Source organism: Natrinema salinisoli, assembly GCF_020405205.1.
Taxonomy (GTDB): domain Archaea; phylum Halobacteriota; class Halobacteria; order Halobacteriales; family Natrialbaceae; genus Natrinema; species Natrinema salinisoli.
The window spans coordinates 1-113,814 of the sequence record NZ_CP084471.1 but is presented as its reverse complement, the minus strand read 5'-3'; the positions used below and the strand labels follow the sequence as shown (position 1 = coordinate 113,814).

Annotated in this window: 100 protein-coding genes and 15 pseudogenes; 41 read left to right on the top strand and 74 right to left on the bottom strand. The window is 54.6% G+C overall.

All coding sequences use genetic code 11. From position 1 onward, the window contains the following. Positions 1-717: 717 nt before the first annotated feature. From LDB05_RS23330 to LDB05_RS23305, 6 genes and pseudogenes are all read right to left on the bottom strand, one after another. Entirely contained in the window at positions 718-933 is a 216-nt protein-coding gene (locus tag LDB05_RS23330; protein ID WP_226008361.1) for a hypothetical protein, read from the bottom strand. Further along, positions 926-1,867, bottom strand: a complete 942-nt coding sequence (locus LDB05_RS23325; protein ID WP_226008360.1) for an ArdC-like ssDNA-binding domain-containing protein — start codon at positions 1,865-1,867, stop codon at positions 926-928. The genes LDB05_RS23330 and LDB05_RS23325 overlap by 8 nt, the downstream gene beginning before the upstream one ends. 87 nt (positions 1,868-1,954) lie before the next feature. Continuing rightward, positions 1,955-2,302, bottom strand: a complete 348-nt coding sequence (locus LDB05_RS23320) for a DUF8013 domain-containing protein (protein ID WP_226008359.1) — start codon at positions 2,300-2,302, stop codon at positions 1,955-1,957. 81 nt (positions 2,303-2,383) lie between these two features. Then, positions 2,384-2,659 (bottom strand): DUF8129 domain-containing protein, encoded by a 276-nt coding sequence (locus tag LDB05_RS23315; protein WP_226008358.1) that lies wholly within the window; start codon positions 2,657-2,659, stop codon positions 2,384-2,386. Then, a pseudogene (locus tag LDB05_RS23310) lies at positions 2,635-2,802 on the bottom strand (DUF6166 domain-containing protein); the annotation flags it as partial. The pseudogene LDB05_RS23310 and the gene LDB05_RS23315, both read right to left, overlap by 25 nt. A gap of 109 nt (positions 2,803-2,911) precedes the next feature. Then, on the bottom strand, positions 2,912-3,325 hold the full coding sequence (locus LDB05_RS23305; protein ID WP_226008357.1) for a hypothetical protein: 414 nt from the start codon (positions 3,323-3,325) through the stop codon (positions 2,912-2,914). 607 nt (positions 3,326-3,932) lie between these two features. Between LDB05_RS23305 and LDB05_RS23300 the strand changes: the two genes are divergently transcribed. Continuing rightward, entirely contained in the window at positions 3,933-4,571 is a 639-nt protein-coding gene (locus tag LDB05_RS23300; RefSeq protein ID WP_226008356.1) for a hypothetical protein, read from the top strand. Between the two features lie 220 nt (positions 4,572-4,791). On the opposite strand, the gene LDB05_RS23295 is transcribed toward LDB05_RS23300, so the two are convergent. Then, a complete protein-coding gene (locus LDB05_RS23295; RefSeq protein WP_226008355.1) occupies positions 4,792-5,130 on the bottom strand; it encodes a winged helix-turn-helix transcriptional regulator in 339 nt (112 codons plus the stop codon). 134 nt (positions 5,131-5,264) lie between these two features. On the opposite strand from LDB05_RS23295, the gene LDB05_RS23290 reads away from it, so the two are divergent. From LDB05_RS23290 to LDB05_RS23710, 4 genes and pseudogenes are all read left to right on the top strand, one after another. Beyond that, positions 5,265-5,903, top strand: coding sequence for an NAD(P)-dependent oxidoreductase (locus tag LDB05_RS23290; protein WP_226008354.1), 639 nt, complete (start codon positions 5,265-5,267; stop codon positions 5,901-5,903). A gap of 513 nt (positions 5,904-6,416) precedes the next feature. After that, positions 6,417-6,851 (top strand): FAD synthase family protein, encoded by a 435-nt coding sequence (locus LDB05_RS23285; RefSeq protein WP_226008353.1) that lies wholly within the window; start codon positions 6,417-6,419, stop codon positions 6,849-6,851. 242 nt (positions 6,852-7,093) lie between these two features. Beyond that, a pseudogene (locus LDB05_RS23715) lies at positions 7,094-7,333 on the top strand (hypothetical protein); the annotation flags it as partial. 102 nt (positions 7,334-7,435) lie between these two features. Next, positions 7,436-7,720 carry a hypothetical protein gene (locus tag LDB05_RS23710; protein ID WP_425498625.1) on the top strand — a complete coding sequence of 95 codons (285 nt, stop codon included), beginning with the start codon at positions 7,436-7,438 and terminating at the stop codon, positions 7,718-7,720. 138 nt (positions 7,721-7,858) lie between these two features. On the opposite strand, the gene orc4 is transcribed toward LDB05_RS23710, so the two are convergent. Together orc4 and LDB05_RS23265 are read right to left on the bottom strand one after the other, a co-directional pair. Continuing rightward, positions 7,859-9,091: an orc1/cdc6 family replication initiation protein gene (gene orc4 / locus LDB05_RS23270; RefSeq protein WP_226008352.1), complete on the bottom strand. Its 1,233-nt coding sequence runs from the start codon at positions 9,089-9,091 to the stop codon at positions 7,859-7,861. 629 nt (positions 9,092-9,720) lie between these two features. Then, positions 9,721-10,032, bottom strand: a complete 312-nt coding sequence (locus LDB05_RS23265) for a DUF6788 family protein (RefSeq protein WP_226008351.1) — start codon at positions 10,030-10,032, stop codon at positions 9,721-9,723. Between the two features lie 138 nt (positions 10,033-10,170). Here LDB05_RS23265 and LDB05_RS23260 point away from each other — a divergent pair, with 138 nt between their 5' ends. Both LDB05_RS23260 and LDB05_RS23255 read left to right on the top strand, forming a co-directional pair. Next, positions 10,171-11,097, top strand: a complete 927-nt coding sequence (locus LDB05_RS23260; RefSeq protein ID WP_226008350.1) for an ArsR family transcriptional regulator — start codon at positions 10,171-10,173, stop codon at positions 11,095-11,097. Then, the gene (locus LDB05_RS23255) at positions 11,094-11,897 is read left to right on the top strand and encodes a DUF6036 family nucleotidyltransferase (RefSeq protein WP_226008349.1); all 804 of its coding nucleotides are present in this window, start codon (positions 11,094-11,096) and stop codon (positions 11,895-11,897) included. Before LDB05_RS23260 ends, LDB05_RS23255 begins: the two co-directional genes overlap by 4 nt. 253 nt (positions 11,898-12,150) lie before the next feature. Here LDB05_RS23255 and LDB05_RS23250 read toward each other — a convergent pair. From LDB05_RS23250 to LDB05_RS23230, 5 genes and pseudogenes are all read right to left on the bottom strand, one after another. Further along, positions 12,151-12,285, bottom strand: a pseudogene (locus tag LDB05_RS23250) (DUF955 domain-containing protein); the annotation flags it as partial. A gap of 39 nt (positions 12,286-12,324) precedes the next feature. Beyond that, positions 12,325-12,774 (bottom strand): hypothetical protein, encoded by a 450-nt coding sequence (locus LDB05_RS23245; RefSeq protein ID WP_226008348.1) that lies wholly within the window; start codon positions 12,772-12,774, stop codon positions 12,325-12,327. Positions 12,775-12,779: 5 nt separating this feature from the next. Beyond that, positions 12,780-13,784, bottom strand: coding sequence for a hypothetical protein (locus LDB05_RS23240; protein WP_226008347.1), 1,005 nt, complete (start codon positions 13,782-13,784; stop codon positions 12,780-12,782). Between the two features lie 68 nt (positions 13,785-13,852). After that, on the bottom strand, positions 13,853-14,230 hold the full coding sequence (locus tag LDB05_RS23235) for a DUF8216 family protein (RefSeq protein ID WP_484549603.1): 378 nt from the start codon (positions 14,228-14,230) through the stop codon (positions 13,853-13,855). 271 nt (positions 14,231-14,501) lie between these two features. Continuing rightward, positions 14,502-14,773, bottom strand: a pseudogene (locus tag LDB05_RS23230) (hypothetical protein); the annotation flags it as partial. A 103-nt stretch (positions 14,774-14,876) separates the two neighbouring features. On the opposite strand from LDB05_RS23230, the gene LDB05_RS23225 reads away from it, so the two are divergent. From LDB05_RS23225 to LDB05_RS23215, 3 genes are read left to right on the top strand one after another with little or no spacing between them, the layout of a single operon-like run. Continuing rightward, entirely contained in the window at positions 14,877-15,236 is a 360-nt protein-coding gene (locus tag LDB05_RS23225) for a hypothetical protein (protein ID WP_226008345.1), read from the top strand. After that, positions 15,233-15,418 carry a hypothetical protein gene (locus LDB05_RS23220; RefSeq protein WP_226008344.1) on the top strand — a complete coding sequence of 62 codons (186 nt, stop codon included), beginning with the start codon at positions 15,233-15,235 and terminating at the stop codon, positions 15,416-15,418. Before LDB05_RS23225 ends, LDB05_RS23220 begins: the two co-directional genes overlap by 4 nt. After that, positions 15,411-15,710 carry a hypothetical protein gene (locus tag LDB05_RS23215; RefSeq protein ID WP_226008343.1) on the top strand — a complete coding sequence of 100 codons (300 nt, stop codon included), beginning with the start codon at positions 15,411-15,413 and terminating at the stop codon, positions 15,708-15,710. The genes LDB05_RS23220 and LDB05_RS23215 overlap by 8 nt, the downstream gene beginning before the upstream one ends. A 917-nt stretch (positions 15,711-16,627) precedes the next feature. Here LDB05_RS23215 and LDB05_RS23210 read toward each other — a convergent pair. After that, positions 16,628-17,665: a hypothetical protein gene (locus LDB05_RS23210; RefSeq protein ID WP_226008342.1), complete on the bottom strand. Its 1,038-nt coding sequence runs from the start codon at positions 17,663-17,665 to the stop codon at positions 16,628-16,630. A gap of 348 nt (positions 17,666-18,013) precedes the next feature. Between LDB05_RS23210 and LDB05_RS23705 the strand changes: the two genes are divergently transcribed. Beyond that, positions 18,014-18,406 (top strand): DUF7692 domain-containing protein, encoded by a 393-nt coding sequence (locus LDB05_RS23705; RefSeq protein WP_425498624.1) that lies wholly within the window; start codon positions 18,014-18,016, stop codon positions 18,404-18,406. Here the strand turns inward: LDB05_RS23705 and LDB05_RS23200 are convergent. The 7 genes and pseudogenes from LDB05_RS23200 to LDB05_RS23170 form a co-directional block, all read right to left on the bottom strand. After that, the gene (locus LDB05_RS23200) at positions 18,302-18,637 is read right to left on the bottom strand and encodes a hypothetical protein (protein ID WP_226008413.1); all 336 of its coding nucleotides are present in this window, start codon (positions 18,635-18,637) and stop codon (positions 18,302-18,304) included. The two genes, LDB05_RS23705 and LDB05_RS23200, sit on opposite strands and share 105 nt — an antisense overlap. Before the next feature lie 828 nt (positions 18,638-19,465). Further along, complete coding sequence (locus LDB05_RS23545) at positions 19,466-19,840, bottom strand: DUF6735 family protein (protein ID WP_343232940.1); 375 nt, start codon at positions 19,838-19,840, stop codon at positions 19,466-19,468. Further along, positions 19,788-20,167, bottom strand: a pseudogene (locus LDB05_RS23190) (hypothetical protein). Before LDB05_RS23190 ends, LDB05_RS23545 begins: the two are co-directional and overlap by 53 nt. Before the next feature lie 211 nt (positions 20,168-20,378). Then, positions 20,379-20,612: pseudogene (locus tag LDB05_RS23185) on the bottom strand (biosurfactant protein 1); the annotation flags it as partial. After that, positions 20,554-20,757 carry a hypothetical protein gene (locus LDB05_RS23180; RefSeq protein WP_226008341.1) on the bottom strand — a complete coding sequence of 68 codons (204 nt, stop codon included), beginning with the start codon at positions 20,755-20,757 and terminating at the stop codon, positions 20,554-20,556. The gene LDB05_RS23180 and the pseudogene LDB05_RS23185, both read right to left, overlap by 59 nt. Further along, positions 20,750-21,688 carry an ArdC-like ssDNA-binding domain-containing protein gene (locus LDB05_RS23175; RefSeq protein WP_226008340.1) on the bottom strand — a complete coding sequence of 313 codons (939 nt, stop codon included), beginning with the start codon at positions 21,686-21,688 and terminating at the stop codon, positions 20,750-20,752. Before LDB05_RS23175 ends, LDB05_RS23180 begins: the two co-directional genes overlap by 8 nt. Before the next feature lie 125 nt (positions 21,689-21,813). Then, on the bottom strand, positions 21,814-22,737 hold the full coding sequence (locus LDB05_RS23170) for a transcription initiation factor IIB (protein WP_226008339.1): 924 nt from the start codon (positions 22,735-22,737) through the stop codon (positions 21,814-21,816). Between the two features lie 321 nt (positions 22,738-23,058). Between LDB05_RS23170 and LDB05_RS23165 the strand changes: the two genes are divergently transcribed. Continuing rightward, positions 23,059-25,119, top strand: a complete 2,061-nt coding sequence (locus tag LDB05_RS23165; protein ID WP_226008338.1) for a HEAT repeat domain-containing protein — start codon at positions 23,059-23,061, stop codon at positions 25,117-25,119. Between the two features lie 169 nt (positions 25,120-25,288). On the opposite strand, the gene LDB05_RS23160 is transcribed toward LDB05_RS23165, so the two are convergent. Continuing rightward, positions 25,289-25,462, bottom strand: a complete 174-nt coding sequence (locus tag LDB05_RS23160) for a hypothetical protein (RefSeq protein ID WP_226008412.1) — start codon at positions 25,460-25,462, stop codon at positions 25,289-25,291. A gap of 297 nt (positions 25,463-25,759) precedes the next feature. After that, positions 25,760-26,794, bottom strand: a complete 1,035-nt coding sequence (locus LDB05_RS23155) for a hypothetical protein (RefSeq protein WP_226008337.1) — start codon at positions 26,792-26,794, stop codon at positions 25,760-25,762. 58 nt (positions 26,795-26,852) lie between these two features. Here LDB05_RS23155 and LDB05_RS23150 point away from each other — a divergent pair, with 58 nt between their 5' ends. Beyond that, on the top strand, positions 26,853-27,752 hold the full coding sequence (locus tag LDB05_RS23150) for a hypothetical protein (RefSeq protein ID WP_226008336.1): 900 nt from the start codon (positions 26,853-26,855) through the stop codon (positions 27,750-27,752). A 171-nt stretch (positions 27,753-27,923) separates the two neighbouring features. On the opposite strand, the gene LDB05_RS23145 is transcribed toward LDB05_RS23150, so the two are convergent. Both LDB05_RS23145 and LDB05_RS23140 read right to left on the bottom strand, forming a co-directional pair. Continuing rightward, the gene (locus LDB05_RS23145; protein ID WP_226008335.1) at positions 27,924-28,802 is read right to left on the bottom strand and encodes a biosurfactant protein 1; all 879 of its coding nucleotides are present in this window, start codon (positions 28,800-28,802) and stop codon (positions 27,924-27,926) included. A 94-nt stretch (positions 28,803-28,896) separates the two neighbouring features. Continuing rightward, positions 28,897-29,823, bottom strand: coding sequence for a transcription initiation factor IIB (locus tag LDB05_RS23140; protein WP_226008334.1), 927 nt, complete (start codon positions 29,821-29,823; stop codon positions 28,897-28,899). Positions 29,824-30,267: 444 nt separating this feature from the next. On the opposite strand from LDB05_RS23140, the gene LDB05_RS23135 reads away from it, so the two are divergent. Next, on the top strand, positions 30,268-31,425 hold the full coding sequence (locus LDB05_RS23135) for a hypothetical protein (RefSeq protein ID WP_226008333.1): 1,158 nt from the start codon (positions 30,268-30,270) through the stop codon (positions 31,423-31,425). A 176-nt stretch (positions 31,426-31,601) separates the two neighbouring features. Here LDB05_RS23135 and LDB05_RS23130 read toward each other — a convergent pair whose 3' ends face one another. From LDB05_RS23130 to LDB05_RS23100, 7 genes are all read right to left on the bottom strand, one after another. Next, complete coding sequence (locus LDB05_RS23130; protein ID WP_226008332.1) at positions 31,602-33,056, bottom strand: hypothetical protein; 1,455 nt, start codon at positions 33,054-33,056, stop codon at positions 31,602-31,604. Then, positions 33,046-34,314: a hypothetical protein gene (locus LDB05_RS23125; protein ID WP_226008331.1), complete on the bottom strand. Its 1,269-nt coding sequence runs from the start codon at positions 34,312-34,314 to the stop codon at positions 33,046-33,048. The genes LDB05_RS23130 and LDB05_RS23125 overlap by 11 nt, the downstream gene beginning before the upstream one ends. Before the next feature lie 115 nt (positions 34,315-34,429). After that, positions 34,430-36,439 carry a hypothetical protein gene (locus tag LDB05_RS23120; RefSeq protein WP_226008330.1) on the bottom strand — a complete coding sequence of 670 codons (2,010 nt, stop codon included), beginning with the start codon at positions 36,437-36,439 and terminating at the stop codon, positions 34,430-34,432. Next, positions 36,432-37,661, bottom strand: a complete 1,230-nt coding sequence (locus LDB05_RS23115) for a hypothetical protein (RefSeq protein ID WP_226008329.1) — start codon at positions 37,659-37,661, stop codon at positions 36,432-36,434. The genes LDB05_RS23120 and LDB05_RS23115 overlap by 8 nt, the downstream gene beginning before the upstream one ends. Before the next feature lie 121 nt (positions 37,662-37,782). Further along, on the bottom strand, positions 37,783-38,712 hold the full coding sequence (locus LDB05_RS23110; protein WP_226008328.1) for a tyrosine-type recombinase/integrase: 930 nt from the start codon (positions 38,710-38,712) through the stop codon (positions 37,783-37,785). Positions 38,713-39,000: 288 nt separating this feature from the next. Then, on the bottom strand, positions 39,001-39,867 hold the full coding sequence (locus LDB05_RS23105; protein WP_226008327.1) for a DNA-binding protein: 867 nt from the start codon (positions 39,865-39,867) through the stop codon (positions 39,001-39,003). 722 nt (positions 39,868-40,589) lie between these two features. Further along, a complete protein-coding gene (locus LDB05_RS23100) occupies positions 40,590-42,845 on the bottom strand; it encodes an NADP-dependent malic enzyme (protein ID WP_226008326.1) in 2,256 nt (751 codons plus the stop codon). Between the two features lie 264 nt (positions 42,846-43,109). Here LDB05_RS23100 and LDB05_RS23095 point away from each other — a divergent pair. Then, positions 43,110-43,423, top strand: a pseudogene (locus LDB05_RS23095) (SLC13 family permease); the annotation flags it as partial. Between the two features lie 13 nt (positions 43,424-43,436). On the opposite strand, the pseudogene LDB05_RS23090 reads toward LDB05_RS23095, so the two are convergent. Further along, a pseudogene (locus LDB05_RS23090) lies at positions 43,437-43,529 on the bottom strand (PadR family transcriptional regulator); the annotation flags it as partial. Between the two features lie 127 nt (positions 43,530-43,656). Between LDB05_RS23090 and ddfA (LDB05_RS23085) the strand changes: the two are divergent. Beyond that, positions 43,657-43,971, top strand: coding sequence for a DdfA family disk-determining factor (gene ddfA, locus LDB05_RS23085; protein WP_226008325.1), 315 nt, complete (start codon positions 43,657-43,659; stop codon positions 43,969-43,971). Positions 43,972-44,061: 90 nt separating this feature from the next. Here ddfA (LDB05_RS23085) and LDB05_RS23700 read toward each other — a convergent pair. From LDB05_RS23700 to LDB05_RS23075, 3 genes and pseudogenes are all read right to left on the bottom strand, one after another. Beyond that, positions 44,062-44,145, bottom strand: a pseudogene (locus LDB05_RS23700) (DUF7558 family protein); the annotation flags it as partial. After that, complete coding sequence (locus LDB05_RS23080; RefSeq protein ID WP_226008324.1) at positions 44,145-44,435, bottom strand: DUF8069 family protein; 291 nt, start codon at positions 44,433-44,435, stop codon at positions 44,145-44,147. The pseudogene LDB05_RS23700 and the gene LDB05_RS23080, both read right to left, overlap by 1 nt. Positions 44,436-44,642: 207 nt before the next feature. Beyond that, a complete protein-coding gene (locus LDB05_RS23075; protein WP_226008323.1) occupies positions 44,643-44,984 on the bottom strand; it encodes a hypothetical protein in 342 nt (113 codons plus the stop codon). Positions 44,985-45,220: 236 nt separating this feature from the next. On the opposite strand from LDB05_RS23075, the gene LDB05_RS23070 reads away from it, so the two are divergent. Further along, a complete protein-coding gene (locus tag LDB05_RS23070) occupies positions 45,221-45,493 on the top strand; it encodes a PadR family transcriptional regulator (protein ID WP_226008411.1) in 273 nt (90 codons plus the stop codon). On the opposite strand, the gene LDB05_RS23065 is transcribed toward LDB05_RS23070, so the two are convergent. Beyond that, entirely contained in the window at positions 45,490-45,699 is a 210-nt protein-coding gene (locus LDB05_RS23065) for a DUF7979 domain-containing protein (protein WP_226008322.1), read from the bottom strand. The genes LDB05_RS23070 and LDB05_RS23065 overlap by 4 nt on opposite strands. 631 nt (positions 45,700-46,330) lie before the next feature. Here LDB05_RS23065 and LDB05_RS23060 point away from each other — a divergent pair. Continuing rightward, a complete protein-coding gene (locus LDB05_RS23060; protein WP_226008321.1) occupies positions 46,331-46,609 on the top strand; it encodes a PadR family transcriptional regulator in 279 nt (92 codons plus the stop codon). A 414-nt stretch (positions 46,610-47,023) separates the two neighbouring features. On the opposite strand, the pseudogene LDB05_RS23055 reads toward LDB05_RS23060, so the two are convergent. From LDB05_RS23055 to LDB05_RS23005, 11 genes and pseudogenes are all read right to left on the bottom strand, one after another. Further along, positions 47,024-47,395 (bottom strand): annotated as a pseudogene (locus LDB05_RS23055) (DUF8030 family protein); the annotation flags it as partial. A 545-nt stretch (positions 47,396-47,940) separates the two neighbouring features. Further along, positions 47,941-49,452, bottom strand: a complete 1,512-nt coding sequence (locus LDB05_RS23050; RefSeq protein WP_226008320.1) for a primase-associated protein — start codon at positions 49,450-49,452, stop codon at positions 47,941-47,943. Then, positions 49,449-50,333, bottom strand: a complete 885-nt coding sequence (locus LDB05_RS23045; protein WP_226008319.1) for a bifunctional DNA primase/polymerase — start codon at positions 50,331-50,333, stop codon at positions 49,449-49,451. The genes LDB05_RS23050 and LDB05_RS23045 overlap by 4 nt, the downstream gene beginning before the upstream one ends. After that, the gene (locus LDB05_RS23040) at positions 50,330-54,133 is read right to left on the bottom strand and encodes an ATP-binding protein (protein ID WP_226008318.1); all 3,804 of its coding nucleotides are present in this window, start codon (positions 54,131-54,133) and stop codon (positions 50,330-50,332) included. Before LDB05_RS23040 ends, LDB05_RS23045 begins: the two co-directional genes overlap by 4 nt. A gap of 2 nt (positions 54,134-54,135) precedes the next feature. After that, positions 54,136-56,343: a VirB4 family type IV secretion system protein gene (locus LDB05_RS23035; protein ID WP_226008317.1), complete on the bottom strand. Its 2,208-nt coding sequence runs from the start codon at positions 56,341-56,343 to the stop codon at positions 54,136-54,138. After that, entirely contained in the window at positions 56,327-57,448 is a 1,122-nt protein-coding gene (locus LDB05_RS23030; RefSeq protein WP_226008407.1) for a TraC-like domain-containing protein, read from the bottom strand. Before LDB05_RS23030 ends, LDB05_RS23035 begins: the two co-directional genes overlap by 17 nt. A 2-nt stretch (positions 57,449-57,450) precedes the next feature. Beyond that, positions 57,451-58,566: a TrbL/VirB6 family protein gene (locus LDB05_RS23025; RefSeq protein WP_226008406.1), complete on the bottom strand. Its 1,116-nt coding sequence runs from the start codon at positions 58,564-58,566 to the stop codon at positions 57,451-57,453. A gap of 2 nt (positions 58,567-58,568) precedes the next feature. Continuing rightward, entirely contained in the window at positions 58,569-59,429 is an 861-nt protein-coding gene (locus tag LDB05_RS23020) for a hypothetical protein (RefSeq protein WP_226008405.1), read from the bottom strand. After that, entirely contained in the window at positions 59,426-61,159 is a 1,734-nt protein-coding gene (locus tag LDB05_RS23015) for a DUF8186 domain-containing protein (RefSeq protein WP_226008404.1), read from the bottom strand. The genes LDB05_RS23020 and LDB05_RS23015 overlap by 4 nt, the downstream gene beginning before the upstream one ends. 25 nt (positions 61,160-61,184) lie before the next feature. Next, positions 61,185-61,604, bottom strand: coding sequence for a DUF7985 family protein (locus tag LDB05_RS23010; protein ID WP_226008403.1), 420 nt, complete (start codon positions 61,602-61,604; stop codon positions 61,185-61,187). A gap of 6 nt (positions 61,605-61,610) precedes the next feature. Continuing rightward, a complete protein-coding gene (locus LDB05_RS23005) occupies positions 61,611-61,889 on the bottom strand; it encodes a hypothetical protein (protein WP_226008402.1) in 279 nt (92 codons plus the stop codon). A gap of 429 nt (positions 61,890-62,318) precedes the next feature. Here LDB05_RS23005 and LDB05_RS23000 point away from each other — a divergent pair, with 429 nt between their 5' ends. Then, on the top strand, positions 62,319-62,984 hold the full coding sequence (locus LDB05_RS23000; RefSeq protein ID WP_226008401.1) for a helix-turn-helix domain-containing protein: 666 nt from the start codon (positions 62,319-62,321) through the stop codon (positions 62,982-62,984). 401 nt (positions 62,985-63,385) lie between these two features. Here LDB05_RS23000 and LDB05_RS22995 read toward each other — a convergent pair whose 3' ends face one another. Beyond that, entirely contained in the window at positions 63,386-64,510 is a 1,125-nt protein-coding gene (locus LDB05_RS22995) for a Gfo/Idh/MocA family protein (RefSeq protein ID WP_226008400.1), read from the bottom strand. Positions 64,511-64,993: 483 nt separating this feature from the next. Here LDB05_RS22995 and ddfA (LDB05_RS22990) point away from each other — a divergent pair, with 483 nt between their 5' ends. After that, positions 64,994-65,248 (top strand): DdfA family disk-determining factor, encoded by a 255-nt coding sequence (gene ddfA / locus LDB05_RS22990; protein WP_226008399.1) that lies wholly within the window; start codon positions 64,994-64,996, stop codon positions 65,246-65,248. Positions 65,249-65,406: 158 nt separating this feature from the next. On the opposite strand, the pseudogene LDB05_RS22985 reads toward ddfA (LDB05_RS22990), so the two are convergent. Next, a pseudogene (locus LDB05_RS22985) lies at positions 65,407-65,733 on the bottom strand (transposase domain-containing protein); the annotation flags it as partial. 214 nt (positions 65,734-65,947) lie between these two features. On the opposite strand from LDB05_RS22985, the gene LDB05_RS22980 reads away from it, so the two are divergent. Both LDB05_RS22980 and LDB05_RS22975 read left to right on the top strand, forming a co-directional pair. After that, complete coding sequence (locus LDB05_RS22980) at positions 65,948-67,087, top strand: tyrosine-type recombinase/integrase (RefSeq protein ID WP_226008398.1); 1,140 nt, start codon at positions 65,948-65,950, stop codon at positions 67,085-67,087. Between the two features lie 119 nt (positions 67,088-67,206). Then, positions 67,207-67,509, top strand: a pseudogene (locus tag LDB05_RS22975) (DUF7344 domain-containing protein); the annotation flags it as partial. 290 nt (positions 67,510-67,799) lie between these two features. Here the strand turns inward: LDB05_RS22975 and LDB05_RS22970 are convergent. Further along, a complete protein-coding gene (locus tag LDB05_RS22970; protein WP_226008397.1) occupies positions 67,800-68,078 on the bottom strand; it encodes a HalOD1 output domain-containing protein in 279 nt (92 codons plus the stop codon). A gap of 460 nt (positions 68,079-68,538) precedes the next feature. Then, positions 68,539-68,655: a hypothetical protein gene (locus LDB05_RS23745; RefSeq protein WP_484549604.1), complete on the bottom strand. Its 117-nt coding sequence runs from the start codon at positions 68,653-68,655 to the stop codon at positions 68,539-68,541. A gap of 1,076 nt (positions 68,656-69,731) precedes the next feature. Between LDB05_RS23745 and LDB05_RS22965 the strand changes: the two are divergent. Further along, a pseudogene (locus tag LDB05_RS22965) lies at positions 69,732-70,073 on the top strand (zinc-binding dehydrogenase); the annotation flags it as partial. A 470-nt stretch (positions 70,074-70,543) separates the two neighbouring features. Here the strand turns inward: LDB05_RS22965 and LDB05_RS22960 are convergent. Together LDB05_RS22960 and LDB05_RS22955 are read right to left on the bottom strand one after the other, a co-directional pair. Next, a complete protein-coding gene (locus tag LDB05_RS22960; RefSeq protein WP_250160950.1) occupies positions 70,544-70,648 on the bottom strand; it encodes a hypothetical protein in 105 nt (34 codons plus the stop codon). A gap of 73 nt (positions 70,649-70,721) precedes the next feature. Beyond that, on the bottom strand, positions 70,722-71,513 hold the full coding sequence (locus LDB05_RS22955) for an SDR family oxidoreductase (protein ID WP_226008408.1): 792 nt from the start codon (positions 71,511-71,513) through the stop codon (positions 70,722-70,724). Positions 71,514-72,284: 771 nt separating this feature from the next. Between LDB05_RS22955 and LDB05_RS22950 the strand changes: the two genes are divergently transcribed. Continuing rightward, positions 72,285-72,707, top strand: coding sequence for a PPOX class F420-dependent oxidoreductase (locus tag LDB05_RS22950; RefSeq protein ID WP_226008396.1), 423 nt, complete (start codon positions 72,285-72,287; stop codon positions 72,705-72,707). Between the two features lie 447 nt (positions 72,708-73,154). Then, positions 73,155-75,224 (top strand): beta-glucosidase family protein, encoded by a 2,070-nt coding sequence (locus tag LDB05_RS22945; RefSeq protein ID WP_226008395.1) that lies wholly within the window; start codon positions 73,155-73,157, stop codon positions 75,222-75,224. A 615-nt stretch (positions 75,225-75,839) separates the two neighbouring features. Here the strand turns inward: LDB05_RS22945 and LDB05_RS22940 are convergent. Beyond that, complete coding sequence (locus LDB05_RS22940) at positions 75,840-76,193, bottom strand: winged helix-turn-helix transcriptional regulator (RefSeq protein ID WP_226008394.1); 354 nt, start codon at positions 76,191-76,193, stop codon at positions 75,840-75,842. 89 nt (positions 76,194-76,282) lie between these two features. Between LDB05_RS22940 and LDB05_RS22935 the strand changes: the two genes are divergently transcribed. The 3 genes from LDB05_RS22935 to LDB05_RS22925 are packed head-to-tail and all read left to right on the top strand — an operon-like array spanning position 76,283 to position 78,318. Further along, positions 76,283-76,957 (top strand): SDR family NAD(P)-dependent oxidoreductase, encoded by a 675-nt coding sequence (locus LDB05_RS22935; RefSeq protein ID WP_250160949.1) that lies wholly within the window; start codon positions 76,283-76,285, stop codon positions 76,955-76,957. Further along, positions 76,957-77,448: a DoxX family protein gene (locus tag LDB05_RS22930; RefSeq protein WP_226008392.1), complete on the top strand. Its 492-nt coding sequence runs from the start codon at positions 76,957-76,959 to the stop codon at positions 77,446-77,448. Before LDB05_RS22935 ends, LDB05_RS22930 begins: the two co-directional genes overlap by 1 nt. 30 nt (positions 77,449-77,478) lie before the next feature. Further along, positions 77,479-78,318: a VOC family protein gene (locus LDB05_RS22925; protein ID WP_226008391.1), complete on the top strand. Its 840-nt coding sequence runs from the start codon at positions 77,479-77,481 to the stop codon at positions 78,316-78,318. A 277-nt stretch (positions 78,319-78,595) separates the two neighbouring features. Here the strand turns inward: LDB05_RS22925 and LDB05_RS22920 are convergent, their stop codons facing one another. After that, on the bottom strand, positions 78,596-79,225 hold the full coding sequence (locus tag LDB05_RS22920) for an FAD-dependent oxidoreductase (RefSeq protein ID WP_226008390.1): 630 nt from the start codon (positions 79,223-79,225) through the stop codon (positions 78,596-78,598). A gap of 177 nt (positions 79,226-79,402) precedes the next feature. On the opposite strand from LDB05_RS22920, the gene LDB05_RS22915 reads away from it, so the two are divergent. Beyond that, on the top strand, positions 79,403-80,479 hold the full coding sequence (locus LDB05_RS22915) for a 2,3-butanediol dehydrogenase (RefSeq protein ID WP_226008389.1): 1,077 nt from the start codon (positions 79,403-79,405) through the stop codon (positions 80,477-80,479). A 203-nt stretch (positions 80,480-80,682) separates the two neighbouring features. On the opposite strand, the gene ribB is transcribed toward LDB05_RS22915, so the two are convergent. The 6 genes and pseudogenes from ribB to LDB05_RS22885 all read right to left on the bottom strand — a co-directional run. Continuing rightward, positions 80,683-81,360 carry a 3,4-dihydroxy-2-butanone-4-phosphate synthase gene (gene ribB, locus LDB05_RS22910; RefSeq protein WP_226008388.1) on the bottom strand — a complete coding sequence of 226 codons (678 nt, stop codon included), beginning with the start codon at positions 81,358-81,360 and terminating at the stop codon, positions 80,683-80,685. Further along, entirely contained in the window at positions 81,350-82,066 is a 717-nt protein-coding gene (locus tag LDB05_RS22905; RefSeq protein ID WP_226008387.1) for a CTP-dependent riboflavin kinase, read from the bottom strand. Before LDB05_RS22905 ends, ribB begins: the two co-directional genes overlap by 11 nt. Before the next feature lie 311 nt (positions 82,067-82,377). Next, the gene (locus LDB05_RS22900; RefSeq protein ID WP_226008386.1) at positions 82,378-83,145 is read right to left on the bottom strand and encodes an SDR family oxidoreductase; all 768 of its coding nucleotides are present in this window, start codon (positions 83,143-83,145) and stop codon (positions 82,378-82,380) included. A 136-nt stretch (positions 83,146-83,281) separates the two neighbouring features. Next, complete coding sequence (locus LDB05_RS22895; protein ID WP_226008385.1) at positions 83,282-84,475, bottom strand: LLM class flavin-dependent oxidoreductase; 1,194 nt, start codon at positions 84,473-84,475, stop codon at positions 83,282-83,284. A gap of 313 nt (positions 84,476-84,788) precedes the next feature. Further along, entirely contained in the window at positions 84,789-85,928 is a 1,140-nt protein-coding gene (locus LDB05_RS22890; RefSeq protein WP_226008384.1) for an acyl-CoA dehydrogenase family protein, read from the bottom strand. A gap of 128 nt (positions 85,929-86,056) precedes the next feature. Then, positions 86,057-86,241, bottom strand: a pseudogene (locus LDB05_RS22885) (3-hydroxybutyryl-CoA dehydrogenase); the annotation flags it as partial. A gap of 746 nt (positions 86,242-86,987) precedes the next feature. On the opposite strand from LDB05_RS22885, the gene LDB05_RS22880 reads away from it, so the two are divergent. Beyond that, entirely contained in the window at positions 86,988-87,758 is a 771-nt protein-coding gene (locus LDB05_RS22880) for an IclR family transcriptional regulator (protein ID WP_226008383.1), read from the top strand. 68 nt (positions 87,759-87,826) lie between these two features. On the opposite strand, the gene LDB05_RS22875 is transcribed toward LDB05_RS22880, so the two are convergent. Further along, positions 87,827-90,904: an FAD-binding and (Fe-S)-binding domain-containing protein gene (locus tag LDB05_RS22875; protein ID WP_226008382.1), complete on the bottom strand. Its 3,078-nt coding sequence runs from the start codon at positions 90,902-90,904 to the stop codon at positions 87,827-87,829. A 394-nt stretch (positions 90,905-91,298) separates the two neighbouring features. On the opposite strand from LDB05_RS22875, the gene LDB05_RS22870 reads away from it, so the two are divergent. After that, positions 91,299-91,694 carry an acyl-CoA thioesterase gene (locus tag LDB05_RS22870; RefSeq protein ID WP_226008381.1) on the top strand — a complete coding sequence of 132 codons (396 nt, stop codon included), beginning with the start codon at positions 91,299-91,301 and terminating at the stop codon, positions 91,692-91,694. 128 nt (positions 91,695-91,822) lie between these two features. Here LDB05_RS22870 and LDB05_RS23470 read toward each other — a convergent pair whose 3' ends face one another. Beyond that, positions 91,823-91,954 carry a hypothetical protein gene (locus LDB05_RS23470; RefSeq protein WP_284145800.1) on the bottom strand — a complete coding sequence of 44 codons (132 nt, stop codon included), beginning with the start codon at positions 91,952-91,954 and terminating at the stop codon, positions 91,823-91,825. A gap of 131 nt (positions 91,955-92,085) precedes the next feature. Next, positions 92,086-92,223, bottom strand: a complete 138-nt coding sequence (locus LDB05_RS22865) for a hypothetical protein (RefSeq protein WP_226008380.1) — start codon at positions 92,221-92,223, stop codon at positions 92,086-92,088. Positions 92,224-92,269: 46 nt separating this feature from the next. On the opposite strand from LDB05_RS22865, the gene LDB05_RS22860 reads away from it, so the two are divergent. Then, positions 92,270-92,929: a GNAT family N-acetyltransferase gene (locus LDB05_RS22860; protein ID WP_343232941.1), complete on the top strand. Its 660-nt coding sequence runs from the start codon at positions 92,270-92,272 to the stop codon at positions 92,927-92,929. 300 nt (positions 92,930-93,229) lie between these two features. Here LDB05_RS22860 and LDB05_RS22855 read toward each other — a convergent pair whose 3' ends face one another. Next, positions 93,230-94,339 carry an NAD(P)-dependent alcohol dehydrogenase gene (locus LDB05_RS22855; RefSeq protein WP_226008378.1) on the bottom strand — a complete coding sequence of 370 codons (1,110 nt, stop codon included), beginning with the start codon at positions 94,337-94,339 and terminating at the stop codon, positions 93,230-93,232. A gap of 11 nt (positions 94,340-94,350) precedes the next feature. Continuing rightward, positions 94,351-95,832: an aldehyde dehydrogenase family protein gene (locus LDB05_RS22850; RefSeq protein WP_226008377.1), complete on the bottom strand. Its 1,482-nt coding sequence runs from the start codon at positions 95,830-95,832 to the stop codon at positions 94,351-94,353. A 414-nt stretch (positions 95,833-96,246) separates the two neighbouring features. Here LDB05_RS22850 and LDB05_RS22845 point away from each other — a divergent pair, with 414 nt between their 5' ends. Continuing rightward, on the top strand, positions 96,247-97,635 hold the full coding sequence (locus LDB05_RS22845; RefSeq protein WP_226008376.1) for an acetate--CoA ligase family protein: 1,389 nt from the start codon (positions 96,247-96,249) through the stop codon (positions 97,633-97,635). After that, entirely contained in the window at positions 97,628-98,323 is a 696-nt protein-coding gene (locus tag LDB05_RS22840; protein WP_226008375.1) for an acetate--CoA ligase family protein, read from the top strand. The genes LDB05_RS22845 and LDB05_RS22840 overlap by 8 nt, the downstream gene beginning before the upstream one ends. A gap of 82 nt (positions 98,324-98,405) precedes the next feature. On the opposite strand, the gene LDB05_RS22835 is transcribed toward LDB05_RS22840, so the two are convergent. Continuing rightward, positions 98,406-99,284, bottom strand: a complete 879-nt coding sequence (locus LDB05_RS22835) for a fumarylacetoacetate hydrolase family protein (protein ID WP_226008374.1) — start codon at positions 99,282-99,284, stop codon at positions 98,406-98,408. 209 nt (positions 99,285-99,493) lie between these two features. Here LDB05_RS22835 and LDB05_RS22830 point away from each other — a divergent pair, with 209 nt between their 5' ends. Both LDB05_RS22830 and LDB05_RS22825 read left to right on the top strand, forming a co-directional pair. Further along, the gene (locus LDB05_RS22830; protein ID WP_226008373.1) at positions 99,494-100,573 is read left to right on the top strand and encodes a cupin domain-containing protein; all 1,080 of its coding nucleotides are present in this window, start codon (positions 99,494-99,496) and stop codon (positions 100,571-100,573) included. 108 nt (positions 100,574-100,681) lie between these two features. Then, on the top strand, positions 100,682-100,867 hold the full coding sequence (locus tag LDB05_RS22825; RefSeq protein ID WP_226008372.1) for a hypothetical protein: 186 nt from the start codon (positions 100,682-100,684) through the stop codon (positions 100,865-100,867). 229 nt (positions 100,868-101,096) lie between these two features. Here LDB05_RS22825 and LDB05_RS22820 read toward each other — a convergent pair whose 3' ends face one another. The 3 genes from LDB05_RS22820 to LDB05_RS22810 form a co-directional block, all read right to left on the bottom strand. Then, complete coding sequence (locus tag LDB05_RS22820) at positions 101,097-103,196, bottom strand: FAD-dependent monooxygenase (RefSeq protein ID WP_226008371.1); 2,100 nt, start codon at positions 103,194-103,196, stop codon at positions 101,097-101,099. Between the two features lie 168 nt (positions 103,197-103,364). Continuing rightward, positions 103,365-104,846, bottom strand: coding sequence for a sodium:solute symporter family protein (locus LDB05_RS22815; RefSeq protein WP_226008370.1), 1,482 nt, complete (start codon positions 104,844-104,846; stop codon positions 103,365-103,367). Further along, complete coding sequence (locus LDB05_RS22810; protein ID WP_226008369.1) at positions 104,846-105,040, bottom strand: hypothetical protein; 195 nt, start codon at positions 105,038-105,040, stop codon at positions 104,846-104,848. The genes LDB05_RS22815 and LDB05_RS22810 overlap by 1 nt, the downstream gene beginning before the upstream one ends. A gap of 209 nt (positions 105,041-105,249) precedes the next feature. Between LDB05_RS22810 and LDB05_RS22805 the strand changes: the two genes are divergently transcribed. From LDB05_RS22805 to LDB05_RS22785, 5 genes and pseudogenes are all read left to right on the top strand, one after another. Continuing rightward, the gene (locus tag LDB05_RS22805) at positions 105,250-107,019 is read left to right on the top strand and encodes a (2,3-dihydroxybenzoyl)adenylate synthase (RefSeq protein WP_226008368.1); all 1,770 of its coding nucleotides are present in this window, start codon (positions 105,250-105,252) and stop codon (positions 107,017-107,019) included. Positions 107,020-107,372: 353 nt separating this feature from the next. Then, a complete protein-coding gene (locus tag LDB05_RS22800) occupies positions 107,373-108,137 on the top strand; it encodes an IclR family transcriptional regulator (protein ID WP_226008367.1) in 765 nt (254 codons plus the stop codon). A gap of 518 nt (positions 108,138-108,655) precedes the next feature. Next, a complete protein-coding gene (gene rdfA / locus LDB05_RS22795) occupies positions 108,656-109,300 on the top strand; it encodes a rod-determining factor RdfA (protein WP_226008366.1) in 645 nt (214 codons plus the stop codon). 85 nt (positions 109,301-109,385) lie between these two features. After that, the gene (locus LDB05_RS22790) at positions 109,386-111,344 is read left to right on the top strand and encodes an archaea-specific SMC-related protein (RefSeq protein WP_226008365.1); all 1,959 of its coding nucleotides are present in this window, start codon (positions 109,386-109,388) and stop codon (positions 111,342-111,344) included. 72 nt (positions 111,345-111,416) lie between these two features. Next, positions 111,417-112,008: pseudogene (locus LDB05_RS22785) on the top strand (transposase domain-containing protein). Between the two features lie 137 nt (positions 112,009-112,145). On the opposite strand, the gene LDB05_RS22780 reads toward LDB05_RS22785, so the two are convergent. Both LDB05_RS22780 and LDB05_RS22775 read right to left on the bottom strand, forming a co-directional pair. Further along, entirely contained in the window at positions 112,146-112,598 is a 453-nt protein-coding gene (locus LDB05_RS22780; RefSeq protein WP_226008364.1) for a DUF7970 domain-containing protein, read from the bottom strand. Next, on the bottom strand, positions 112,595-113,590 hold the full coding sequence (locus LDB05_RS22775; RefSeq protein ID WP_226008363.1) for a ParA family protein: 996 nt from the start codon (positions 113,588-113,590) through the stop codon (positions 112,595-112,597). The genes LDB05_RS22780 and LDB05_RS22775 overlap by 4 nt, the downstream gene beginning before the upstream one ends. Positions 113,591-113,814 lie beyond the last annotated feature (224 nt).

Sequence of the window (113,814 nt, the reverse complement as noted above, 5' to 3'; positions counted from 1 at the left end):
ACCATCTATAGCAGGATTCTGTTATAGAACACTGTTACAGAGATGATACCGAGTCATCAAAACAGTCTCCGCCAGACCTGTACCTCGCTGAGGGATACCCTTAACCAAGACGATAGCAAAGAGTAGCGTACAAAGTCGAGATGAAGGATCTCTCTGATTCACGGCCACCGCTTCCAGAGTGGATTTTGGACGCATACGATATCCTTTGTACTCATAGTTTCAATTCAGCTGAAGCTGGAGCTGTACAGTCGGTCTCTCGAGAGAAAGCGATCGACGTTCTTTGCAGTACTGATGACGTAGCTCTCGAATCCGAGGACGCGACCCATGCACTCTCCCGGTTGATCGAGCGAGGCTACTTGTACGAGGTTGACGGCGAACTTCGAGTGACGATGCCAGAAGACTAACTCCTGAGCGCGGTTCAAAATCGTCTTTCTCAAGCCGATCCAAAATATGTAGAATCGGTGACCACAATCGCATCGGTAGCAGAGTATCCAGAGGTCTGGCGACGCCATTCGACAGCCATACGACGATGCGATATGTTCTTATCGGACCGTGTGTACTACCTGAATCACTGTTCCCACAGTATGAATACAACGGGAGCGACCCGTTTCCACCTCTCCCAACTGTGTCTGCTCGTCCATAACCACCTTGAGTGGAGACTGTCGAGATCGGCGGCCTCTCGAGTGCAAATACGACAGGAGAACCAGCTAGGTACTCTCACTGTGGGGCTTCAACAACATGCACATCGGTCTGTGTCACGCAGAGACGAAACTCACCAACCGAGAATTTGACCTCGAGATCAGTACCTGCTGAGTCGACGAGTTGCTCGAGTGTTTCGATATCGATCACCCGCTGCAATTGGTACTCGTCACGATTGAGTCCCTGCTCTTCGAGCGTAGTGACGATCTCGAGGAGGAGATTTCGATCACTCATCCTCGGTCACCTCGTCAACGGCATCGATGATCTCCTCTGCCGTTCGGCTGATCCGTTCGAGCCGGTTTCGAACGACCTCGGGATCGTCCGACTCCCACGCAGCGAGGTAGAACGCCGACCCGCTGGTGTCGAGCCCGAAGTACCGGCCGACGACGTACGCGACGGCTTCGGCCTCGACTTCACGTTTCGACAGTTCGGTGTCGTCATTGACGTCGAAGTGAAGGAGGGCGTGCGCGTACTCGTGAATCAGCGTCCGTGCGAGATCAGCATCGTTCTCCCGATCACGAACCTCAACAAGCGGCTGCACGTCAAAAAGACTCAACTGCTCACAGACGCCCTTCGCCCCCCCGTGCGTCCACTCTTCTCTTGGAACGATTCGTACCGTAACGCCGAGTTCATCAGCGGTCTCAGTCAGTTGGGCGACGAGGTCGCCAGCGTCCCCGGTCGCTTCCGTGTCGAGGTCGGGGAGCGACTCGCCCTCGGTTTGAGATATGTCGAACACCGGGGTTGGCTTGAATCCGACCAGGCCTTTCGACCACTTTTCGGGCGGCGTCTCGTCGTAGTCACAGTCGCTGTCCTCGTGATAGCTTGGCGAATTCTCGCACTCCGGGCACTGCTTCGTAATGATCGGCGCCCAGATCCAGATAGCTGACTCGCCTTCCTGGACGTGACGATCGAACTCTTCCTGCCAGGTCCGATACCCAGCGACGCGGGTTGCCTCGGGACACTGCCGCTTGATGAGGAGCGTGTTTCGATACGAATAGTCGTGGAAGCGACTCTGAACGTCGAGCCACTCTTGAAACTCGTCGCTAGCCTGTGCGTCGTCGACGCCGGCGACGAGCTCGTCGATCCACTGTTCGATGGTGCTGTTCATCTCGTCGGATCGCGTGTCGGTCTGCTCGAAAGAGACCGACGAATCTCTGGTCGTGGACATTGTGTTCACCGAATCCAGTTCACGGCGACTGCGTCTGTTCAGACCGCGCCGCACCCCTCAGGGGCGTACAAAAAACCGAGCTGTCGGTCAGCGGAGTTCGTGGCGTTCGTCAGCGAAGCCGACCGTGACGAGGTACTCGAGGAACTCGTTGAATCGCTCAACGTCGCTTGGCGTGTCGGTTGCAAGGTGACGCACCCATTCGATGGCCCACCGGAAGGCGGGATCCGTTCCGCCCTTCCCATGGATGTACCACCAGCGAGCTGCTTTGAGAATGACCAGCGGATTTGTCGGTGGATGCTCGCCGGCAAGCCCACGGGTGATGGACCCGATTTCGTCGGGGACGTCAGCGGGATCGATGTCCTCTGATTGCGTGTTGTCGATATCGACCGGGATATCGTCGATTGAAATGTTGTCGGCATTCTGTTGTTGACTCACAGGAAGTCACCTCTGGACGAGGGCCTTCGATGGAGCCCTCGCCTTCTCCGGGGGGCGTGAAAAACCTGAGACTACATACTGTTAACCAACAATAGGTGAACCAACCCGCATATTGTTGGTTAAGTACGGACCCTGATCTTCATTTTTACGCAATTCTTTAGCCTTCCACTTGAGTCGTCGTAGAATCTGCGTCCGATTCTGGTGCGCGTTCTCATAAGCAACGCACCCCTGGAGCGTCCCCATATCTGGAGTCGTTGTGATACCAGACTTAATCAATCGACGGTTCGGTGCTTCGAGACGCTGGTTCGGTGTAAGACCACTCGATTCTACAGCCAGCAGCCGTCGGGTCTTGTACATTCTAGCTGGCTCACCACCTCGGTCTTGAACGTCATGCATTCTGCAAGTGCCACCTCCTCATCGTCGATGTGATCAAGCAGGCGGGCGAGCGCGAGTTGCGCTGGACCACTGCCACTGTATCCCCATTCGAATCCGCCCGGGGCTACATCCAAAAAAGTACGAACCCACTTCTCGCCTTTAAACAATCATCTGAACAACAAATAACTCCGAAAAGGCAGCTATGATCGCATCGACCAGTGTTCACATTGGGGGCTATTCCTCGAGTCGCTGCTGTTGGTGCTTTTCCCATTTTTCATCTATATTTCTCGGGCCATTGAGATGCATTTCCGACGTGTGACTCACTTCATACGACCCCTTGTTATCCTCAACAACCATCGTATGGTGGACAATCGCAACATCATGCTCAACGAGCGGCCCGACATTCTCCTCGGGCCTGAGTTTCAATTGAGGATCATACACAATATTCTGACCCGGTTCGATTTCCTGCTGAAGTCTGCGTCTCTCCCTAGTGATTTCAGCAGGAGGATCACTGAACTCTTCCCCGTTTTCCTTTCGGAACGAAAGCAACTGGTGATCAATCGAGTGAATGAACGCGCCTTTCTCGCCCGTATTAGAAAGCCGAAGATAATCCTTACCTTTCCAATATGCTCTATCGTCCACTGCCACTCTCCCACCTCCAAACCCACCCTTCTTCGAGGGAGCTTCCGCTGATTGCAGTTCGACACTGGATCGATGCTCCCGTAGATGCCCCCACCACAGAGTGAACGCACTCACGATAAGAATGAGCAGGCTTATGAAAAGATTGAGGTCGGACGTACCGAACCCATCGACAGGCATTATCGCCACTACTGATCCATCGAATCCTAAACTGTTCGGTTCTCAAATAGTCCTTTCATATCGCAGTATTATCGCTCGCTATAACAGTTAGAAAGAAATACTCCATATTCGTACTTGTCCGCATATCATTATGTGGCGGCCATCCATTCCCATTCCACCACGAGTTCGAGATGGTGCGTCCTTCGTTCGTTCCCACATCAAACACGCGATCCGATCCGTCATCGGATTCCTCGTCTCGAGACTATTTTCCACACTTCCAACGCGAGAGCGACTACGAGCCCACGCTATCTTAGCATGGCGTCGTTTCGCCGGGTTCTCAGCTGCGTTTTTCCTTGCGATCCTTCCCGCGTTCATCTGGATACTTCTTGACGAATTCTCTATCATCCCTTCAGCTGGCGACCTTTCGTCACGAACCAACATCATCATTGAACTCTCTGTGATCGCCACCATTGTTCTCGTGATCGCGCTCATCGCTGTGTACTTTCTTCGAATTCTGTACTGGATGCGGAAAACTCTCCCAAAGTATTGGAATCAGTACACCCCACCGCACGTGAACGAAGATCCGACACCGAAAGCAGAAGCATCAGATCGATCTGTCGAGGAGATTTACGTTGATTCTGAGCGGAACACGGTGAAATGGCTAGTGTTCGGTGCTGGGTTCTTTGCTGCGGTGATTATTTTCGTTATTGGTCTCGAGGAAGTGTTGAATCGGATGGGGTATATGTCGACGTTCGAGGAACACGTTATCGAGGGAGTGTCTGAAGGAGGGGTTTTGAGCGCTCTTACACGACTTCTTGGGATGTTGCCGCTAGTGGGTGAGGTGTATGATTTCGCTGGAGAGTTACCTGGAAACAGTTTTATTGAGAGGTTCTTGCTGAATGGCACGGCAGTGTTCTTTGCTATCGCGATGAGAAACTGGGCATATCTGTTCGAACACATTGATCACGTCTACGCAGAAGCCTCATGGGGCCGTCCCTTTCGATATCTCTTCTACATCCCGTTCTACTTGGTTTCGACTCTCTTCACCTCGCTACTGATCCTGTTATTAGTTGCTGTTGAGTTTGCGTTCGTGTAATCGGTCTCATTGGCTATCAGAAACTTATATCGTATATTTCACGCTCTACAAGCGTCCGCTCTTTCGAGGACAGTTTCGACCCCGGGATACTCATCAAATGTTGGTCAAATACTGGCTCAGCTAAGATTCCGTTCCGATCCTAATTTGGAAAATCTGATTCCAGGCGTCTCAATATGGATAATCAACTATGAGATAGATATTCCAATTCACCCTGCTGTACTTAATCATTCTGGCTGTCCAGCCATTTTTCGCCCCACTCATAAATTTTGTCGAACGCGGAGAGCAGGTCTTCACCTTTTGGCGTCAACGAGTAATGAACCGCGACTGGACTTTCTTCTTCCACCCGCCGTTCGACGTATTCTTTCTCTTCGAGATCGTCCAGCACGCGAGACAACGTTTGTGAATTTGCATCCGTCGCTCGCTTAATCTCGTTAAACCGGAGATCTCCCTCTCGGAGGACGTGAATTACGGACATTCGCCATCGAGAGCCGACTTCTTCGAGGGTCCTGAGCACGGGGCAACTACCGTATTTTTCTTCGAGGGATGAGTCCGATGACATTGATGTGACTTGGTCATATCTATGTTCGCTGAAGCTTATCAAGGTCACGTTCTAATACCAGGTGTGAAAGTGTGACCGAGGCTGCGGCACCTGTCACGAATCGCCAGACGACTACCAAAAATCCACATAACCCAATGAACGTACTACTACTCGGTGCAAGCGGACGAATCGGCCACCGAATTGCAAACGAACTCCTCGAACGCGACCACGATGTGACTGGCATCTCCCGAAGCGGCGAAATCGACAAAATCGACGACGCGGACTTCAAGGCGGTCGCTGGAGATGCGACCAACCCCGATGAGATCGCGGAACTTGCTGCGGGACACGACGCCGTCGCATCGGCGCTTGGTCCATCTGGAGATGAAGGCGCCGAAATCATCCCCAAGATGGCGGAAGCACTTATCGAGGGACTCCGACAGACGGATGTTGATCGGTTCGTCTGGACGGGCGGTGCGGGCGGTTTGAACGTCGGGCCGGACACACAGCTCGTCACAACCGACGAGTTCCCGGACGAACTTGTGCCGCTCGCGGAGGCACACATCGACGCCTGGGAAGTCATCCGCGATGTTGATGACCTCCAGTGGTCGTATATCGCACCGCCAGCACAGATCGAACCGGGGGAGCGAACGGGCGAGTACCGAACGGCGGAAGGACAGCTCGTTGCCAATGAAGACGGCGAAAGCCGCATCTCGATGGAAGACTTCGCCGTCGCCTTCGTTGACGAACTCGAAAACAACGACGCGATTCACACCCAGCTCGCCGTCGGCTACTAAGACGCGACAGACGACCAACACACTCCCTCTCGATTATTTCCCTGGGGCTGTTCTGATCTCGAACTGAATATTACTGTACGGGGATCGTCGCCCTCGACGTCACCGTAAATTATCTCTTCACTGGTGCTCGACCCAGACGACTGTTTGATGAGGAATACCTTGGGGAACAGGGTCGTAACGACGCTGTACGATGGCCGCTCAAAGAGGTCTTCGAAATCGAATGGGACTGACTCCATACTCCTATGTCGCTCGGCGGCGAGAAAACCATTGTCTCGCCACTCTACTGACTCACATTGGCCACGCCACGCAACTTCGTTTCAGGTGCTGACGTAGTGATTTTCGAACATATGTACCGTCCGTCCGTGCAGATTGTCGGAGAAACGGTGTGCTTGAATCCTGACATTGTTTGCTGTTATTGACACTGAATCGTACGGGGTATTGCCATATCTTCGCAATATCGGTGTTCGTTAATGTAGCCGAAGTAATTATGGAGTATGCTACTGTAATTACAACATGGCTCGAATAATGGCGCAGGGTACATTCGACATTCTTCATCCTGGTCATTTGCACTATCTACAAGAAAGCAGGAAACTAGGAGAGGAACTCTACGTCGTCATTAGTCGAGACTCTCGGGTGAGCGAAAAGAAAAATCTCTTTATGGACGAGGAAGCACGCCGGCAGATCGTGGACGCTCTCAAAGTCGTTGACGAGGCCGTTCTCGGTTCTGAAGGATCGATTTTCGAGACGGTAAACCAGATTGACCCAGATGTCATCACGCTTGGACACGACCAGACCTTCGACGTTGACGAACTCGAAACGACGCTCGCTGAACATGGCCACCCCGATATCCGTGTCGTTCGAATTAGTGCGTTCGAACCGGAGGAAGATAACCAGATAGTTTCGTCGAGCGAAATAAAGGAGAGACTCCGGCGGACTCAATCGGGATAATCGGAAGCTGATGCAACCGTTCGTAGATATTTGACCGAGGCTTACTGTCCTCTATCGTCTATTTGTGCTATGATCATCCCAATGACCGGTAACTCAGTATCTTACTGAACTAGTCGATGGAGTGGTTCGTACGGTACTGGTGATTCTGGACCGTTGGTTCAGTGCAGTTCATCGCCTTGTGATCAAAGAATAGCTCTTGAGATGTCTTCGGATCGAGAGCCGCCGATGATCACAATACTCTCGAGCACGGACCTCTCGGGCCGAGCGAGATTCACGACCGCTATACCGAGAAGGTCGACGACTCACGGACGAAACGGACTATCCGCACGTACCTCTCGAAGATGGAGCAGCACAACCTCCTCGAGGCGCTCGCGACGGCGATCACCGAGTGCGTCGAGATTCGGCTCGAACACGAGGCTCACTACGACTGTGTGGCGTTCGTCCCGCAGCGCAAGAGCGACGCCGGCGCGCTAACGAAGTAGTTCGGGAAGGTCGCCGGCGAAGATGACTTCAAAATCAGAGGACTCGTCGAGCGGAATTGTGTCTCCAAGTCCTTGGAAGGCTACTCACAGAATACCCAGAACGTGGCAGCCTTGAAACGGGCGCGCAAGCAGGATCTGGCAGTTCACCCGGGACAGGATATCGAGTACGCGGTCGTCGACGACAAGAAATCTTCGCGAGACCGTGTCGCCCTCGCCCACGAAGAGATCGAGGCCTACGACGCCTCGTACTACGAGACGCAGCTGGTCAGAGCTGTCGAGGGCGTGCTTTCACCGTTCGGGTGGGACCGATCCGACATTCGTCGAGAGCTCTCAGCCGAGAGACACGACGTTTTGAGCTCGTTCGGGGCCACCGACGAATTGTCGTAGTAGTCCCCACCCCTGACTTCCGTCGTTTCGATCCAACCCCACGTTTCCGACGTAATTTTCGACCCCCCTCGTTTCCGTCGTTTCCTCACGCCCCACCCCAGATTTCCGTCGTCCGTACCTACTCAGTAGTAGGGGGCTCTACTCGCGGATCCAGTCCTGCATCCGGCTGTCCTCGAGGATTGTTTCGCGGACAACCTGGGGATCTTCGATGAGTCGGTTCTGGAGATGGATGCCGCCCGCACTCCCCTTGTTAATCTTCTCGATTTCGACAACCCCGAGAAAGGCTTGCTCTTTCAGGATGTCGCGGAACCGACGGACAGAGAGGATATCCATATCGAGATGGTTGCAGATCCGTTCGTACTGGTCGTACACCTGGCTCGTGAGGAAAGCATCATCGGTGCTGTTGACGCTCAGTTCCGTTAGCGCCAGCAACGCCGCCTTTGCCTGCGTGGGTGCGCCGTTCACGAGTTCTCTGAACCGGTCCTTTTCGGCGTGTTGCTGCGCCTGGCGGACGTGTTCCTCCGTCACTTGCTCTGCCCCGGCCTCATAGGCGACCTCCCCAGCGTGGCGAAGAATATCGATCGCCTTTCGAGCATCGCCGTGCTCCTGTGCGGCGAAGGCAGCTGAGAGCGGAATCACGTCCCCGGAAAGGACGCCGTCCTGGAAGGCGTCCTCACGATTGAACATGATCTCCCGGAGTTGGTCGGCGTCGTATGGCTTGAAGAACAGCTCCTTGTGTTGGAAGCTGCTTTTTACGCGCTCGTTCACGTTGTCGACGTACTGGATCTTGTTGCTGATCGCGATGACACCGACGCTACAGTCAATTTTCCCTGCCTCCTCAGCGCGCGATAGCTTCATCAGCACGCTGTCATCGTTCATCAAGTCGATCTCGTCCAGGATGATGATCACAGAATCGAATTGAGCGTCGAGCGTCTTCCAGAGGAGTTTGTAGTATTTCGACGTACTGAGGCCGGTATGAGGGACGGTGATTCCAGTAGAAGATTCATCGTTCAACTTCGCGGCAAGTGAGGAGATTGCTTGGGTCTCGGTATTGTCTTCTGCACAGTCAATATACGCTGTTCCAATCTCGACGCCATCCTGAGCGGCATTTTGAGCTCGTTGACAGACGTGTTTTGAAACGAGAGATTTACCCGTCCCTGTTTTTCCGTAGATCATCACGTTCTCCGGGGAGTATCCGTAGACAGCGCCATTGAGTCGTTTTGCGAGTTTCGAGATTTCTTCGTCGCGACCGACGATCCGGTCAGCTTCCGGAACGTGGCCGATTTTCAGGAGATCCTTGTTCGCGAAGATACGATGCCCAGATTCAAAGAGTGGATCGTCGACAGAACTGGGTGAAGAGTCGGGCGTCATTGAATATCACACGGTGTGAGCGGGGGGAGTATAAATCTAGTGGACCACACCACCCCACGTTTCCGACGTTCCTTGTCCGATATCAGCAGTAAAATGCCGTAATTCGGTGGAATTGGATTGCTAACAATATAGCCGCGTTTCCGACGTGAGATAGGAAATCCGCAGACGAGAGCGTGGCCACGATCTCGAATCCCGAACCCACACACCCCACGTTTCCGTCGTAATCACTGAACGGGTGGGGAAGGGGACTCGAAGAAGATGTTCACGACGATAGAACCAAGACGAGAGCGGCTTAACCGTCTATGGCTGACTGTCTCTAGAAGCAGCTGGAAAGGATTGTTTCATCTGAGGGGGCAAACTACTTCGCCCCCTCTTTGACTAAAATACACTTAATGGACGTTTTACGGCTGTGATACTTTAATCTATGTATTGCAGAAATTGGCACAATTCTAGATTACTAGGCCAACATAATTAGTGGCTGCATAGTACTAATCGTAGCCTCTCCCTACGCCGTCGTGGAGAAACGACGGAAACGCGGGGGGTGTGATCCCCTCGAAATTAGCTTCATCCCCTCCACCGACATCCAGTTACGACGGAAACGTGGGGTGGGTGTCCTCCCTCTTCGAGTTTCACTCGTCCGGGTTGACCGGGCCTTTGTACTGGGAGCGAATCTTCTCCCCATCCCGCCACTGCCAGTAGTAGTAGCGATTGTCGTTTATCTCCTTGATCGTGATCGTCGCTTTGGCAGGGACGTCATCCGGTCGCTCCTCCACTTCTTCTTGGTCTGCCGACTCCTCGAGACGGGCCTCACGTTCCTTGTGCTCGGCTAGCGCTTCAGCGTACGTAGCAATATCTTGGAGTTGCTCCGGAGGCGACTCGTTGAGCGTGTTGACGATCTCCGTCGGGATGTTCGCCGGTGGGGTCGGGGGTTCGTAGGACATCGGCGACTCTCGTGTTAACCAACATAACCCGCTAATCTATAATTTTGTTGGTTAAGACGACGGGGAGCGGCTCCAACCCTGTTGGCTGTAACACTACTCGAAACTTCTTTATATAGTAGTTTCGTGCTATGTTACACAGTGCTCCGGCGCATCGAACTCGAGGTCCTCGCCACGGTCGACCGCGACGACACGATCTCCGAGCTGGCGACGAAGCTCAACCACAGCGAGAGCTACCTCTCCCGTGCCGTCAGGGACCTCGTCGAGAAGGGGCTCGTCTACACGGAACGCGACGGCCGCCGAAAACGAGTCGTCCCGTCGGATGCTCGCGCCGTCGAACGCTACCAGGATCTCGTCCGCCAGCACTCCCACATTGATTTCCCCGAGCTGCTGACCGGCAAGGCGCTCGAGGTGCTGTACTACGTCGACCAGCCGCGGACAGTTTCCGAAATTGCCGACCGGAGCGACAACTACCGCAACACGGTCAACCGCGTTCTCAAGCGGTTTCGCGACCGTGGTCTCGTCGGCACGGACGACGGCCGCTATGATTTCAACGCCGACTTCGATCGCCTCCACGAGTTCGCATGTGAACTCGCACACCATCTGCATCGCCAACGCCTCGAATCCGTCGCCCCGAAGGGCACGATTCTCTGGGAGGACTACGACGAATTCCTCGCCCAGGCCGAGACGGAGATCGACGCGGAGGGGTTCCACGAAACCGGCCTCGTTCGATTCGCAGCCTTCGACCTCCAGTTTCTGCTCACCGACCACCGCTACTACTTCTACTCCGAGGGACTCGACGAAGTCTCGCCGGCGGAGCTGTGTTGTCACACGCTGCTAATCGACGATGGCAGCCGTCACCGCTCGTATTGTCTCCTCCTGGTCAGCCACGTCGACGTCGACGAGGAGAACCTCCGAGAGCAGGCGGTGAAGTATGACCTCGAAGACGAAATCGACGCCTTGCTCCGTTACCTCAAGACGTACGGCGAGGTCGCCGACGACCGGCTCCCGGAGTGGGACGAGTTCCAGGAGCTGGCGGCTGACTACGAGGTAGACCTATCACAATGAGACCAACTTTCGGACGTGAGTACATAGAGAACGAATTCCAACGAATCGGGGATGGGCTATCTGAACCGCTCACCGTCTACCTGATCGGTGGTGGCGCGATGTCGCTGCGCGACCTCAAGGGGGCGACGAAAGATATCGACCTAGTCGTCCCAGATGGCGACGCGTACGGCCAGCTGTGGGCTATCCTGATGGACCTCGGGTATGCGGAGATCCAGTCGCTGGATCCAGATTATCGGGCGCTGGGTGCGACGAGCTGCGTCGAGAACGACGATGGGTGTCGCCTCGACATCTTCAACCAGCAGGTCGCGAACAAGCTCGTGCTCACCGACGGCATGCAAGAGCGCAGCGATCTGTTCCTCAACACGGATCGACTGACGGTCCGGCTGGTCAGCAACGAGGATATCTTCCTGTTCAAACTGATCGCAGGCCGCGACGATGATATCGAGGACATGAATATGCTCGTGCAGGCCGGCCTCGATTACGACGTCGTCCGGGATGAACTCGAAGCCCAGATTGAACGCCTGGGTGACGATCAGTTCGCCACGTTCGCGAACGAAGCCCTAGTCGAACTCGAGGAGCGGTACGGGGTGACCACGCCGATCGAGGCCCGCGTTCAGGAGCTCACGAATAGGTACTACCGGGGGCTCGAAGTCCTCCAGGCACTCGATGAGCCGATGATCGTCGACGAACTGGCCGCGGAACTAGAACTGAATACCGATGAAGTTCACGACCGGCTCGCGTATCTCTCAACGTTCGACCGGGTCCGTCGGGATGGCGGCACAGTCCGTCCCGTGGAGTAGTCCAGTCACAATCCGCCTCGACTTCGAGCACCCGGAGGACAGCGTATCGGAGGTACTCGTGGGCCTGGTTGTCTGTCGTTTGGGCGACCTGGTCGTGCTGCTCAGCAACGTGTTCAGCTTCCTCGAGGACCGTCGTGAGATAGCGGTCAGTCATGATTCGACGGAGGTCGAAATGCGCCTCCGTCCCTCCGCAGGCGCAGAAAAACTTAACCAACAGAGCGGAAGGAATCCATCACTACGTTGGTTAACTGAGTTAGGACGAGAATTCGTCCTCGAGAACGTCGATGAGTTCTTCTGCCGTTCGATTAATCCGTCCGAGGCGCTCGCGAACGATCTCGGGATCATCAGACTCCCACGCAGCGAGGTAGAACGCCGACCTACTGGTGTCGAAAAGTATCTTTGCTAATAATGCCGAAATCAGGTTAAATCACCGGCATACAGGGCAAGAGATGTTCCCTGATCTCTCCTCGACAGCAAAGGAGAATCCGCAGTCATTACACGTCACTTGGTCTGTTTCGATAGCCAGGTGTGGCGAGGGGGTGTTCCGGTGGCCGAAATCGATGTCGTCTGTATTCGTTTCGACTTCGATGAAATCGCTTGAGCCCGTACCGCTGAATGCGTCTTCAAACATATCTGCGACCTGGTCCTCCAGCATCTGCCTCGCCTCATTTTCTGCAACAGCATTCCCGTACTCCGCCTGTTCCTCTGTGAGAAACTCGTCGAACTCCGCGATCCAGTTACAGTACGGACACCGGAGATTCAGATAGTGTTCTTGTTCGTAGGTCTCTCCATGGATCGTGAACTGACCGTCACAGCTCGGGCATTGACGGGGAAGCATCCCGGCCTCGTCGGTTGGTAAATCGATGTTGACTACCATATCCGTCATACGACCACCGTCCCGTTCTGCCAAGCGGCCGTAAACTGGGACTCAATGGATTCCCGATTGATCGGTCGGAGCTCAGAGGCGGTGTGCTGCGTATCACCGGCGTCGTGGAACGAGTGACCCCATGCCCAACCATCCTCCCGGTCACGTATGATGTAGCGGTCATGGAAATCCCAGTTGCTGTCCGAGAGATACCGCACCTCGATATCTGAGTGCTGCTGTGCAAACTGGGATACGCGTTGCTGGTAGTCCCCTCCAGTCACGCGATCCGTCGTCATCACCTTGATTTCGACGCCGTTCGCCACGTGCTGGAGCAGGTCGTAGAGGCCTTCGCGGGCGAACCGATCGATGATAATCACCTCATCTCGCGCGAGTTCCACGAAATCCCGGAACAGGTGCTCAGCTTGTTGCGATTCGTTAGGGCCAATCGAGGCCTGCCGAAGTGATCGGTGCGTCCCTGTCCGCGGGATTTCGACACCATCGTTCCGATATGCTTCGAACCGATCTGCACCACGGTCTGTGATCCTGGCGCCGTGGTAGAAGAGTCCGCCGCCCCCTCCGTGCGTCTCGATGAGTCGCTTCTCCTTCAGGTACCAGATGTTCTGGTCGACGAGCGTTTCATCTCCAATTTCGTCAATGAATTCGTCTCGCTCGGCGAACACTACCCCGGTGTTCCCCCGATCAAGCTGGTACAATTCCTCTAGGATGTCGTACCGGGTGTTGCCGTCGATGATGGTTTCGCACCCGTCCTCGTGCAGTTTCTCGATCCCCGCCGCAGTAATCTGGATTGTGCTGATTCGCTGCCCCAGTGCCCCCTGTACATCGACGTATTCTCCATCGATTCGCTCCGCCACATAAGCCACGTCGTCCTGCTCGTACTCCTCCAATGCCTCGTACAATCCATCCCCTGTCAGGCCACGGTACTGCACGTCTTCGAACTGATCATAGAGCGCTTTCAGAATCTCCCGCGCGATTTTCTCATCTTGTTGCCCCAGTGATGACATCGTTTCGTGTGAAATACTTAGACCACATCTCATTTAAAATCGTGCTGCAGCGACCGGCGGCATCGCAGCTATTTCGGGAAGAACTCCTCATCGAGGCCAGCTTTTTCGATCAATAGGAGTGCCATTCCGCCAAGGAATACGACCCCGATCAGAGTGCCCAAAAACCCGAATACGGGATGGATCACTGTCGAGATAATGCTGGGTGCCATCCAAATTAGGACGATACCGGACAGGACGAACCCCGTCGTGTAGCGGATGTTCCAATTTTTTGCCGACGTGTAGATCCCCAGGAAGATAACAGTAAGCATGAGCAGGTACACCAGTCCTGCTACCACCGGCCCCACGAACTCCTCGATGACCACGACGATGATGAAGACGCCGGCCGGCGGCACGAACACCTCCTCCATAGCTCGTCCGATTCCATCAGTTCCCGTTGGCGCCGGCATACAATCTTATCTATATTTTCTAATGACAAAAACAGTCCCCCGATACGCTGGCAACACCAAGAGGCACTGAGAATAGAAACAAACGAACAGGGGAGTAGCCAATGGTGTGCTGGCTAATTCCTCAATTTTCGAGTGTCTCGACGATCTTCTCTGCTGTGGTACTAATCCGTCCGAGCCGCTCGCGAACAACCTCGGGGGAGCGTGGTCACGACACTGCTGCTCGTCGTCGGACTACTCGTCATCGGCGGCATCATTTAGACCGGTCGCGTTCTCACGCCGGCTCAGCGACCATCTCTTCGAGCGCGTGCTCAAGCGAGCCGTGGAACTGCCAGCTAGCCCGCTCGAAGGCTTCCTCGGTCGGGCCATCCCACCGAGGGAACGCGGAGTGACCACTCTCCTTGACCGTCCACTCGGACGGCTCCTCGAACGGGTTCCGTGTCGGAAGCTTGACGACGTAGAGGTACTCCTCGTCGCCGTGAATGCCGCTGGTGGGTCATCGACGCCATGACCGAGCAGGAACAGCGGCTGGTCGAGATGCTCCATACCTCAAAAACGTTCAGACCGAAGAAGTCTACCCGTCATCAACTGGGCCCCCAACCCATTAGCCATCAAAGCTACCTTCAACTTCATATCGGATCAGGGCACAGTGACCTATGAAGAGCTACGCCAGCACCTTGTTGACCTAGGCTACGCTGACACCGAGAAAGGCGAGTACAACTTCGGTATTGTGTCAGTGGAAGGATACGATCCAGTGTTTGAGACCGACGGCGGCAGAGACGCCAACACCGAGGTCTCGCTCACACCAATTGGCGAAGACATTGCTGAGGTGTTCCACAATACGCAGGAGCTGCGGCCGCATGAGCGGGCGTTACTCTGCGGTCTCCAACCAAGTGGATTTGTGTACTTGTCAATCTTGGATGAGCACCGGGATGGCGGTATTCTGCGGCAGAATTTGGAGGACACGGTACACAGCAACCAATGGCCGAAGAAGGTCGCGCGCTCATGACCGAGCGCGAACGCGAGATCATCAGTGGAGAGGCTGACGTCAAGGACAACTACCGGTACAAGGTGCAGTCACTGGTCCGGAACCGGGTTAAGAAGAAATTCAGCGATGATGTCGATGTCCTCGAGGAGCACTTCCCAGAAGTCTACGAAATGATCGAAGAGGAGGTATGCACCAATGAGTAGCACGACCATCGACGATTTCGTACTCGACAGTCGTGAAGAAACCCTCGAGCGCCTCGAGGTCGCGGCTCGCGAGCGCTGGGACGAGCAGTGGGCGATCCGTGCGACGCACTTCGCGGACGGAACGACCCAAGCACATGTGTTCAGATCACTCGCCGTCGTCGACGATGGGGACGAAAAGACACTCGAGGAGGAGCGGCTCTACACCGATGGTGACGAGACTGTCTACCAGCGTGTCCACGTCCAGCGCGAGAAGGTAGTCGACGTTCTTGAGGAGTACGATTCCGATGAGTAGCGCCCAGTCCTCTGAGGAACGAACTATCGACTGACCTCGAGGCCACGATTGTACCGATCCACAGGACCGCGAACCCTACCCGGGCATCCTCTCGCCCACGCGCAAAGAGTCGTTCTAACCAATCGTCGGCGAGCTCAAACCGTCGCACCGCGACAGCTGCGGGGTCGTTTTTCACTTCGCACGGAAGCCACCTTAGCAGGAGTCCCCAAGGGGACTGAGCCAAAAATTACAGCGCTCCACCCCCGCTCCCGCACGCAGACCTCCAGTTGATCCATATGAAACATGGGTTTCCTAGCGATAGTTAGCAACGACTTTTATGCCAAAGATAGGCGGATTCGTCACCTTCGATATATTCTAAACAGACATACTTTAACCGAATTGGCCTATATGGACATCCAATCCTCAACTAACTATGTCTTTGTCTATTAACACAGATAAGTTTCTCAAAATGACTAATAGTGTGAGAATGTAATGAGCTAACAGATAATATAGAAACGCAGACATTGATTCTATACTGAAAAAGAAGCCACTGCCGAAGTCTATTGCCAAGTATACGGTGAATGAATACAATAAAGTGATAAAGGAAATTAGAAGTGCGTAAAGTGAACTACTCTTAGTGATTTCAATTGCTCTCTTTTCCTCATGTGGTAGTTCTGAAGTGTTTGTGCCCGATAAGAGAATTGCTGCATTGAATGTAAACCCGAAAAGTATCGTTAGAGCAGTGACGACTAATATAACAAAATTCACAGTCGCAGTGTAATAAGGAACCAATAGTACCGTAGCTGCTGGAAGACCCAAAAGAATTAGAAGATCCATCCAAGCTACAGGCGAATCTTTGATAATATTCGAATAGTGATTTCTGATTATGGGTATTATGTTCACTAGGCCGAAATATTCGTTAAAGCTCATGGAGTCACTCACTGGAAGTCAGAAATAGTAGTCTTTCGCTCATCTTGTCCCCTACTATCATCTACTTCTCCATATTCATATTCATAATCATCTCCCAGAATCGTTGCTTCGCTGATGTGTAAATCATCGTATTCGTCCAAGATGTAGTTCGCAAACTCTCTAGCTTTTACAGAAATTGTTTCTGGAGTTGGATGGCCACCCATAATATCCACGTCTGTATCATTTAGAATCATTCTCATATCCACTCGAGGGTTAACAGCAGAGAAAGTCAATTCAGAGCCGCCTTGCTCTATAGTTATTTTCCTATCATCGAACTCGTCCAATTCAATGCCAGCGTATTTTATTTCTTTATTAAATAGTGGTTCAAGGATTTCCGGCAGGAAGCTAGTCGTTTCAGGGCGTAGTACATATTCTCTATTGATATTTTGTGCATTTGCACTCTCGCCCTCAACCTCATCAACAGACCTCAACTTCGATTTTCCTTTCAATCGAATTTTCTTTATGCGATCGGCTCTTTGAATTGCTGACCAGTAATCTTGAGTAACTGCTCTCGAATCCTCATAGATCCCAGCTCGAGTAACTCCTCGGAGGATTTTTTGAAATCGGTCTGTGGCTATTCGTTTCACACCCTTATTTTCAAACTCCCGTAAAATGAGCAGAGCGCGGTCAGTGTTATTGTTTGGAAGATAAAATAAAAAGTAGAAAGGGATCTCTTCGGAGATGTCTGTCGTCCGCGCTTCATACTCTCTACTCCCTTTTCTTTTATCGAAGTGGTTAGCAATGACTCCAGAATCCCCTTTTAAAAATTGGCCTTCAATTAGATTGCCAGATCTCTCATAAAACTCCACAGTGAAAGTTTCCTCATTTTTTTCATCCACGTATGTATAATCCATGTAGCACCTACAAACGTCCTCAAAAACATCCACGATTGACCCGTAATAAAGTCCTACCTTCTGGCTCCTTAACTCAGAGAGATTCCAATATTTCTTATCAGATCCTCTTTCTTTTAACTGTATCCAATATGCGACTAGTTTGTTAGACGACATTGTATCGATGAGATAGAAATCTTAGATTGGTCATCTGTTAGTAACCATGGAGATATGCAAATGGCTTAATTCTAACGGGTCTGTCGGATCACAGATCAAACGTAGTTAGTTTCAGATTTTATTACTCACTCCCGTATGTTGGCTGTGGGAGTCGCATACAGACCCCACCGGTTGCACGTCGATGAAACCGGTTTCTCAAATATGCACACGAGCCGCGAAACTTCGTGTGTATATTGAGCGACGATCGTCCCGACCGGGTCCACGATGAGCCTGATTGAGTGACAAGATATCCCCGTTTCGTGGGCTATGGGCTGCTCGAGATAAACGAATGATCAGGATTCAGGGTTCGTGTCTACGAGTATACGAATCCAAACCGACGGAGAATACGCCTATCGGGACAACGCAACAGACCGAGCAGTAGGCTTCTACGACTGTAACAAGACGAAAGTCATTGTTTCAGCGTGTGACGAGGTGCCGAAACTGGTTGCCGCCGTACACAAGGTCCTCGGGCGCGATTACCTCACTCACAAGCAAAAGAGAGAGAGAGAGAGAGAGATCGTCAACAGGCGTGGCAACTGGTCGCCGATTGCCTCGACGGTCACGGTATCGTGTCTATCCAGAGCTGATTTTCTACCCTCAGCGCCACTCGTGATGCACCCACTCCAGTTCATCACGATGTGCCTCGAGCCAACCTTCGAGATCATCGCCACGCCAGATCTCCGTCTCCTGCCGCGACACTGATCCGTCGCGAGAGATGCCGAAGACGTCTAACCGACCCTCGAGAATTGATGCTCGAACTCGATCGTAGACCAGCGCCTCGTGGCCCTGATCGCGAACAGCCACGAGATCTCCGTCAACGAACCCCCGCGCTAACCGCTCGACCATTGCTTCGACGTCACCACCGCGGAGTTCGAGCATTCGCTTCCCGAGCTCGTATCTGGTGACGCGGCAGTTACGCTCTTGGTCTCGCATATGTGGAGAACGTTCACGACCCCACTTAGCGGTAGCTGGGTCGGTTCCGATTCTTCCGATAAGGCGTCGAAACGGAAAGTGGATGTGAGGGAGGCGAATGCCTCCACATGGGCCTGGGAATTAGAGACAGCTAATTGTTTTCAGAGATTGGTACTCTCCATTCCCAATGCTATCAAACGGCCAATAGGTTGATGTCAGTTGTGTTTCAAGGATTAGATGGCGAGGGGGAAGACCAGTCAGCACCCATCGACTGTTCGACACGAGACATCCATACCTCGCCGCTCTGAGATCGTTTCAGGGGGTAGTCAATAGCCATATTGTCACCCGATCTCAGAACCACCACGGTTGACACATCGTCGTAGGGACGGTAACGCTGGCACTTCCTGCTAGCGTTTCTCGGCTCTAAATTTTATACGGGAAGCCGCGGCCAACGCCGGCGATGCTTACCGACCGACAGGAAGACCTCCTGGTTGCCGTCGCACTGACCGAGTTCTAGTCCACTACGAGAGCGCAGATTCCGAGCTTGCCGAACGGGCGTGGCAGCTGGCCGCTAACCGCCTCATCGATCACGACGTCGGGCCCGCCGGCGCCGTCGACGCACTTGGGATCGGATAGCTATCGCTTGAGAGTTGGCTGTGGTTTCAAAACCGCCCGGATGGGCCAGGAGAGGTGGCCGTCGGGCGTGGTAGGTGGATGCGATGACTCAGTGGGGAGCTGATTGGATCTGTGTCGCGCCGGGGGAGCGCGACAATGAATATGTTCGCCTCGAGAGTTATCAATGCCCCTCCGATTACCAGTCAGTCAGAATCGTCCCCTTGGCCTTTTGTATTATACCCGCTCGGCGTTCCTCGAGGTTCGGTCGCGGATCTCTTGGACTGCCTCACCGACCGACTGCCTCGAGGCCATCCGCCAGTTCTGCCAGTAGCTGTTTCGCCCACTTGGAATCGGTGCCCTCGCCACCGAACGGGTTTCGGCCGTGATGCGGTACTTCAGTTTCAGGTCTGCAGCACCCCAGTGAGAGTAATAGAGTGTGTACTGGCCATCGGTACGTTCGTATGCAACAAGTGCCGCGGTGTCCCATGATTCAATCACTTCACGAGGCGATGCTTGTGCTGTGTCGCCTCGCACTCCTCCTGGGGGGAGAACAACGCTACAGGTCGATGGGCTCGAGGGAACGGAGATCCGCGTGGAGGACTTCGCCATCGTGGATGATGTACCGCTTTGCGAGGACTGGAACCGACATTTCGTGAACCCGGCTGTCTGGATGTCGAGTTCTTCGTTAGGCTCAAGATAGCCCGTGAGTGTTCGGAGGAACTCGTGCGTCACAAGACCACCTTCGTAGTCAGGAAGGCCGTCTTCGCGGGCTTCGTAGACCTCGAAGGCGTCGTATCCCCAGATGATGAGCTCTCCTTCTTCATCCACCTCCCAATTCAGGGTCCCGAAGCAATGTGCTTCGTAGAGCTGGCGGACTGCCTGTGCATCCGTTACGACTGCGCCGGTCGATGTCGTCGCTGCTTGGAGCGTTGCCATTGTTCGTACTTGAGGGCGTTTATCTGGCCCTCGCACCCCTTTCGGGATAACAAACTGACCGCGAGAGATACTGGATCGGTGGTGTGCGACTAAGTCTTCGCACAGGAGTCGACCGTGACGTTAGCTTCCGCCGAAGCCCTGCACCTGTATTAACCAACAGCTTCGGGAAGCCCCATTCTATGTTGGTTAAGCCGTTGTTCTGCTGAGTATTCTACTCGGGGTTTGGTCCGTGACGAGGCGACTGACACACTTGGCACTCCCACATCGGCTGGCCAGACCACTCGTCATCAGGGACAGTCTCGAATTCCTGGAACTGATGCTCAGTCTTTCGACCGCACTTGCTACATTTAAGATGTGTTCTCGAGGGAACACTGGGTTGGCGATCCTCAGAGTGCTCGTCGATGACGGCGCGCTGGAGTGCAATGGCTGGCACCAACCGAGAATCTGACTTCGAGATCAGTGCCTGCTGAGTCGACGAGTTGCTCGAGTGCTTCGATGTCGATCACTCGGTGCAGTTGGTACTCGTCACGACCGAGTCCCTGCTCTTCGAGCGCAGTGACGATTCCGAGGAGGAGGTTTCGATCACTCATCCTCGGTCACCTCGTCGGCGACATCGATGATCTCCGCAGCTGTCGAACTGATCCGCTCGAGACGGTCGAAGATCACCTCCGGCTCGTCACCTTCCCATGCAGCCAGATAGAACGCCGACCCGCTCGTATCTATCCCGAAGTACCGCCCGACGATGTAGCCGACTGCCTCTGCCTCGAGTTCGCGTTTCGAGCGCTCGGTCTTGTCGTCGGTGTCACTGTGTAGGAGTGCGTGAGCGTATTCGTGGACGAGCGTCACAGCGAGATCAGCGTTGTTCTCACGGTCTCGAATCTCGAGTAGTGGTCGCTCTGCAGGAGACCGATACTGACAGACGCCCTTGGCATCACCGTGAGACCATTCGTCTTGGGAGACGACCTCCACATCCACAGTGAGTGACGAGGCTGCCTCGAGAAGCGCTGGCAGTAGTTCATCGGCATCTCCAGTCGCTTCGGTCTCGAGCTCGGGTAGTGGCTCTCCCTCTGTCTGGGAAATATCGAACACCGGAGCTGGCCGAAAGCCGACAAGCCCTTTCGACCACTCTTCGGGTGGCGTCTCATCGTATTCACAGTCGCTTCGCTCGTGGTATGATGGCGAGTTCTCACAGTCGGGACACTGCTTCGCGATGATCGGTGCCCAGATCCAGATCGCGTTTTCGCCTTCTTTCACATGGCGATCGAATTCGTTTTGCCACGTCCGATAGCCGGCAACGCGAGTCGCATGCGGACACTGCCGGTTGATCAGGAGCGTATTTCGGTACGAGTAGTCATGGAAGCGACTCTGCACATCGAGCCACTCCAGGAACTGCTCACTCGAGGCTGCGTCGTCGACTTCCTCGACGAGGTCTTCGGCCCACGCTTCCATCGTGCTGTGCATCTCATCGCGTCTAGTGTCCGAGTCTTCGAAGGACACCTGCGAACAGTCGCTCGTAGTCATTGGTTTCGATGACGGACGCTCACTTCTGAGAGCGCCCCGCACCCCTCAGGGGGTGAAAAAACCTACACGAGTCACCACTCGAGCGGACCCTCGCTACCCATATGATCCGGTTCTTCCTGATCGGATCAGGCGTCGAGTTCGAGTAGCTCGTCCCGTCGATTTCGAAGTGTATTCGGCGATGTTCCTGCAGTATCGGCGATCTGGCGCTGTGAGAGACACAATCCCGCTCGCTCAGCGGCGAGATACAGACAGCCCGCTGCGACGCCACTCGGCCGACGGCCAATCGTGAGTCCAGCGTCACTCGCCTGCTGTGCGCGCTCAACTGCCCGTCGACGGACTCGGTCCGGAACCTCGAGCTCCGTCGCTAGTTGTGGAATCCGATCGATCGCTGATACTGGCTGTGTCGGTAACTCGAGGTCGACGTTCATCGCGTCGTAGGCGTTGGTGAGTTTCCCCTGATCACAGCGAGCACTGGCAGCGATTTCTGCCCGTGATCGCCCGAGCCCGTTACATCGGGATGTTGCATAGACACTGGCTGCGGCTACCGCCTCGAGCGATCGGCCGTGACAGAGCCCCTCCGATTGGGCTCGTCGGAAGAGCGTACACGCTTGATCACGGATACTCTCCGCCAGACCGAGACGAGCGACGATCCGCCGGACTTCACTGAGGCCATACGCGAGGTTCCGTTCCGCTTTCGACTGCCACTGTGCACGGGACTGTTCGCGACGCAGTCGGTTCAGCTGCCGTCGCTTCTGACTCGAAAGCGTGTTTCCGTTCCCATCTCGGTGATAGCCGATTTCGGTGGACAGACCGCGATCGTGACGTGTCGGCGTCAGTGGTGCGCCAGTCCGTTTCTTCGATTCCTGCCCGTTACTTCGCCCCCAACTGGGCCCTCGATCGAGTTGGTTCTCCTCGAGGACGAGTCCACAGTCCTCACAGGTCGTTTCACGGCTAGTCCGTCGAATACTGCCACCACAATCAGGACACTCAGTTGTAGTCGTCTGGACGTCTTCGTCGAACGCCGTCGTATAGATCTCTCTCGTTGCCATCGTTGGCTCCGAAGGGACAACGGAACAGCCCCTTCACCCCTTCTGGGGCGATAAACATCACTGAGCGATCACGTGGGTCATTTGATGGGGTGCTAACTGTTGAGCGGGCAGTAGAATGAGCGGAGGGAATCAACGTCAGAATGAGATATGCCATGTGTATCGGGTCTGGTTCTACGGTCTCTACGAGGTTTACCAGGGGAAGATCAACGAGCTTGAGCAGTAACTTGCGCATCTCGAACGTACGCGAATCGTGTAACTCGAGACATCAGCGGCGCCGAAATATACACCACTATGATAGTTCTCGGGGTGCTTGTCCTATCTATGGGGGCAAGTGATTGGGCAGGTAGGATGGTGACGAAGATGCAGCGAGAGTACGGAGTGGGTCAAGACCGGGCCCTGCAGATAACGAACCGTGTTCGGAAACTGGCCGCCAGTCCTGATATCAAAGCGCTGGAAGAAGCGGGATTGATCGAGGGAGATTTCATCTCGGAGTTAATTCAAGATCTAATCGCGCTGCTGAACCAGCAAGACGAGGAATCGATCGAGGGGCGCTGGAATGCCCTCATGAAGGAGCGAAGGGTCTATGATGTCGTCGGGGCTGACGCGCTCCTCTACGACCCGGCAAAAGCCGGTCTTAGTCCAGACAAAGAACTAGTTTCTGACGACGGGGAATCCATCACGATACAAGAAGCGATGATTACCGCCTGGCGGGAGGAGATCCCTATCGAAGCAATCCCGCGAGGGATTCGATTAGGAAACACCGAGTTCCGGGATAGAAATAGCGGCCAGATAACTCTCTCGCAGCACGAAGATGGATTCGACCAGAACGAACTGAGTGACCAACTCGGCCGGGACTTGCGAAGTAGCCGGCTTGAAGTCAATGCCGATCTGCTTGCTCTGGAGGACGTCGATTTTCCCATGAAAGCACCGCGTCAGGACTGTGTGCTCGCTATTGCCGCAGTACGACGGTACATCCTCGAACACGGCGGTGCCTCTTGTGACGAAATCTTGGACGCAATGGAACCCGAGAAAAGTCATCCGCTCGGGATTAACGGTGTTCAGGCGAGAGCAAAGGGTTTCGAATACGAATTCCGCCATAGATGGTGGGAAGATGTCGTTTCTCCCGGTTTACGTTCACTTTCAGATATCACAGAACCACTCCACGAATCCGGGAAGTGGTTCTCCGACGAAGCGACGACGGGAGGCTTTGAATCCGAGGCCACAGTCGAAAGCATCCTGGATGAGGGGTGCCTATTCGAAATCGCGTATCAGGACGATACCAAAGAACAGCGGGTGTCCGGCTACCACGATGAGATTACACGGCCATCGGCAAAACCGCTCAACGGGCCGTCGGTGTTCCGTTTTCAACCAATTGGAGAAGAAAGCCCGATCACGATTCGTCTTCCGGACCTACGTGAACTTCACCCGATTTCCCTCGAACAGCTACCCGACTCGATCTGGGATCCTGCAATTTCGGAATTAGTGACGATCGTGGATGAGAACCCAGAGCAAATCCCGCTCGGAGATGTTGAGGCTGTTCTCGAAGCTGTTCAGAATGACGAAGTTGAGGCCGTCCCAGCACTGATGTTCATCGCTACGGTCTTCGGGGAACGGAAAGATATCCGCGAAGCGGTCGCCGACAAATTGGAGACTATGCTCCTCGCTCGATTAGATCTCCTTACCGATAAGGAGCAAGCAGAGGAGATAGCGAAGTGCTTCGGAATTATGGCTGAGGTAGCTCCTGAACGGGTGCTGGACGCGCTGCCAGCGATGGTGTCGACAGCCGACTCCGCGACCTTGGAAACTCGCCAGTGGCTGCTATATGCGTTCTCGAACGTCGCCGAAGCATATCCCGAGGAACTCCTCCCAGCAGTCGAGACCCTGATCGAGTGTATCGAGGTGTCCGACGAAAATCTACGTACGAACGCACTCTCGACACTCGGAAAAATTGCACACGCCTACCCCGATGCGGCCAGTGATATCACTGACTCACTCGGTGAACTGCTCACCAGCGACGATGCGTTGGTTCGTGCAAACGCTGCTGGTCTCCTCGGTGATATTTCCCAGTCGAATCCCGAATCCGTCATCCAACTTGCTCCGGAGCTGATAGAGTCTCTTACTGCTGAAGACGAAGAAACGAGAGTTCACGCCTCAATTGCGTTACTTCGTGCCGGCGAAGCTAATCTCGACGCAGTTCGTGATGAACATGAGCAATTGGCCGCTGCTCTCAGTGATTCAAATTCGACCGTGCGGGCGAATGTATGCACCTTGATTGGGAACGCCGATGTGCCCGTTCCAGATGACCAGTTGCGGCTACTCAAAGACGATCCTGATAAACGGGTTCGAGAGCAGGCAGCATGGGCGCTTGGTCGAATCTCCTGAGAGCACTAGGATGAAGAATGGAAGATCCCGTGACGCACTTTGTTGATGACACTACCCAAGCCTACGCGTTCCGCTCGTGTGGCGTCGTCGACGATGATCGTACTGAAAAACACTCGAGCAAGAACGACTGTACTTCGGTCAGGAGAAGACCGTGTTCTGCGATGTTCATCTATATTGGGAGGATGCCGTTGACGTCCTCAAGACAAGCCTCACGTTCCTTATGTTCGGCTAGCTCTTCGGCGTACGTAGCAACGTCCCGGAGCCGCTCCGGAGTCGACACATTGAGCGTGTTGACGATCTCTGTCGGGAGATTCGACAATGGGGTCGGGGGCCCGTAGGACATTGGCTGCTCTCGTGTTAACCAACGCGACCGCTGATCCATACTTTTGTTGGTTAAGGCGATGGGGCCGGCTCCTATGCCTGCTGGCTATAACACTACTCGAAAATTCTTCATACACAAGTTTCGTACTGTGTCATACCCGCTAGGCACCGAGTGCGCCCATCACGTTGATGATCGACCGTGGAACCGTCTGGTAGTTGTTCGGGAAGAACATCTGGAAGCGGGTACGTGCCTCCTGCGGTGGAACGGTCTCCCACTAGTCTTCGCTGGAGTCTCAAACTCGAACATTTTCACTGAATTCTATTGACGTACGACACCTCGTGCGTCGATGAGATGGGATAGTCCTTGGTTGAATCGTGTATTCTGCGTGCTAGAATCGATTTCAGATTTACAGGCAGCGATGAGCCGGTTAAGTCCCTGCCTGCGTTTGGTGAAGTGAGTTGCATAGTCGTGAAGTGTGGGCCCGTGAGTCGAGATTGAGTACGCTCGGTTTGACTCTAGTATGTTGTCAGAGAGGGCCTCTTTGGCGGCACGGAACTGACTCTCAGCTTGTTCTAGGTGCCTCTGTTCGTGCTGCCGGGCTCCGGATTCAAAGCGGTTTGCTGAGTCGAGATATGATTGAATCGCTGTGCTATGTTGGTTCTGAATCCGAACCTGCATACCGAGCTGTGTCGCCACGTCCTCGATTTCTGGGAGTAGTGTGTCTATGGATTCTTTGCTTGCTGTTCTTTCCCCGGCGCTTTTGGCTTCCTCGTTTGCGGTTTCGATCGCGTCAATATCCACGAAACTCGACAGCGCTCGTTCTGGGCGTTCTCCGTCATATAGAGCAGGCATTTCGATCATTTCGAGAACACGCTGTGTTGAAGCTACGTGTTGGAGAACATCGTTGAGAGACTGGTAGTACGCACGTACTGCTTCGAGGTGAGCTAACCGCTTTGCGGGACGTGACTGTGTTGGCGGCGGATCGATCCCTGGAATAATGCTTAGTACGCTAGCGACACGTCGTTGTTTCTCGGCGATCCAGACGCCCTGTGTGACTGTTCCATCGTGAAGCACCTCGCTGATTGTCTCGATGGTGCTCTCAACCATCGGCGTGAGTCCAGACATCATGAGCGGATCTCGCAGATCAGTTACGTTGAGTCGGTCGGCGAGCGTGGCCGCGCTTTTCTCAGCTTCTGAGAGGCGTGAATCGGTGTTATTTGATGTGGGGAATTGGTTTCTGAACAGCCAGCCTGATCCGGTAAACACCGCCACGGCTTTCAAGATATCTCGCCGGTCGAAGTTACGCTCTTCCATCCATTCTTGGAGGGCTTCCTGATCGGGAGTCCCGTCCATTGTTATATTGTCAGCAGTACTAGAAGGGTTTAAAACCGTCGCTGAATGAGGGTTGAATATGAGCAAAGCCGATTCTGCTCGGCTTGCGGATGCGAAAAGTCGCATTCGTGCCGGCCTCCGGTCTCACGCACTTGCATCGGCATCCTCGTCTCGAGCAGTCCAACTTGCTGATCAACTCGCAGACGTTCATGAGGAGCTCGGCGACACAGAATTGGCAGCCGTCACAGATGGACAGCAGATTTCCGCAGCTGTTGGAAACATCAACACGGACCAACTTCACGGCCTCCGGAAGGTTACTGAAGTTATTGAAGAGGATCTTGGAGTCGATGTCGGCCATAGTAAATTCGCGCGGATAGCGGGCATGGCCTCGACGTTTACCTCCATGGGCTCATTCGCTCTCGCTGGTCACAACGTCCTTCTCTCTGCGACCGCCCTCGATACCGCTCACGAAGAGGCTGGGTCGATTTCTGCAATCCAAATGCCACGGTTCTTCAATTTCTATCGATCATTAGCGATTTTCGTTGCGGAAGGATTGCTTTTCTGGACCCCGTTGAACTTCAAAACGGCATGGAGGGGAACGCGGTATCTAAATAATCGAGTTCTCTATCGATTCAGAAGTGTTCATAACGGCCTCTACAAACTGCTCCTGAGTGAGGTCCATTACGCTATCCGTGGCGTTATTCCAACAACTCTGCGCGATCCCGAAGCGTTCGCAACCTATCTTACCTCGATGGTCATGCAGACCGTCGAGTTTATTCGAGAGTTCGAGGAAATTGACTCGCTCACCTTTCTGGACACTGCAAAGTCAATCGCTCGTGAGTTTGAGACCTTCGTTGAGGACACATATGATGTGACTACGGGAAACATCGATATTGCCGCAATAGCAGAGGAGGCCCTCTCTGAAATCACAAGCACTTTCGATTCCAGAATTATGTATACCCCGACTCAACGATTATAGTAATCCGTAAGATGCCATGTCCAGAGGGTGATGTCTTCAGACCGTCTGAGTTACTTACTAAATCTAATCCGTTCCAATATTTAAATAAAGACTCGACGCGTTCTCTTGGATTAACTAACAAATGTCGGCGCTACTTGCAAGCTGTTGGTTAACCGATGTCCAGCCCTTGCGCTACTCGAGACTGGGTCCGTAGCGAGCCGAGCCACACACCCGACACTCCCAGATCGGTTGCCCCGTCCACGCCTCATCCGTGACCGACTCGTGGGTCTTGAACCGATGGTCGGTCGCCCGTCCACAGTTTTGACAGTCGAGTTCCTGAGTCGTCGGTACCGACGACACCTGACGATCAGCCGCAGCCTCGCCAGTGGATTCGGTCAGCGCCATCGCTGGAACCAGCCATACCGCGTCGTCGGCGTCGTCGAGGACCGCATCGAGACGCGACGCGTCGCGGATGCCGTCCCCACGCTGGTCGTAGAGCCGCGTCGGGGCCTGCTCCTGACGCTCCGACGCTCCCTGCCCGTGCCACCCAGCCCGGTCACGGGCGACACTGAGAAGCCCCTCACCCTTCCCTGACGATACCTGTACCGCCTCAGGGATTGAGGGCCATTGATCAGCCAGCTGGCGCGCAGGCGCCTCGTCGAGACTGTAGATGAGCGTGTAGTCGTCGACGGCCGGCTCCGCCTCGTTGGCAGAGAGGAGGGTCGCCGCGGCGCCGCCCTTCGCCACGGCGCCGTAGAACGTGGTCGACTCGACGACTAGGTGGACGATTCCGAGGAACGTCGTCGACGCTGTCTCGTTCGTGCTAGTGGCGTCACTCCCGAGATGGTTGGTGAGACAGAACCGGCATTTCGTCTGGCCGTCTGGGACTGACGACCCACAGGACCGGCACTCGCCGTCGTCTGCCGCCGCATCAGGGTAACCACTAGAGCTCGTCGCGACGCGTTGCCGCCGGGGGGCACCCTCACACCCGTCGTCCAGCCTTGTGTCCGGAATGTGGGACGCCTCGCCAGTCGGCCGCAGTTCCTCAAAGTCGGAGTAACGACGGTTCATAGCGGAGTCTACAGAGAACATGGCTCGTCTTCGTGTTTAAATCGTAGCGTGGATAGAACGATGTGCAGTACAGACGGAGAGACAGTGGACTGCGTCAGGCGACCTGTTCCTCCAACGTATCCCGGTGTGCCCGGACAGTCGCCTTCGAGGCGTTCGCCACGTCCGCGGCCTCGGATTGCGTCAGCCATCGGCCCTCTTCGCGACCGGCCTTGTAGAGGCAGGCTGCGGCGAACCCGGCCGGATGGACGCCCGTCGTGACGCCGCGCTCCTCGGCCTGTTCCGCGAGCGTTCGGGCCCGCTGTCGGATTTCGTCCGGACACTCGAGGTCCGAGGCGAGTCGCGGCACGAACATGCTGGGGGAGACGGGCTCAGTGGGGAGCCCCAGCTCTTCGTTCAGCGTTTTGTACGCGTTCGTGACCCGTGACTCCGCGACGCGGGCCATCTCGCTGACGTCGTCCACTAACCGCGAGAGGCCGTTGCACCGGCAGGCTCCGTAGACGCTGGCTGCGGCGATGGCCTCGATGGATCTGCCACGAAGCAGATCCTCGTTCTGGGCGCTCCGGAAGAGCTGACACGCCTGGTCGCGGACCGAATCGGAGAGCTCGAGCGCACTCGCCAACCGGCGCACTTCGCCCAGCCCGTGGGCGAGATTCCGTTCTGCTTTCGACCGCCAGCGACCCCGGGTCTGCTCACGACGCATCCGCGCGAGTCGCCGTCGCTTCTGTCCAGAGATTTCGTTCCCCTTCGCGTCGGTACCGCGACCGATCTCTGTCGACAGGCCGCGATCGTGACGGGCCGCAGTGAGTGGGGCACCCGTTCGCCTGCGCTCCTCGTCGTCGTACGCTCGCCGCTCCGGCCCATGATCGATACGCTGCTCGTCGATGACCAGGCCACAGTCTTCGCAGACCGTTTCGACCGCGTTCGTGGTGACCCGACCGTCGCACTCGGGACACTGGTTCGCACTCGATTCCGTTCGGATGTCTTCGTCGAATCCGCTCTCGTAGATGTCTCTAGTTGCCATCGTTCTCACCGTGTTTCGGGAACTCGCTATTACAGCGAGCCCCTCACCTATTGGGGGAAAATAGACGCTATCGGGTACGGAATTCGGTTCAGCTGGATTGTGACTCAGACTAAAGTGCTTGATTCGCTGTTCTATACTCCTCTACAACGGAGTGACGAGACCTATGAGTGCCGATTGGCCCGCTGCTGCCGTTAGATCGGTGGCAGCGTCATCAAATAACTTCTGAGAGGGAATCAAAACCGCTAAAGGAACTTGAGAGTTTATTGCCTTCGATTTCTACTGCATTCTGGAGGGGTTAGAAAGTATTTGGGCCAAAGGACGAGTCCTATGTTCGCCAAGGGACCACCGAACTGACTGTAGGACCTCAAGGGTAGACAATACCCTCCTCATATAAAGAGGATCTCATCGAAAAACCGTTGTTCCATCCTTGAGACAGGAACCTTCATGGACTCACGTACTCGGAATATTTTCTTCCAGCCCAGGTATGAGAGCGATGCCCAGTACGAACAAAACGTAGTCAAACATCTAGTCACCGTTCTCGAACGAACAGATGACTCTATCACTGAGTCTGTACTTACAGACCTTCTCCCCAAGTTTTGGACAGCAACAGACGAGGAAATCATGGGATACGTATACGATATCGAGGTCTACCCGAGCGACAACCCAGATTACGATGAAGCTTACATCCTCGGTCTCTCCAACTACCGTACTCAGATTGAGGAGGTCGAAAGTGAGGAAAAAGATGGCCGGGCCGATGGCCAAATAAGTGCTATCACTCCAAAAGGCGACCAAGTTTTCTCAATTATCATCGAAGCAAAGACCGGTTCGGAAACTCTTAGCTCCGAACAATTGAACAGGTATAAACAGCAGTTCGAGGCCTTAGAGATTGCTACAGCTGAATGGGCGGACGTCTACAGCAGTTTTGCGGATCTGGAGGTCGAAGAGGGTATGAACGATTTCCTTGTGGACCAGTACGCCGAGTTTCTGTTGAACGAGGAGATGGAGGGTGTAATTGCGGAGTCAACAATCACGGATAGTGACGACAACAATAAGCAGGTGAATCAGATCCTTATCCGGTATGAGCCAGATCTTGAAGGGGAACCGTACGCTTTCCGCTTCCTTTCCTGGTATCGAGATTCAGCAAATGACGACTTCGTACTGTATTACTCAGCATGGCTCTCCGCAGATGACTTCCGACATCTCTTCAGCCAAGTTGAGAGACATATCCGGCGAGAGACATTCATCGGAGTCGAGAACGATGAAGGCGATATCGAACCTTCGCTAGATCCTCTAATCGAGTGGGCAAAGAACGGAGGATACGGGCCATCAGAGGGCCAGGAAGATTTCCAGGGAAGCCATCAGGCTGTGGTTGCTGAAATTAAGGATAGGAACGGGCATTACCCGGAGCTCCGGCTGAAAGGGGGAGATGCTCTTCGGTTCAGCAGGATGACTGAGAACAATTCTGCGAATATTCAGAAGCCGACACACTACACGCGAGATGAGTTTGCTAAGTTAATGTCAGAGTTGGATCGAGATCTGCGGGAATCGATGTTTGTGGAATTTGACTTCGAACCATTATGGAACGAGTTCACTGGCCGCTGAATCCTCAAGCCGACTACTGTGGCAGTGAGCGATCGTATTTTCGTATTCAGTCTTCTTCGATACACCATCATGCTTAGAGAGTTCGCCGGCAAAAATCACCGACACCTTCTACACTACGGTCCACATCAACCTCCAAAATTTTCCTCGCTCCTAACAGAATCATAATTTAACACCTTCTAATCCAAGTAGGCTTCCAGAAGTCTCTCAATCTCTCCTGTTCCTCCGATCCTCTGTTCTAAATGGGCCATGACGACATCTCGTGTAACCACAAGCAGACCAGGCCGCTCATCGTAGGCCTGTTCATACTCAGACTGCTCCTTGTCCGAATGACCGACATTTCTTGTATGCGCCCGCAGATACTGATACTCAGCCGAATTAAATGTATCTCGGTGGAACAGCGGATATATACCTCTCGTAAACGACCCAGCATCTAATGAGAGTTCGTTCGAAAGAGTTGCCGAAAGATACGCAGCCATAATCGCCAAAAACCCATCCACCGTCAAAACTATCATATACATATCTTCGCCATAGTGGCGTTGCATCCGATCATAGAACTTGATCTCCTGCTGCCCACTGACATCTGCCACAACGAAAATATGTGCGATCGCCGCGCTTTGGAACGCGTACCTTCGCGCCCGCTTCACGTATTCCTCATGCTTTCCATCTACCTTCTCTTGCCCGAAATTCGCCACCTTTCCTGACTTTGTATCCACAACCCCTAGAATCGGCTCATACTCTGTCATGCCGTGGCTTCCCTCCTCCTGAATGTAGAAGAGATTATCCGGTTCGATCTCCCCGGTACTATCCTCACCACCGAACCCTGGTTCTACACTGAATAGGTGCGAGAACGCGGCCTCGCTGATCTTTTCTAATCGGCTTCCATCTCCTCTGCGAATCTCTCCATTTCTACGGAGTATCTTAAGTTGACTCAGTTCCGACAAGATGTAGCTAGGGTTGCGGTCAGCTTTAACGGTGAAATCGTTCGGGTCTTCGCCAAACCGGTCCGCAATCACTTGTTGGTTGAGCGCATGCAGTTCCACTATCGTTTGAAGAGTCTCTTGAATCTGTGTAGTGCTGGCCACCTGTTGGAAAGGCATAGCATAAGCGAGATAGCCTGTGCCGTAGACCGATTGTAGCTCAACGATATCGCTTATCTCGTCTCGCGGAGTCAGTAATAGACAAGGTTTGCCCTTCTCAATTGTCCGCTGCAACACATCCTTGATAGTCCTTTCGTAGTCATTCGGTCCATATAACACCGCAATATCGATGTTTTCCTCTGTCCGAATCAAAGCATATCGTGGTAAGGCATCACCAGTATAGTCCTCCGAGGTAAGACTTAGATTGGCGGCGACATCATTCAATACGGCCTCAAAGTCAGGCCGATATCGCTGTCGATCATCTTTATCAACATATTCGACATGCTCGGAGTTCGCGTAGCACCGTACCAAGAACTGTCCATCTTCTTCCAATACCCGGGCTTCGTTGTCACAGCCATCGACAACACAGGTGCTGGGTGGCTGCACTAGTTTCTCGCGATAGACACCATCTAACTCTGCCGGAACCTTATTCTCTTCAACTGGACGTTCCTCTGCGAGGAATCTCTGTAGGGCTTGGACAATATCACTCCTCATCGCTAGGTTGGAAGAACCGTTCCAGTGCTTCCTTATTCTCTTCTGATATTCGTCCGCTCAACGGCGACCAATCACCGGATTCCAGACGAATCCGTTCTCCGCCGATTTGCAGAACAAGTTCGATATTCTCCTCATCGGCTTTCTCCAAGTAGTCTTGGAAACTGGTCTCAATGCCGTCGATTGTCTCGAACAAATTGTCTAAGTTGTTCGCGATGATAACAAACTCGTCAGTGCTTGTCGACTGGTCGTCGCTAATCGCATAGCCTACAAGTTCTATCGATTCGTATTTTGTAATCAGCTCTTCTTCCTTGTCTTTCGGTAGTTCTTCGTCCTTTAGATCCTCCTTTCGGCCTTCTTTCGTCTTGGATATCACTTCTTTTAAAGCATCGGAGGTATTCTCCTCGCTCTCCGCCGCTTCCTTTGCACCTTGTTGAATCGTCTCGATTACCTCGGATCGTTCTTCAGTAAATCGTTCTAACGGTTCGTCAATACCGAACAGGAAATCAAACAGTTCATTAATCTCCCGACGCCATCCGTTGGCACCTGGCTCCTTGGTAAAGGTTATTTTTGTTTCTTCCTGCCCTGGTTCGATGCTGATGCCGATGTTTTTCAGAGGGTAGTATTGTTCCCCAGTGATAGACGGTTTTGCTGGCGGTGTGTCCTTGCCGTCATCACGGTACTCGAAGATTCGGCGATATTTCCGGCCGTACTCGCGATAGATTTGCAAGAATACGGCCTCATCGTCAGAGTCAACGAGAATCCGCAACGGGTCCAACCGCTGTTCCTCAATGTTCCTCTGTTCCATGAACTCGCTAACTCCGGTATCGATATCGTCGATTTCAAGCTTCTCATCAAGATAATATGATTCCTCGTTCTTGACGGCGAATAACTCCGAGCGGAACATAATCTTCTCAAGCTCGTCTTCTAGCCCGTGTTCGTAGATAACGAGAAGTAACTCCGAGCGATCGTCTGTATCCAAGTCTTCCCGCGGGACATCATACTCAGACTCCAGAAATTCTTCAGCATACCGTCGGTTGATGTTCCGTTCTTTCAACAAGTCATATTGCCTTACGAACTCCCGAACCTGTTCCTCAAACCGGTCCACGAGAAGAATGCGGACCATTGGTGCCCTGTGATCGAGGCGGTCGCCCGTGAACACTTCATGAAGACGATTGGAGAACTCCTTGCTTCGATTATCGATCCGGTCCAGAAGAACTTCGTCTGGATCATATCCTTTGAGCTTCTCTCTTTCACTCATTATTACACAATTCTTAACCAGTCGACAAAAGCTTTAGCCAGAAGAATGACTATTGTTCTGTTCTAATCATTATTAATTCCGTGTAATCATCCTAGTATACTCTATGGTTCAATCGTCAGTTGACATATATAGCGGCACCAGCGATTACGATAATACTGATAAAAAGTACTGCCAGAAGAGGAGGACAGTATTCAAAATAATGACGAGGGGTGGCATTTTCAAAGAAGTCAATATCGATCTCGTCCATGCTGGTTGATTCATCTTCTATCTGTGGAAAGTTGATTTCTGGATCGTTGGATGATTCACCTATGCTCATAGAACATGATAGGAATTGGGCCTCAGAAGCACGATGATAGCTTATTAGTTTGTAGAGGAGCCAGATTGCCGGTACTGTTGAGACCAGTATTGTTATTTTTATTACTCCTTGTCCCTGGTCAGTTGATGTTTGTAAGCCAAGGCCGCTGAGCCAATTTTGTAGACCAACGAATGTACTATCAGCTACTATGATAAACCCATAAAAGATGATGATAACCCAGATAAATACTAATAGTAGATAGATTCTACTGGTCGTCTGTCTCGCATTTTGAAGCGAATTGAACGCGGTACTAAGATGAACTTTATGTTGGTCCTCTATCTTCTCGAGGTCGAAAACTCGTGAACCCACATGACTACGGATCTCTGAAAGGTAAATTATGAAATCTCCAGTACGGTTCTTCATTACCGACTGGGTTTCATCGATCTCATTTTGGATGATCGGGAAGTAAAAGATGAGAACTGCTGCGATGGCTGATACGCTGAATGGGGCAAGAACATGAAGATCCGAATAGCGTAGGATCAGAACGAAATTCGTTACTATAGCGGCCAGAAGTGTGATGATGACCTTCTGAAGATCCGATGTAAGAGACTGAGAGGCTTCTGAAAGCGAGTTTGCGACAGTTCTCGTTAACTCGAATGCTTCTTCGACCGTGTTTTGTAGTTGCTCTAATTCTTGTTTAGCTGCTTCCTCTTGAAGGAATCCGCAGTAGTGAACAATCTCACGACGCTTTAACGATATCTCGGTAAAAGATGAGCAATGGGTGGCGACAGCTTGGTGCCAATGGTTCAGGGAGGACGGTCCGTCATCGTGAAGCACCTGCTCCAACAGACCATACAAGTCATTCAGCGGGTGGTCGTCAAACGAAACATCACTTGATTCATTAAAATCAAACTCACTTCTCGTATGATGCCGGTCGGTCTTTGTCTCCGCTTCAAATGAATCTCCGCTGAGGCTGTAATCACTGGCCAGACAAGCAGTAGCCGCAAAGATAAAGACACTTTGATAGACTTCACGGATTACTGCATTATCAAATACAAGTGGTGAAACAGGCGGGGAGCTGAACTTAGTACCCTCAAAAACAGAAGATAGTATCTCTTGTTCTCTTCTATAATCCTCCTGGCAACTCACGGGGAGAAAATCCGTTCTACCGTTCTCCAAGGAATGAGCCGACACAAAACCCAGAAATCGGCTCTCTTCAACTCCCTCATTTTCCAGAAAGTAGTGATAGGGTGTGGTCGAATCATTGAATTGTCTGTCAATTATATGTTCTACGCTGGATCTCCCAATCCATTTCCCCAGCGTCTCTTTACTAGTCCACATTTGTACATCTGCATCGCTAATACCCACCGAATTTTCGCCACAAAAATCTTCTACGATATGTGATTTATTAACTGTGATTGACAGCTCAAGCTCGTCTATGTCTGATATACCGAGGGCCTCAAAGATCAGCTCAACTCCTTCCCGATGCTCACCATCTGAGAAATGATTCGAAATTCTTCCCGCCCGATCTGCGCTATCCTCATCATTCTCAGATAGCATTTCAGTGACTCCACCCTGCTCAAAACTCACTCCGTTTTGTAGGGTAAGGACCTGGGTCTCGGTTTCATATGGCGAAGACGCCGGAATAGCAAGTTGAAAATTTCTGAACCATCTCGGACGAGAATCAATCTGCTCTACTAACGACTCAAATTCTGATCTAGACAGCTCACTAACTGGCTGGTTATTGACCGTCACCGTCTCCGGAGCCCATGTTGCATCCTCTAAATAGGCTTCCTGTATGCGTTCTAAAAATGATAATTCTTCAATCATTGATCAGTTGGCTCAAATCTTTGTATTCAGATAGTTCCGGGAAAATAGGGATGTCAATAGCCTCATCATTATCTTCTTCATCGCCCGTTTGGTGATAAGTTCCTTGTCCCACAGGCCGGAACGATGGTTCCTGTCCTCTTACAACCGTGAATACCTCGTCGGTCTCCTCACTCTCATAGAACTCAATTGCATCCTGTCCGAGAACATCGCCTACAGTAAGACCCTGGATCTTGACATTCCCTATCTCTACAACTACACCACTCTCCCAATACTGATCGATACCATCTGGTAGATCATCAAGATCAACATCTTCCAATGAGTCAATTTCTTTAAATGGATCGTCAAGATCCTCCACATCAGTATCGTCATCTTGCAACTGTTTTATAACCTCAATCCGTTGATTTGCCAAAATTTCGTCCTTATGTTCCTCTTCTTGTAGACCAAGGTACTTGTACCAGTATTGTGCTTGTCCATTACCCTGATACAGATAAGCAACACCCAGACGCTCTTCATCTGAATTATCGTCTTCAGAAGTTTCATCTGTCTCATCTGTACCCTCTTCCGAGCTATCGTCTTCCAGTTCTGGTATCTCCTGATAAGGATACAATACTGATTTTTTCAAATTATCGTCGAAAGCATCTTGGAGTTGAGAGAACAGTTCTTCTGCGTCTTCATCTCCTTCGCCCTCTTCTCCAGGAATAAAGACGTCCTCCCGCAGAGGAAGTTGTACAACCATCAACCTGTTTTCTGATTCGTACCGATCACTCTCCCACCTATATTCAACAAACAACAAAAAGCAATCTACACTATTAGGTGCTTCAACATACCCATCAACCAGTGGATCCGATACATCTGAAAAGGTTTCTTCATCCTCACTATCGCCTTCTGTTTCCTCGTCGCCGTTATCTTCTTCTGCTTCGTCTTCTTCTGCGCTGTCCTCGCTAGTATCGTCATCCAAATTGAAGGTTGAGAGGGTATTGAGAGTTGATTGAGTGGACTCTGTATCAAAATCATGCTTGCGAGAACTCTTAATGGACGGATCTCCATACTGCTTTGGCTCTAAAGTTCCCATAAACCCCCGAACAATATCCTTCGTGTTCTCGTAATCATCTAACTCATCAGCATCGATTTCCTCATAAAGATCGTACCAAGGGTCATCAGCTTGAGGGTGGCACTGATATATGCAGACATGCTGAACGTTACCTTTCTGTTGATCGGTCATTTCTGGGAAATACCGAGATAGTAATCATAAAAGTAGGGATATGCAGTTGTTGTTAAACCGATATTCGAACTCGGGATCGCATCCTTACCAAGGACACGGCTTGTAACAGGGGAGAAGGCTTTCAGAGCCCCAATTTCGCTATGCAGTCTAGATACTGTTCCCGAACCTCCCCCCGATCAACCCTCGTGTAGACATCCATCGTCTGATCGCTGGAATCGCCTCGGATATATTTGAGGATTCTATCATCCATACCCCGCTTCCGCATCAGTGTCGTGAAAACAGTTCGAAATGTATGTGGTGTAAACTTCCGGTGAAACTGAGTCTCACCTCTTTCCATAATGCCACTTGAGATTGCAGCCTTCCGAACAGCGACTCGGATCCGTTCACGAGACAGACGATGACCCCTCATACTGACGAAGAGATAATCTAACTCATCTGGGGTGATCTTGTGAAGCCTGCGGATACTCTTGATTACCTCATTATCGACTGGTACGACTGTCTGCTTTCCGCCCTTTCGCTTTCGCAGGGGAATGAAACCTTCCTCCAGCATTAAATCGTCTTGCTTAATTTCAAGAGCCGCAGTCAATCGACACCCAGTTTTAGCCAGAAGCACCGCGACTGACTTATCACGAGGATCGGCAATCTCGTGGACGATCTTCTTCGCATTCTCCCACGTCGCACAATCAGGTCTATCGTGAACCCGCTTCGGAATTTCCTCCAATACGACGCCAGCGGGATTGCTGTTGATCTCCTCAAACCGTGGTCGCTTCATCGCGTAGCTAAAAAACGATGAGAGTGATTCGAGATACCGACGTTTCGTGTTCTGACTTAGATCCCGTTCGTTCAGTTCATGCAGATATTCTTCGATGTGTCTAACTTCCGTTTTTGCAGGCTTCAGGTCCGGAAATTGCTCGTGATAGAACTTCTTAAGTGTGCGACTGTAGGCATTAAGTGTTCGCGGACTACGGCCCATCGCCTCCTTCTGCCGCAGGAACTCGTTGATTTCGTCGTGCTTGTTCTCGAAGACCTTCTCGTACCAGTCGTCAACCATCTATCCATCACCTCCCTCAGTGCGGCGGGCCTCGCGGAGGTGAATGCGAAGCCGCTCGCGGGCCGTGAGAGTACGTTTCTCGGACATTGGTGCTCGGGGCACGTGTCTGGTGTGCCCTCCGCCCCTCCAGGGGGCCAATAAACAGACTCCGTCACGTCAGCGGTCTTGTTTCTGGGTACACCACTCCCAAAGCGATGACTCCGATTGTGGCTGCCGGCCGACCGGAGGGTGGGGTGGTGGGGCTTGGGTCTGGTCTGGCACGGAAAAAGAAAGAGACCAGTCCGCTCGCTACTCTTCCCACCACCGACCGCGCTCCGGGAACTCGATCCTCGACCACCCGGTCAGCGCGATTGAGCACCGGCCCTCGTACCAGTTCTTGGCTGCCGCCCGGAACCGGACCGTTTCGCCTTCCTGCACCACCGTCTGATCGGATTTCTCCCAGCAGGTGAACTTGATTTTCCCGCTATCATCCGCTATCAGTCCGACTTGCTGGATGCTGGTTGAGGACGGCTTCCAGAGGGTCTGCACAGTTCCTTCGACCGTCACCTCACCGACCGGGACGTCCGGCACGTCCGCGATGGGCACGATCGCCCCCGGCGCCGCCTTCAGTTCCTCGAGCGTCTCCAGAACCGCCTTCGTGACGTCCCGCCCGCGCTGCACCTTCTCGGCCAGCTGCTTCGCGACGACCGCTCTCGACCAGCTACCCTTCACCTCATCGCTGATCCGCATCGCCTGCTCGTTGACCTCCGCGAGTTCCTCTTGCGTCAGCTTCTCTCGGGGATCCGTACACTCCTCCGGCGCCGGCTCGTCACGGCCACACAGCTTGCTGACGACCTCTCGCGTGCGCTGCTCGCGACCATCCTGGGTTCCGAGCTCGGCCTGGGCACTGATGCGCTCCAGTTCGGCTTCCCGCGCCTGAATGCGCTCCTCCTGTTTGAGGGTGACACCGTGAATCCGCTCGTCGCTCGTGTCCGCGATCCCGTCCGGGTGGTTCGCATCCACCTTCGCTTGTGTCTCCTGCTCGACCGCTGCCTCGAACTCCGGCGTCTCGTCGACGACGGGGAAGCCATCTTCATCGACCGCCTGCTCGCCCGTTTTCTCGAATGCCTGTTCATCGACCGAAACGACCTTTCCGCTAGCGTTGTTACTGGACATTGGTATCTCTCCAAGGTACCATTGAAGGCGCTCAGCGCCCGACACCGCGATGCTGCTACATCGCGGTTTTCCGACGACAACGACCGATAGAACCATCTGGGCGCTCTCGCTCGCGCCTTCGCGAGCGCCCTCTGGGGCGCGAGCGAGAGCGCGCCTCAGGGAGGCCACCCAACCAGCACCGCGCGCCGACCCGCCCGGAGCGAGCGGCCAGCGGGATATGCCCGTTCGTGTCCGGCCCGATACGCGGGTCCGTGTCCAGGGCGACTGTCGCCGAGAACGCGCGCCGCGGTGTGGCGCGCGACAGCGCAGGCGGCACAAAGCGCTGGAACGCGAAAGCCCGCAAGGGGCGCAACCGACGGGGATACCCGCTGGCGTCGAGGGCACATACACTTTAGCCCGGAACGGGCGCGGGCGGTGTGGAGAGCGCCCGCATGCCCGGAATGGTCGGTCGCGAGCGACGCGGAGGGCGGAAGCGGTGAGCGGGGCAAGCCGGTACGTGCACACCTATCCAGCCGGCCGTGTCGCTCGGCGAACCAGCTATCGTCCTGACAGACTCAGAAAGGGCGAGGCCGTCCCCCGATCTCGTAAGCACCTATGACAAACAGACGCGCATAGTGTGTAGCGAGGACCTATTGCCGGACGCTCTCCGGGTGATCGAGCATGTGTTCACTTACTGGGAGGACAATTCCAGCAGGAACGTACCGAGGAATCGATTTAACCGCTCATGAATGGCTATCTTGGGCGTCGACCGTCGCAACGGCCGCGAGGTTGACGATATCCTTGACCTCGTCGCCGCGCTGGAGCACGTGGACTGGCTTATCCATCCCGACTAGCATCGGGCCGATGGCGTCAGCCCCACCAAGGCGCTGGAGTAGCTTGTAGCCGATGTTGCCCGCCTCGAGATTCGGGAAGATCAGCACGTTCGCGGGCCGTTCTAACTCGGTGAAATCGTAGGTATCGGTCAGCATCTCCTCGAGGACGGCGGTGTCGGCTTGCATCTCACCGTCGACGGGGAAGTCGATGTCGGAGTCCTCACGTAGGCGGCGGGCCGCTTCGCTAGGTTTGCGGGTACCTTCATTGTCGACGCTACCGAAATCGGAGTACGAGAGCAAGGCGGCGCGCGGTTCAACGTCGAACCGACGAGCCAATTCGGCGGTGTGGCGGGTAACCTCCTCGAGGACGTCTTCGTCGGGAGCCTGGTTGACCGTGGCGTCAGCGACGAAGATCACGCGATTCTTGAACGTGAGCATGTAGACGCCGGCGGCGTACTCGGCGTCGTCGGCCGTTCCGACGACTTGTAGCGGTGGGCGGAGTGCCGACGGATAGTGGTTCGTCAATCCGGTGAGCATCGCGTCGACGTCGCCGCGATCAACCATGACGCTGCCGAAGTAGTTGGTGTCGTCGCGAATCAGTGATTCGGCCTCACGTTGGGTGATACCGTCGCGCTGTCGTCGCTCGTAGAGGTGGTCGGCGTACGCCTCACACTCCCCGCCAGCGGGGTCGACGATGTCCGGTTCGAACTCGAGGCCGAGGTTCACGACCGTACGATGAATCTCGTCTTCGTCGCCGATCAGGACCGGCTTCGCGATTCCGCGCTCTTCGATTTGGGCTGCCGCACGGACGATCGTCTCGTCAGTCCCCTCGGTTAGCGCAATCCGTTTGGGGTCGGACTTGGCCTTGTTGAGCACGACGCGCATCATCTCACGAGATTTACCGAGGCGGGCCTCGAGGCGTTCGACGTACTCGTCAACGTCGAGTTCGATGCGAGCCGCGCCCGACTCGATCGCCGCCCGTGCGACCGCGGGTGCGACCTCGAAGAGGACGCGAGTGTCGAGAGGTTTGGGTATGATATAGTCCGGGCCGAACTGTAGCGGCTGATCGCCGTAGGCTTTGACTACCGAATCGGGGACGTCCTGCTTGGCTAGATCTGCCAGCGCGTGGGCCGCCGCGACCTTCATCTTCTCGTTGATCTCAGTGGTACGGACATCGAGCGCACCGCGGAAGATGAAGGGAAATCCGAGGACGTTGTTGACCTGATTGGGGTAGTCCGACCGACCGGTCGCCATGATGACGGTATCGTCGCGGGCCGCCTTGGCTTCCTCGTAGCCGATCTCCGGCTCGGGATTTGCCATCGCGAAGACGATCGGATCGTCGGCCATCGATCGGACCATCTCCTGGCTGACGATACCGCCGGCAGAGAGCCCGACGAACGCGTCCGCATCCTCCATCGCGTCCGCGACATCGCCGTCGGGTACGTTCCGTGCGAACTGCCGGTTGTACTCGTTCAGCTCGCCGGATTCCGCCCGTTCCGTCGTCAAAATACCGTCGATATCACACATAGTGATATTTTTTCGGGGGACGCCCAGCGAGACGTAGAACTTCGCGGTTGCGACCGCGGCGGCACCTGCACCGGCGAACGCAACCTCGAGGTCTGCGAGATCCTTGCCGACAATCTCCGCGGCGTTGAGGAGAGCAGCGCCGGAGATGATGGCGGTGCCGTGCTGATCGTCGTGAAACACGGGAACCGATAGTCGGTCGCGGAGGCGCTCCTCGATTTCGAAACAGTCCGGTGCCGCGATGTCCTCGAGGTTGATTCCGCCGAAGGTCGACTCCATCGCCGCAACCGACTCGACGAACGCGTCCGGATCATCGAGATCGAGTTCGATGTCGAAGACGTCGATGTCGGCGAATCGTTTAAACAGGACGCCTTTTCCCTCCATGACTGGTTTCGAGGCCTGAGCGCCGATATCACCCAGCCCGAGGACGGCCGACCCGTTCGAGATTACGCCCACGAGGTTTCCCTTTGTCGTGTACTGGTAGGCATCATCCGGTTCCGCGGCGATCTCGCGACACGGGGCGGCGACGCCCGGAGAGTACGCCAGCGAGAGGTCCCGTTGCGTGTTCGTCGGTTTCGTCGTCGATATTTCGATCTTCCCCGGTGGATCTGTCTTGTGATACTCGAGCGCGTCTTCGTCCATTTGTGGTCGCTCGTCTCCTGCCCACCAACAAAAGTGTATGTTTGTACCCTTATTTCTGCGTGAGCTACATTATCATGATTATTTCTGGGTGAACAGCTACCCCCTCAATTTTGAACGCCTTCGTTCTTCAACTGGTTCTAATTGACTAGGCGCCGCCGGTTCGAATTCGGTCCTAGTGTGGTGTCATCAGATTCATGGGCGGGAGCGGCAACGGTCCGAGTGATGAGAGATCGGGTAGGAAAGCAGTCGGTGCTGGAGTCATCGATGGCGTCATGGCAAACAGCCGGACTGCTAATGGCCGCTGGTATCCTTGTCGTCGGAACGACACTCGACCCACTGCCATTGTTGTCCGTCGAGGGGCAACGGACGCTGGCGGTGTTCCTCTCGGTGCTCGTTCTGTGGCTGACCCGGCCGATGCGTACGTCGTCTTGAGTCTCCTCAGCGTTACACTACTATTCGTGCTGGGAGCCGTCGACTCGTTCGATGCGCCGACGACCGGTTTCACCTCCACGCTGGTGTTCTTCCTCCTGGCGCTGCTGTTGCTGGGTGACGCCACGACGAGCGTCGTTCTCGATCGGCACGGTCGGCTCCCTTGAGTTCTTCCTTGATCGCCAGGCCGTGCGGCACCTCCAGTTCCGCAACCACGTACAGCAGATCACGCTGGAAACCGGTCAGATCGTACATATAATTCCTCCTGATGGTCAGCGACATAAGAATGGGAATGACAGCGTCCCGTCAAACATGAAAGACCGTGACTCCTTCAACAGAGTTTGGAAATCCTTTTATATCGGAGTATTGCAGTGCAGGATCCATGGGAAAGATAGGCACACAGGTTAATACGGATGACTCTTCAGCTAAACTGACTCTGTCTACTACTGCTGAATGGGTGCAGGACACCGAGAATACACCTGTCTATGCGGTTGTTTCGGCGGTGTCAGAAGCCTCTGGTCTGGATATGGTTGAACTGCCCCCACTCTATAATGCGATCAATCCAGACGCGCTGAACGCGTTGTTCACTTCTCGAGCTGAGCCTGCTGTCAACAAAATCTCCTTCGAGTACGCAGGATACGACGTCGTGGTACGCGGAACCGGTGCGGTTGAGGTACGGACCACGGTCAACGCCTGAAATACGGTCTTCTCACTCTTCGCTCAGACCATCGGTAGCAGACTTCTTGAGCCACGGCTGTTGCCAAGAACGGATGTCCCTCTCAATGACGTCCTGCCCCCAGGTATGGGCCCCACCAGTCTCGGTGCTGGGCAGAGCGTCGCAGAACGCACAGCCGACGAGTGTCTGCTGCATCACTCGTCCTCCTCGTTGGCGTCGTGGCCGGCCGTCCAGCCCCGATGGAAGACAGCCAGCTGCGTCGTCGAGTCGAACGCGGTGTCGCTCGGCTCGTGAACCAAAACTTGGTTCTCGGGAATTGGGGTTACGACGTCCGCGTCGACGAGCTCGCTGACCAGGTTGCGAGCCGTCGCGTCGTCGACGTCAGCCGTCGCAACACTAGCGACGTCGCGGTCCTGAGCGAGAAGTTCGACCTCGAACTGTTCGTAGTCGGCACTCGTGCTGTTTCGAGGATCGAGATCAGCCATGGTGAATCGTGTTGGGCACGTGAGAGCGCGCCTCGCGCTTCACGGCGCTGACAGACTTATCGTCGATAGCAGATAGGGTTGTGAAGCATGGCTCCGCCACTGAGTGCATTAACCAACAATTTGAGACCCTTCTCGGGACGTTGGTTAAGACAAGCTCCCTACCGCAGAACTGCAGAAGAGAATACAAAACCGGGGAGAGATAAGGATCTACCACCAACGAGCGGCTACGTTACGTACGGCGACTTTGTCCCCACCATTGCGGTGCTCAGAATCGAGCCGAGCATACACGTCTACAGTGGCGCGTAGTTCAGTAAGTGACCTGTTGAGCGTCAATGGATCAGGAAGTTGGTCGTCGACCCTTCTGAGGGTTTGTTCGGCTTCAAGAAGTGCCTCATGCAGATTGTTGATGGAAATCTGACCGCCATCCCTAGCGCCATGTTCTGGGTGATTTCCCTGATCATCGTACTCCGAGTCGGGAACCGGGTCGTCGACACTGAGAGCTCGGTCGAACTCAGGGATATCCTGTGGATCGGGCTCCTCTGGTGTCATCGGCTGAGCACCTCGATGTCGGGATTTGCACCAGTTGGACCAGCGACCGCCTTTGCACGCTCGAGTTCGCAGCGCTCCCGCTGGGCTTGCCGTTCGAGGGCATCAGTTTATCAGTAGATAGTAGCCCGTATTCAGAACGATTTCTGAAACCGAATCGCCCGATTCGGTAACTACAGTGAGCTTATAATATGATATCGGATGGATAACAAACACCACGCTCAATGGAATCCAACGAAATGGACGACCTCACGGGATTCCAACGCGACCTGTTGTACGTCATCGCAGGTGCAGACCAACCATCAGGCCAGGATGTCAAAAACGAAGTTGAACAGTACTACAACGCCGACATCAATCATGGACGGCTCTATCCAAATCTCGATACACTCGTCAACAAGGAGTTGGTTGAGAAAGGGCAACTCGACAGGCGAACGAATTACTATGCAATAGCAGATAAGGGAGAGAAAGCGATTGAGGACAGACGGAGGTGGGAGGAACAGTTTATTAATTAGACAATAGAGACCTCGTAGTAGTCGGTGTACTTCACGAGATCACAGTTATGGAACCCGTCTGCGATTGATCCCTCGACAGAGACATCATCAGAGACTGTGAGGAGAGGGAGTTCTTCTTTCGCGTCTTCACTCAGTTCGTCGTAGTGGCATACTTGGGAGTCAGAGGGGACATTGTCAACCGGCTCAAGCGTGAGTCTTGGACTCATACTACACAGTATTAATTGGATCGTATTCAATATTTCTGCGATGATAATCAATGAACGTCTATTTAGAACGGGTATTGGAGCGTATAAACTTCTAATTGTTCACCTCTTCGCTGATAGTAGAACCGAGACAATTGAATTTCCATATGCTGGATATCGTACGGTGTTGGCTTCCGTGCCTGGCAGCCACTCGTCGATGGCGACGAGTTCGTGCCCGTTCTGTCGAGCAACGTCGCCGGAATAACGTCGCTCTCGGTCACTGGTATCATTGTAATCACGTTGGTGATCCTGATGTTGTTTACGATGGATCGGTTGATCTGTACTCATGGGTACTCTCGAGGCACGCGTGGACGCGCCTCACCCATCAGGCGCGAAAAAACGGCTTCGAGAGCGGGTTGTCAGTGGAGGAGAGCGATTTCTGATTGGAACGAGTGATCTCTGTTCTTTCAGATTCTCTCCTCGAGCCCGTTCCACGAATGAGGTTTACTATCCACCGTGGGATATTCGTAAACAGATCGATAGTGGTGACTGTATGACCATGTATGTGAGAACTCAATGTAAAATATTGAAAATCTAATAATTCTATATCAAAGATAGATGGGGCTTTATACGACTACTCAAAGAGTCCAATAGTATGTACGATCTTACTGGTTTCCAGCGGGATTTGCTGTACGTGATCGCCGGCCAAGAGGATCCCCACGGTCTTGCCATCAAAGATGAACTTGAGGACTATTACGAGAAAGAAATCCATCATGGACGGCTCTACCCGAATCTAGACGAAATCGTAGATAAGGGTCTGGTTGAGAAAGGTGAGAAAGACCAACGAACTAACGTCTACTCGATCACAGCTCGCGGCACTCGAGAACTCGAAGCCCGTCGAGACTGGGAAAACCAATATGTTGACTTAGATTAGCCGATTATCAATCTCTATTATCGTTTTTATACATTTCCACCCACCATTGAATATTGACAAACGGCCAATAGGTTGACACCAGTTGTGTTCTAAGAACCAACTGGCGGGGGAAAAGATCAGTCAACACCCGTCGACTGGTCGACACGAGACATCCATACCCTTCGCTCTGAGATCGTTCCGACGTGACACCAATAGCCAAACCGTCGTCCAATCTCAGAACCACGGTTGACACACAACCGTAGTCAGGGAATAATTTCCTGACCTAGTTGGGCTGGGATCCACAGGTTGACAGTGTCTTAACCAACATCGGGTAATCCACTTGTCTAGGTGTTGGTTAAAACATCACTTCTGAAATCGAAGCTCTCGAGCTGGTTTTACGCAGAATCTGTCTTGAGCGCCGTCAACGTCATTCTAATCTACCTGACCTCCCTGTGACGACTGGTGTGTGAGTCGGCTGACCAGCTCGTCACGAACCGCTTCCCGACTGACTGTCGTTTCGTGCCGGCCGAGCCGCTCGTCGAAATACCGCTTCTGGAACCGCTCGCCGACGTCATCAATGGCGATGTACTGTGTCTGCTTCACTCCCGCAACGCTTGTCGAAACAAACTCGGCTCCGACGTCTTCGTGGGTGAGTTCGACGAGCGCGCATTCGACGAGTGAGACGACGGCAGTCGGACTTCTGTTGTGGGGGATCGTCAGTTCGAGATCTATCCACGGTTCGTCGCTCGATTGCTCAGTTTGCTCGCCGTGAAGTCGTAATCGCTGTTGCTCGTGTTCTGAAGACATGGTTGTTGAGTGGGCGCTTACGACCGCCCCTCGCTCCTTTCGGGGGCGACAAACTCCACCGCGAATCGCATCACTTTCCATTGAGTGAATTCTGATATATCTGCTATAGACGATCGTCGTTTGACGGCCCTTCGGCCCGAAAGAGCCAGCGGCGCTTGCACCGTTGTACCCTAGCCTTCCTTTGGACAAATCTGGAGGTACAGAACGGAATAAAACGGGCTTATATTTAGCAAGAGGGCCGTCGGGCAGTTCTCAGCCGTTATTGATGTCCTCGACGAGTTCTACGATACGGTGATTGGGTGGAATTGTGCTCGACGGGGTGGTGAAACCCTTGAATCCGAGGGAATCGGATTCACATTGTAATTGAGACTTGGCATAACTGACTGACAGCAAATGATGGGCTACGTGAGTTGCTTATAGTGACTTACCCGTTCTTGTCCAAATTGGTCGATACAAGGACTGAAAAGTAGATGACGAGATTTTAATATCCGTCACACTTCCGTCTTCTAAATAATGGTGTGGCTCCTGACAATCGACTGTCTGCGTTAGAACTCGTTTCCCTTACCCTCGGTTTCATTTAGTTGATCGTACATCTCATCCGGGAAGGGGAGACTCCCCCAAATCGAATATGGACACTCATTCTGTCCGATGCAGTACCGCTGCATATCGTCGTTGTCGCAGTTCATCGGAAGCGGGGTGTCGCCTCCAATCGTGTTCGAGAACTCGTAGCGAATCTGGTAGTCGGTGACCTGTTCATCGTACCACGGCCACCGCGAGAAGACGTCCTTGAGGTCTCTGACAATCATTTCGAGGTCGTTGTCCTGATACTGTGGCAACCACATCACCATCCGGGCGAAGTTGTACAGGTCCTTTCGGACTGGTTTCTTCTCGTGGAGGCGTTCGGCCATGTTCGCCATGCAGGGGAGTTCAAAGAGGTCCTCGATTGACTCGACGGTGAGGGGCTGGACACCTCGCGTAGATTCCTGAATCCGATAGTGGTTCGTATTTTCGTGCTGCCGAATGGTTAGTCTCCGGTGGTCGCGCTGGGATGCGAGAAGATTCCCGAGACTCCGTGGACTCGAGATGCGATTACACACGTCTCGCTTCCAGTCCGCTTCCGGATCGTACGCCTCCACTGCTTCAAACAGCTCCTTCGCTGAGTAGAAACTCCCCAGCGTGGTGACTTCATCTGGAGCGTCTCGAATCGCATCCCGAAGCACACGGATGGTCCGCTCCCCAGGGTTCCAGTTTCGCCAGATTCGCTCGTGGTGTCCTGTCTCGATGAAGCGATCGATGCGCTCTGTGATGGCCGACTCATTCGTCGTTAGCCACGTGAGCTGGTCTTCGGAGAGGTTCTCCTCCTGAACTCGCAAGAGCTTCTTGAACGCGCGTCTGGCGTACTCGCGATACTTCGTATCGAAATCGCCGACCGGCACGTAGAGACGGTTATCCTTAACGTGAGTGAGCAGTTTTCCGGCCTCTTCTGTCTCGGTGCCGGCGTGGACGAGGCAATCTCTCGATGCCGCAGCCATTGGGATTTCGAGATACAACCCCTCACCGAACTCGGGCATCTCTTTGATCCCTGTACAAACGCGGCCGGGGTGCGGACCGTCCTCTCCAGGATCTTTCGCGTACAATACCTCTGCGATATCCTGTTGGAGACTCCCATCTCCGAATTCTCGAAGGAGGGAAGCGAGATTGTTGACGTATAAATCTCGAATATCGTAGAGGACCTGCACCTTTCGCGGCGGAGCGTGTTCGAACTTCGGGTGTGCCTTGACGCAGATCGCGCTCAACGTCGCGACGACGGCGAGTGTTCCGGGTTCGTCGACGAAGGGGTCCTCTACAGCATTGTCCCTAATGTCTTCTTTGAACGCCGCCGTCCCGAACCGCTCGAGGTCGTTCAACAGATCTTCTGGTTGGTCTTCGCCGTCGACGATGTAGCGATTGTAGCCCCGCGTGAATAGCTGGTTGATGCGTGTCGTGCCGTATTCGAGCGGGAGCGTCGCAATGCGGTAGGCGGTACGCTCGTCCTCGACAGGGGTCGATTGACTCATGACTGGATGACCTCCGGTGTTGCAGACCGAACGTCGAAGCTCGGGCTCTCTATCGGTGTGACGATACTGCAGACGTCAGCGTGCAACGAGTAGGGGAGCCGGGCGACTCGACGACGGTCGGCGGTAACCACTGGATCGATGGGAATCTCGTAGGTGTCTTGCAGAAGGTCGTTCAGCACCTCTCGACTCTTGGCGTCATATCGATGAGCAGGGTCGGTATCGAGGAGATAGACGTGAACGCCTTGGCCGCTGTACACCACCATCGTCTCTTCGGCGTTGAAGTCGTCCTCGAAAATATCTCGCACCTCGAAACCGTACTCAATGGCCCGTTCGATATCCGCGAAAGAATACGGGTAGCCTGCTGGGTCGGCTTCGAGAATCCCCGCGGCATCGAGCAGTGCCTCGCTGTCCCCTGCAATATCCTCGTCCAGTACTGCTTGCGTTGCTCGCTCTCGTGCTATCGTTTTTGCATCGATATCGACGAGGATCACCCACGGCCGTTCCCAATGATCGAGGGCGTAGTAGACCGCATCGGGACGTGGATCTGGTTTCTCGAGCAGGTCGGGATCTGCGAGAGCGAAGTTACTCCGTCCGAGCGAGTCATTCCGTGCTGGGTGGCGGATGAACTCGAGGACGTCGTCGAAGTCGTGGAACGCTGCTGAGGTCCGCTCTCCGGATGTGTTCGTCTGCCAGGTGTCCCGTCGGATGAAGTCCTTGTCTGGCACTCTGTCTTTCCGTACCGGGTGGGGTTCTCGAAACGCGAGTGCATACTGTTTCGGTCCCTCCGCTGTGATGAACGACGGGAGTTCGTCGACGTACGAAGAGAACTCTTCGGTGTAGTACCTGTAAATCTCCTCGCGCGTAGCTTGGCGCCAACTCATGGATTGTACTCCTCATCGAGCTTGTTGAAGCTCCGAATCGTCGTCATCCCTTCTGCGTCGAACGATTCGACGGCTTCCCGAATATCCGAGAATCGACGGGCTGTACGCCCACTCACACTGCTTTCTATCCGGTCAGCCTCTGCGAGCCGATCCAACACCTCGACGGCTGTCTCGCGTCTGTTGAACGCCCAGACAGCGTTTGCGTCCACCGCACTCTGCTTGTCGTAGTCGTCGACCGGCGCGTGTTTGTTGTTGCTTGGGAGTTCCGCTTCACCGGTCCATACGAGTTCTCCGTCAGCGTCGAAGGCGGCGACGTCGAACACCGTCTCCTCGTCGTATTCGTAATAGGATTCGACCTGCTCGACATCGTCGCGCGCTTCTAACCATAGTTCGAGTAGCTTCACACCGACCTTGTGCGGCGTCTTCTCGCCGATATCTCCCTGACTATGGCCGACCTTGAGCTTCTGACCGAGCAGTTCACGCCCTGCCGGGAGGACGGTGTAGTACTTCCGACTACAGGCTCGTCCTTCTTCCAGCAGGTCCTGGTTGATGAGCCGCTGCACGTCTAAGTCATCAAAGTCGTACTTGAACGCACTCATTGAATCCAAGAGTCCGTGGTTCGGTGCGTTCCTGTTCATCACATCGAGGACGCGAGTCAAGAACCGGATGTCGTCGTGAGTGAGCTCGCGCCGTCGGAGTTCGTCATCGGAGACAGTCACGCCACCTGCCAGTACTGGCGACGATCTGTTTTCGTCGACGACGTCCGTCTCCTCTTTTGTGGCCGACTCTTCTGACTCTGCGGATCCCATATTCCCAAACAGCGAATCAATGGTGTCCGCGTCTTTTTCTTCGTCGGCTACTGAATCACTAGCTGCCTGTCCGATGAACGACGACTGCGTCGATTCCACAGAATTAGCGGATTCTGCAGATGCCGACTGTCCAGCGTTCGGTCTACTCCCCCAGCCCTCATCGTCGGCTGTCTCCGATTCGCGTGGAGTCTCAGCAAGTCCGTACTGGGCCTGTGTACGCTCCGACAGCCGTGGAAGGGCCATGGTCTCGAAGTGGTCCTCCTGTTCGACAGAGAGCGGCTCGTCGCTCTCTGGATGGCCGGCTGCTATCGGGAGTGGCTTTACCGAGAACGGAGCAGGCCCTGTCTTCCCAAACGAGGGGCTCGGGAGTTGAGCAATCCACTCTCCACTGGGGAGCGTATTGACCCGATTTCGAAGGTCAGTCGGACTCAGGTCTTCGTGGGCCAACGACTCGGCAAGGTCGCGCTCAATGGAGATGTTCCCGATGAGCTTCGTCTTGATGTTGTTGAGGACCTCGTCGTAGGCACGCTCGTTCCGATTTCGAACCTGCCCGGGGAACTGCATTACCAGTCCCATGCTCAGGCCGAATGACCGTCCTTGTGGAAGCAGCTGCTCGGAGACGAGTTTTGTCGAAGCCACGGGAGCGGCCTCCTCGATAATGAGATTGGTGAGGTTCTCGTAGTCTGTCTTTCCATCACGCCGGCGCACCTGGACGGCGTCCCAGAGGTTACTCAACAGGAGGAGTGTGATTGCCCGCTGTGCCTCGGGACGCAGATCGCCCAAGTCGAACAGAATCGTGGCGTCTTCGTCGAGGAATTCGCGGAAATCGAAGCGGTTGTCAATATAGTCCCCGTCATCATCCCGTTCCGGAACGTGACTGAAGATCCGTCGCAGGTGCGCGTCTTCTCTGAGTTTATCGAGACGGTTTCCGACGGCGTCCATCGACACCTGGAACTGGTGGTCGTCCTTTGCGAAGTGCCGCGTGAGCGACTCCTCGACGTTCTGATTCTCTGCAGAGACCGGAGGTACTGTCCGCTTACGTTGCATCTGGAGGGCAGCCGTGAAGAGATCATCGAGGCCGAAGGCGTCGCTCCCGTACTCCTCGTCGAAGAGTGCCTTGATCAGGTAGCTGAGGATCTCGTTTGCGACGAACGCCTGACCGTGCTGCTTGCGGCCCATAATCATCCGGAGGATGTCGTGGAAGTGGTCGACCTTATCCTGAATCGCATCCTCACGGTTGCGTCCGGCTTCCAGTGCGGGACGGATATCGAAGAAGGAGAACGCAGGGATGGCCTCCGGGACGCGGAACTGGTAGACGTCGTCCAACTCACCGAACTGCTCGTAGTGGCAGCGCAGATAGTTCTTGCACATGCCGTCGCCCTTTGGGTCGACAATGACGACGGGCCCGCCAGTCGTCTCTTGAAGTGAGAGAGCATCATTGATGATCGCTTTCGACTTTCCACCGCCAGTCGACGCGAAGCGTCCGTAGTGTGTCGTCAACAAATCCGGCGGAATACGGATCGGATCCGGACGCGGCTCGCCGTTCTCGTCGAGGGCGTAGCCGATAGCCATCCCCTCCTGGAACTGCTGGATAAGGTCTGGATTGGGCCATGGCAACGGATTTCTGCTCTGTTGCTCGGCTCGAGTGCCCCGTGTTCCCTCGACCGTTAACTGTTCGGAGGAGGGAACCAACACGAAGTTCGCCAGCTCTGTGCCACAGAGAACTAGCTCGGGCCGGGTTTTGCCTCGTCCGGTCGTCAGTTCACTGTTGAGAAGACGCTGTAGGGCGGCCTGTGCGTTTTTTGTCTTCGTTTTCTCACGGAAGCCGCTGTCACGGAGGCGTTTTCCCTCGACCTCGTAGAACGACCCATCAAGTGGATCAAACACTGGCAGTAACGAATCCATGCGAGCATCGAGATCGTCACGAGTATCCTCGGTAGGGACGCCGACGGCGCGGATATTGGCTGTGAACGACCGTTTGGCGTTCTTCGCGTCGATATACTCGATTCGTTTCTCGACGGATTCGCTGATCTGGCGTTCGTCCTGATCGCTCCGTTGGTCTTCGACCTCGAGCAATGATCCGACGACCTCTTGGAAGAACGTATCCCGGCCGTCGACGAGGTCTTCTTTCCGCACCTCCGCGTCGGACTGCCAGCTGGATCGGCGTTGGAAGACGACCTGGAACGCGGCCGGCGCTGTCGCCTCCATCAGATGGTCAATAAGCGACGCGAGTACTGCGTCTGGTTGGTCGACGGACGAGAGATCCCCGTTCGTTTCCTCCGCTGAGAACGGCGTCAGCGAGGTCATCCAGTCCTGCTTTCGCGTCGCGGAGCCACACCAGCGGACACCAAGTGGTGAGACGGCATCTTTCGCCGGGCGAGCCAGAATCGTTCCTTCCGGTGTCATCGTCGGCTTCTCGATTGCCCGTCGCTCCTCTTCGTCGTCAGGGAGTGCATCCGGCGGCACTAGTTCGAGGGCCGAGCCCCCGACCGGAACGTGATGGTCAGGGACTGTCGTGGATGCTGTACCGCCGTCGAGAATCGGGTCTGCTTCGGCTGACTCGGAGTCAGCTGGCTCTTCATCGACGAAATCGTACCGTTCCGCCGGACCGAACTCATATTGCAGCCTCCCGGCTTCGTAGTGCTCGATGAATTCCTGCGGTGTGTACTCGACCGGCTGAACGAGCCGGGCGGCGACATCGACGTCGACGCGTTTGATATCGAACGTGGCCGGATAGATAGAACGGAGGCGCTTCTCGAGCGTATCGAGGTGCGCATCGGCTCCGTAGAAGAACTCCACCGGATCGTCCGGGCCATCACTCATCGCGAGGAACTCGAACCGTGGCGGTGTCTCACTGTGGAGCGGATTCAGTGTCGCTCCGAGACTCGACGATCCGGGCGTGGTCAGTTTGTGGAGACTCTCGAGGACTCGAGGGATACGCTCCGGATCGAGTCGCTCGGACGTCGGCGTCACACGAAGATATTCACTCATCGCTACTCCCCCTCGGCAGACCCGCCGTCCGGTTCGGCTGCGATGACATCTGCGTCGTCGTCTTCGCCGTTCGTTGCTCGGTATTCGAGCACCTCCTGGAACTCCTGCATCTCGGTACCGATGGCGCCGTCGCCGGCGCCAGGGAGCGAGGACCGAACCTGTGTGGTCGGATCGAAGTCGATGATCTCCTTCTCCTTGGGCATCGCTTTGACCTTGATCCCGCGCCACTCACCGTCAACGCCGATGAGTGCCTCCGAGAAGCCGGCGTCCTCGTTGCCGGGGACGGCATCCTGGACGAACCGCATCTGCGCGTAGTTCAACCCGAACTCGTCGGCCCACTCCCTGTCCATTCCGTCCAATCGGTGGAACTGCTTGACCGCACACTGATCCAGAATCGCCTCGGACTCGGCGTGCTCGAAGAACTCGTCGACGGTCTGCGTGACCAGTCGGATCGAGAGGTCGTGGTGGCGGTGGTGTCGGAACACCGTCTCGAGGAAGGCGAGACTCGCTGCGTCCTGCATGATGTACCGCGCTTCGTCGATGTAGAATACGACCTCTTTCTCCGAGACTTTCGCACGCTCGTAGACCAGTGAGATGAGCAGCTGCATCGTCAGCGCCGTACTACTGTCGACGCTGCCCTCCTGCTGGGCGAGGTCGAGGTAGATGACCTTTTCGTCGCGAATGTCGAAATCCGATGGCTGCCCGAGGTTGGCGTGCCGACCACCCTCCTCGAAGGGGCGGAGCTGGTCGAGCAGCCACGTCGCATCCTCTTTGATCTTCCCTGCTTCCTCGTTGGACCGGACGACGAACTCCTCGGGCTCGTCGACCATGTCCTCAAAGACGTCCATCATGTCCCGGATGGTCGGACTCGGATTGCCGTGCGTGGTGATGTCGTCGGTGATGCCGTTGCGCTTGTACGCTCGCTTGAGACCGAGTTCGAGCGTCGTCCGGCGGTCGCCCAGTGAGATCCCACGAAGCGCGAAGAAGTTGGTGAGGAAGCTCATCGCGTCGTCGAGCTTCTCGTTGAACGGGCTGGCGTCCTCACCCATCGCTCGCTGGACGTGTTCGGGGGTCTCCCGAATCTCCAGGGGGTTGAGGCCGAGCGTCCCGCCGACGGTGATCCGCTTGGCATCCAGCGCCTCCGAGACGCCAGCCCAGTTGTTCAGCGGTTCGAGGATGATGCCGATGCGGTCCTTGCTCTGCTCGATCGACCGGATGAAGTTCTGCTTGGAGCTGAACGACTTCCCCGACCCCGTGTCGCCGACGGTGAACATCGCGTACCCGTTGTCTCGAGCGAACGGGTCGATGACAACCGGGCTCTGGTTGTCCTTGTGAATCCCGAACTCGACGCCGCCCTCCTCGAGTATCGTCGCGTTGTGCGGCGAGGACAGCAACGCGCCGACGGCGCCGCCGAGCGCGATCGACGTCCGGCCGAATTCGTTGTCGCCGATGGGCGCGGCGGACTGGAGGGCGAGGTCTTGCCGGCAGATCGCGGTCTTCGGCGTGAGGTTCGCCGGATCGTCGCGGAGCGCACTTTTGACCGTCTGGACGGCGTCTCTGAGGTCGTCTTTTTCGTCAGCTCGCACCGTGATGAACAGCCCTTGGTCGAAGACGCTCGCGCCGTTCTCGACGGCTGTGTACGTCGCTGCGGCCTCGTTGGCGCGTTCCTGCAGGTAGGCACTCCGCACGCTCTGTTCGAGATCGGCGTCGACCTGAAGGTCATCAGCGATATCCTGCAGTTCATTCCGTGCCCGTTCCTGGTTCTTCGGCGTGATGTGTGCCGTCAGGTCGAACTGGACGTCGGTCATCTCGAAGAGGTCGCTGAGGTAGCCGTCGTTGGGATAGTCCGGATAGTCAGCGATGTACAGCGTCGTCGTCCACTGCTCCCCGACCCGTGCAGCTCGTGTTTCCCACTCGATGGCGGTCGGCGCCGTGACCGTCTTGTGTGACTCGGCGATGTCGTCGAGGAGCTGGCGTTCGGCGTGCCCGTCTTCGAGCGTTTCCTCCTCGAGTAGGTCCGAGAACTCGACCTCTTCTTCGTTGTCCTCGGTGTACCTGTTCCAGAGGAATTTCCCGACGGCGCCGAGGACGACAATGATCCCGACGTAGAGAGCCGCACCTTCGGCCGACGTCGGGTTCGAGAGCCACTCGACTACTTGGCCGATAGCGCGGCTACCAGACTGGAGGGGCAGGTCACGCATCGTGGTCATCCTCCCGGCGCGAGTGGCCAATGATGGGATGTTCACGAATGACGCGTTCCGCTTCGTCGTAGTCGTGTTCGCGACCGTTCCAGAAGTCCATATTCAGGACGAACAGCTCGACCGTGCTGAGTCGTCGTGCTGACCACCCGGATGCTTGCTGGATGAACTCGGCACGGACGTCGTTGACTCGGCTGTCAAGCTTCTCGAACATCTGAGCGCGGCGTTCGACGTCGGTGAGGTCCTCACGGCGAGTGACGAACGGATTGAACAGGAACCCGATGACGGGGAACTGGGTCAGCTTCTCGGCAGGAGTACCCTCGTCACGGAAACGATCGTAGACCTCCAGCGGCGTGACCTCGACACCAACGTAGTAGCGAACCTGCTGGATGCCCCGTTCACGCATCTCTTTGGGGCGGGTCTCCCGATATTCCTCGAGGAGTTCTTTGAAGATCGGATTTTCCGTGACGTCTTCGTCGTTCAGTCGATCCTCAATGGTCTCCGTAATCTGTTCGACAGGGAACGAGCGCGTTGTCGCATGGAGCTTGAGCTTCGAGTCCAGTTCTTTGTTGGCAAATTCTTCGCCAGCTTCCTGAAGTTGAGCCCAGTCGTCGGACATCGCGAAGTCCATGTTGTCCGGATCAATCTCGATGAACGCCTCCATTGTCCCGTCGGCACGTTGAATCGCGCCAGCGCCCGGCCACGCTCGCTCGATGTTCGTAAGATCCTGGGTTCGTTCGTCCGGCTTGAACGGTGTGTAGTTTGCGAGCCCGCCCTCGTTCCGTTCCGTCTCGTTGGTGCTACTGTCGGCTTCTTCAGGTGCGCTGAACGTGATCTGAGGCCGCTTCGCGTATCGATAGACGTCCTTCGTCCACGTCCATGCATTCACGTAATCGGGTGAGACGTAGACGATCGCGACGCCGAAGCCGAAGCCACCCGCGACGAATGGGAGGGCCAATGATTCGATGCCGGTCAGGCCGGCGATGAACAGGCCGATGATCGGAAAGGCGATCAAGATACCCACGTCACCCTCCTCGATGTTGAGGTAGGGGATACGACTCTCCTCACCGAACTGATCCATGATACGTCGTGCGGCTGCGTCTTTGTCGATCGACATCGTTAGTGGATACCTCGGTCAAAGTCCATTCCACGGCTGTCACTCGCTGTCTCCGCTGTGACTCCACCGGGGTCGTTTTCCGTGCGGCGGTATGATGGTGCGTCTCCTCCCTCACCGGTATGCCCGCCTCGAGCAGCAGCCTTCTGGGCAAGAGCGTGGCCCGCGGCGGCTTTCGGGCCCCACCGAGCGGCGGTCGTCGCGACGCCAGCGCCGCCGATGTAGGCCCCGGCAGCCACGCCGCCGACAAGAGCCGCTCCTTTTGTCGCACCTCCAAGGACCTTAGCGGTCAGCGGGGTTGCGAATTTGAAGGTCTTCCAAGTGAGATAGACCGCGATGAGAGGTAATGAAGCAGCAACTAAGTACTTCAGAAACGCACTATTTGGAGAAAGAGCCCCTTCTGAGTAGAGCAGATCGTATCCTTTGAATACGACTGCTGCTGGAAGGGGAAGAACTGCTAGAGGAACAAATCGCTTGGAAAATCCCATCGCGATGTCGGAAAGGACTGGAATATTACCGTATGCGAGGGCGAACGCTAACGGCATTCCGTAGACATACACGTAGAGCAAAACCTCCCGGATGTAATATAGGGCCTCAAGTGCCCACATTGAGAGGCCACCAATAATCGCGAACACGAATGCAAGTCCGGGGTTCGTCAGTGACTCTTTGAGGAAATTCAGCATCGCATCACCTAGGGAGTCCAGACTCGGCATCAACGCAATAGTGAATCCGTCGACGATGTAGAGGCCGAGAACACTCACCCAGTACCAACTGATAATGAGGAATGCACCAACCCAAGCGGTCTTCTTTGTCCGCCTCGCTTCATAGGCACTTCCAATATTGAATATCCGAACCGTGTGTCGTCCTTGCACACACATTACCAAAAGAAGTAGAGAAATAAGCAGAATTTCCCCCCCGACCAACGCATCACGAATTGCTGGCCAGGGTCCGTTTGTTGGCGCACCAAAGACAAATGCACCCTCCGTTTCAGGCGTGGGGGTTCTAAACATCTCCTCAGATAGGGTTTCATAACCAGTGTTCAGCCCCTCCATGAAGAGGCTGATTACCCAATCTACGATGTCTTTGAACCCCTCTAGGATGACATCAATTAGGTCCACCATTGTTAGTCCTCACTAATTGTGATCTCGCAATTATCGAACTCTTCTGACGCAGAGTAGTGGATACTGTAAGACTTAGAAACTCGGTCAGCTCCTACTTGTGTTTCCAAGATGACTTCGAAGCTCCCGTTTTGTTCTTCGCTCTCACACGAAGTCCCCTCTCCTCGCATGAACGCAAACGGTGAACGGTAACTGTACAGTGTAAGCTTCTCTCCCGGTTCTATGACCACTTCATCAACTTCTGTATCCCTGTCGGGGTCGTATATGCCACTGATTTCATCGTTGTCGGCGTAGTTCGTTCCTTCCTCATCTGAGGGATATGGGACATCTCCAACGAAGAGGAACTGCGTGATCGCATCTGGACCACTCCCTCGGTTTTCGACAGATACGAAGGCCTCTTTAGTGATTTTGTCACTTGAGCTATTCCACATCTTTTCAGGCTGATTCTTCCCCATTCCCATTTCCATGATTCTGAGATTAGGCTGGATGGACAGGGAAGACTCCCCTACAGTCTCTTCGCCTTCTAAAGCGAGTACACGATACTCACCGGGGACATACGTTGTTCCAATTTCGAACGAGACCTGTTGGGAACCTGTGACCACATCACGCTGTCCGAACAGCCCTCCGTCCGGCTGGATGAGGTTGACCTGATCAACATCGGCTTCTTCCGAGAGCTCAACGACAAGCGTTGTCCCGTCGACAGCGATGCGTTGGAGCGGACCCTGGCCGTCTAGCGAAGTAGTTCTGTTACCAGGCGTTCCAGAGCCTCCATCGTTGTTCAGGCAGCCAGCAACGTTCACGAATGCAGCGCCTGTGAGTGTTCGGAGAGCGGTTCGCCTACTGACTCGTGGATTCTTCTGTGTCATGGGTTTCGTTGGAAGATGTCTTCTGGACCGAGCATCCGCAGAAGTCGTTTGCCTGCGTAGAACATCACGAAGAACGGGAGGAGCTGCCAGCCAACCTCGAATACGAGAGCGAACCATCCCTCGATCGTCCCTAATGGGTGCCAGCGAGTGGTCGCGGTGTCACTCACGTATGCGGGATTATGGCTAAGCCACGGACCTGGGTGATATCGAGCCGTGTAGATGCCCAGTTCATCAATCGTCACGGTAGCGACCCCGGACGCGTTGGTTTCGACACGCTGATTCGCGACGGTGATGTGCCCGTTCCGGGTGACTCCACCGATTGGATACTGCCGGCTATCGTCGAGTTTAATCGGTGTACCGGTCTGATTATCTCGGAGTTCAAGCCGGATAGTCGCCTGCGATTGATTCTGCTTGATGACCTCCATGGAGAGGTTGCTACGCCGAAGCTGTCGCTGGGATCCTCCCTCTGGCTCGATGATCGAGGCATTCACCCCTCGGACGATTCCGGCTACCTGGAGAGCTTCGCGGTCGACGTTTTCGGCACGTACCGCGACCCCATACGTCGTCGTGTACGATTGGTTGGCGATGTCGATGTTGATGTTCTCTCCAATGGTACCGACCGGTGATGGGCGGTCAATTCCCCACGTATCGATGAGTTCCGGGCCGTTTCGAACTGGCTCGGCACGCGGACCGATACGTGATGGATACGCATGGACGTAGACCGGAATCGCATCGGATCCGACTGTAGCGCTATCCGTCCGGTTCGACCGAACGAGCGTATCCCAGTTGGTGTTTCGAGCGGTGTAGAACCGCCAGACTCCACGAACCCTCGTATCACCATCCTCAGTCAAGGTATATCCCTGCCACGGCCGAGACTGGAAGGTGGCAACGCCGGAATCCCCGTTGGGATACTCGGCATAATAGGTGGATGCCGAGAAGTCATAGATCTCGACGTCGATTGAATCCGAGACGGTACGCGATTCCGTCTGGTAGGTGACGGTGACGTCTGTTTGATTGTCTCGTCCAATCTGGGTAGTCTTCTTCAGACGGACGTTAATATCCGCTTCAAGCGTGAGAGTCGCACTCCAGGCGTCCTCGATCTGGTAGTTGAGAGTCGGCGTATGGGATCTATCCTGCTCTGCGATGACCTCTTGATCGTTCTTCAATCGGATTTCTTCGATCTCGTGCTCCGTAAGCGACCACTCAGTAGTCGCGTTCTCAGAGGAATTTCCGTTGGGGACTCGAACACGATAGTCGATGAAACCCCGAATCGTTCCGTTCGGTGCGATATAGAGCGGCGCCTCGCTGGACTCGAGGTGTCCTCGTGTGGAGGGGTGGACAGCGAAGATCGTGGTATGAGCGTCCTCGATGAAGACGCCGTCCTCGAGGTCCGCGTGTGGCGGATGTACGGAGGTGTCTGCGTTGCCGGCGTCGAGGTCCTCGAAGTCGTTTCGCGTCCACGTTGCAGCGATTTCCGGCGGCCGTTTGAACGTAACATCTGTCCCATTAGCGACTTGGTGGACGGCGGAGCGGGGCTCGCCGTATTGCTGGCGGTACTCTTTTTGGGAGATATAGTTGTCCGCATCGTGCGACCACAGCGATGCAGACTCGTTTTCAGTGAGCCCGTTCCCCTCCGTGCCCGGCCGCGGCGGATCGGCTGTGACAATACCCGTTACTATACTTGTCACGAGCACGGCAGCCATGAACACGGAGAGTTTTCGGTGGGACATGGGGATCATGACGATAGCTGGGTGGCTACCAAGGGACGAGGTCGACGCACTGTGCCAGCGGAAGGCTCATCATCGACCCGGCGACGGTGTACAGTGGGCCGAGAACGACGAGGATGACTGCGGATTTCATCGCCGAGCGCTTGTGACGCTTGAGCCCCTTCTTCTGCTCCGGATTGAGGGTAAACATCTCGATAAGGGAGTCTGCCTGCCAGACAATGGCGAGGCCGACGATTCCCAGTGCAGTGGTTAGCTGGAAGAAACCCTCAATCATGCTGGGTAGGTTATCCGCACTACAGACTGCGTTACTCTGTGCTGCGACAGTCTGTACGGCAAACAGACTCAGGAGGACGATGGTGAGTGCGGCTTGTTTCGGGATTCTACTCGTCGTTGTTGGCTCCGCTTCGGTGCTACGTTCGGGTTCGGAGGAGTTGATATCCTGGGACATAGCGAGTTACTCATCAGTGGTATCTCCGGCCGTAGGCTGGTATTGCTGATCCCCCACGAGCGACTGGAGATCGGCGAATCGGTTAGTGTTTTCAGCGATCTCTTCGAGTATATAGCCCTGCTCGCGGGCCCGCTCGAAGAGGTCACGGAGTTCATCAGGATCGATACCTCGAACGTCCATCTCCTCGCGGAGTGCGCGACGATAGAGGGCAGAGCCGTTGATGTGGTCGTTCCACATCAGGAACAGGTCATCGATCTCTTCGATAGTGACTGACCGTGTGATCATACATGCGAATCTGGGTATACACCGGCTCAGTCCCGGTGCATACTGCCTTATTCATGGGGGCGTAAATATATTTTTTGATTAGTGAAATATGAACCAATCCAGCAAAGGAACCAACAAAACAATGTTCTCAAACTGGTCCAAATAGACAGTGTTTGAGGAGATTGCAAGACTCATTCGGGTGCTACTCGATCGTAGTTTCAAATCGTCATCTTCGTTGTTGTAGTCCAGATAATGGGATCAGAGGGGATTCAATACCTCCGGTGCGTAATAGTGTCTCGAGTGAACCGATGATAAGAGAATATCCGCTAAATGGTGAACTAATGCGTGTTATCGGTTTGGAGAGTACTATTCGTGGACAGAGACTATCATCGCCCTGTCTGACCCAATCAATGCACCAACGTCGTGCGCTTCGTATAGAAGGGAAGAAGAATGAGTTTGATCGCCGAGTTTAGCATTATCTCTCCATTGGTTCAGGAACCGCTCGAATCGGTCCCAGAGATGGTGTTGTACAACGAGGACGTACATATGACACCAGCGGGTGAAGGGATACGCGTTTTCTGGGCTTCGGGTGATAATTTCGATGCTTTCGAATCGAGCCTACAGGCAAGTTCCACAGTCAAAGATTACGCTTGCCTTACAGAAATAGACGACCGGCGCTTGTATCGTGTGACTCACCCCAAAGAAACCGTCCCGGATCTGCTCTATCCCAAGGCTGCTGAGTCTGATGTTGGATTTCTTGACGTTACGACCACACATGAGGAGTCTTACTTTCGTGCTCGTATCCCCTCTCTCGATACCCTAAGGGACGTCCGTGATGTCTGCCAAAAAAAAGGAATACAGTTCCACCTTCACCGTCTCTATCGAGAAGAGCTGGACGATCCGGCTGACCAGTTCGAATTGACCGCTGCTCAGCGCGACGTACTCGTTCGAGCGCACGAGCAAGGCTACTTTAACGAGCCACGTAATACCACACTCGAAGAGTTGGCTGAGGAGTTCGAGATCTCTTCGTCTGCGCTCGGCCGGCGGATGCGGCGGGGACTGGATACACTTATTGAACACACGATTCGTTCAGAGCCCGAAGATTTCGATGATTGATCGTCATCTGAGGAGACATGTATTCAGATAAGTAGAAAGTTGGGGTAGAGATTCACAGGTATGAAATATTTAGTGCTGAGTAGATATTCTCCAGTTGGGGGATAGTATCAATACTATTTCACTAGAGCTCTCGACAACCACCTCATATCCACAGTGTACGAATGCTACTTTGCCTACAGGCTAAGATCCATCTGCCACATCATGGAATGACTCATTTATGATATCTGTATTAACCGTGTTGTAGAGTGGTTTGAGTCCAGTATCTTCTTCATTCTCGTTTCTGGCTTCTAAATTCTGGTCTGCAATGGCAGCGATAACTTGAACAACTGCAACGGACACCGGTTAATTCTAGGATTCGTTGGTCTGTGCTGACGACATCCACTAGTCGTATTCAACCCCAATCAGTCGAGTTGTGCCGCCTGCTCGAGTCGGGGCTCCACCGGTGGGGACTCTTTGAGCTGGATCACACGACCCGTCTCGCTTGAGCGGTAAATCGCGTCGATCACGCGCTGGACGGTCAGGGTCTCCTCGACGGTATTCGTCTCCGGCGTCGCGCCCGCAGCGACGGCTGCGAGGAACTGTTCGTCCTGTTCGCCGTAACCGGTCACCGCGGCGTCACCGGTCATGTCGACGTTGGTGTAGTGATCGCAGCCGGCCGTTCCGGCCTCGAGGATCCGCAGGTCGGTGTCGCCGATGTCGAACTGGGCGCCCGCCTCGGTGCCGCGCACGCGGAAATCCATGCTCTCCTCGCGGTTGGTCGCCCACGCGGCCTCAAGCGAGATGGTTTGGCCGTCCGCACAGCGGATGAAGGCGCTGACGGAGTCGTCGACCTCGTAGGTCTCCGCCTCGGCGTCCCAGTTGTCGCCGAATCCATCGGGATCAGCGTACTCTTCAGTGGTTCCAAAGGTCGTCCGCAAGACGCCGCTTACTTCGACGATCTCAGGGAAGTCGAGCGCGTAGAGTGCGAGGTCGAGCGCGTGGACGCCGATGTCGAGCAAGGCACCGCCGCCCGCGAGTTCGGGATCGGTGAACCACGAGCCGGGGCCGGGAACGCCGCGCCGGCGGACGTAGTTGGCCTCGACGTGGGTCAGGTCGCCGAAACGATTGCGCGCGAGTTGTTCGTCGAACATGGCCATCGACGCGGCCTGACGGTTGTGAAAGCCGACTATACAGATGCCGTCCGAACGTGCCGCCGCAGCGGCGATCCGTTCTGCGCTTTCGAGAGTGTGTGCGAGGGGCTTTTCGATGAGGACGTCCAGTCCCGCCTCGAGAGCTGCGACGGCGATTGCCTCGTGGAACCGGTTGGGCGTCGTCACGATGACGGCGTCGACAGCGTCGTCTTCGATGAGGGCCTCGTGGGTTTCGTAGGTCCGTGCGCCGAACTCGTCGGCGAATCGATCGCGTTGCTCTGGAACGAGATCCACGCCCGCGACGATGTCAGCGCCGAGGTCGCGAATACTTCGCGCGTGGAAATTTCCCATGCCGCCGAGGCCGATGATTCCAACCCCAATATCGTCGCCAATCACAGCCAACCCCCCGACTTCGTAGCAACAGCGATGGAAGAGTGCTGAACACCATGCCATGACGTTATTTGTCTCCAATCCTGTTCCACAGAGAGTACAGTCGACGATTGAGAGACGGGTGGTAATTGGTTAATCATACTCTCTATTGAGCACTATGCGCCTGTGAGTTGCCCCGCTCACCTTCTACGGTGTTTAAACGGCATCCCATCCAGACGATTGATCAGTGATACCTGCAGACCCCATACTGAACACGGTGTTCTGACCGGAACTGCCTTCTGAGAAGAACGACGATTCGGTATGTAGATTTGCGAACCTACTGTTGCAGTGTTCAGTTCTGGCTACCTGATAGTAGTTATTATCACATGCTCACTACACGAGTGGCTAGGAAGTACTGCTTCTCCATACGTTAGCCAAAGGCGAGACTATATAAACTCCGGAGAGGGTGAGGCCGATGAAAGACAGACACCGACGTTCAACTATCAAGTGATGACAACGGCCTTGATCGATAACAATAAGCCACCAGTAAATGCTGTAATCAAAGCCGTGGCAGAAGCAACCGACAGCGATCCACTGGACCTCCCTCCACTACGCGAGGCGATAAATCCAGACGCATTGAATACACTGTTCGATAGGTCCGAAACAAGCAGCCAAGTCCGATTCCAATACGCGGGCTTTGAGGTTATAGTGCAAGATGAGATAGTGGAGGTGGAACCACTTCAGGAAGCGTTCTACTCCAGATAAGTTACTTCTGTGCTCCGCAGGACGCAGAGTTACCGTTGCTTGCATGTTCTCCGTCGAGCTCAGATCCGCGTTCGCTACCACCCCGCGCTCATCATAGACATACAATCCACGCTCCACGCGATTCGAAGACGCTTCTATCTCGCACGCTTAGCACGTCTTCAACATGTGAGGTCGACAGAACTGAAGCTATTTCTAAGCGACGAAGTTCTACTTTTCATGTCTCTAAATATATGTTCAACAGCGTTCCGATTCCCATAGCGAACCGTCTGGAATCGGTGCCCAACTCGCTACAAGGCTATTTTGAGATACTGGGCGTAATCGGCCAGAAATACGACATCTTCCATATTATGTTTCTCGCGGAATTCCTGCAGAAACAGTTCAGTTAATGCCGTCGTTGTCGTCGGAAACAGCTGCAGATACAGGAACTCGTTCGAATCGGGAGTGATCGCAGCGTACAGCCAGTATTGCTGGCCGTCGATTCGGATATGCCGGGAAAAGATTCGATATAGCCATATATGATTTATAACTTGGAATTCTCCCGTTTACGTCTCCCAGACATCGAATATCAGCAGATGAAGTACTGGGCTCAATACACTTGATTACCTGAATAATCAAGTGTAGTTTTATGAGTGTCCACTCCCTCTGTGAATCACGAACGATGGTACCCAGCAGGAATCCGGGTCTCGAGGGTGATCGAACGTGAAATCCGAATCGACGTCGGTCGCCGACCCGCTCGAGGAGTTCCTTCGATCGAAATCGAAGGGTGGCGAGGGAAGCGGGAACTACCGGCGAAACCTCGAGCGCTGCGTCGAGGACTTCCTCGAGTGGCTCGAGGCAGATCCCCAGTCGGGGGAAGCGTTCGACGACCTGGACGAACGTACGTTCCGACGGTACGCCCGTGAGCTCACTGGACGTGATCTCGCTCCAGGAACGGTTCAGACGTATTATGCACAGGTCAGTGCCTACGTCGGCTGGTGCGTTCGGGAAGGGCTCCTCGAGGCGAACTACGCACAGCGAAACGTCGCGAAGGAACCTCTTCCGGAAAACGATGGACGTAGATCCGGGGATCAGCAGGCCTGGACTGACGAACACCGGCTGTTGATAACCCGTTACGTCGATACACGCGCTCACGATGCTGCCGACGAGAAAGGGCTGGGTGCGATCAAAGAGTTCCGTGACCGAGCGCTCGTCTACGTCCTGTGCTACTCCGGTGTGCGTGGCGGCGAAATCTTCGCTGATCCGAAAGACGATCGCCGTACTGGGCTGCGGTGGGATGACGTCTCGTTCGAGGACCGGAAGATGACCGTCCTCTCGAAGAAACAAGACTGGTCTGATCGTTCGCTGACTGAGCAGGCGATAAATCCTATGCGACGATACAAAGGTTTGCTCAGTCCCGCTGCCGATGACTGGCCGGTATTTCCGACGTTTCACCTTCCAACGCTCTACGAGACCCTTCGAACGGGACTCCGGAACGAACACGGGTGGTCAGAAGGAAAAACCGAGACGTTCGTCGATGATCTCACTGGCCAACTCGAGGTGTTCAAGTCCCTTCGAGAGTACGAGCTGGCACCTCCCTCGATCAACACTGATGGCGCTCGTCGGATCATGCGACGGCTTTGTGAGGACGCAGATCTCGAACTCGAGGGGAAACACGGGTATCTCGCCCCACACGGTGGCAGACGTGGAGCTGGCGAAGTGATGGTCCGGCAACGCGGTTTTACTGCTGCTGCTCGGCTCTTGGACAATAGCGAAGCAGTCGTGCGAAAATCCTACTCTCATATCGAAGCGAAAGAGATGGCCAAAGACGCCGGTGATGCGTTTACCGAACACGATTCGTGAACCGCAATACCGTATCGGACGGAGCGCTGTAACGCGAGCGGAGGAACTAAACGGAAGAGATCTCGAAGAGCATATGACGGGACAGATACTGAGTACGACGAAATCGATTCAAGTAATGGGACGCCCGAGAATTCTTCCGAGAATATCTCCCAGATGCTACGATATGGGACCCACAGATGGACTGGATGTACGATCAGTCGAACTGCCCCAGGATCAGTCGGTTAATAGTTGTTGATCGTAAGAAGGTTGTGATCGGTCTCTGGGACGAAGATGGCGACGGGACGAGGACGGAAATCGCATTGGTCGGACAAGGAGACACCAATCCCCTGATGCTCCTCGTTCGAGAACTGCTCGGTCCGCGGCTGGATCATCTCGACTATCAAAGTGACGATTTCTTAGGGAACCTCCCATTCAATACCTAATTGCAAGGCGTCTGGCCAAAACGGGTTCTGGAGTTACTCGAGTTGCACTCAGCATGATAGTGCATCGTTATCTGGCTTAGAGAGGTTCCGGGCCAGCGATTATTCAACTTGCCAAATTTGAATTTCCCAATTCTGATCAACCGGCGCTTCGATCCTAAAACTGCCTTCTACTTCGATATCGTTCGTTTCTGCTTCTTTTAGAACCTCTCGGAGAGCAGAACGAAGTGATTCAACGTCGTCAATCGAATTGTCGTTCAGCATAAGACGACACTAGTTTAAAACCTAATTTCCTATTCTTCGTCCTGACTGTAGACGTGAACGTGGTCGGTGGTCACCGTCACACGATACGTCATATAGGCGAACTCCAGGTAGATGTCGTCCTGGTTCTCGCCGATACTCGAGGGGGAACTGAAAACGGCATCTAACGCGTCGGGGTCGATATATTCGTAGACGGGATCCAACTCGATCGGATCACAGCCGATCACCTCCGAAACAGCGTTTATGACCGTTTGGCTCATCAGCTCGTCCTCACTGGTTGTGTACTTGACGTGGGAAGCTGTGCTTGACATCTACTCAGTACTGGGGGCTACATCATTGTGAGTCTCCGCAGTCAGCATCTGCGGCTTTAAGTGACCTCCCCTCTACGACTATCGACGATCGAGACCTTCGGACTCTGCACGAAGCATCCCGTCGACGAGGGTATATAGTCCTCGCCGTATCCGTCGGCCGAACGCAGACGAGGAGACTCCGTAGTTCTTGGCTGATTCTTCGAGTGTGACACAGCGGGGTTCGTGGGAGCACCTCGTTCGTGCGCTCGACGTGTACGCCTCGCTGAGCGGCGATTACTCCGAATTTCTCGGTGAGCTATCGAGTGCTTCCCATAGAGACGGTGAGCGCCTTCTCGATCGACGAGCCGACCGCATTGCCCACTAACCGAAGACATGGACTTCGCCTCCGCCTCCGTGCGTTGAGTTAGCAAGCGTTCGAAAGCGAGCGCCGGTTTGGTCGGGAACCCTTCTTTTAAAAGACTCAGTTGCTTCCTTCGTAACGAACGGATGCCCATACTTCCGTTTCGTGTTCTGAATCGGAGAGCAGGAGGACTTCGTCGACGAGACTCGTGCGGACGCACTCTTCCCATGCATCCATCACGGTTGTATGATACTCTTCGACGGTTTCCTCGTCAGCGCTCGGACGCCGAATGCGGCGAGCGTTAGACACGCTCATCGACCAGGCATTGCATTCAGGGCCTGAAGGTGTCGATAAGTAATCGTCAGTGAATAGGCTACTCCTTAAATTCGTACTGTCTACGCATGACAGTGATCGGATTTTCACAAGCAGGTGGCGTTCAGTGGAAGTAGATAGCTACCAAAACATCCCGGACAATTGCTCAAGTGACCGTAAGGGGGTTTTCCAGAGCCCGTAGTTCTGTTCGAAGCGTTTCATAGATACTCTTTTCGTTTTTCGGTGGTCTCGTCGCAAATCAGACTGCTCAATTTATTTTTCACTAGAATTCTACCGAAAATCACAACTTTGCTTCACTGTACAGCCAGAAGGATCCTTGAACGAACAGGCCTTCCTCGATTTCTGGTCTTAGAGTGCAAGTGATGTGCTTGCACGAAGACATCGATAGAAGGGCGTCTATAATACGTTAGCGCAACTCTACGGCCAGCGGGCACGGTCTTGAACTCACTTGAAAGAGAACGTGAGTTGCAGCTACGTTATCCAGAGAGTTGGAAGATCTGCCTATTCTTGGTTACGGTTCATCTCAGACCAGATCCGTTCTCGAATACACTCTGAACAAGCGGGCTCGTTGTCGGTAACTTGGACCAGACCGTCATGGTCGATCTCGTCACCGCACCAAACACACTCAATAGTCACCGCAGCTGGTACTGACCGTTCTCCAATTCTTTCTACCATACTGGATATCCTCTATAATATTGGTTGGTTCAGCTTGACATTGTTCAGGTTTTCCTCCTCGATGTAGGCGCCCCCACACGAGTAACTGCAAAAGTCACCGACTCTGTGAGCACCTCTGAAGGCCTTCCGTTCTATGTAGAGCCTCTCCTTGTTTTCGAGTTCTGTCTGGCAATGACTGCACTGTATCATGTCTACTTGGGAATTCATGATCTAGTAGATAAACTTTTAGAAACTACTCCAGAGTTTATTCCTACATTTTGCTCACGGAATTGATGACTGGAAGGAGTAATAATCTCGAGAGTGACGACAGCAGTGCGAATCACGTCCTCGAATGCGTTGGTGCAGAGTCCTCACTGGAGACCGCTGCCGGCGTAATCCGCCCTGGTGGTAACATCGGGTACGTCGGTGTCCCACACGTTGAAGACCCAACATTCCTCGAACCGCTGTTCTTCAGCAATGCATCGCTCACTGGTGGCCCTGCGCCCGTACGGGCGTATGCCGAGGAACTCATGGAAAATGTTCTCCAGGGAACCCTCGATCCGTCGCCCATCTTCACGAAGACCGTCGATCTTGACAGTGTTCCTGAGGGTTATCAAGCAATGGACGAGCGAGAAGAAATCAAAGTCATGGTGAGACTCAACGGGTAGGCCGTCGGAACCGGTCCCATCATCCCGTCCCGATGTGGGAGTTGAGCCGCTCTGTGTGATTCTTACCTCCAAACGATACAGTAGCTATGATTCGGCCGAGGAAAGATTTAGACATGAGACGGTGAGTTCGTCAATCGACTGCTGACGATCTCACCAGGCTAGGACACCGCTGAGCGAATTGGAGAGATCGACGAGACGATGGCGAGTCTCGCATGCACTATTACGGCAGACGAAGTCGAGGCGCTTGCTGAAGAGCTCAGTGAAGACAAGATCCTCGGACTCACCTCCTCATAGAGGAACTCGCCAAGAGCCGACTCAAGGAGATACTCGACTATGTGACGGATTGAGGACGACCGAAATAACCTCAATTCGTTCTCAAACGGTCATCGCCCAACGCTTTTGACTCCGTGAGGGTCAATTCTACTCTTCGGCCAAGCGCTCTCGTCGCTACAGCCGTATCTGGGCGGGTGTCAGCCCAGCGTCTGGTCTTCGGTACCGGGGCGTTCGACCTTGATCACGTCCGAACCGGGATCGTCGAGTTGCATCGTACAGAACCGTCCGACAAGAATTCGCAAGGCGTTGACGACGGTGAATCCGTTAGTGGATCCGAATCACCAGCTGGACCTCTTGCTACTTCTATCATAGGGCCTATAGGTTCGACCGGGCGTCGCCACCATCTACCATCACGGCCTCGCCATTAATGAATGCGGCTCGCTCCGAACTCAGGAACGCGACGATGTTCCCAAACTCCTCCGGTGGGCCGAGTTTACCCAGGGGAATATCGTCAGTCCGGGCCTTGTAGCCTGCTTCGTAACTGTCGTGCTTCCCTTTGTCAACGGAGTTCTCAATGAGATACACCATCCGGTCCGTCTCGTGGGCTCCCGGCATGACCGCATTCACCCGCACTTCGGGTGCCAGCTCCCTTGAGAGCGTCTTCTCAAGCCCAATGACACTCATCCGGACCGAATTTGACAGCACGAGGTTGTTGATGGCTTCCTTAACGCTGTTTGACGTCGAGTGGACGATCGTCCCCCCATTACCTGCTTGGAGATGCTCCGCGGCTTCGTGCACAAGGTGGACGACACTCATGACCAGCAGATCATACGCCTGCTGCCACTCATCGTCGGTTGTTTCGAGGAACGGCTTGCTGGGTGGCCCACCCGCGTTCGTGACGAGGTGGTCGAGCCCACCGAACTCGTCTACAGTCTCCTGGACGAGCGTCTCGATGTCGACTCGATTGGTTAGATCGGCCGATCGGCCGATTACCTCGCCGGTTGCCTCATCGCGGATATCAGCTACTGCTCGCTCAAGTCGATCTTCGTCTCGACCATTGACGACGACGTTCGCGCCTTCTCGGGCGAGGGCCATCGCGGCCGCTTTTCCGAGTCCGCTGCTTGATGCCGATACGAGAGCCGCGTTACCCTGGATATCCAAATCCATATGCATTATCCGGGCTGAATCATAATAATAGAGCGGATACGTCTCCATCAGAACGCACCCATCGCCGGCGCAAGGCCATTCCTCACGTGGGAAATTACGATAGATTTCAATTCCGTTCACCACCGGGTAGATCAGATACAGCGTCTCACTAACGCCGTAATTGGACGCGCTGGCGAGTTGCCAGTGGGTCCATATTCGGGCCAGCGCATTACCCAATGCCTCACGAGATGTGACCCTGAACGCGTTGTGAAAGAGTTCCGAACCCTATGTGTCCCCTCCGAGTGAATTTTTATATCCCTCTAAGTCGAGCAGTGGGGTATCCTCAACACTGAGAACCGAACTTGTGTCGGTGTGGCGCAGAACCCCGAGTCTACGACGTTCCGACAGAACCGGGCCATCACTTCGGGGTTGATGACACGAAGTGCAATTCGTCCGATACGTGTCTCTAGCGAGAGTCCGTGTAGAGTAGATTAGCTAGTCACATTCGTCACCTTAGAATCCTATATTGTGTGCGTATGACCGTTCGGTACCGCTGACTGCTACGAAAACCAGTGTAACGCCGAAAAGCGTAGCGTTCTTCAAGATATCCGTCATTTCTGACTGCCATTGTTCAGGCTCGTCTATTGACTAGAAGCCGTGCATAACAGGCGTCACCGTCAAGAAGAATGTCATCAATTATATTAGAAAATGTAAAGAAGTGCATAAGGCGGCCAATATGAGTGCAGGGAGAGGGGAACAATGGTTTTTCCCGCTTCCAAGCGACATAGGAGTATGGAGTCAATCCCTTCCGATTTCGAAGACCTCTTTGAGCGGCCGTCGTACGGCGTCCTTGCGACCCTTCTCCCCAACGGCATCCCTCACCAGACCGTCGTTTGGGTTGATTACGACGGCGAACACGTCCGCATCAACACGGCGCGCGGCCGCCGGAAGATGGCTAATGTCCAGCAGGATCCCCACATCGCGTTGTGTGTGATTGATCCAGATGTCCCGTACCGCTACCTCTCACTCCACGGTGAGGTAACGGCTGTCACCGAGGAAGGGGCGATGGACCACATCGACGCGCTCGGCCGCCGGTACCAGAACGTCGAGAACTGGTCGGATCGGTACGACGACGACGTCGTCAGAGTGATACTCGAGATCGAACCACTGGGCGTGTTCACCCGCGAGCCGTACGGCATCGAGCGAGAGGAGTAGGCCTAACACGCCCAGCAGTACATGTCACCGCGAGAGTAAGACGACCGCAAAGCCGCAGAGGACGAGCGTTGCGAAACGAATGAAGTCAGCCACTATCGGTCTGCGGCGCTGGGTATCCCTGTCTCGCGGACCCTATCTGTTCAGTCAAAGAATGGTTCGTCCATTAGTCCAGCCATCAGAGATTGCACCAATCGCTCGAAAGAGGAATGCCAGCTCAAGGGGTGCTAAACCGTGCCGAACTAGGGGAAGGGCTACAAGGTATGTGGGGCCTCGTGCCCCGCGAAATTCTGCTAACTGGGAGACGCTTTCTAATACGTCGAAATCGCCAATAATGCCACCTTCCCGAAGAGCTCAGTGGTGAGATATGTTCGCGTGTCGACTACAGCTGATTCGTCGTACGCACTCCTGGAGAAACAGTAAAGAGTGTCCGCGGAGGACGCTGTTATAATGGGCGGAGATCTCGACACTATTATAAAAAATCTAACGTTAGATGAGAAGATCCGACTCGTCCACGGAGCTGTCGACCCGCACGAGAAGGCGACGGGCTACCTTTCGGGCGTCGAACATGTCGACATCCCACCGCTGTCGCTTGTCGACGGACCGCTCGGCGTACGGGCGAGCGGAGAGCGTGCGACAGCGTTCCCCGCCTCGATCGCGCTCGCAGCATCGTGGCAACCCTCCCTCGCCCAACGGTTCGGACGAGCGCTCGCCAGGGAGACGGCCGCCCACGGCCAGGACGTCATCCTAGCACCGGGGGTCAACATCGTCCGGGTACCCCATGGCGGGCGTAACTTCGAGTACTACAGCGAGGACCCCTATCTGACCGCACGAACCGGCGTCGCCGTAATCGATGGCATTGAGTCGGAAGACGTCGCCGCAACGGTCAAACACTACGCCGCCAATAACCAAGAGACGAACCGCTATGAGGTCAGTGCAGCGGTCAGCGAGCGAGCACTACGCGAGATCTACCTGCCCGCGTTCCGCGCAGCAGTCGAAGAGGCGGACGTAACGTCAGTGATGACCGCCTACAACCGGGTCAACGGGACACACATGAGCGACCACGAGTACCTCCTCTCGAACATTCTGAAAGACGAGTGGGGCTTCGACGGATTCGTCGTCTCAGACTGGTGGGGAACTCGCAGTACTATCACGGCAGCCCGTGCGGGTCTCGACGTCGAAATGCCCGGAATCACTCTTGAGGAGTTCGTCCCCGCCGATGCCGACGTTGACGACCTTCCCGAAGCAATGCCACCAGTCCCGAACGTTCCGGCGTTGTTTGGTGAGCCCCTCCGGAAGGCCGTCGAGTCTGGCGAACTCGACGAAGCCGTCATTGACGAGAAGGTCAGGCGGGTCCTGCGGGGCATGGCTTCCATCGGCTGTTTCGATGAGTGGCCAGAGGGTGAACTCGACACACCAGTACACCGCGAACTCGCACGCGAGATTGCCACGGAGGGTGCAGTCCTTCTGCAGAACGATGACACGCTCCCGCTAGAGGACGTCAACTCGCTTGCGGTAATCGGCCCGAACGCGGATACCGCTAAACTGGGAGGTGGCGGCTCTTCGGAAGTATTGCCTTTTATTCAGACCTCGCCCGTCGATGGCCTTGACGCCAGAGACGTTTCCATCACTTTCGAACGCGGGATCCCGTCAGTGACCGAGTCGCGGGTGTTCACCGCAGGCACCGAAGAGGAGAGACCTGACTCGAGCATCAACGATGCAGTCGACGCAGCCGCGGCAGCCGACTGCGCTGTCGTGGTCGTCCAGGACGACGCGACGGAATTCCAGGACCGCCCGGATCTCGCTCTCCCTGGCCACCAGGACGACTTGATTGAGGCGGTTGCCAGGGTTGCCGACCGAGCGGTCGTCGTGCTCCGGACGAGCGGACCTGTCAGAATGCCATGGCTGGACGCAGTCGATGCCGTGCTTGAAACGTGGTACCCCGGGCAGGCCGACGGCGAGGCACTCGCCGACCTACTCTTCGGTGACGCCGAGCCCGGCGGACGCCTCCCGACAACCTTCGGGCGCTCTGTAGCCGACTATCCCACGAGCGACGATGCAGCGTTCCCCGGAGTCGACGATGTGGCCCGGTACGACGAGGGCATCTTCGTGGGCTACCGACATTTCGACGCACACGACATTAGCCCCGCATTCCCCTTCGGTCATGGACTCTCCTATACATCGTTCGTATACGGGCAGCCGTCGGTGACCGAAGATAGGGACGGATTCGCCGTGGCAGTCCCCGTCGAGAATACGGGGGGCCGTCACGGCAAGGCCGTCGTGCAAGTGTACGCCCAGAAGGCCGCTGCTCCGGTTCCAACGCCGAAACGAGAACTGGTTGGGTTTGAGGCAACGACGCTTGAGGTGGGCGAACAACGGACGCTGACAGTGTCAGTCGAGCGCTCGGACTTCGAGTACTACGACGAGCAAGCTGGCTGGACCCTCGCGACGGGGGAGAACGTGCTCTTCGTCGGCCGATCTTCGCGTGACATCCTCGCGGAGATTGATGTCTTAGTCTGACCGTTCTTGAGGGGTAACTACCGCGTCTTTGCCCGACGTGGCGCCTCCACCGGTTCCACTGAAATGTCGCTCCTTGATATCATCTGGAATCGCATCGATTACTGACCGAAACTTCAGGGCGATAATAACCTCGGCATCAGAGGGTAGCTGCCCTAAATCTCGCGAGTGGACGAACTCCGCAATGCTGTCTTCGAGGGTGCCCGAGAGTAGCGTCGGGTTGAGTGTCTTCGACCATCTCTGTGGTCCGTAGGACGCACGGGACTAGAAATACGTGTGTTTCCGAGTAATCAAAGCCAGTAGTGGCAGAAGACATAAATCCAATATTCTCATGATAGAAGAGTTCTATACCAGAAATACAGGTTTAGTGAGGGTCGAAAATTACATATCACTATACTAGAACTACAACCGTCGTTCGGACCTAGTTTCGAGATTAATCGTAACAAACAGATGGATGTCTACATAACTCACATAATATACAATGTGTACAAAACTTAAATAGTAGGGGAAATCTGTCGAACCCTAGGTTAGTCGTTTATGGCCTGCTCTCTTAGCATCTGCACAACTTCCTGAACACGTTTCTCATCAGTTTCGTCTATCGTGTGTTGACTGCCGAATTCAGAGCCAGTCATCGCCCCACTCGTCTAATACGTCGAAGACGGGACAGAGCGCACTGCCTTTCTCAGTCATCTTGTAATAGCTTGCGACCGGCGATTCGAACTCTTTCCGGTTCTCAATGAGCTCTTCGTCCTCCAAGTCGTCAAGCACGCGCGAGAGCGTGTACGAACTCGCCCCCGTCGATCGCTTGAGCTCGTTGAACCGCTTTTCGTCGCCTCGAAGATCGTTGAGGACGATGAGCTTCCACTTTGACCCGATCTCCTCAATCGACCCCACTACATTGCAAACATCTGCATTCCGTTGCTCGATGTCCGATTCTGTATCGGTTTCAGACGTCGGTGGTTGGGTCGCCATTACTTGGTTACACTATTGTTGCCTGAAGTATATATAGGTTTGGGAGCCTACTAGGTAATGTAATGGAACTACAAAACTCGACGGTGCTTGTGACCGGTGCGACCGGCAACATAGGCCCGTACGTGACGGACCAGCTCGTTGACCAGGGCGCTGATGTGATCGGCACCTACGTTACTGAAACCGAAGGAGATGATGTCGAGGATCGTGCTGAATACGCCGACGCGGTGTCATACCACCAGGTCGATCTCACCGACCAAGCTGCGGTTGAGGCCTTCGCTGAGGCCGTTACCGAGGAACACGGTTCGGTCGATCATATTGTCGGCCTCGCTGGCGGGTTCTCAATGGGCGGCATCAACGAAACCGATGGAGACGCATTCGAATCCGCACTCAGTCTCCACGCAACCACGGCGTTCCTGACGGTCAAGGCGTTCGCAGACCAGCTCAGTGAACACAGCGGTGTCGTGCTGTTTAGCTCCGACCGGGCGATTGATCCGGTGCCGGGCACGCTGGCCTACAACGTGGGCAAGGGCGCAGTCCGGACGCTAACCGAGTCGCTCGACGTCGAACTCAATACTCGCGTCAACGCGATCGCCCCGTTCCTCATCGACGTGCCGGGGAACCGGGAGGCGATGCCCGACGCTGACTTCTCCGAGTGGACAGCACCTGCGGCGGTCGTCGATGAAGTTGTTCATCTGCTCTCGAACGACGGCGTGACGGGTCAGATCATCCAGATGACTGGCGGTCAGCCGGAGCTGGAGGAATAATGGCCCAGACCATATCACGTCAACTGTCATCCGAGACGGCTGCGCTCTGGAGCACGACCCTCGTTCGACTCGCCCTTGGGATTCCGATGCTTATCGCAGGCGTCGGCAAAGTCTTCGGTGTCGGACCGAAACCGATGGGTATCTCGGGCTTTGCAGGGTTCTTGGCGAGCCTTGGCGTTCCACTTCCCACGATTGCAGCGTGGGGAGTCGGTCTCGTCGAACTTGTCGGCGGCATCTTGTTGCTAGTCGGCTTGGCCGTTCGACTCACAAGCGCGGTGATCGCCATCGACATGCTCGTCGCTACTGTCCTCTACCACCTTCCCAACGGGTATCCGGTCACGAGTAACGGTATCGAATTGACACTCACGCTAACCGTGATCGCAGTAGCGCTTGTTCTGAGTGGCCCTGGAGCATTCTCACTCCAACATGCACTGTTCGACCAGGGGGACCGCTCCCCTGACTCGTCTCAGGCGAGGGGCACAAACGGATAAGCAGCGTTCGCGTTTATTTTAACAGACTCAATGAATACAGACGTACTCCCGCAAGGAACACGGATCGGACGGACTGCGCTTCGCGTCGCCGACCTCGATGAGATGACGGGCTTCTACCAAGATGTCGTCGGCCTCAGTGTGGTCCGCACAGACGACACGAACACCGTACTCGGGGTTGACGACACGTCACTGCTCGTCCTGGAGGAAGCAGAAGATGCCCTGAAGCGTCACCGATCGGGCACCGGGCTCTACCACAATGCATTCAGAGTACCCTCACGCGAAGCCCTCGGTGACGCGCTCAGTCGGATACGAGACCACTGGCAGCTCGGTGGTGCCTCTGACCATGCCGTCAGCGAGGCGCTGTATCTCACAGACCCCGAGGGGAACGGCGTTGAGATCTATCGGGACTTCCCCCGCGACGAGTGGTCTATCGACGACAATGGGAAGATCAGAATCGGCTCCGACCGACTCGATCTCGATAGAATCGAAGCCGCTGGTAGTGGTGAACCTCGGGCACCACCGGGCACAGATGTCGGCCATGTCCATCTCGAAGTCTCCTCGATTGACACATTCAGGGACTTCTACGTAAACATCCTCGGGTTCGAAGTACAAGCAACTTGGCCAAACGCACACTTCGTGTCTGCCGGAGGGTATCACCATCACATCGGGGCGAACACATGGCATCATCGAACGGGTCCAAGCAATGGCCGAGGATTAGCCTGGTTCGAGGTAGTCCTTCCGGGGACACAGGCACTCGACGCGCTTCGAGACCGACTCATTGGTAGCCAATTTAACGTGACTGAAACGGATGCAGGTATCGTAGTCAGGGATGCAGACGAGATTGAGATTCGGTTCCGAATTGGGACCTAATTCGTGAATCATCTCCTTAGCATAGTCTAAGGTATCCCCGACGGTTTTCAGATGAGTCTCACCCTTCTGAATTGGTCGCACGTTCAGCACAATTTGTACGGCGTTATCGACTAATCGGCCCGTCGCCTACGGTAGGTGTACTTCTTGACAAGAAGTACTTACTATAGTAGATGACAGATTGACTACGTAAATGCCTCCCAGTCCACCAGATCGGACAAGCTACTACATTCGACGTTTTACGAAACCGATTGTTCGGGGACTTTGTCGGGTTAGTATTTTATTTAGGCCCAAAGCTTTCGATCTCAGCAGAGTCGGGGTCAATACCTGCTTTTTCTAGGGTTTCTTTTGCCTTGTCGACGAATCCTTTGAAGCCGAATACGTAGATCTGTTCATTAGAGACGTCAGCGAGTTCATTCAGGAGCCTTTCGGTAGTAGGGGCATGAGTGACTGACACATGATCGCTTTGATTGGAATTGAGGCGGTCAGCGTGCGGTGGGGAAGCTTCAGTGTGTATGATTCTGGCATTCTTCCCCTCATCGGTTGCCCGTTCAGCGATTCCTACAGCTGGTCCGATTCCAGGGCCTTCAGCAAGTACAACAGCATCCGTATTGCCAAGATATTGTATCTCACCATAGGGACCTTCAACTGTGATGGATTCTCCCACCTCTCGATCAACTAGCCAGGGACCCAAAGTCCCGTCAGGAGTTATAGCTACCGTTACTTCAAATGTATTCTTTACATCAGGTGAGGAGAGAGTATAATATCCTGTCTCTTCCTCTCCATCAATTTCAGCCCTCACGAGAATGAATTGTCCAGGATGTGCTTCGAAATTCGATGGCGTCACGAGTTCCAAAGCAAATGTGTCCTGTCCAACGTCGGTTATTGACTCGATCTTTACGTCTGGCATGATAGCGTATCGGCCGTCCATAATTATAATCCTTCGGGCGTTACTGATGTCGGCTCATCGAAACTTGGTGGAGACTTATCAAATCTGTTTTAGACGCTAACCGGGGTTCTTCGCCAAGAGTAGCCACAACGGACCCTCAAAAGATTTTTATCCCAATAGAATGTGTCTATTGTTGTCATGGAAGTTGCGAAATGGCATGGGCAGCAGGATGTCCGTGTAGGAGAGGACGATATCCCAGAAACGGGAAAAAATGAAGTACGGATTAAGGTCGAAGCAGCTGGTATCTGTGGAACCGATCTCCACGAGTACAAGGCAGGACCAATATTCGTTCCAAATTTCGGTGAACCCAATCCGATCACAGGTGCAGAACCGCCTGTCCCTCTCGGTCATGAGTTTGGGGGAGTCGTTGACGAAGTTGGCTCGGACGTAACAGAGTTCTCCCCAGGCGATTCTGTCGCAGTTAATCCCGGTATCGCCTGTGGTTCATGTCGATATTGTGATGAAGGGATGTACAACCAGTGTGAAAAGCTCGCATTCGTCGGCCTCTCAGCTAAATCAGGCGGGTTTGCAGAGTATGCGACAGTACCTGCCTCAAACGTCCACCGATTGCCAGACAATGTACCTACTGAATATGGGGCGTTGGTTGAACCCCTCAGTGTCTGTCTCAGAGCAGTCCGACGCGCTGGAATCCAAGCTGGTGATTCTGTAGCTGTTTTCGGAACAGGACCTATTGGACTTGGACTTGTGCTGTGTGCGACAGCGGCAGGTGCTGAACAGATTTTCGTTTCGGAGCCTCGAGATGCGCGGCGACAGCTAGCGACTGATGCTGGGGCAGATACTGTAATTGATCCAACTGAAATGGACGCCGTTGCAGAAATTACCGAGGCCACAGATGGTGGCGTAGACATAGCGCTTGAGGCAACTGGTGTTCAGCCCGGGTTCGAAGACGCCATTCAAAGTACCCGTCCAGATGGACAGGTAACCATCGTCAGTATTTCCGAAGACACCTTCGAAATCGATACTAACAGCATAGTCATACCCGAGCGTAACATCAATGGAACACTAGCATACCAAACAGGACCAATTAAAACAGAGTTTGAGCGAGTAATAAACCTCCTGAAAAAGGAGAAGATTGATCCCTCAATTCTGGTAACAGACCGCATCAATCTCAAAAATATCGTATCCGACGGATTTGAGAGACTTACTGATCCAGAAAGTAACCAAGTGAAAATACTTGTTAAACCTGAAGAATAGGTGTGAATATAGCCGTTATCTAAATAGACATATCTATTCCCAGTGTCCGTGTGAAAATTTCCACTTTCTTCGAGGTATGACTTCAGTTCCTTGAGACATAGGTGATATATTTAATTAATTGAATAGAGCGGTTTGGTCAGGTTTGAATAACCGGACTCGTTCCTACGAATAACGAACGATACTGATACCGCTTTTCAAGGGCGCTAAAGACGTTTGACCTGCTCGCCACGAACGAGCGGGATATCATTTTGTCTCGCATATGTGAGTGCATCTGGCCAAGAGAGTGCCCCACCGGTGTCGTCGTCGAGCATCTCACAGAGTGCGACTGCTGGTACCCGGTTTGCGGCCTTGGCCAGCACGATGCCCATTTCAGTATGTCCGGCTCGATCGTGGAGGAGTCCTGGTGCAGCCTTTAGGAGATGAACATGTCCAGGCGATCGGAACGTGTTGCCGAAGTCGGCGTGTTCTGGATCGCTAGCCGCTGTTCCGAGAGCCGCGACGGTCTTTGCCCGGTCTTGATCAGTGATTCCGGTACGTGTGTCGCGATGGTTTACCGTAAGCGAGAACGACGAGCGGTCGTCATACTTGAGATCATGAGCCGCGGCGGCTGGATGATCGAGTTCATCTTGGAGGAAAGGCAACGAAAACGCGTTAGCGACTTCGTTTCCGAGGGCAACACAGAGTAGGCCGCCGGCGTCGTTTCGAAGGGTAGCCACTCGATCAGGCGTCACAGCTGCTGCCGGGAACATCATATCGACCTCGTTTTCCCGGCTTTTGTCATCATAGACGAGAACTGGATCATCGTCGCGAAAAGCCGCCACAGCCTCGTCGAGAACTACTTTGGGCTCCCAGTTCGCGCTCGCTTCCGATTTATAACTCATTTATGTTCACCTCAACTATCTGGCCGTCAGTGAGGCCCATTGTTTCACGCAAATTGTCGGGCGCTAAGAGTTCTAATTCAGTCTGATCGTGTTCTGTCCGGAAAGGATACACCATATGGACTTGCTCGTACGTTCTCCCAGCATCAGTGGTGATCGTCACTGGATGGCAGACTGCTGGCCCGAAATCCCGATCCTCGTCGCTCCATCCCTCAATCCAGATAGGACAGATCACATCAAGTTGGCGGCGCTGGACGGTTGATTCGTCATCAAGTTCAATGTTGAGTGTACCGGGATATGGTGTGTAACCGAGTTTCTCCTGAAACTGGCGCTTGTAGCCCGACAGCCCTACAAAGTGCTTGCCTTTACCAACTCCGCTAGTCACCTTTCCACGGAGTTTCGTGTCCTCATACCGCTCAACCACCGATGATTCACGTCCGTCCGTCTTGACCGCATTTAGGACCGAAAGCGCAGACGGACGGAGACAAGGACGATCTGAGGTGGTCTCGATAAAACTCCTGTCCACGAGTGCGGTAAACTGCTCGTGCACCTCGGATTCACTTATACCAATTTTGCTCGCCAATTCCTCAATTAACTGGCTTTCCTCATGTTCACCTTTTCCGATTTCATTTAGGATTGCGAGTTTTGTGCTGTCGAGCGGCTTGGCATTAGTACCAGTCGCTTTTGTTTCATTGTTATGAGCGTTCATGATTTGGCTATTGAGGGGTCTGCCTACTGTCCTTAATGTACACGGACTACTAAAATCTATTGGGATTCATTCACATGGTGGGTGTTAAATGTCATATAAAGGCTCTATACAGGTTGTTCTCGGCGAGGTTCAATGTACGTCTATTGAGATATGGCTGTAGTGTTACGGAGAACAATTGGATGGGGATACGTAGTGCCGACTGTTCGTGGATAAATCGAAATACGACTCTGCTGGCGACTGGCCAGCAAGAATCACCAACCGTCTATATTGACAGTGTTCGAGTGTATGAACCGTTCGACTACGTAAGCGTGTTACCAGTATCCATTTGCGAGAAGGCCACCGTCAACGACGAGGTTGTGGCCGGTAACATGCGAGGACATATCACTCGCTAAATAGACGGCAGTATTGCCGATCTCCTCAGGGGTGCACAACTCACCGAGCGGAAGATACTGTGAATGTTCTTCGTCAATACCGGCATCGGCCAGCATCTGCGTCTCAACGAGTCCTGGATTAATCGCATTGACGCGGATATTGTCAGGACCGAGTTCAACGGCTAGCTCCCGTGTTAGATTGGCTACTGCACCTTTCGACGTACAGTACGTAGAGGCTTGGTCGAGTCCACTCAGCCCACCTACCGACGAGAGGTTGACAATTGCGTTCTTTTCGTCTTGCTCACGCATCACCTCTGCTGCGGCTTTACATCCGAAGAACACTCCACGAACGTTGATGTCGATTGTTCGGTCAAATTCGTCTTCCTCGATGTCATAGATTGAACCCCCCTCGAAGATTCCTGCATTATTCACCATGACATCGAGTGAACCGTAAGCGTCGACCGTCTCCTGGACCGTCGCCTGTAGATCATCTATCGAGGTTACGTCTGTCTCAACGAAGCGGGCATTAGCGTCGTATTCCGTTTCGATGAGTTCGTGAGTCGGCTGACCACTCTCGCGGGGTTCCTCACGGATATCCGCAATAGTCACGTTCGAACCGGCTTCTGCCAGTTTTAGTGCGATCGCTCGTCCGTTCCCGGATGCGCCACCAGTTACAATCGAGGCTGCGTCATCTAAGTTTGCTAGCATGCAACAAAACACTCGACTGGATCGAATATAAATCTTTACTTATCTCTAATATATTACATTATGTCTGGGATCGGAGTATTAATGCGTCTAACGACATCTTGACGCTTCAGAAGAGAATCAGATAGAATGTCCGCTATTAGAAGTGGCGGACGTTGTCAGAACCGTCGAGTTTGAATACGTCGTCGTCAGGGGCTGGTTCCTCGAAGGGCATGATTTGGCTTTTAGAGAATTCACGCGGGCCGACGCGAGACTTGAAGGCGGGCATAACTTCCTTGGCGAACAGCTCGAGCGACTGGTCCCACTTGTGTCGGGGGATTTGCCAGTCGTGGTGATTGATTAGCAGTTGACCGAACGGGCCAATTTTCTCCTGTATTGCCTTGATCTGCTCGATGATGTCCTCCGGAGTACCGATAAGTAGGGGAACGTTTTCGGCGACCCATTCCATCGTTATGTCTTCTCGCTCCATTTCCTCATCTGTTGCCATAATGGGAGCGAGGCCGAGCTCGAGCATGTAATCGTAGTAGTCCCATGCTCCTTCACGTATCTCTTCGAAGGCTTGTTCTTTGCTCTCGGAGATATAGACGTCACGAACGATACACCAATCCTGCCGGGCTTCCATCGGGTCACGACCTGCCTCTTCGGCACCTTCTTCGATAGCTTCTGCACTATCGGCAAGGCTGATGCAAGCAGGGTTATCGGGTGCCTCCACTGGGATGAAACTGAGGCTGAGAGGGCGGTATCCATCCTTAGCTGCATTATAGAATGAACTCCGGGAAGTCAACCCAGCAACCGAAGATTTCGGCTCCTCTTGGTAGGTTGGAAGCTGAATCAATCGATCTTCGTATTCGAAGAACTCCCCATTGTAGTCTGTTGGTTCTTCAGCCTGGAGATATGTTTCAATGACATCGATGGCCTCCCACATCCGGTCCTTGGCTCGGTCATCCATCGCGTTGAACATCTCCATGTCCGATGGCAGAGCACCACCACCGTACCCGAGAATCACGCGTCCATGAGATATCTGGTCGAGGAAGGCAAGCCGCTCAGCTACTGAGAACGGATCATTAACGTCATATGGGAGGTTGACCGTTGCAGGCATCAGCTTAATCCGGTCCGTAGCTTCTGCCATCCGTGCTAGTTGCATTTCAGACATCGGGACCGTTTCGTGACCTCCGCTATGGTGTTCTCCGACCCAGTACTCATCGAACCCGAGTTTCTCCGCTAACTGTGCTTCCTCAACCATTTGGTCAAGAGACAGTGTCCAATTTGTTCCCGGCCGCCATGCTGGCTGTGCGAACACCCCAAATTCTAGGTCCACATCGTTCTGTGACATTCCATTCTACATCTTGGACCCCTCATTAATAAAGGTTATGTCAGAGATCGGCTACCACACCACTCTCATGGGTCATCTTTCCTTGCAGCTCGGAGAAGTCTGATTGAACCTAGACATACGTTCCGTCTATTTCTGGTTATTGAGCAAAGTTGAATATCTCTATCCGAGCAGATTGGTCGTCAGTAAGTCGGAGTTCACTAACTCAGACGGCAGAATAAGTACTCAATTATGTGAGAATGTTTTTGAAGGGTGGTGGATTAAAAGTTTCTGGGGGCACATACCGTCGTCGGATTGAGAGTCCACCACACAACGGTTATAGTAGCTGGTCTGCGATGATATTCTTCTGGATCTCGCTCGTTCCCTCGTAAATTTTTGTGATACGAGCGTCACGATAGTAGCGCTCAGCCGGATAGTCCGTAACGTAGCCCGAACCGCCATGGACCTGGATTCCCTCGTCTGCAACCTTGACTGAAATTTCGCTGGCAAACAGCTTTGCCATACTTGAGAACTGTGCAGCGATATCTTGGTTGTTCTGTTCGACTTCGGTCGCGGCACGATAGGTCAGCGAACGAGCAGCCTCTACCCGAGTTGCCATCTCGGCAAGTTTGTGTTCAATTGCCTGGAACTCCCCAATCTTCTGGCCGAACTGTTCGCGTTCACCAGCGTAGTCAATCGCGGAGTCAAGCGCACCTTGTGCAGCGCCGATAGCCTGTGCGGCGACATTGGTTCGGCCAGAGGCGAAGAACTCCATGAGCTGGTAGAATCCTTTGTCTACCTTCCCGATAACATTCCCATCGGGCACACGTACGTCGTCAATGACAACTTCAGCGAGGTCGGAGGCGCGGATACCGAGCTTGTTGTCGATCTTCTCAGTCGAGACACCATCAGTATCCATTGGCAGGAGGAAAGCAGTAATTCCGCGATGACCTTCTCCCGGACTCGTTTTCGCCATGGCAACGCCAACGTCGGCGACTGTCCCGTTCGTGATCCACATTTTGTTCCCGTTCAAGACGTATTCGTCGCCATCTTTCTCAGCGACGGTCTCAATTCCCGCAACGTTTGATCCATGGGCGGGTTCCGAAATCATCGAACAGGAGGCGATTTCACCGTTTGCGATCTTTGGAAGCCACTCTTCTTTCATCCATTCGTCACCAAACTCGACGATCATGTTCGTTCCGAAACCTGCGCTGCCGACCGCAGATCCAATTCCGGGATCAGCTCGCCATAGTTCCTCAGTGACTATCGTCTTTGAAAGTCTGTCCATGCCGGCTCCAGCGTACTCGAGCGGAATAGTCGGCGCAACGAAGTCGTACTCAGCGGCTTTTCGTCGTAGCTCTTCAGGGTATTTTCCTTCGCGATCGTGTTTCTCTGCAACCGGCTTAATCTCGTTTTCACCGAACTCACGAACAGCATCACGGATAGCTTCGTGCTCATCAGACAAACTGAATGCCATACATGCACTCATCAGATGGATGTAAAAGTATTTTCGAGTTGAATCGTCCCGGTGGTGACTGTGTATACATTCACCAAACAATATATTGTCTTCTTTTTGTCTCTATGTGCCTTTCACAGAATATGAGGCTAGTCATCGATCATTCCGACGCGTTCTCCGTCTCCCAAGTAGAATCCTTCATCCCTTTATTCCCGAGATTGCCAGCAGCGACTCCCCATCGAAGGGTCTGCGGGGGCCGGAACCGCTCACTCAGTTCTGAACGAAGATGTTCTGCGATGTCAAGCCAGACGCCGAGACTGACGTGACTGTTAACTCAGGGGGCCATCGGACAGCTTTACCCGGTCCGCATACCATCGTCAATAATACAACAACATCATCACGAAGCCAGTATAGTACTGGTGAAAATTGGGTATATGTATTATCTTTACCATAATATTTAAAATCTCGATTAGATGATCCGGGACTCTAGTTAGAGACACAACAGAGATGCAAATCGAAAACCAGCAAACTGGCTGAAGTCCGTTTCATAATTCGAAAAATAGCCTTACGATCAGATATATAAGATATAGAATGAAATTTATTACCCGTTTGTTAAGGAGTAAGTAAGTGATTTTACAGAAGTATGGATGTAAACACATGACAGGATCACAGTGCCTATTTTACAACCATATGTCCGTGATGTCTATTTAAGCTGTCAATTGAACCATAGAGATAGCAAGTGAAATTCCAAAAACTTGTGAAATTATGACGGTTGTCTTTGGTATAGTTTAGCATGAGTCAAGGCGAACTATTCAACTAACGCAGACCCCTCAATCGATCACGAGAAAGGAACTCAGAATGAGACACAAATTTCGTAATAAGAAACGGAGTGCAATGAGCGGCTGAAGATAGTAGTGGAATAAATCTATGAGAGAAGGGTTATCTCCGAATCTAGTCGGATATACAGCGAAGATAAAAGAGTATTTTTGAATATTATATTGCTAAATCAGTGAAACGAAGGTACCATATGTCGGTTTCGAATGAGTAAACTTCTTACCGTGGTAAATTGTTTATCGAACAATGGCATCGCACGAGAACGAATCGACACGAATCAAGAGCGTCGAAACAACTCTTGAGATCATTGATGTTTTGAAACAGAAAAATGGAGCAACTGTCTCAGAGTTAGCCGCTGCGATCGGCATGTCAAAAGGAACAGTACACAAACATCTAGCTACGTTACGAGAGCACGATTATGTCGTAAACAACAGCGGTAACTACCAAGTCGGTCTCCGTTTTCTGGATATTGGAGGGTATACTCTCTGCCAGTTCGATGGCATTAACCAGATTGAGTCCAAGCTGAAAGAGATCGCAGACGAGATAGGCGAAACCGTCCAATTTTCTACAGAGCAGCACGGTCGGTCCGTCGTGCTAGCATGGGAAACGGGGCCAAAGGGCGTCTATAGTCGCGCGCGACTCGGAAAACGATTCTATATGCACCAAACTGCAGGAGGGAAAGCGATCCTCGCTAATCTACCAAAACAGCGCGTAGAAGCGATCATCGATCAGCATGGTCTGCCACCTGCAACGGATTCGACGATTACAACAGAATCCGAGCTTTTCGAGGAACTTGAAACGATTAGTAACCGGGGATACGCCTTCAACAAGGCTGAAAGTACAGATGGACTCCACGCTGTCGGCGTTCCGCTAATGGGACCAGAAGGGGGTGTTCTTGGGGCGTTTGCTGTTGCCGGACCAAGCCATGGAATGTACGGTAATCGATTTGAAGACAAGATACCAAACGTTATGCAAAGCGCTGTCAATGAGATTGAGTTGAATCTCACATATTCTTAGGAAAGATCGTCCCTTTGACGCCATAACAATGCTATCGTGGGACCGACTGAACCGCCATGCTCGCGCCGTTACCGCGGGAGTGCATACGCTAGCAGTTCGACCGGCGTCGGCGGTTCCTCGCGATCGAGGTCGCTACCCGCGAGAGAACTTTCCCTCGGCACCGGTTCGAGTCGCTTATCACCGAGCTGAGTGCGACAAGACGTCCCCGGTGCGGTGACAACGGTCGCGTGGCTGTCCTCAATCTGATCGATGAGGATGTCACCGATGGACTGGCTCAAGGAGTAGTGTTCGCTCTCGTAGCCGAAGCTGCCAGCCATTCCACAACAGCCCGAGTCGAGCGGGTCGACTGCATAGCCTACCCGGCGTAGGACGCCAACGGCGTGGTGGTCCTTCTTTGTCGCCTTCTGGTGGCAGTGGCCATGATAGGCTAAAGACTCAGACGGGGCTACCCAATCGACGTTCTCGTCGAGGCGAAACATGTCTATATATTCACATATTCCATAGGCATTGTCTGCGACAGATTTGACACCGGTCCCGTCGAGCAGATCAAGCGCGTCAGACTGGAACATCACCGCGTCCGAGGGTTCCGCGAGGACGACGTCCCAGCCATCTTTGACGCGGGGCGCGAGTTCGGCGATGTTTATCCGCATCGCCTGCCGGGCCTGATCGACGAAACCCTTCGAGAGCGCAGGTCGTCCGCTGTCGGTCTGTTTGGCGAGGTCGACGTGAACGCCGGCGGCCTCGAGAACGCGAATCGTCGCCTTTCCAACCGAGGGGTGGCTGTAGTTGGTATAGGTGTCGACGAAGAAGACGGCCTTGCGCTTAGCGGTGGACTCGGGAATTCGAGATCCGCCGCGAGCCTCGAACCACTCTTGCACGGTCTCACGATGGAACTCCGGCAGCGACCGCTCGCTGGCGATTCCGATGATCTTTTCGGCGATCATTCCAGCTCCCGGAAGTGACTGCGCGAGGTTCGAGAGCGGTGCAAGGGAACTGCCGATCGGGGCCAGACGGTCGAAATTCGCGAACAGTTTGTCTCGAAGGCTAGCACCGTGTTCTTGATGGCGCGCATGCATGACTTCCGTCTTCAGCTTGGCCATGTCGACCTCGCTGGGGCAGTCCCGTGCACAGCCCTTGCAGCCGATACAGAGGCCCAGCACCTCCTCGGCGAACTCGTCGTCGGTGGGATCATCGGGGAGGTCACCGCTCATCGCCTGCCGGAGGAGGTTCGCGCGACCTCGCGTGGCCGTGATCTCCTCATCGGCCGCGCGGTAGGTCGGACACATCACGCCGCCGGTACTCTCCTGATCGCCCCGACAGCCGCCACAGCCGTGGCAGAGCTCGACCATCCCCTGCATGCCGTTTTCATTGTCCCAGTTCAGTGACGGCTCGAACCCGGCGTCGTACGCGTACTCGTCGTCGTACCGGAGGTTCTCCGTCATGTCGTGGTCACCACAGACGTTCCCCGGGTTTAGGAGCCAGGTAGGGTCGAATGCCGTCTTCAGGTCACGGAACGTCTGCCAAAGCTTCTCTCCGTAGAGCTTGCGATTCCACTGAGTGCGGGCGCGACCGTCGCCGTGTTCGCCGGAGACCGATCCGCCGAACTCGACGACCATATCCGTCACTTCGTCGGCGATCTCAACCATATCCTCGCGGTCCTCGGCGGCCTTCGTATTCACTAATGGGCGCACGTGGAGGACCCCCGGCCCAGCGTGGGCGTAGAAGGCCGCGTCGACGTCGCGGTCCTTTTCGACGAGCAACGACTGGAACCGCTCAACGAACTCGGGGAGGTGCTCCGGCGGGATAGCGCAGTCCTCCATGAAGCTGATATGCTTCTCGTCGGAGGTCCGTGAGAGCAAGATCGGCAGCCCAGCCTTGCGGAGCTTCCAGAACTTCTCGCGCTTGGCGTCGGCGTGTGCTTCGAGCCCCTCGAAGGCGTGGGTCTCATCGACGGCGGGCCGGTCCTCGGGTGACGCCGCCTTACTCTCACCGTCTGGCACCCGATCAGCGAGGAGGCAGGCAGTCCGTTCCCGGCCGTGCTTGTCGTCTTCGGCGTAGAATTCCACGAGCAGCGCCGCCTGCGCGCCGTCAGGCACCAGCGCCGCGATCTCCTCGAACTCCGCGGTCTCGCGGGCCAGCCCGATCAGCACGTCGTCGATGAGTTCGACCGCTACGGGGTCGTGCTCGAGGACATGCTGGACGTCCGTGACGGCTGCGAGGACGCTCTCGTAGAACAGCAGGGAAACTGCCTTCGTCTCGGGAACGGGCTCGAGGGAAACCTCGGCCTCCGTAATGACGGCCAGCGTCCCCTCGCTGCCCGCGAGCAGCCGTGCAAGATTAACGGTACCGCTCTCGGCTTCCTCGACGAGCACATCGAGGTTGTAACCGGAGACGTTGCGCTTCAGGTCAGGGAACCGTTCGCGGACGTCGTCGGCCTCCTCGTTGATGATCCGGACGACTTCCGCAGAGACGCGCTCGAGGAGGTCGCCGACGGGATCGGCCCGCTCGCGGAGTTCGTCAACCTCGATCTCGCCGAGGGTCGCGACGGTGCCGTCGGCGAGGACGACCTCGCACTCCTCGACGTAGACGTCGGTCTTTCCGTACTTCAGCGAATGGGCACCCGTGGAGTTGTTGCCGATCGCGCCGCCGATGACGCTGCGGTCACCGGCGGCGGGATCCGGCGCGAACTTCAGCCCGTGGGGCGCTAACGCGTCGTTGAGTTCCTCGAGGACGACGCCCGACTGAACGCGGGCGCGCTGCGCGTCGGCCTCGACGGAGACGATCCCATCCATGTAACGGCTGAAGTCGAGGACGACGGCCTCGTTGACCGCCTGGCCGGCGAGGCTCGTGCCCCCGCCCCGTGGAAGGACGGGAATCTCGTGGTCAGCGCAGTAGGAGACGACGCTAGCGACATCTTCAGTCGACTTCGGGAAGACGACGCCGATCGGCGTCTCTTCGTAGGCGCTCGCGTCCGTCGCGTACAGCTGCCGGGTGTACGTGTCGAATCGGACGTCACCATTGATCCGCTCGCAGAGGGCGGCGACCAGATCCGGACGTTCGACATCGTCGGAGGTGTAGTCGTACTCTGCCCGCTCGTCAGCGTCCGATGCGTCGACGTCGAGAGGAGTGTTAGGACTCACAGTCATAGCTCGTCAGACCGTCTCGAGGGAGTCATCGACGTTCCTGCCGCAAGCGGGTGATAGACTAGCCCGCCGGAAACGGTTCGCGACGGTTACGAAGACGGTGCAGATATCGGTAGGTTCGGTCGCGGACGCGTCACCGGAATTCCCACTCCGGCGCGTCCTGATCCGCGTATCGATAGGCATTCGTGATCAATCTTCGAACGCCATACCCATCAATGTTTTCTCGTGAGATATTCTCTCGCTTCTTGATCACTTCCAACCGAGAACAGCAAGTAGCGGTTCCACCTAGAAACGGACTCCGGACCGGACATCAATTGGTGAACGGCGTTGAGTGATCGATCAGACGCAGCGTTCGACAATAGACTTATATCTCCTAACACATTCGATCCGTAATGTCATGAGTTTCACACGCACTTGGACCGTCCGGTTTTCGGACACTGATCCATTTGGTATTGCTCACTACCCGCGGATGGTCGACGCGATCCACGAGACATCAGACATGTTCATGGAGGGGATCGGATGGCCCTATTGGGAGCTTCACGAGCAACATGGGCTCGGCCTTCCGCTCGTCTCGATGGACTTCGATTTCATGGGTCAAGTTCATGGTGGCGATGACATCAAGATCGAACTGAACGCGACCGTCGGAAAATCAAGCGTTCAGTTCAATTACCTGGCGAGCCACAACGGCGAGGTCGTCTTCGAGGGGACTGAACACCGCGTCTGCGTGCCAATGGACGGCGACAGCGGTATTACGGTTCCCGACGATTTACGAGAAGCGCTCGAGAGCGCTTGACACTCAGTTCGGACCAGCATCGACGACCACCTACTGGGAACCAACGCGAGGAACAGACCATAGTGCCTGGAGACGCGGGACAGTTTTCGCCTGCTATTCTCGCGTTCGAACGCATTGTAAGTGATCCCTCAGCGCTCGCACTCGTTGTCGGCGAGCGTGTGGTCGGCGCACTCGATCGGCAGCGGCAGTGCCTCGTAGACTACGACGTCTTCGTCCCAGAGGATGATGACCGATCGACTGTCGGTCGCGTCGGTTTCCACGTCGTTCCTGATCCGTTGAGCGAATTCTGTACCGTCGATCTATCATCGCCCGTCACGCCATAGACATCGATCTTCTCTGGGAGACATCCGTCGTCGGCCTCGGTGCCCGACCGGACGGCGTCCGGATCATTTCAGTAGTGGCAGAAGAGGCCGATGTTATCCATGTAGAAGCAGTATTCGTAGTTGTAGCCGATGTCGATATCGAGCGAGGGCGGCTGGGCCTTGACGGTGAGAGTCACCAGTTCGTAGGACAACGCCCACCGCGGCACGGCGTACGCAGTATCGTTGACGGTGAAGCCAAAAAGGAGGTCCCATATGACTCCACGTCGAGGACACAGCCAAACGAACATATTCGTGATAAACGATGAGTTGGTAGCTGTTCACACTGGAACTATGGCCGCGAACGCATGTTCCGGGTGGGATAATTCCGAGTGCAAGGGGACGGTACACTGTCCACCGCGCTGTCCGCGATTCATCGACAACGAGGGAACAGCGGTAGTGATCCGCCCCCCTGATTCCGACTGCCGTAACGCGCTGCTTGAGATGTACGACACCATCGACGACTCAACAATGGGGCTCCCACCGGAGCACCGCGACGACCGCGAGCAGTGGCTTGATCGACTCCTGAACGATGGCTGGAACCTAATCGTGACGGCTGACGACGAGGTTGTCGGACACGTCGCTGTCGTCCCGGCCGACGCTGCCGATCCAGAGTTTGTTATTTTCGTCCGCCCCGATTTTCAGAACCGAAAGATCGGGACTGAGCTGCTCAAGCACGTCATCGCCTACGCTGATGACCGCGACCACGAAGAACTGAATCTCAACGTCCCGAAGGGGCACCGTCGGGCGATCACCCTCTATGAAAAAATTGGATTCAGCGTGACCGATATCGATCGGCCTGACCTCAAAATGCGACTACCGCTGGAGGCTCCTCTGGTAACGACAGTTCAACGACCGCCGGCCGGCCGTGACTGACCGCTTTCGGCAGCTGGCGACTACAACTCCAGACTTACTCTCTCCGACAGTACGTTCGCTGTTAGGAGACGATCACCAGAGTCTGGGTTCTCGACGGATTCATGTTTCACAGTCTGGATGCCGCTCTACGATGTATATTAGCGCGACGATACTTGCAGGCCCATAGAATGCCGCTGCTTCTGAATTGATCAAGGGATTCGTTTCGAAACTGGCCTCCTGTCACTGTTTGTCGAGAGAACGCACAGAGTTTTCTACAGCACGCTACAAATTAATTCAGATTTGGCTTGTAGCTTATCTCTTTTAAGTATCTCCCATGCGGAGAATGGGTTTAATCGTCTCGCCACTCTCAGCATCTTCGATAGCCTGTTCTATATCCTTAAAGTCGTAGTAAGTGACTAGTTCGTCAAACGGGAACTTACCCTGTCGATATAGTTCGATAAGATCGGGGATAAACTGCTGTGGATCGGAATCACCTTGCACAATCCCTGTAATGCTTCGGCCGTTCAAAATGAGGTTGTTAACATCATAACTAGCCTCTGTTCCAAGTGCTGGAGCACCTATAATACCGAGCGTCCCTAATTGCGTGAGGACCTCGGTTGCCTGCTCGGCGACAGTTGGAACACCCGTCGTCTCTAGCGCATAGTCGACGCCACCAGTGAGTTCCCGGACTTCTTCGACCACATCATCTACTTTCTCAGGGTTCACAGTCTTCGTAGCACCGACTTCCAACGCTTTCTCTAAGCGGTTCGGCTTGAGATCGACGGAAATTATGTCGGTACATCCCTTGAGTTCGGCGGCCATGACGGCCGCCAGTCCGACGGAACCCGCTCCGAAGATAGCGATCGTCGATCCTGCTTGTGCGTTTAATGAGTTGATGACGCCCCCCGCACCCGTCTGGATACCACATCCAAGCGGGCCGAGCAACTCCAGTGGAACGTCGTCTCCGACGGGGACGGCATTTCGCTCGGACGCAATTGCGTACGTGGCGAACGATGATTGACCAAAGAAACGGCCGCTGATTTCCTCTCCATCTAATGAAATCGGCGAGGTACCGTCCTCTGGTCTGACGCCACCAAAGCAATAGTCATAGGCCCTCTCACAGAATGCAGGGTGACCATCGCGACAGCTCTTGCAGGTTCCGTCGTAGTCGAAGCTCATGACCACGTGATCACCAGGTTCTACTCGTGTCACGTCTTCGCCCACTTTTTCAACGACTCCAGCACCCTCATGCCCGAGTACTGCTGGCAACGGTGTCGGATACATTTGATCGCGGACAATTAAGTCTGTGTGGCAAATGCCACATCCGACAACGCGGACGAGTACTTCGTCTGGTCTTGGCTCGTCGAGATTTACTTCTTCAATTTCAAACGATGCACCCTCTTCATTTACTACTGCAGCTTGTATATCCATAGTTATCGACCTTAGATTGGGAACTCCCGTGGTTCATCCTGTACAGACACCCACTTAGTTTCAGTAAGCTCTCTGATGATGTTGTCACCATTATATCTTCCTAATCCAGAGTCTTTCGCGCCGCCGAACGGAATGTGTGGTTCGGCGTTGATCGGTTGGTCGTTAATATGAATCATACCCGCCTCGAGTCGTTTTGCGATCGACTTCCCGCGTTGGATATCGCTCGTATGGACGGCCGAGGTGAGTCCGTATTCGGTATCGTTCGCGAGGGCGACCGCTTCGTCGACATCCGAGAACGTGATTATCGGGGCAATCGGGCCGAAATGCTCGTTACACGACACTGGCATATCATTCGAAACCCCCGTCATCACTGTCGGTTCGACGAATAGGCCATTGGCCTCACCGCCAGTCTCGATGGTCGCTCCCTGTTCGACGCTGTCGTCTATGAACGCCATCATTTGGTCGCGTTGCGATTCGTTAATGATTGGTCCGATATCTACATCAGGATCCGACGGATCGCCGACTGTCAGGTTCTCCGCACGCTCGGTCAGGCGCTCAACATATTCGTCGACTACTGATTCATGTACGAGATGTCTATTAATTTTAATACATATCTGCCCCTGGTGCATAAATGAGCCGAACGTCGCTGCGTCCAAAGTAGCGTCTAAATCGGCATCATCGAGGACAATTTGTGGATTGTTTCCACCCAACTCGAGTGCCTGGACTTTCAGATTTCGTCCTGCTACTTCGCCAACTTGCTTTCCGACTTCAGTTGACCCTGTAAACGAGATCACGTCCAGTTCGGGATGAGTTACGATCCGCTCACCCGCCTCGCTTCCACCAGGTACGACATTCAAAACACCCGGTGGAAGACCTGCATCCTCGAATATTTGGGCGAGGAGCAACCCACCACTAATTGGCGTATGAGGATCGGGTTTCAGGACGACAGCATTACCCAGGGCGATTGCTGGAGCGACGACTCGCATCGAGAGGTGGAACGGGAAATTCCAGGGAGTGATCACACCAACAATACCGGCTGGCTCTCGGTGGACAACATTCTCTTTTCCTGGAATCACTGAAGTCGCGGATTCTCCCTTCGATCTCGTTGGGAAAGCCACAGACTCCGTCATAATTCCTGGCGCTAACTGCCCCAGCTCGAACCCTGCTTTAGCTTGCGTGCTACCGCATTCTGCAACGTTTATTTCAGCAATTTCCTCATGGTTTTCCTGAAGTATCCCGAGTGCTTTCTGAATGACTTCAGACCGCGCTTGCGGTGGTTTTTCAGCCCACTCTTTTTGTGCTTGCTTAGCGGCTCTGAAGGCATCGTCGACATCGTTTTCCGTACTGTCAGGGACTTCGGTAAGAACGCTGCCAGTGGCAGGATTTTCGACTGGGATAACATCCTCCCCATCGGATGCTTGTCGTTCACCGTTCGTGTAAACGAAATCCCATTCATTCTCCAAGCTATATGGATCCGGCATTGTCTGTGCCATAGAATGAATAGCATGGTAAATAGTAATAAATTTTGGGGATGGAAGGGTTGGCTCTGAACTCGACAATAAATTGACAACGGGGGCATTACACTAGGGACGATCTTTCAGCTCTATATGGTCGTCTTCGCCTGCCGGATGAGGCCGGTTGTGCCATATGACCGAGTTGGCCATTCGTGCTGAAGGGCTCGCTCGCCAGTTCGAAGTGTATCTGAACCGTCCACAGAAGGAGCGCGATCGAGGAAATCGTCTTCCAGGGTCTGAGTCCGACTAAAGGGCCAAGGATTGACTTAATTTGATTCTCGTAAACTAGGCGATTTTCCGCTCGAAAACCGAAGAATAGTTGGTCGACCCGGATCTCCCTCAATCTCTGTAACGGGGAAAATGCTTTCACCCAGTCCGAACAATACCATCGGTATGACAGTGGCTGACTTGTTCGATCCAGAGGGGATCGCGGTCGTCGGGGCTTCCGATACCCCAGGGAAGATAGGCTACGAAGCGATGCAAAATGCAATTCAGTTCGACGGACCGGTATATCCGGTCAATCCGTCGTCATCGGGGACCGTCTTCAACCGGGAGTTCATCTCCTCAGTGACCGAGATCAGCGGCGAAGTCGACCTAGCGCTATGCTGTGTTCCGGCGCCAGTCGTCCCCGACATCATTAGGGAGTGTGGCGAGGCGGGTATCGGTGGCGCGGTCATCTTTGCTGGCGGCTTCAGTGAAGCCGGTCCCGAGGGCCAGGAGCTTCAGGAGCGACTCGTCGAGACCGCCATAGAGGGTGACGTCGCGGTACTCGGACCGAACACGAGCGGCTTCCTCGTCCCTGAGGAGAAACTGTATGCGACGTTTGCAACTAACATCAATACCATTCCCCCGGGCAACATCGCGGTTATTGCCCAGAGCGGCGGGCTCGCCTATGCCATCGCATTCCAAGCGGAAAATAAGGGCGTTGGACTCTCCGCAATGGTCGGTCTCGGTAACCGCGCCAACGTCGGCTTCAAGGAGGCCATTGAGTACTTCGATTCCGATGTGAAGACCGACGCTATCGTGCTTCACGTTGAGGGAACCGACAACGGGCGCGGTCTCCTTGAGACCTGCGAACGCATCGAGACGCCAGTCGTCGCCTACAACGTCGGTGAGCAGGACGTGGGCGATTTCGCAGAGTCTCACACGGGCGCGCTTACAGGCGAGTACGAATTGTATGAGGCCGGCTTTGCTCAGTACGGCGTGCCGACGGTCCGCTCGTCAACCGAACTCTTGGACGCTGGGACGGTGCTAGCTTCCTCGCCGCAGCCAGACGGTCCGAACGTCGGTGTCGTCACCGCCCAAGCCGGCCCAGGGATCGCGATCACAGACCGCCTCAAGGCAGCGGGCGCGAACCTCCCGTCGCTCACTGAGGAGACGCAGGATGTCGTAGAAGAGATCCTGCCGGGGATCACATTCTCAGCGAATCCAGTTGATACTGGACGGCCGATGCCGGAGTTCGGCGATGTTGTCGCTGCCGTCGCCCGCGACGAGAACATCGATATCGTGCTCGTGTACGAGCTCTATGAGGGTGGCCTGGGATATCCGACTGAAGCGCTTGAAGGGCTTGCCGAGGAGGTCGACAAACCGATCGTCTTCGCGAGCAGCGGCCCAGATGAAATCGTCCGTGAGGAACTCGCCGAGCTCGAGGCGTTGGGTATTCCGACGTTCACGGCACCGGAGCGCGCGGCCGACGCCACCAGCGCGCTCGTCCAGTACGCAAAGCGCAATGCGGAGCCGGACGTTACCGTCGTAGGCAAGGGGGTGAGCACCGATGACTGAGACTCTCAAGATCGCACGCAACGAACAGCGCTCCGCGCTGACCGAGGCCGAAGCGAAGAAACTGCTCGCTGATCGAGGACTAGCGGTGCCGGACAGTGAGACGGTTGATTCGCCTAAAAGCGCCGTTCAGACCGCCGAGAAGATTGGATACCCAGTCGTTGCGAAGGTCGCATCGCCGTCGGTCCAGCACAAAAGCGAGTGGGGCGACGGTGTCGGTGTGAACGTGGGTCTCAAAAACTCAGAGAGCGTCCGAACGGCCGCGGAAGACATCTTCGATGCGGCCGACCAGCAGGAAATCGACGCCGACGTACTGATTGAGGCCGGCGTCAACCTCGAGAAGGGGCTGGAAGTGATTGTTGGTGGGACCCGTGATCCGTCCTTCGGGCCAACCGTCCTCGTCGGTCTCGGCGGAATCACCGTCGAGGTGTTACAGGACACGAGTCACCGAATCGCGCCAGTCTCAACCGCCGAAGCCGTCGAGATGACATACGAACTCGAGGCCTCTCCCTTGCTCGACGGTTACCGCGGCTCTCCAACGGTCGATCGAGAGGCCGTCGCCGAGGCGATCGTCACCGTTGGCGAGGTTCTAGACGAGAACGAAGAGATCCGAGAGATCGAGATCAACCCGCTACTGGCGGAGTCAGAGCGAGCGGTCGTGCTGGACGCGCTAGTATCGCTCGAGGACTAACGGCGCTAGAGTCGCCGTTCATTCGTCCCGCCGATGGGCGTTCGTAAAAAGATACCTTGTCTACAGAGCGCTGTTCTGTCCGTCAGTCGTCTTTCTGACTCTTCTGGACGTCGACGTCCTCGAAGGCAACGTCGCGTTCGGTGACGTCGACAGTCATTGCGCCGACATCCTCGATCTCGGCCTCGATGGTGTCGCCGTCCGAGAGCGGGCTTACACCCTCCGGCGTCCCCGTGGTGACGACGTCGCCGGCCTCGAGCGTCGCGCCAATGGAGGCGTACTCGACGATATCGGCACAGCTGTAGATCATGCCGCCGGTGTTCTGCTGTTGCTTGGTCTCGCCATTGAGCTGCAACTCCATCTCGAGGTCGTGGGGGTTATCGATCTCGTCCGCCGTGGTGACGCTCGGACCAATGATAGTGAACGTATCGTAGGACTTACGGTTTGAACGGTCCTGGTCGCCGCGGACGGAGACATCGAGCAGGATCGTGTAGCCCAAGATTGCATCCCAGGCGTCCTCGGCGTCGATGTCCTTGACGTCCTCGCCCATGACGAACGCCAGCTCGATTTCGTGGTCGACGCGGCGATCGTTGAACGGCAGTTCGATGCCGTCCTCGGGGCCAGCGACGCTCGAGGGGGCCTTGAGGAAGTAGCCCTTGTCCTCAATAGTAAACCACTCCTCGGTGACAATGTCCTTGTCGGCAAGCGCTTCCTCAACGTGGTTCTCGTAGTTCAGCGGCGCCGCGATGACCTTCCCAGGGCGGCGAACCGGGGACTCGATAGTGATCTCCTTGCGATCATAGTCAGGGTCCTCATCAGCGTACTCGCTGGCGTCAAGGTCCTTTCGGACGTACTCCTTGAGCGGATCGTTTGTCTCGAGACCGAGTTCGTCGGTGACGTCGATGATGCTGTCGTCGTCGGTCAACAGGCCGAGCCGATCGTCGTTGAATCTAACGAGTCGCATGGTAACACCACTACGAGCCGACCATATAAATCATCCTTTCTCGGTAACGACGAGGTCGATCAGGCGATGATGAGTCTGACTGATCGTCAAATCCGTGCGCCCAGCGATCCACAGCACGACGCGGACCGTTCGGTACCGGCTGTTCGTGCGTTCGCGGTGTGTTAGAAGTCTCCAATACACTTATGGTCTCATTCGACAAAAACACGCACATGGCACAGCAAGAGTCAGAGGACCTCTTAGAGCTGAGTTCCGACACCCGGAGCCTGCTTAAGGACAACGACCTCCGCCCGCTCTGGGAAGTGGAAGACGACATGGGGAACCTCCTTGACGATTTAGAAGCGAACATCTGGAAGTGGGAGGACATTCAGGCCGCGATCGATGGCATCGAAGACGACGTCCCAATCGCCGACCTACCACCGGGCTTCCAGCGACGAGTCGCGGTCCCGATCAACGCCCAAAACGCGATTTCGAACACGGTCTACGTCGGCGTCCAGACAGTCTCGCCGGGCGAGACGGCGCCCGCCCACCGCCACGCTGCCAGCGCCCTTCGGTTCACGATTGACGGCCACGAGGACATGAAGACGGTCGTCGCCGGTGAGGAGTTCCCGATGGAGGATAACGACCTGATTACGACGCCCCAGTGGGAGTGGCATGACCACGTCAATGACGGCGACGAGACGGCCGCGTGGCTTGACGTCCTCGACCTCCCGCTGTTCCTCGACACGCTAAACAACGCTCACGTCTTCGAGAACCACGAACTTGAGCGTCAGCCGGTCACGAAGACCCAGGGCTACTGGGCCTCCCAGTACGGCCGCGGCCGTCCCGACGGTGAGCGCGACGACGGCACGATCCCCGGCCCGTTCGAGGGGAACAAGGAGCCGACGCCGCCATACCGCTTCGGCTGGGACGAGATGGAAGAGGCGCTGCGCCAGCGGGCTGACAACGACGATCCGGACCCTCACGACGGCTATAGCCTCGCGTACGTCAATCCCGCCACCGGAGAACCGCCGCTGTTCCCGACGATGTCGTTCCGGGCCCAGTTGCTCAACGACGGCCCGACGGACCCGCACTTCCACAATTCCGTCGAGGTCTACTTCGTCATCGAGGGCAAGGGCGCCACCCACGTCGGTGACGAAGCCCTCGAGTGGGGACAGTGGGACATCTTTGTCGTACCGCCGGACGAACCACACCATCATGAGCCCGACGACGAGGCGATCCTGCTGGGAATGACCGACGAGCCGATCCTACGGTCGATGAACTTCTACGCCGAGGCGGCGATTGACGAGTAACGCGGTCCCAACTCCACTCCGTTGTCACAGAGTTGGCTACGTCGCGACCGCTCACACAGCCGTCGAATGGGCAATACTGATATACGTCGTTGCCCATACCATTCTCGTATGGCCGAGTTCGATAACCCTTACGTCGACGAGGACCCGTTCGTCCGAGCGCACTTCGACTGTCTGGACTGCAGCGGTAAACTCTGGGAGTACGCGATTCAGAGACAGATGGTCTGCGAGGATTGTCGCGGCGTCTTCCGGTCAGAAGAGGTATTCGACGCCAGCATCGAACAGCCTGTTGACTGAACGCTTTTTGTGCGCGGATCGAGATCCTCGCTACCTGTCTCGCTTGTTTTCCGCCGCGCAACGTCTGATTTGTGATTGTATATTTTCAGATGCAGAGACCATGAGTGAAAAGACTTGATCGTCTCGACAGTCGCCGTCGACGCAGTCTACTCTGCGACAGGGCTCAGCGGAGCCTTCACGAACGTCGACGGCTGCGTTGGCATTTGGAACGTCCCGAGGTGGACCTAAGTCAATCGTTGCGAGACGGTGTCCCCTGAACTACGCAGAGATCTGCACGCCCGGTTGCGACGAGCGTGTTCACCTTATCGGCGGATGCGGTTGGTACAGTCGCCAACGTACTGATATCGACCTCGTTTCTAATATCATCGCTGAAATCGCTTGGTCCTTTCTCGGCCAGTCCACGCTCGCTAGTCGTGGTATCGACCGGCGCTACGACGTCACAGCCCGCCGCTGAAAACTTGCGAACGGCCACAAACGCCTCCTCGAGCGAGAGTCCGCACTCGTCGCTGTCCGAGACTGGAACCGTTACTCCGAGCGGCGTTCCGGGCGGTACCGCGTCGGCGACATCGCTAACGACAGTCTGTACGAACTGGATGCCGTCCTCGAACGGTATGTCCGGAGCTGTTAGGAACTGCGACAGGACTGACGAGGAGGCCGCCTGGAGCTGAACGTACCCGAAGTCGGCGTCGGCGGCCCGACGCGCCGCTGAGACGAAATCGTCGATAACGGCGTTCCGTTCCGCCGAACTCATTTCGGTAGGGTCGAACGATTGCGGATGAACCGGATAGTCGTCGCTGAGGCGTGGCGCCCACGTCGACTCTCGTTCGGTACGGTCGCCTTGATCGAAAACGCGAGGTTCGCGCCCACCGCTTGCGCCGGCGTGCGTGAGATGAACACCGGCCGTAACTCCATCCGGCACGGTTTCAACGGCCTCGGTCCACGTAGCGCCGTGATCCTCGGTGTAAAGTCCCGGCGTGCCGATCACCGGCCGTCCTTCGGGAGCGACGGCTAGCGGTTCTGTGAGCAGTAGTCCCGGTCTCTCGTCCGCAGCCGCGGTGAATGCGGACAGTTGAGCAGCCGACGGCATTCCCCCTTCGGCGGACGACGTGGGTTCGAGGGCGCGGACGTACCGGTTTGAGACGACAGTATCGGCGAGTCGAACCGGCTGGCGGGCCGGCGGTCGTGTCTCCGTACCGCCCGGCGTCCGTTTGACGAACCACTCGTCAAACGCATCCGTGAATGTTGGGTCACGGCGTTGAAGGCTACCGTACGTGAGCCGTCCGCTCCGGGTAAGATGGTGGATCGCGAACTGCCGAGGCGGAAGGTCATAATAGCGGTCGATATCCTCAAAATGAATCCGACTCCGCTCGGCCGCCGACAGCAAGGTTTCGACGAACGGTTTTCGGGCCGATTCGTAGGCCGAGAGCGCAGCGTCGATCTCGTCGTGACTCTCGAAGGCCTCCATCAATCCGATAGCGTCTTCCATGGCGAGCGTTGTCCCGGAGCCGATCGAATAGTGAGCGGTGTGAGCGGCGTCACCGACGAGTACGACGTTGTCGTGGTACCAGTTTTCGTTCGTTACCGTCTGGAACCGCTGCCACCGATCCTGCTGCGACTTTATGTCGTGTCCATCTAGCTGATCGGCGAATACGTCCTCAAGGTAGGCAAGGTACTCGTCTTCGGTCATTTCGGCGATCCCAGAACGCTTCCACGTCTCGGCATCACAGTCGACAATGAATGTGCTCGTTGGTCCGGGATAGGTATGAGCACACCAGATACCGTCTTCATTCTCAACGAAGATGTGGGTCAGCGCCTCGAACTCCGCGTCGGTCCCGAACCAAGAGAACCGCACGCTCCCTCGGTTGATCTCCGTGCTGAACTCGTCGGCAAAAACCTCGCGCGTGTGACTGTGAATCCCATCGGCCGCGATACAGAGATCGGCCTCGGTAGCGATAGCGGTGGGATCCGTTATCTCCGACTCATACTCTAGCTCAACACCAACTTCACGACAGCGCTCCTCGAGGACGGAGAGAAGATCGGTCCGCATCATGCTCGCGAACGTATTTCCGTCGCACCGGAAGTGATCATCATCGGTAATGATGTCAAATGGATCCCAGCGGTCGAACGTCTCGGTTATCGCCTCGTGAGAGGCCGGATCGGCATCGGCAAGGTTCGAGAGCGTTCGGTTCGGAAACACAATCCCCCAGCCATATGTGACCCCCCTTGGATTCCGTTCATAGACGGTCACGTCCCAGCTGGGATGGCTCCGTTTGAGGAGGAGACTCGCGTATAGTCCGCCGGGACCACCCCCGATAGTTGCGACGTTCATCAGTTAGAACACCCCTCCTCGGCGATAGGCTGCGATCATCTCACGGCCACCTACGTGTTCTTCAGTTTGGCTAGCACGCTGTCTCTGCTCGCAGTACTGGACAGTTCCTCGCATGCGTGAGTTCTCGTTTAGCATGATAACTCGTACTCCCTTCATTGTTGTGACTGCTCACCAGACGTTTTCGAAGAGTCGTTCGTACTCCGATACCTTGTCTTCCGGCGGTTTTGGTGTCGAATAGGCAACGACGACCATCAGGACGAGCTGACTGACGGCGAGTGGCACGAACGGCAGGAACCCGAAGGTGAGATTCCCCGGGAGCAGTCCTAGCTCGAACGCCCAAAGCCCAACAAATCCCCAGATAAGGCCCGCATACGCGGCGTACTTATTGGATCGACGCCAGTAGAACGCCGAGCAGATCGGGAAGAACATTAGTGCGAATCCAGAAAACGCGAATGTCGCGGTGTCGACGATTGTATCCCGGGTGAGCATAGCGCCTGCAAACGCTGCGAGGAAGATCGCAATCAGGAAGAACCGCGTGTAGTGGATCTCTTTGGACTCGTCCACATCGAAGAACGGCCGGAGCACATCCTCGGTGAAGAAGGTGCTAAGGGTGAGTACCTGGCCGTCAAGGCTCGACATGAGCGCAGCGAGAATTCCGGCCAGAGCGAAGCCGATGACCCAGATGGGGAGGAACTCGTCAACCAACGCTGGCAGGGTGAAATCAGGGTTCGCCAGGTCTGGGATCAGGGCGATCCCCCAGAACCCGAGCAGCACTGCTGGAACCCAGACGACGATGACCGCGACGGGGTAGAGGACGGCGGTCTGCTGGAGATTTTTCACGGACTTAGCGGTCATGTAACGGATGATCAGGTGGGGGAACATGAAGGCGCCGAACGCAACGATCATCCCCTGCGAGAACCAGACTCGCGGTTGGAACGGCGGAATCCCAGCGCGGTTCAGGAACGCGCCGTTGTTGATCTGTGCGACGGCGTTCGTCGCCTCGGCGAACCCGCCAACCCGTAACGGAATCCAGACGAACATCGCGAGCAGGAACGCGATGAAAACGGCTCCCTGGAACGCGTTCGTCCAACCAGTCCCGCGCATTCCGCCCTGATAGACGTAGCCCCCGACCACTAAGAGGACGATTGCAGCGCCTGCCCAGTAGGGGACCAGTCCATCCGTCAGTGCCTCGAAGACGATCCCCCCTCCCTGTACGCCGACGAGGAGGTACGGAACGGTCCAGACAGTGAACATTCCCATAGCGAGCACGCCGAGGTACTCCGCGTCCCACCGGTGGTTGATAATCTGTGCGGGCGTAATGTGGCCGAACTCTTTACCGACCATCCAAATCCGGTAGCCGACCGTCATCAGGAAGACGGGGAAGAGGAATGCGAACAGGACGACGAAGAACCCGAACGCACCTGCACCGGAGTTATACGCCAGCCCCGGCGCTCCAATCATCACCACTGCGGTCATGTTCGTGGCGAATAGCGCTGCCAAGAGGATGATCGTACTAAACGACCGATCCGCCATCAGGTAGTCCTCACGGGAGGTCCCAGTCGTGCGCGCCGCGAGCTGACCGACACCGAGAACGATCAGGAGGTAAATCGCAGTGATGCCGACGATAAGGAGATTCGATTCAGCCAGCATCAGTCATCTCCCTCCATGGGGGTAACAGGGTCGGTCGGTTCATCGTCTTGCTCGAGTTTCGTGTCGTAATCCGCGGGCGGCTCGGGTGCGACGACGTACATTACTGAAAGGATGACGACACCGATAAGAAGGAACGCGATGTCGTACGCGATCTGAAGCGGTAGCCAGCCGAACAGTAACGTCTGAGCGTTCATCAAGCCAAGCAGTTCACTTTGATGTAGCACAATCATCGCCAGTACGGAACCCAACAGCGCCGCTCGTACCGGTGTCTTCGGAGTCCAAAAGCTATCTCCCATCATGGTCTTGTGTCACATACCACGGTATATGACGGGGGTACTTGAAGGTAATCGTAAATCTTCACACATATTCCGTGGGGAATAACGAATAGTGCGCTTATGGAAGTGTGAGTTACAGAACAGGAAGGCAAAAGCCAAGACATAGATTTAAGAACACCGCCCCGATATGGGAACCCACACCTATGGTCGAAGGCGAGACTATCGATACGGCGTCGTTAGACGGTTATGTTCCGTTCGACGCCGAACGGCAGCAAACGTACATCGACGCCGGGTACTGGCAAAATATCACGCTTCACGACGTAATCGACCGACATGCGGAGGAAATACCCGACAACACTGCTCTCGTCGGTCCCCGTCGCGAGCTCACGTACGCAGAGCTCGCTGCAAACTCCCGGCGGATCGCAACATATCTCGTCGGCGAACTCGGCCTGCGTCCGAACGAGCGGATCGTCCTCCAGCTACCGAACTGCACCGAATTTCTCGAGGCATTCATCGCTTGTTCCCGAATCGGCGTCATTCCGGTGATGGTACTCCCCCGTCACCGGAGTGCCGAGGCGAACCACGTCGTCGGTCTCACCGACGCGCGAGCCTATATTGTCGATCACGATCGCTACTCGCCCAGATTCGACTTTGTCGGGCTCGCAGAAGACGTCCGCGACTCTCATACACCCTTGGAGCACCTCGTCGCTCTCACTGACAACAAGACGACGTCCGCCAACGGTTGCGTCACGTTCTCTGATATGCGCGACAAGCGCTGGCTCGACGAATATGGCGACGTCGTCTCAGAGGTTGATGTCGATCCGTCGAAACCGGGCGTCATGCTCCTCTCCGGAGGCACGACCGGATTGCCGAAGGCGATCCCACGCACCCACAATGATTACGTCTTCCAGTGGAAACGGATGGCTGACACGGCCGGCGTCGAAGACGACTGGGTCGCCTTCCCGAGCGTCCCAATTGGTCACAACGCTTCACTCAATTGTATTGTAGGCGCTGCTCTATGGAAGGGAGCGACCGTCGCAGTCGAATCGGAACTCAAGCCGGACACGCTCATGGCGTTTATCGAGCGTGTCGGTGGGAACTACACGCTTCCTATGCCTACCCAGATCCTCGACATCCTCGAACATTCCGAGCTCGATCAGTACGACCTGAGTTCACTCAAGGTACTCGTCAGCGGCGGCCAGAAGGTTCCGCCGAGGGTTGTCGAAGAGGCGGTCGATCGCTGGGACGTCGGATTCTGTAACATTTTCGGAATGGCCGAGGGCCCACTCATCTGCTCTCATCCCGACGATGATGTCGAGATTCAAGCCAATACTGTCGGTCGTCCGATTGCACCTGAGGCCGACGAGATCCGCATCGTAAAGAACGACCGCGAAACGGAGGTCCCTACCGGAGAAGCAGGCGAACTCGCCGTCCGCGGACCTGGCTACTTCACTGGCTACTTCCGCAATAAGGAGGAGAACGCAGAGAACTTCTCCGACGACGGCTGGTTCTTCACTGAAGACGTACTCGCTCGACGTGACGACGGCAATTTGGAGGTCTACGGCCGAATCAAGGATACCATTATCCGCGGCGGAGAGAACATCTACGCGCCCGGTGTGGAGGACGAACTCGTTGAGCACCAAAAGATCGCGAACGCTGCACTAATCGGAATACCGGACGATCGACTCGGAGAACGACCGGCCGCGTTCGTCGAACTGACAGACGATGCGGCCGACCTCTCACTCGAGGACGTCTCGTCGTTCCTGGAGGAACGCGGCATCGCCGTCTTCAAACGGCCCGAGTATCTCGAAGTTCTTGAGTCGCTTCCGCGAACTGAAGTCGGCAAGATTGAGAAGCAGGCCCTCAAGGACCGCATCGCCGATGCAGAGTTGAAGTAAATAGCTCGGTCTCTTCTCGTTCGTATCTCATTCTCATGTTCTCGGGGTGTGACTACCAAGTCTATTTTCCGTTTTGAGATCTGCTTCGCGTCATTGGTTACCGTGCAATAAGCGGATATCGGATATGCATATTTTTCCCACCCAAAATATTACGATCTATTTCAGAGGGGGCTAAATCCGGCATATAGAGGGTATATTGGGCTAGAAAATGCACATATAGCGACCTAATAATTGGATCAGCACTCGTTCCGTCTCGTGCAATGCTCTAACGATCACTATCAACTCTTCAAGGGACAATCGTGATGGTTGCATGAGACGGAACAACTATGGTGATTCACATCATTGGCCATGGCATGGGAAAGGAGATAGACGGCACGATCAAATCGGACGAAACACTACTCAAAATACTCGAAACGCTCCGAGTGTGCGAGAGAGCCACATTAACGACGATCGCTGATGAGGTAGGCATGTCGAAGAGTACCGTGCATCGACACCTCAAAACACTTCGAAATAGACGGTTCGTCACGAAGGTTGACGACGAGTACGTCCTTGGACTAGAGTTCCTTCGATTCGGCGGGGCCGCACGGGAGCGTTATTCGTTTCATCGACAGTCAAAAACGATCGTCCAGCAGGTGGCGGATCAGACCGGTGAGTTCGTTGGCTTTCTCGCCGAGGACCAAGGGATCGGGACATTTCTCTATTGCGAGATGGGGACAGAAGGCGTTCCGTCAGAGGCACGGGTCGGACAGAATGTATACCTTCACCAAACAGCCTCTGGAAAAGCGATTTTTGCGCATCTTTCGGAAGAGCGGCGTGAAGCGATACTAGACGAACATGGCCTACCGCCACAAACAGACAACACGATTACAGACAGGAAGGAGCTCCGTTCGGAACTCGCCGACATCCGCGACCGTGGATACGCAATCGCTCGCGAAGAGTACGTTGAAGGACTCAAAGCGATCGCCACACCAGCATTCTCTCCCGAAGATGATGTGATCGGGAGCTTGGTTGTCGCAGGACCATCTCACCGAATGCGAGGTGAACAGTTCGAATCAGAACTTCCCGCACTAATTCAGGGGGCTGTTAAGGAGTTTGAGTTGACTATCTCTTACTCGTAAACCCATATCCAATTACACCTGTACTACTGTAAATCGCATCGAGTGATGAAGATTATGTGGTATTTAAGTCAAACATAAGTGAGAAGACCATTTCTCGTTTGACTTCAATCCAAGAACTGTAACGCTGGATCATCATCCACATTCGAATCGTTCGGTGTTTCGCACCGACGATTTCATGATGGTTTACACATATTTACCATTTGATCATCTATTTGCACCGAATACGAAGCAGCACTGGGTAGTGAGTCAGCAATGATAGAGCGGCTTGATTACAGAAGTACGGGTGTAAATACGGCCGATACTAGTTTGATAGCAGACGACTCCAACAAAACATATATGACATGAATTCTTACACACACATACTAGATTCTGATGTCAAACTATATTCTAATTAGTAAATAATTATATAAAATAATATTTTAGAATATGGTTAATATGCATGGGTTTATACGTCTACATAGATATGAAGAAGTCCGATATAGAAACCATTTTTACGCACACGGAACTAGTACGGGATAGTGACCGAACGTAAATCAGAGGAAGCGGAGATTACCTGCGACTGCAAGCTTGGTCGGATTGCTAAGAAGTACGACCTATTGGCTCTCGACAAGGCACTCGTCGAGTACTGGACCGATGACGGCGACGAGCAACGGAGCACGCGCGAACTCGCAACGTACGTGAACCACCGAATATTGGAAACCGCACTTACAAACGCGAATGTCCCCCGGAAAGAGGGGGAGGTCGAAAACACGTACAGGCTGCTCACGAGCGACGACATCACGAGCGGAACACGTATCGAAACGAAAAAACACCTCCAGCGCGACGGCGTTCCGGTCGAAGACGTCGAATCCGACTTTGTCTCCCACCAGACAGTGTATAACCATCTAACGAAGTGTCTCGACGCGTCAGTCGAGACGCCCAGTGACGAGGAACGACTCGAGAGAAGTGCCGAAAAACTCGGTGCGCTCCAGAACAGGACAGCGGTAGTAACGGCAGACACGGTCGATCAACTCGATCGCAAAGGAATACTCGAAATTGGAGAGTTCAATGTGAACGTCTCAGTGACGGTGACCTGTGAGGACTGTTTTCAGGAATACACCATCAGAGACTTGCTTGATCAGCAGTCCTGTGACTGCAAGCGGTTGGGCGCCAGTGAGAGGTGACGTCTCGGTCGACCGGTTTCCAGCTGTCTCCCCACACGCAAGTGGAACGAAAATACCTATGTATGTGGAGCGAAAGATAGAATTCATGGCAAGTAGAGTAGATGAGAAGGCCCCAGAAATTCCGGGAGAAGCAATGCTTTCTATCACCAATATCGGCGGTATTGACGAGACGGAAGTTTCTTTCCAAGAAGGAGCAACGATCCTTTCTGGGAGAAATGCAACCAACCGTACGTCACTGTTGCAGGGTATCATGGCGGCGCTTGGAAGCGATCAGGTGAGTCTCAAAGCGGATGCTGACGAGGGGAGTGCAACCCTCAAGTTCGGCGACGAGAGCTATCGACGGCGACTCGAGCGGCAAGCTGGGACCGTCGCCACCGAGGGCAATCCCTACCTCGATGATCCGGAACTCGCGGACCTGTTCGCGTTTCTACTCGAATCCAACGAGGCGCGCCGCGCTGTCAGGAGCGGCGACGACCTCCGCGAACTGATCATGCGGCCGGTCGATACCGCTGAAATCAAGTCCGAGATCGAACGGTACGAGCAACGAAAGCGAGAACTCGACGAGCAACTCGAGGAACTCGAATCGCTGAAAGAACGTCTGCCCGACCTCGAGGCGAAGCGGACGCAGATTACCGACGAAATCGAAACGCTACAGGACGAACTCGAAACGGCTCGCGCTGAACTCGAGGACGCGAACGTCGACGTCGAACAGCGACGAGAGGAGAAGTCGAAACTCGAATCGAAACTTGACGAGCTACGCGAGACACGATCGGAACTCGAACGGGTTCGCGATCAAATCGAAACGGAACGGGAAAGTGTCGATGCACTGAAAGAGGAACGGGACGAAATTCGGGATCGACTCGAATCGCTCTCGACCGATGGCGAGACCGATATTAGCCGCCTCGAGGCCGAGATCGAGACGCTTCAGGAAGAGAAAGCGGACCTTTCCGACGAGATCTCACAACTCCAGAGTACGATCCAGTTCAATGAACAGCTCCTCGACGATCCCGACTCCGTCCTTGCGAACGATCGGACCGACGACGATGGACCGGTCACGGATCAGTTACTCGACGATTCTGAGACGGTCACCTGCTGGACCTGTGGTTCGTCGGTAGCTCGCGAACAGATTGAGGCGACGATCAAACAACTCCGAACCGTACGCCAGGATCGACTCGAAGAACGATCTGAGATCAATGGCGATCTCACGGACCGGCGGGAAACACTATCTGAGATCAACGAAAACCGGGCCGAGTACCGGCAGACGAAGCAACGTCTCGAGTCGATCGGTGACGAGATCGAACAGCGGAACGACCGAATCGAGGAACTCACTGACGAACGTGAAGTGCTGACCGACGAAATAGATGACCTCGAGGCCGAGGTTGACAAACTCGAGACCGAGGAGTACAGCGGAATCCTCGAGCAGCACAAAGAAGTCAACCAACTCGAGTTCAAACTCGAACGCAAGGAGCGAGAGCGCGACGAGATCGAAGACGAAATCGCCACGATCGAAGAGAGACTCGACGAACAGGACCAACTCGAAGCGCGTCGTGAGGATGTGACGAACGAGCTGACAGACCTTCGCACGAGAATTGATCAGATCGAAGCCGATGCAGTCGAGGCATTCAACGAACACATGGAGAACCTGCGTGAGACGCTTGGTTACGACAATCTCGACCGCATCTGGATCGATCGGACCACTCGCGAGGTCCGGGAGGGCCGTCGGAAGATCTCGAAGTCATCGTTCGATCTTAAGATCGTTCGCAGTACCAACGAGGGTGCAGCTTATGAAGACACGATCGACCACCTGAGTGAAAGCGAACGAGAGGTGACCGGGCTCGTGTTCGCGTTGGCCGGCTACCTCGTCCACGACGTGTACGAGACGGTCCCGTTCATGTTGCTCGACTCCCTCGAGGCGATCGATTCCGAACGGATCGCGTCGCTCGTCGAGTACTTCGAATTACACGTTCCGTATCTCATTGTGGCGCTGCTAGACGAGGACGCGCAGGCCATCGACGCGGACCACAACCTCCTCACAGATATCTAGTTCGACGCTCTATCCGTGAGGTGGTATTCAGGTAAGGTTGAAGGAATGAGATGTGGTGTTTTCAAGTGATTCATGCCCGAAAACGTACGTTTCAGTACTAATACCAGCCAGATTGACCCAAATTTTGTGGAAAATAAAGAAACACTATGACTGTTGATATGGCTCAGTCTTCAGCTATATCTTGCTTACTTCTCGTTTTTGAATACAGTTCGATTTCAATAGATGTTTGGTGTTAATCGCGCTCGGTCAACGGTCAATGATTGAGTTCAAAGCGCCGATCTACAGCCAGAGGCAGGGTACAGTCCGAATCACATTGCAGTGGATGAAACTGTGACCAACTCAATGATGAATCGGACAAGCTGTACACTGCTGTTGCTCCCAAACCAAACAGACTACTCCATACGAAGCCTAGATCAGTAATAACCACGGTTATAGCGAATATGTTCATTCACAAACTTCAAGAGAGACACGACGCCTTCGACGCCGTGGTCTCCATTGATGGAGACCATTCATTGAACTACGCCTGTGAGAGACATGGTCTCAATTTCAGATATGAACGGCATGGAAATCAGAATAACGAGTACATATCTTTATAGAGATAAGTCAATATACCTCTTCGTTTCCAAACTATTTTAGCAATGCTCAAGCAACAACTGCTAATTAGTGGCTTAGATCATTCGCGTTCGCATGGAATCAGCTAATCTGAACCTGACATTATGCGTGGGCATGAGATTTAATTGGACTCACAGAGTTCCATCAACAACCGTACAATCTATTGGGGTGAATAGAATTAGAGATTCCTCAGTCAAGCTCGCCAAACCCTTCCTCACGCATCAACTCGGCAACTCCCTTTGGATTCTCAAACGCATACAGGAGCGCGAATTCACGTGCGTCCGATTTCGGAATGTCACCGTTCGTCTCGAGTTCGTCGGCGAGTTCACTTCGGAAGTCCGACTCCTGGTTGGTAACGACTTCCCGAAGATGGGCCTCAATTCGTTCGTCTCGCTCGTCGAGCACCTTGCTCCGACGGACGAAATACGGGTACTTGTGCTCGTCCTGCTCTGACTCGTTGGTCGACGTCGACGATGTGCCAGGCTGATCGGGCGTCGGGTCCGACCGAGTTGACGACGATCCCGATCGGCTACGATCCGGCTGGCTGTCGTCGATCTTTCCACCCGGCGGTTCGGAGTCGGTTGTCTCCTCCTCACTGCTACCACTGTCGCCGAAATCAAGATCCCCAGAGCCATCTTTCATTGGGTCGCCACCTCGGTTTCAGTGGTATCTCGGAAATCGAAGCGTTCCTCTCCGCGGCCCTGAATATCGAGTACGAGTTCGGAATCGATTTGGGCGTCGAACGTATCCGTCGCAACGAACACGCCGAGTTCGTGTATATCTCGGATCGTCTCGAGTTCACGGTCACGGACGCTTCGTTCACCGGGACTGCTGACCATTTCGCCGTCTTCTTCGAAGGTCTTCCAGCGCTCCTCGAGGACCTTGTACGCCGAACCCCGCGCTTCCCACATCGTATCCATCAAACTCTCCCGATCGGGGATTGCAATCGGCGTCGCGAACTCGTCGGTGTTCTTGAACTGCTTGGAGTACTGCTGGTGGGCGTTCGTCTGGCCGACACCGGAGGGAACGACACAAGAAAGGCCGACCTCGATGTCCAGCTTGCGCTCCATGTTACCGACGAGTTCGTCGAGGCCATCGAGACTCAGATTCCCTTTGCCAGCTGGTTTGACCGGCGCAACCAGCGTCCGCATAGCGTAGATCGAGTTGTACAGCAGGTCCTCCGCTCGAGCGTTCGGGTCGATGAGGACGGCATCGTAGTCCTCATGCAGTTCCTGTTCGTTCCAGAGGAGATCATAGAGGAGCTCAAACCGCGGGAACTCCTCTTTGCTCATGTTCTTCATGCCCGTTTCGTAGGCGATCTTCTGCTCGAGATTCGATGTGAAGTCACCGAGCATGTCGTGGCTCGGGATCACATCGACACCTTCGTCCGACGTTTCGATGAGGTCCTCGAAATCACCGTCCGGCATCTCGAGGATGTGCTTGACGAGGTTATCAGCCTCCGGATCACTGCGGTGTTCCCCGACATCGAACAGGCTCGTCAAGTTGCCCTCCTGTGGGTCGAGATCGATCACGCAGACGTCCAGTCCCATCCGGACGAGACTGACTGCGAGATTCGCTGTTGTGGTGGTTTTGAAGGTACCGCCCGATTCGGAGTACACGACTACAGTTATCATATACAGACCGTACAGTCGTCTATTACATAAATCTGTTTCAGAAACATGCCACAGTCATCTGTAGCAGTCGTCTGTTACATACGTCTGTAACAAATTTCTGTGACGCCCCAGTACTGCGTTTTTGTCCCAATAACCAGCCTATGACAAGTGTCTGTAACGTATCTTCGTAACAACTATCTGTAACGTACGTCTGTAATATCTATCTATGGAAAATGTCTGTAGCT

What these genes read in the sequence shown, in the direction of transcription:
- LDB05_RS23330 (WP_226008361.1), bottom strand. Translation starts at nt 933, where the DNA reads ATGAGTGATCGAAATCTCCTCCTCGAGATCGTCACTACGCTCGAAGAG.
- LDB05_RS23325 (WP_226008360.1), bottom strand. Translation starts at nt 1,867, where the DNA reads ATGTCCACGACCAGAGATTCGTCGGTCTCTTTCGAGCAGACCGACACG.
- LDB05_RS23315 (WP_226008358.1), bottom strand. Translation starts at nt 2,659, where the DNA reads ATGTACAAGACCCGACGGCTGCTGGCTGTAGAATCGAGTGGTCTTACA.
- LDB05_RS23295 (WP_226008355.1), bottom strand. Translation starts at nt 5,130, where the DNA reads ATGTCATCGGACTCATCCCTCGAAGAAAAATACGGTAGTTGCCCCGTG.
- LDB05_RS23290 (WP_226008354.1), top strand. Translation starts at nt 5,265, where the DNA reads ATGAACGTACTACTACTCGGTGCAAGCGGACGAATCGGCCACCGAATT.
- LDB05_RS23285 (WP_226008353.1), top strand. Translation starts at nt 6,417, where the DNA reads ATGGCTCGAATAATGGCGCAGGGTACATTCGACATTCTTCATCCTGGT.
- orc4 (WP_226008352.1), bottom strand. Translation starts at nt 9,091, where the DNA reads ATGACGCCCGACTCTTCACCCAGTTCTGTCGACGATCCACTCTTTGAA.
- LDB05_RS23265 (WP_226008351.1), bottom strand. Translation starts at nt 10,032, where the DNA reads ATGTCCTACGAACCCCCGACCCCACCGGCGAACATCCCGACGGAGATC.
- LDB05_RS23255 (WP_226008349.1), top strand. Translation starts at nt 11,094, where the DNA reads ATGAGACCAACTTTCGGACGTGAGTACATAGAGAACGAATTCCAACGA.
- LDB05_RS23245 (WP_226008348.1), bottom strand. Translation starts at nt 12,774, where the DNA reads ATGGTAGTCAACATCGATTTACCAACCGACGAGGCCGGGATGCTTCCC.
- LDB05_RS23240 (WP_226008347.1), bottom strand. Translation starts at nt 13,784, where the DNA reads ATGTCATCACTGGGGCAACAAGATGAGAAAATCGCGCGGGAGATTCTG.
- LDB05_RS23235 (WP_484549603.1), bottom strand. Translation starts at nt 14,230, where the DNA reads ATGCCGGCGCCAACGGGAACTGATGGAATCGGACGAGCTATGGAGGAG.
- LDB05_RS23220 (WP_226008344.1), top strand. Translation starts at nt 15,233, where the DNA reads ATGACCGAGCGCGAACGCGAGATCATCAGTGGAGAGGCTGACGTCAAG.
- LDB05_RS23215 (WP_226008343.1), top strand. Translation starts at nt 15,411, where the DNA reads ATGAGTAGCACGACCATCGACGATTTCGTACTCGACAGTCGTGAAGAA.
- LDB05_RS23210 (WP_226008342.1), bottom strand. Translation starts at nt 17,665, where the DNA reads ATGTCGTCTAACAAACTAGTCGCATATTGGATACAGTTAAAAGAAAGA.
- LDB05_RS23200 (WP_226008413.1), bottom strand. Translation starts at nt 18,637, where the DNA reads ATGCGAGACCAAGAGCGTAACTGCCGCGTCACCAGATACGAGCTCGGG.
- LDB05_RS23545 (WP_343232940.1), bottom strand. Translation starts at nt 19,840, where the DNA reads ATGGCGAAGTCCTCCACGCGGATCTCCGTTCCCTCGAGCCCATCGACC.
- LDB05_RS23180 (WP_226008341.1), bottom strand. Translation starts at nt 20,757, where the DNA reads ATGAGTGATCGAAACCTCCTCCTCGGAATCGTCACTGCGCTCGAAGAG.
- LDB05_RS23175 (WP_226008340.1), bottom strand. Translation starts at nt 21,688, where the DNA reads ATGACTACGAGCGACTGTTCGCAGGTGTCCTTCGAAGACTCGGACACT.
- LDB05_RS23170 (WP_226008339.1), bottom strand. Translation starts at nt 22,737, where the DNA reads ATGGCAACGAGAGAGATCTATACGACGGCGTTCGACGAAGACGTCCAG.
- LDB05_RS23165 (WP_226008338.1), top strand. Translation starts at nt 23,059, where the DNA reads ATGGGGGCAAGTGATTGGGCAGGTAGGATGGTGACGAAGATGCAGCGA.
- LDB05_RS23160 (WP_226008412.1), bottom strand. Translation starts at nt 25,462, where the DNA reads ATGTCCTACGGGCCCCCGACCCCATTGTCGAATCTCCCGACAGAGATC.
- LDB05_RS23155 (WP_226008337.1), bottom strand. Translation starts at nt 26,794, where the DNA reads ATGGACGGGACTCCCGATCAGGAAGCCCTCCAAGAATGGATGGAAGAG.
- LDB05_RS23150 (WP_226008336.1), top strand. Translation starts at nt 26,853, where the DNA reads ATGAGCAAAGCCGATTCTGCTCGGCTTGCGGATGCGAAAAGTCGCATT.
- LDB05_RS23145 (WP_226008335.1), bottom strand. Translation starts at nt 28,802, where the DNA reads ATGAACCGTCGTTACTCCGACTTTGAGGAACTGCGGCCGACTGGCGAG.
- LDB05_RS23140 (WP_226008334.1), bottom strand. Translation starts at nt 29,823, where the DNA reads ATGGCAACTAGAGACATCTACGAGAGCGGATTCGACGAAGACATCCGA.
- LDB05_RS23135 (WP_226008333.1), top strand. Translation starts at nt 30,268, where the DNA reads ATGGACTCACGTACTCGGAATATTTTCTTCCAGCCCAGGTATGAGAGC.
- LDB05_RS23130 (WP_226008332.1), bottom strand. Translation starts at nt 33,056, where the DNA reads ATGAGGAGTGATATTGTCCAAGCCCTACAGAGATTCCTCGCAGAGGAA.
- LDB05_RS23125 (WP_226008331.1), bottom strand. Translation starts at nt 34,314, where the DNA reads ATGAGTGAAAGAGAGAAGCTCAAAGGATATGATCCAGACGAAGTTCTT.
- LDB05_RS23120 (WP_226008330.1), bottom strand. Translation starts at nt 36,439, where the DNA reads ATGATTGAAGAATTATCATTTTTAGAACGCATACAGGAAGCCTATTTA.
- LDB05_RS23115 (WP_226008329.1), bottom strand. Translation starts at nt 37,661, where the DNA reads ATGACCGATCAACAGAAAGGTAACGTTCAGCATGTCTGCATATATCAG.
- LDB05_RS23110 (WP_226008328.1), bottom strand. Translation starts at nt 38,712, where the DNA reads ATGGTTGACGACTGGTACGAGAAGGTCTTCGAGAACAAGCACGACGAA.
- LDB05_RS23105 (WP_226008327.1), bottom strand. Translation starts at nt 39,867, where the DNA reads ATGTCCAGTAACAACGCTAGCGGAAAGGTCGTTTCGGTCGATGAACAG.
- LDB05_RS23100 (WP_226008326.1), bottom strand. Translation starts at nt 42,845, where the DNA reads ATGGACGAAGACGCGCTCGAGTATCACAAGACAGATCCACCGGGGAAG.
- ddfA (WP_226008325.1), top strand. Translation starts at nt 43,657, where the DNA reads ATGGGAAAGATAGGCACACAGGTTAATACGGATGACTCTTCAGCTAAA.
- LDB05_RS23080 (WP_226008324.1), bottom strand. Translation starts at nt 44,435, where the DNA reads ATGGCTGATCTCGATCCTCGAAACAGCACGAGTGCCGACTACGAACAG.
- LDB05_RS23075 (WP_226008323.1), bottom strand. Translation starts at nt 44,984, where the DNA reads ATGACACCAGAGGAGCCCGATCCACAGGATATCCCTGAGTTCGACCGA.
- LDB05_RS23070 (WP_226008411.1), top strand. Translation starts at nt 45,221, where the DNA reads ATGGACGACCTCACGGGATTCCAACGCGACCTGTTGTACGTCATCGCA.
- LDB05_RS23065 (WP_226008322.1), bottom strand. Translation starts at nt 45,699, where the DNA reads ATGAGTCCAAGACTCACGCTTGAGCCGGTTGACAATGTCCCCTCTGAC.
- LDB05_RS23060 (WP_226008321.1), top strand. Translation starts at nt 46,331, where the DNA reads ATGTACGATCTTACTGGTTTCCAGCGGGATTTGCTGTACGTGATCGCC.
- LDB05_RS23050 (WP_226008320.1), bottom strand. Translation starts at nt 49,452, where the DNA reads ATGAGTCAATCGACCCCTGTCGAGGACGAGCGTACCGCCTACCGCATT.
- LDB05_RS23045 (WP_226008319.1), bottom strand. Translation starts at nt 50,333, where the DNA reads ATGAGTTGGCGCCAAGCTACGCGCGAGGAGATTTACAGGTACTACACC.
- LDB05_RS23040 (WP_226008318.1), bottom strand. Translation starts at nt 54,133, where the DNA reads ATGAGTGAATATCTTCGTGTGACGCCGACGTCCGAGCGACTCGATCCG.
- LDB05_RS23035 (WP_226008317.1), bottom strand. Translation starts at nt 56,343, where the DNA reads ATGACCACGATGCGTGACCTGCCCCTCCAGTCTGGTAGCCGCGCTATC.
- LDB05_RS23030 (WP_226008407.1), bottom strand. Translation starts at nt 57,448, where the DNA reads ATGTCGATCGACAAAGACGCAGCCGCACGACGTATCATGGATCAGTTC.
- LDB05_RS23025 (WP_226008406.1), bottom strand. Translation starts at nt 58,566, where the DNA reads ATGGTGGACCTAATTGATGTCATCCTAGAGGGGTTCAAAGACATCGTA.
- LDB05_RS23020 (WP_226008405.1), bottom strand. Translation starts at nt 59,429, where the DNA reads ATGACACAGAAGAATCCACGAGTCAGTAGGCGAACCGCTCTCCGAACA.
- LDB05_RS23015 (WP_226008404.1), bottom strand. Translation starts at nt 61,159, where the DNA reads ATGTCCCACCGAAAACTCTCCGTGTTCATGGCTGCCGTGCTCGTGACA.
- LDB05_RS23010 (WP_226008403.1), bottom strand. Translation starts at nt 61,604, where the DNA reads ATGTCCCAGGATATCAACTCCTCCGAACCCGAACGTAGCACCGAAGCG.
- LDB05_RS23005 (WP_226008402.1), bottom strand. Translation starts at nt 61,889, where the DNA reads ATGATCACACGGTCAGTCACTATCGAAGAGATCGATGACCTGTTCCTG.
- LDB05_RS23000 (WP_226008401.1), top strand. Translation starts at nt 62,319, where the DNA reads ATGAGTTTGATCGCCGAGTTTAGCATTATCTCTCCATTGGTTCAGGAA.
- ddfA (WP_226008399.1), top strand. Translation starts at nt 64,994, where the DNA reads ATGACAACGGCCTTGATCGATAACAATAAGCCACCAGTAAATGCTGTA.
- LDB05_RS22970 (WP_226008397.1), bottom strand. Translation starts at nt 68,078, where the DNA reads ATGTCAAGCACAGCTTCCCACGTCAAGTACACAACCAGTGAGGACGAG.
- LDB05_RS23745 (WP_484549604.1), bottom strand. Translation starts at nt 68,655, where the DNA reads ATGGATGCATGGGAAGAGTGCGTCCGCACGAGTCTCGTCGACGAAGTC.
- LDB05_RS22955 (WP_226008408.1), bottom strand. Translation starts at nt 71,513, where the DNA reads ATGGATTTGGATATCCAGGGTAACGCGGCTCTCGTATCGGCATCAAGC.
- LDB05_RS22950 (WP_226008396.1), top strand. Translation starts at nt 72,285, where the DNA reads ATGGAGTCAATCCCTTCCGATTTCGAAGACCTCTTTGAGCGGCCGTCG.
- LDB05_RS22945 (WP_226008395.1), top strand. Translation starts at nt 73,155, where the DNA reads ATGGGCGGAGATCTCGACACTATTATAAAAAATCTAACGTTAGATGAG.
- LDB05_RS22940 (WP_226008394.1), bottom strand. Translation starts at nt 76,193, where the DNA reads ATGGCGACCCAACCACCGACGTCTGAAACCGATACAGAATCGGACATC.
- LDB05_RS22930 (WP_226008392.1), top strand. Translation starts at nt 76,957, where the DNA reads ATGGCCCAGACCATATCACGTCAACTGTCATCCGAGACGGCTGCGCTC.
- LDB05_RS22925 (WP_226008391.1), top strand. Translation starts at nt 77,479, where the DNA reads ATGAATACAGACGTACTCCCGCAAGGAACACGGATCGGACGGACTGCG.
- LDB05_RS22920 (WP_226008390.1), bottom strand. Translation starts at nt 79,225, where the DNA reads ATGCCAGACGTAAAGATCGAGTCAATAACCGACGTTGGACAGGACACA.
- LDB05_RS22915 (WP_226008389.1), top strand. Translation starts at nt 79,403, where the DNA reads ATGGAAGTTGCGAAATGGCATGGGCAGCAGGATGTCCGTGTAGGAGAG.
- ribB (WP_226008388.1), bottom strand. Translation starts at nt 81,360, where the DNA reads ATGAGTTATAAATCGGAAGCGAGCGCGAACTGGGAGCCCAAAGTAGTT.
- LDB05_RS22905 (WP_226008387.1), bottom strand. Translation starts at nt 82,066, where the DNA reads ATGAACGCTCATAACAATGAAACAAAAGCGACTGGTACTAATGCCAAG.
- LDB05_RS22900 (WP_226008386.1), bottom strand. Translation starts at nt 83,145, where the DNA reads ATGCTAGCAAACTTAGATGACGCAGCCTCGATTGTAACTGGTGGCGCA.
- LDB05_RS22895 (WP_226008385.1), bottom strand. Translation starts at nt 84,475, where the DNA reads ATGTCACAGAACGATGTGGACCTAGAATTTGGGGTGTTCGCACAGCCA.
- LDB05_RS22890 (WP_226008384.1), bottom strand. Translation starts at nt 85,928, where the DNA reads ATGGCATTCAGTTTGTCTGATGAGCACGAAGCTATCCGTGATGCTGTT.
- LDB05_RS22880 (WP_226008383.1), top strand. Translation starts at nt 86,988, where the DNA reads ATGGCATCGCACGAGAACGAATCGACACGAATCAAGAGCGTCGAAACA.
- LDB05_RS22875 (WP_226008382.1), bottom strand. Translation starts at nt 90,904, where the DNA reads ATGACTGTGAGTCCTAACACTCCTCTCGACGTCGACGCATCGGACGCT.
- LDB05_RS22870 (WP_226008381.1), top strand. Translation starts at nt 91,299, where the DNA reads ATGAGTTTCACACGCACTTGGACCGTCCGGTTTTCGGACACTGATCCA.
- LDB05_RS22860 (WP_343232941.1), top strand. Translation starts at nt 92,270, where the DNA reads ATGACTCCACGTCGAGGACACAGCCAAACGAACATATTCGTGATAAAC.
- LDB05_RS22855 (WP_226008378.1), bottom strand. Translation starts at nt 94,339, where the DNA reads ATGGATATACAAGCTGCAGTAGTAAATGAAGAGGGTGCATCGTTTGAA.
- LDB05_RS22850 (WP_226008377.1), bottom strand. Translation starts at nt 95,832, where the DNA reads ATGGCACAGACAATGCCGGATCCATATAGCTTGGAGAATGAATGGGAT.
- LDB05_RS22845 (WP_226008376.1), top strand. Translation starts at nt 96,247, where the DNA reads ATGACAGTGGCTGACTTGTTCGATCCAGAGGGGATCGCGGTCGTCGGG.
- LDB05_RS22840 (WP_226008375.1), top strand. Translation starts at nt 97,628, where the DNA reads ATGACTGAGACTCTCAAGATCGCACGCAACGAACAGCGCTCCGCGCTG.
- LDB05_RS22835 (WP_226008374.1), bottom strand. Translation starts at nt 99,284, where the DNA reads ATGCGACTCGTTAGATTCAACGACGATCGGCTCGGCCTGTTGACCGAC.
- LDB05_RS22830 (WP_226008373.1), top strand. Translation starts at nt 99,494, where the DNA reads ATGGCACAGCAAGAGTCAGAGGACCTCTTAGAGCTGAGTTCCGACACC.
- LDB05_RS22825 (WP_226008372.1), top strand. Translation starts at nt 100,682, where the DNA reads ATGGCCGAGTTCGATAACCCTTACGTCGACGAGGACCCGTTCGTCCGA.
- LDB05_RS22820 (WP_226008371.1), bottom strand. Translation starts at nt 103,196, where the DNA reads ATGAACGTCGCAACTATCGGGGGTGGTCCCGGCGGACTATACGCGAGT.
- LDB05_RS22815 (WP_226008370.1), bottom strand. Translation starts at nt 104,846, where the DNA reads ATGCTGGCTGAATCGAATCTCCTTATCGTCGGCATCACTGCGATTTAC.
- LDB05_RS22810 (WP_226008369.1), bottom strand. Translation starts at nt 105,040, where the DNA reads ATGAACGCTCAGACGTTACTGTTCGGCTGGCTACCGCTTCAGATCGCG.
- LDB05_RS22800 (WP_226008367.1), top strand. Translation starts at nt 107,373, where the DNA reads ATGGGAAAGGAGATAGACGGCACGATCAAATCGGACGAAACACTACTC.
- LDB05_RS22790 (WP_226008365.1), top strand. Translation starts at nt 109,386, where the DNA reads ATGGCAAGTAGAGTAGATGAGAAGGCCCCAGAAATTCCGGGAGAAGCA.
- LDB05_RS22780 (WP_226008364.1), bottom strand. Translation starts at nt 112,598, where the DNA reads ATGAAAGATGGCTCTGGGGATCTTGATTTCGGCGACAGTGGTAGCAGT.
- LDB05_RS22775 (WP_226008363.1), bottom strand. Translation starts at nt 113,590, where the DNA reads ATGATAACTGTAGTCGTGTACTCCGAATCGGGCGGTACCTTCAAAACC.